This window comes from Pseudomonas sp. GW821-FHT01E05, assembly GCF_059422425.1.
The window spans coordinates 575,195-660,428 of sequence record NZ_JBWKWW010000002.1; the positions used below are offsets into that span (position 1 = coordinate 575,195).

The 85,234-nt window shown below is 58.0% G+C and carries 71 protein-coding genes, 1 tRNA gene and 3 pseudogenes (1 of these 75 only partly in view); 24 read left to right on the plus strand and 51 right to left on the minus strand.

From position 1 onward, the window contains the following. The 6 genes from AC07W5_RS06110 to AC07W5_RS06135 all read right to left on the minus strand — a co-directional run. Nucleotides 1–831, minus strand: the 5' portion of a protein-coding gene (locus AC07W5_RS06110) for an efflux RND transporter periplasmic adaptor subunit (protein ID WP_495022958.1). It extends 279 nt beyond the left edge of the window; the window shows 831 of its 1,110 coding nt (coding positions 1–831); its start codon is at nt 829–831; the stop codon falls past the left edge of the window. A gap of 286 nt (nt 832–1,117) precedes the next feature. Next, a complete protein-coding gene (locus AC07W5_RS06115) occupies nt 1,118–2,302 on the minus strand; it encodes an RHS repeat-associated core domain-containing protein (RefSeq protein ID WP_495022959.1) in 1,185 nt (394 codons plus the stop codon). A 313-nt stretch (nt 2,303–2,615) separates the two neighbouring features. Then, entirely contained in the window at nt 2,616–3,398 is a 783-nt protein-coding gene (locus tag AC07W5_RS06120; RefSeq protein WP_494994454.1) for a MetQ/NlpA family ABC transporter substrate-binding protein, read from the minus strand. 180 nt (nt 3,399–3,578) lie between these two features. Beyond that, the gene (locus tag AC07W5_RS06125; protein ID WP_495010962.1) at nt 3,579–4,514 is read right to left on the minus strand and encodes a sigma 54-interacting transcriptional regulator; all 936 of its coding nucleotides are present in this window, start codon (nt 4,512–4,514) and stop codon (nt 3,579–3,581) included. Between the two features lie 54 nt (nt 4,515–4,568). Beyond that, complete coding sequence (locus tag AC07W5_RS06130; RefSeq protein WP_494994456.1) at nt 4,569–5,150, minus strand: alpha/beta hydrolase; 582 nt, start codon at nt 5,148–5,150, stop codon at nt 4,569–4,571. Between the two features lie 160 nt (nt 5,151–5,310). Then, nucleotides 5,311–6,384: a fatty acid desaturase gene (locus AC07W5_RS06135; RefSeq protein ID WP_495022960.1), complete on the minus strand. Its 1,074-nt coding sequence runs from the start codon at nt 6,382–6,384 to the stop codon at nt 5,311–5,313. A 100-nt stretch (nt 6,385–6,484) separates the two neighbouring features. On the opposite strand from AC07W5_RS06135, the gene AC07W5_RS06140 reads away from it, so the two are divergent. Continuing rightward, nucleotides 6,485–7,489 carry an AraC family transcriptional regulator gene (locus AC07W5_RS06140; protein WP_495022961.1) on the plus strand — a complete coding sequence of 335 codons (1,005 nt, stop codon included), beginning with the start codon at nt 6,485–6,487 and terminating at the stop codon, nt 7,487–7,489. 158 nt (nt 7,490–7,647) lie between these two features. On the opposite strand, the gene AC07W5_RS06145 is transcribed toward AC07W5_RS06140, so the two are convergent. Together AC07W5_RS06145 and AC07W5_RS06150 are read right to left on the minus strand one after the other, a co-directional pair. Continuing rightward, nucleotides 7,648–8,022 (minus strand): response regulator transcription factor, encoded by a 375-nt coding sequence (locus AC07W5_RS06145; RefSeq protein WP_494994459.1) that lies wholly within the window; start codon nt 8,020–8,022, stop codon nt 7,648–7,650. Between the two features lie 88 nt (nt 8,023–8,110). Then, entirely contained in the window at nt 8,111–8,797 is a 687-nt protein-coding gene (locus AC07W5_RS06150; protein ID WP_495022962.1) for a Crp/Fnr family transcriptional regulator, read from the minus strand. Between the two features lie 86 nt (nt 8,798–8,883). Here AC07W5_RS06150 and AC07W5_RS06155 point away from each other — a divergent pair, with 86 nt between their 5' ends. Then, the gene (locus tag AC07W5_RS06155; protein ID WP_495022963.1) at nt 8,884–9,408 is read left to right on the plus strand and encodes an Mpo1 family 2-hydroxy fatty acid dioxygenase; all 525 of its coding nucleotides are present in this window, start codon (nt 8,884–8,886) and stop codon (nt 9,406–9,408) included. Nucleotides 9,409–9,570: 162 nt separating this feature from the next. Here AC07W5_RS06155 and AC07W5_RS06160 read toward each other — a convergent pair whose 3' ends face one another. The 6 genes from AC07W5_RS06160 to dibA all read right to left on the minus strand — a co-directional run bounded on the left by AC07W5_RS06160 (nt 9,571) and on the right by dibA (nt 15,860). Further along, nucleotides 9,571–10,560, minus strand: coding sequence for a sulfate/molybdate ABC transporter ATP-binding protein (locus tag AC07W5_RS06160; RefSeq protein WP_494994462.1), 990 nt, complete (start codon nt 10,558–10,560; stop codon nt 9,571–9,573). Nucleotides 10,561–10,563: 3 nt separating this feature from the next. After that, nucleotides 10,564–11,436 carry a sulfate ABC transporter permease subunit CysW gene (gene cysW, locus AC07W5_RS06165; RefSeq protein ID WP_495022964.1) on the minus strand — a complete coding sequence of 291 codons (873 nt, stop codon included), beginning with the start codon at nt 11,434–11,436 and terminating at the stop codon, nt 10,564–10,566. 13 nt (nt 11,437–11,449) lie between these two features. Further along, nucleotides 11,450–12,268, minus strand: coding sequence for a sulfate ABC transporter permease subunit CysT (cysT, locus tag AC07W5_RS06170; protein ID WP_495022965.1), 819 nt, complete (start codon nt 12,266–12,268; stop codon nt 11,450–11,452). 72 nt (nt 12,269–12,340) lie between these two features. After that, nucleotides 12,341–13,351, minus strand: coding sequence for a sulfate ABC transporter substrate-binding protein (locus AC07W5_RS06175; protein WP_495022966.1), 1,011 nt, complete (start codon nt 13,349–13,351; stop codon nt 12,341–12,343). A gap of 94 nt (nt 13,352–13,445) precedes the next feature. Beyond that, the gene (gene oscA / locus AC07W5_RS06180; protein WP_099229308.1) at nt 13,446–13,628 is read right to left on the minus strand and encodes a sulfur starvation response protein OscA; all 183 of its coding nucleotides are present in this window, start codon (nt 13,626–13,628) and stop codon (nt 13,446–13,448) included. A gap of 312 nt (nt 13,629–13,940) precedes the next feature. Next, nucleotides 13,941–15,860: a phosphodiesterase DibA gene (dibA, locus tag AC07W5_RS06185; protein ID WP_495022967.1), complete on the minus strand. Its 1,920-nt coding sequence runs from the start codon at nt 15,858–15,860 to the stop codon at nt 13,941–13,943. Nucleotides 15,861–16,007: 147 nt separating this feature from the next. Here dibA and desA point away from each other — a divergent pair, with 147 nt between their 5' ends. Next, nucleotides 16,008–17,192 (plus strand): delta-9 fatty acid desaturase DesA, encoded by a 1,185-nt coding sequence (desA, locus tag AC07W5_RS06190; protein WP_495022968.1) that lies wholly within the window; start codon nt 16,008–16,010, stop codon nt 17,190–17,192. A gap of 82 nt (nt 17,193–17,274) precedes the next feature. Then, nucleotides 17,275–17,379, plus strand: a pseudogene (locus tag AC07W5_RS06195) (diguanylate cyclase); the annotation flags it as partial. Between the two features lie 19 nt (nt 17,380–17,398). Here AC07W5_RS06195 and AC07W5_RS06200 read toward each other — a convergent pair. From AC07W5_RS06200 to gabD, 3 genes are all read right to left on the minus strand, one after another. Then, nucleotides 17,399–18,613 (minus strand): HDOD domain-containing protein, encoded by a 1,215-nt coding sequence (locus tag AC07W5_RS06200; protein WP_495022969.1) that lies wholly within the window; start codon nt 18,611–18,613, stop codon nt 17,399–17,401. A 137-nt stretch (nt 18,614–18,750) separates the two neighbouring features. Continuing rightward, nucleotides 18,751–20,028 (minus strand): 4-aminobutyrate--2-oxoglutarate transaminase, encoded by a 1,278-nt coding sequence (gene gabT, locus AC07W5_RS06205; RefSeq protein WP_494994468.1) that lies wholly within the window; start codon nt 20,026–20,028, stop codon nt 18,751–18,753. 177 nt (nt 20,029–20,205) lie between these two features. Continuing rightward, entirely contained in the window at nt 20,206–21,648 is a 1,443-nt protein-coding gene (gene gabD / locus AC07W5_RS06210; protein ID WP_495010954.1) for an NADP-dependent succinate-semialdehyde dehydrogenase, read from the minus strand. 351 nt (nt 21,649–21,999) lie between these two features. Here gabD and AC07W5_RS06215 point away from each other — a divergent pair. The 3 genes from AC07W5_RS06215 to AC07W5_RS06225 all read left to right on the plus strand — a co-directional run bounded on the left by AC07W5_RS06215 (nt 22,000) and on the right by AC07W5_RS06225 (nt 23,265). Beyond that, nucleotides 22,000–22,076: transfer RNA gene (locus tag AC07W5_RS06215), tRNA-Arg, on the plus strand. Between the two features lie 104 nt (nt 22,077–22,180). Beyond that, nucleotides 22,181–22,978 (plus strand): tyrosine-type recombinase/integrase, encoded by a 798-nt coding sequence (locus AC07W5_RS06220; protein WP_495022970.1) that lies wholly within the window; start codon nt 22,181–22,183, stop codon nt 22,976–22,978. Between the two features lie 74 nt (nt 22,979–23,052). Further along, on the plus strand, nt 23,053–23,265 hold the full coding sequence (locus tag AC07W5_RS06225; protein ID WP_495022971.1) for a tyrosine-type recombinase/integrase: 213 nt from the start codon (nt 23,053–23,055) through the stop codon (nt 23,263–23,265). Between the two features lie 3 nt (nt 23,266–23,268). Here AC07W5_RS06225 and AC07W5_RS06230 read toward each other — a convergent pair whose 3' ends face one another. The 7 genes and pseudogenes from AC07W5_RS06230 to AC07W5_RS06260 all read right to left on the minus strand — a co-directional run bounded on the left by AC07W5_RS06230 (nt 23,269) and on the right by AC07W5_RS06260 (nt 31,930). Continuing rightward, nucleotides 23,269–23,889 (minus strand): hypothetical protein, encoded by a 621-nt coding sequence (locus tag AC07W5_RS06230; RefSeq protein ID WP_495022972.1) that lies wholly within the window; start codon nt 23,887–23,889, stop codon nt 23,269–23,271. A gap of 24 nt (nt 23,890–23,913) precedes the next feature. Next, nucleotides 23,914–24,968, minus strand: a pseudogene (locus AC07W5_RS06235) (IS630 family transposase). A gap of 212 nt (nt 24,969–25,180) precedes the next feature. Continuing rightward, on the minus strand, nt 25,181–28,333 hold the full coding sequence (locus AC07W5_RS06240; RefSeq protein WP_495022973.1) for a metallophosphoesterase family protein: 3,153 nt from the start codon (nt 28,331–28,333) through the stop codon (nt 25,181–25,183). A 676-nt stretch (nt 28,334–29,009) separates the two neighbouring features. Continuing rightward, entirely contained in the window at nt 29,010–29,339 is a 330-nt protein-coding gene (locus AC07W5_RS06245) for a ubiquitination-like system serine protease family protein (RefSeq protein WP_495022974.1), read from the minus strand. Then, the gene (locus tag AC07W5_RS06250) at nt 29,340–30,746 is read right to left on the minus strand and encodes a ThiF family adenylyltransferase (RefSeq protein WP_495022975.1); all 1,407 of its coding nucleotides are present in this window, start codon (nt 30,744–30,746) and stop codon (nt 29,340–29,342) included. After that, nucleotides 30,743–31,444 carry a multiubiquitin domain-containing protein gene (locus AC07W5_RS06255; protein WP_495022976.1) on the minus strand — a complete coding sequence of 234 codons (702 nt, stop codon included), beginning with the start codon at nt 31,442–31,444 and terminating at the stop codon, nt 30,743–30,745. Before AC07W5_RS06255 ends, AC07W5_RS06250 begins: the two co-directional genes overlap by 4 nt. Nucleotides 31,445–31,696: 252 nt before the next feature. Continuing rightward, a complete protein-coding gene (locus AC07W5_RS06260) occupies nt 31,697–31,930 on the minus strand; it encodes a DUF2188 domain-containing protein (RefSeq protein WP_495022977.1) in 234 nt (77 codons plus the stop codon). 90 nt (nt 31,931–32,020) lie between these two features. Here AC07W5_RS06260 and AC07W5_RS06265 point away from each other — a divergent pair, with 90 nt between their 5' ends. The 3 genes from AC07W5_RS06265 to AC07W5_RS06275 all read left to right on the plus strand — a co-directional run bounded on the left by AC07W5_RS06265 (nt 32,021) and on the right by AC07W5_RS06275 (nt 34,201). Then, entirely contained in the window at nt 32,021–33,088 is a 1,068-nt protein-coding gene (locus tag AC07W5_RS06265) for a helix-turn-helix domain-containing protein (protein WP_495022978.1), read from the plus strand. 3 nt (nt 33,089–33,091) lie between these two features. Further along, complete coding sequence (locus AC07W5_RS06270) at nt 33,092–33,583, plus strand: PIN domain-containing protein (protein ID WP_495022979.1); 492 nt, start codon at nt 33,092–33,094, stop codon at nt 33,581–33,583. Nucleotides 33,584–34,045: 462 nt separating this feature from the next. Then, a complete protein-coding gene (locus tag AC07W5_RS06275) occupies nt 34,046–34,201 on the plus strand; it encodes a hypothetical protein (RefSeq protein ID WP_495022980.1) in 156 nt (51 codons plus the stop codon). Between the two features lie 140 nt (nt 34,202–34,341). Here the strand turns inward: AC07W5_RS06275 and mqo are convergent, their stop codons facing one another. The 5 genes from mqo to AC07W5_RS06300 form a co-directional block, all read right to left on the minus strand. Further along, the gene (mqo, locus tag AC07W5_RS06280; RefSeq protein ID WP_494994488.1) at nt 34,342–35,991 is read right to left on the minus strand and encodes a malate dehydrogenase (quinone); all 1,650 of its coding nucleotides are present in this window, start codon (nt 35,989–35,991) and stop codon (nt 34,342–34,344) included. Between the two features lie 471 nt (nt 35,992–36,462). Continuing rightward, nucleotides 36,463–36,660, minus strand: a complete 198-nt coding sequence (locus AC07W5_RS06285; RefSeq protein ID WP_495022981.1) for a hypothetical protein — start codon at nt 36,658–36,660, stop codon at nt 36,463–36,465. Nucleotides 36,661–36,692: 32 nt separating this feature from the next. Continuing rightward, nucleotides 36,693–37,250 (minus strand): YbhB/YbcL family Raf kinase inhibitor-like protein, encoded by a 558-nt coding sequence (locus tag AC07W5_RS06290; protein WP_495010950.1) that lies wholly within the window; start codon nt 37,248–37,250, stop codon nt 36,693–36,695. Nucleotides 37,251–37,575: 325 nt separating this feature from the next. Beyond that, on the minus strand, nt 37,576–39,087 hold the full coding sequence (locus AC07W5_RS06295) for a YdgA family protein (protein WP_495022982.1): 1,512 nt from the start codon (nt 39,085–39,087) through the stop codon (nt 37,576–37,578). 559 nt (nt 39,088–39,646) lie between these two features. Beyond that, on the minus strand, nt 39,647–39,937 hold the full coding sequence (locus tag AC07W5_RS06300) for a hypothetical protein (RefSeq protein ID WP_495022983.1): 291 nt from the start codon (nt 39,935–39,937) through the stop codon (nt 39,647–39,649). A gap of 12 nt (nt 39,938–39,949) precedes the next feature. Between AC07W5_RS06300 and AC07W5_RS06305 the strand changes: the two genes are divergently transcribed. Together AC07W5_RS06305 and AC07W5_RS06310 are read left to right on the plus strand one after the other, a co-directional pair. After that, on the plus strand, nt 39,950–41,350 hold the full coding sequence (locus AC07W5_RS06305) for a phospholipase effector Tle1 domain-containing protein (RefSeq protein WP_495022984.1): 1,401 nt from the start codon (nt 39,950–39,952) through the stop codon (nt 41,348–41,350). 2 nt (nt 41,351–41,352) lie between these two features. Next, nucleotides 41,353–42,009 carry a DUF2931 family protein gene (locus AC07W5_RS06310; RefSeq protein ID WP_495022985.1) on the plus strand — a complete coding sequence of 219 codons (657 nt, stop codon included), beginning with the start codon at nt 41,353–41,355 and terminating at the stop codon, nt 42,007–42,009. Nucleotides 42,010–42,140: 131 nt separating this feature from the next. On the opposite strand, the gene AC07W5_RS06315 is transcribed toward AC07W5_RS06310, so the two are convergent. From AC07W5_RS06315 to AC07W5_RS06365, 11 genes are all read right to left on the minus strand, one after another. Next, nucleotides 42,141–42,773 (minus strand): NADH:ubiquinone oxidoreductase subunit N, encoded by a 633-nt coding sequence (locus tag AC07W5_RS06315; protein WP_494994476.1) that lies wholly within the window; start codon nt 42,771–42,773, stop codon nt 42,141–42,143. 92 nt (nt 42,774–42,865) lie between these two features. Next, nucleotides 42,866–44,314 carry an efflux transporter outer membrane subunit gene (locus tag AC07W5_RS06320; protein WP_495022986.1) on the minus strand — a complete coding sequence of 483 codons (1,449 nt, stop codon included), beginning with the start codon at nt 44,312–44,314 and terminating at the stop codon, nt 42,866–42,868. Continuing rightward, entirely contained in the window at nt 44,311–45,201 is an 891-nt protein-coding gene (locus AC07W5_RS06325) for an efflux RND transporter periplasmic adaptor subunit (protein ID WP_494994478.1), read from the minus strand. Before AC07W5_RS06325 ends, AC07W5_RS06320 begins: the two co-directional genes overlap by 4 nt. Further along, the gene (locus AC07W5_RS06330) at nt 45,198–45,407 is read right to left on the minus strand and encodes a DUF1656 domain-containing protein (protein WP_030128598.1); all 210 of its coding nucleotides are present in this window, start codon (nt 45,405–45,407) and stop codon (nt 45,198–45,200) included. The genes AC07W5_RS06325 and AC07W5_RS06330 overlap by 4 nt, the downstream gene beginning before the upstream one ends. Next, complete coding sequence (locus AC07W5_RS06335) at nt 45,404–47,491, minus strand: FUSC family protein (protein WP_495022987.1); 2,088 nt, start codon at nt 47,489–47,491, stop codon at nt 45,404–45,406. The genes AC07W5_RS06330 and AC07W5_RS06335 overlap by 4 nt, the downstream gene beginning before the upstream one ends. Next, a complete protein-coding gene (locus tag AC07W5_RS06340; RefSeq protein ID WP_494994480.1) occupies nt 47,488–47,916 on the minus strand; it encodes a MarR family winged helix-turn-helix transcriptional regulator in 429 nt (142 codons plus the stop codon). Before AC07W5_RS06340 ends, AC07W5_RS06335 begins: the two co-directional genes overlap by 4 nt. 163 nt (nt 47,917–48,079) lie before the next feature. Further along, nucleotides 48,080–48,358: a hypothetical protein gene (locus AC07W5_RS06345; RefSeq protein WP_494994481.1), complete on the minus strand. Its 279-nt coding sequence runs from the start codon at nt 48,356–48,358 to the stop codon at nt 48,080–48,082. 306 nt (nt 48,359–48,664) lie between these two features. After that, nucleotides 48,665–48,946, minus strand: a complete 282-nt coding sequence (locus AC07W5_RS06350) for a type II toxin-antitoxin system RelE family toxin (RefSeq protein WP_495022988.1) — start codon at nt 48,944–48,946, stop codon at nt 48,665–48,667. Continuing rightward, nucleotides 48,936–49,181 carry a type II toxin-antitoxin system Phd/YefM family antitoxin gene (locus AC07W5_RS06355; RefSeq protein ID WP_494995716.1) on the minus strand — a complete coding sequence of 82 codons (246 nt, stop codon included), beginning with the start codon at nt 49,179–49,181 and terminating at the stop codon, nt 48,936–48,938. Before AC07W5_RS06355 ends, AC07W5_RS06350 begins: the two co-directional genes overlap by 11 nt. A 145-nt stretch (nt 49,182–49,326) precedes the next feature. After that, nucleotides 49,327–49,572, minus strand: a complete 246-nt coding sequence (locus AC07W5_RS06360; protein ID WP_494995715.1) for a DUF2789 domain-containing protein — start codon at nt 49,570–49,572, stop codon at nt 49,327–49,329. Between the two features lie 167 nt (nt 49,573–49,739). Beyond that, entirely contained in the window at nt 49,740–50,204 is a 465-nt protein-coding gene (locus tag AC07W5_RS06365; RefSeq protein ID WP_494995714.1) for an aminoacyl-tRNA deacylase, read from the minus strand. A 235-nt stretch (nt 50,205–50,439) separates the two neighbouring features. On the opposite strand from AC07W5_RS06365, the gene AC07W5_RS06370 reads away from it, so the two are divergent. After that, the gene (locus AC07W5_RS06370; RefSeq protein ID WP_495010944.1) at nt 50,440–51,810 is read left to right on the plus strand and encodes an NfeD family protein; all 1,371 of its coding nucleotides are present in this window, start codon (nt 50,440–50,442) and stop codon (nt 51,808–51,810) included. Further along, entirely contained in the window at nt 51,810–52,571 is a 762-nt protein-coding gene (locus tag AC07W5_RS06375; RefSeq protein WP_495023006.1) for a slipin family protein, read from the plus strand. The genes AC07W5_RS06370 and AC07W5_RS06375 overlap by 1 nt, the downstream gene beginning before the upstream one ends. A 35-nt stretch (nt 52,572–52,606) precedes the next feature. Here AC07W5_RS06375 and AC07W5_RS06380 read toward each other — a convergent pair whose 3' ends face one another. The 7 genes from AC07W5_RS06380 to AC07W5_RS06410 all read right to left on the minus strand — a co-directional run bounded on the left by AC07W5_RS06380 (nt 52,607) and on the right by AC07W5_RS06410 (nt 69,452). Then, nucleotides 52,607–54,124, minus strand: a complete 1,518-nt coding sequence (locus AC07W5_RS06380; protein ID WP_494995712.1) for a TolC family protein — start codon at nt 54,122–54,124, stop codon at nt 52,607–52,609. 41 nt (nt 54,125–54,165) lie between these two features. Beyond that, nucleotides 54,166–62,070, minus strand: coding sequence for an Ig-like domain-containing protein (locus AC07W5_RS06385; RefSeq protein WP_495022989.1), 7,905 nt, complete (start codon nt 62,068–62,070; stop codon nt 54,166–54,168). A 52-nt stretch (nt 62,071–62,122) separates the two neighbouring features. Beyond that, nucleotides 62,123–63,007 (minus strand): sulfotransferase family protein, encoded by an 885-nt coding sequence (locus AC07W5_RS06390; RefSeq protein ID WP_494995710.1) that lies wholly within the window; start codon nt 63,005–63,007, stop codon nt 62,123–62,125. 303 nt (nt 63,008–63,310) lie between these two features. Beyond that, a complete protein-coding gene (locus AC07W5_RS06395; protein WP_495010941.1) occupies nt 63,311–64,936 on the minus strand; it encodes a glycosyltransferase family 39 protein in 1,626 nt (541 codons plus the stop codon). Between the two features lie 320 nt (nt 64,937–65,256). Then, on the minus strand, nt 65,257–67,353 hold the full coding sequence (locus tag AC07W5_RS06400) for an efflux RND transporter periplasmic adaptor subunit (RefSeq protein WP_495022990.1): 2,097 nt from the start codon (nt 67,351–67,353) through the stop codon (nt 65,257–65,259). Continuing rightward, a complete protein-coding gene (locus AC07W5_RS06405) occupies nt 67,354–68,673 on the minus strand; it encodes an efflux RND transporter periplasmic adaptor subunit (protein ID WP_494995707.1) in 1,320 nt (439 codons plus the stop codon). It abuts the gene before it with no gap. Next, nucleotides 68,670–69,452, minus strand: coding sequence for an efflux RND transporter periplasmic adaptor subunit (locus AC07W5_RS06410; RefSeq protein WP_495022991.1), 783 nt, complete (start codon nt 69,450–69,452; stop codon nt 68,670–68,672). Before AC07W5_RS06410 ends, AC07W5_RS06405 begins: the two co-directional genes overlap by 4 nt. 179 nt (nt 69,453–69,631) lie before the next feature. Between AC07W5_RS06410 and AC07W5_RS06415 the strand changes: the two genes are divergently transcribed. The 3 genes and pseudogenes from AC07W5_RS06415 to AC07W5_RS06425 all read left to right on the plus strand — a co-directional run. Continuing rightward, a complete protein-coding gene (locus tag AC07W5_RS06415) occupies nt 69,632–71,803 on the plus strand; it encodes a PA5441 family protein (RefSeq protein WP_495022992.1) in 2,172 nt (723 codons plus the stop codon). A 3-nt stretch (nt 71,804–71,806) separates the two neighbouring features. Then, nucleotides 71,807–72,523, plus strand: coding sequence for a DUF3142 domain-containing protein (locus AC07W5_RS06420; RefSeq protein WP_495022993.1), 717 nt, complete (start codon nt 71,807–71,809; stop codon nt 72,521–72,523). A gap of 262 nt (nt 72,524–72,785) precedes the next feature. Continuing rightward, a pseudogene (locus AC07W5_RS06425) lies at nt 72,786–72,848 on the plus strand (NYN domain-containing protein); the annotation flags it as partial. Between the two features lie 108 nt (nt 72,849–72,956). On the opposite strand, the gene AC07W5_RS06430 reads toward AC07W5_RS06425, so the two are convergent. Genes AC07W5_RS06430 through AC07W5_RS06445 form a run of 4 tightly spaced genes read right to left on the minus strand, consistent with a single transcriptional unit; the run spans nt 72,957 to nt 76,667 of the window. Next, on the minus strand, nt 72,957–73,823 hold the full coding sequence (locus AC07W5_RS06430) for an ABC transporter permease (RefSeq protein WP_494995703.1): 867 nt from the start codon (nt 73,821–73,823) through the stop codon (nt 72,957–72,959). 19 nt (nt 73,824–73,842) lie between these two features. Continuing rightward, nucleotides 73,843–74,703: an ABC transporter ATP-binding protein gene (locus AC07W5_RS06435; protein WP_495022994.1), complete on the minus strand. Its 861-nt coding sequence runs from the start codon at nt 74,701–74,703 to the stop codon at nt 73,843–73,845. A gap of 5 nt (nt 74,704–74,708) precedes the next feature. After that, nucleotides 74,709–75,746, minus strand: a complete 1,038-nt coding sequence (locus AC07W5_RS06440) for an ABC transporter substrate-binding protein (protein ID WP_495010936.1) — start codon at nt 75,744–75,746, stop codon at nt 74,709–74,711. A 24-nt stretch (nt 75,747–75,770) separates the two neighbouring features. Beyond that, a complete protein-coding gene (locus tag AC07W5_RS06445) occupies nt 75,771–76,667 on the minus strand; it encodes a TauD/TfdA dioxygenase family protein (RefSeq protein WP_495022995.1) in 897 nt (298 codons plus the stop codon). Between the two features lie 224 nt (nt 76,668–76,891). Here AC07W5_RS06445 and AC07W5_RS06450 point away from each other — a divergent pair, with 224 nt between their 5' ends. From AC07W5_RS06450 to AC07W5_RS06480, 7 genes are all read left to right on the plus strand, one after another. Further along, on the plus strand, nt 76,892–77,056 hold the full coding sequence (locus tag AC07W5_RS06450) for a hypothetical protein (protein WP_495011090.1): 165 nt from the start codon (nt 76,892–76,894) through the stop codon (nt 77,054–77,056). Between the two features lie 206 nt (nt 77,057–77,262). Continuing rightward, nucleotides 77,263–77,973, plus strand: coding sequence for a GntR family transcriptional regulator (locus AC07W5_RS06455; protein ID WP_494995699.1), 711 nt, complete (start codon nt 77,263–77,265; stop codon nt 77,971–77,973). Nucleotides 77,974–77,990: 17 nt separating this feature from the next. After that, a complete protein-coding gene (locus AC07W5_RS06460) occupies nt 77,991–78,614 on the plus strand; it encodes a thioesterase II family protein (protein WP_494995698.1) in 624 nt (207 codons plus the stop codon). A 764-nt stretch (nt 78,615–79,378) separates the two neighbouring features. Further along, entirely contained in the window at nt 79,379–80,155 is a 777-nt protein-coding gene (locus tag AC07W5_RS06465) for a DUF3050 domain-containing protein (protein ID WP_495022996.1), read from the plus strand. Continuing rightward, nucleotides 80,152–81,081 carry a diiron oxygenase gene (locus AC07W5_RS06470; RefSeq protein WP_494995696.1) on the plus strand — a complete coding sequence of 310 codons (930 nt, stop codon included), beginning with the start codon at nt 80,152–80,154 and terminating at the stop codon, nt 81,079–81,081. Before AC07W5_RS06465 ends, AC07W5_RS06470 begins: the two co-directional genes overlap by 4 nt. Before the next feature lie 14 nt (nt 81,082–81,095). Further along, nucleotides 81,096–84,557 (plus strand): non-ribosomal peptide synthetase, encoded by a 3,462-nt coding sequence (locus AC07W5_RS06475; protein WP_495022997.1) that lies wholly within the window; start codon nt 81,096–81,098, stop codon nt 84,555–84,557. A 31-nt stretch (nt 84,558–84,588) separates the two neighbouring features. Beyond that, nucleotides 84,589–85,056, plus strand: coding sequence for an SRPBCC family protein (locus AC07W5_RS06480; RefSeq protein WP_495022998.1), 468 nt, complete (start codon nt 84,589–84,591; stop codon nt 85,054–85,056). Nucleotides 85,057–85,234: the final 178 nt, after the last annotated feature.

Genomic DNA, 85,234 nt, shown 5'->3' on the forward strand with positions numbered 1-85,234 from the left:
GGCCGTGGCGCTGACCACCGAGCCCAACTGCATGCCCGCCGGCAGTTCGTTCAAGGTCACCTTGACCTGCACCGTGCCGGTCTGTGCGGAGACCGCCGGGGTGATTTCACGGACCGTGCCAGTGGCCTTGATCTTCGGGTTGTCGAGCAGGCTGACCACCACCGTTCTGTCCCTCGGCGGCTCGGCCAACAGCGACTCATAGACGTTGAATACTGCATCTCGCTCGCCGTCCCGGGCCAGACTGAAAATCGGCACCGTGGCTTGCACCACCTGCCCGACTTCGGCCTGACGCGCAGTAATCACCCCCGGCGCATCGGCGAACAGCGAGGTGTAGCCAAGTTGCTCGCGGGCGTTGGCCAACTGCGCCTGAGCGGCGCTCAAGGCGCTCTGACTGCTGCGCAACGCGGCCTGGGCGGCGTCGTATTCGCTGCGACTGGTGTAGCCCTTGGGCAAGAGTTTCTGCTGTCGCACAAACGCCGCGCTGGTCTGCTTGACCCGCGCCTGTTCGGCGACAACCTGCGCCTGGGCCGAATCGACGTTGGTTTGCAGGTCTTTGGGATCGAGTCTGGCCAATACTTGTCTGGCGGATACGCGATCACCGACATCAACCATCCGCTGAATGATCTTGCCGCCGACACGAAACGACAGCTCGGTCTGAACCCGTGCCTGGACATCGCCGGTGAGGGTCACGGACGCCGCAAAATCGGCAGGCTGCACGACTTGCACAAACACCCGTGGGTGCTCGCGCTCGACCGGTTTTTTATCGCCGCACGCGGTCAATAGGGCAAAGAGACCCACGCCAACGACCCATTTCAATCCGGGACCAGCCATGCAGACTCCTTTGCGTGATGCGGGCGGACACGTGACGATACGATTGTGAGCTTAGAACAGGGTTGAACCTATGCACTTTACCTCCTTGCCACATTGGATCGCTGTCACCCTTAACGGATAGGCTATCGGGGAAACTGCCAGGCCACGCAGCCGGAAACCCACGATGCTCAAGACCCGGAGTGCAATTCCATCGTGCTGGAGAAGAATTTTGGTCAGACCGAAATCGTTGGGCAAGGAATGCTGGATGAACCGGCGTGGCATTGGCCGGATTGAAATGGATCGAAGACTAAGGTTTTAGCTGCCGTCGGGCATCGCGAATATGAGCTGCGGCGATTTTCAAGTCTTTTGCTGCCGTATTAATCGCACTACGAGCTAGATTTTGTTGGCCTCGGTATAAGTTGAATAGCTCCGTTTTGGAAAGATTTTCCAATGCCATGGGTAAGGGTGGAGGTATTGAGGCCAGCGGTGTTGTCGGTGTGCCTGTAGAAATGGGAGCTGAAGGCGTGTACTGCTCAGGAGTTGCTGAGCCCCTGTTCAGCACCAGGCTTCCAGGCCTTATAGTCGTTGCTCGCGAAGCGGTGAAATCTTTCAAAGCTGGAACTGAATCGGGATCGCGGGCCACCCAGTAGGAACCCAATCTTGCTGACAATGAGGTTACGCCAAGCCCTAAAGAGATCCATATCAGTGCTTCCAGTGCAGACGAGTCAGGATCAGTCTCCCCGATAATAACTCTCGCGGTTCCTGCCATGGTTCCTAATAATCCTGTGGTTCCGGCAACAACGGATGAAACAGCACCGAAAGAATATTTCGCAGGTAAACGACCTGTCGCACCGGTAAGCAATGCCTTTGTCGACACGATGAAGGGTAGCGAAGGGAACAGCGCTACTGATGAGCTTCCCAGGCTGGCGACGCTTGTAAGGAGCCCGAGGATGCCGAGGATGGAAAACCGTCCGTTCGGATCGCTCCGATTAACCGGATCCCCCAAACAATACGCATACGGATTCAACCCACCCCGACCAAACGGGCTCAACCTGTCCGGGCTGTTGAAACGCATCAACACCGGGTTGAACGCCCGATGCCCGTTGCCCAGCAGATAGTGCCCGGTCACCGGATCGGGGCGCTCGCCGTTGAATCCAAGGAGGCTGCTCAGGCCACTTTCAGCGCGTCGATGGCCGTAAGGCGTATAGACCTTTTGCAGGTGCCGAGCCCCATCGACGGCGTGCAAGACCGAGCGTTGCTGATCGGTAGCCAGCAACTGGCTATTGACCTCATCACCTTGTCGCTGCTGTAGAGCAAGCAATTGAGTGCCTTGCTGGAATACCGTCCGAGCCGCCGGGCCCTGAAGCTCAGTGGTCAGATGCTCAATGTTATAAAACCGTTGCACCTCTTCTTGCTCTGACGGCACAAGCCCGGTCAGCCGGTCCAGCGCGTCATAGCCGTAACGGCACAAAAGTATTTCGGGCTTCGCCATGCTCTGATCCTTCGTGTGAAGAAGGCTTAGATTGCACGGGCATCAACCTATCGACTACCTGGCAGAACTGCTAGGTAACCGCTTGATCACGGCGTAACAGCAAGCCCCGGATCGTTCCCACGCTCTGCGTGGGAATGCAGCCCGTGACGCTCCGCGTCACAAGAGCAGACGCAGAGCGTCCGGTGAGGCATTCCCACGCAGAGCGTGGGAACGATCGAAACTAAAAGAATCGAACCCAATAAAAAACGCCGACGCTGTACCAGCCGTCGACGTTGAAACCTTGAAGGTTTTTTGCGCTAGAACGCGCGCTGAATCAGAACGCCGGCAGCACCGCGCCGCTGTATTTCTTCGCGATGAAGGCTTTCACTTCCGGGCTGGTCAGCGCCTTGGCGAGTTTCTGGATGGCAACGCTGTCCTTGTTGTCTGGACGGGCCACCAGGAAGTTCACATACGGCGAGTCGGCACCTTCGATGACCAGTGCGTCCTTGGCCGGGTTCAGACCAGCTTCCAGCGCGTAGTTGGTGTTGATCATGTCCAGGTCAACCTGATCCAGCACACGCGCCAGCATGGCCGATTCAAGCTCTTTGAACTTGAAGTTGTGCGGGTTCCTGGCGATGTCTTTCGGGGTGGCAAGAGCGTTTTTCGGGTCTTTCAATTCGATCAGACCAGCCTTCTGCAGCAAGATCAACGCACGGCCGCTGTTACTGCCTTCGTTCGGGATGGCGATGGTCGCGCCGTCCTTCAGTTCAGCCAGGGTTTTGACTTTCTTCGAGTAACCGCCGAAAGGTTCGACGTGAACGCCAATCACGGTCACCAGGTTAGTGCCTTTGCCGTCGTTGAAGCTTTTCAGGTACGGCAGGGTCTGGAAGTAGTTGGCGTCCAGACGCTTCTGATCGACCTGCACGTTCGGTTGTACGTAGTCGGTGAAGACTTTGACTTCCAGATCCACGCCTTCTTTGGCAAGGGCCGGCTTGACCAGCTCGAGGATCTCGGCGTGTGGAACCGGGGTTGCGGCAACCACCAGTTTCTCGTTGGCCTGAGCCAAACCTGCGGTCAGGGCAGCCGCCAATGCGGTAAACAACAGAACCTTTTTCATGCAGTGTCCTTATCGGAAATCACGGTCGTCATCGACGACAGCTTCAAGTGAAGTGCCAGTGGAATGCTATTGCTGACGTGGAGCGGACAATACCGATTTTTTTTATTCCCGAACAATATCTTTTATTCACTTTCATATTCCATTTTATTCATACAGACGTCGACCGCTCTACACCGCAACCTACAGGGACCGCACCAGCCGTTCGAGCGCGCTTTTCAGGGTGACCAATTGCGTAGCAGATCCGCCGCTGATAATTCGCCCTACCTGTTGCTCGATCAACGGCAACGGCGCCAGGCTTTCCGGCAGATTGAGATGCTCCGGCAAAATTTCGTCGCCACTGCTGACCAGCAGCGCAAAGTGAATGACGTTCTCCAGCTCACGGGTATTGCCCGGCCAGCTGTGTTGTTCCAGCAGCTGCTGCGCCGCTTCGCTGATCAACGGTACCGGCAGGTCCAGGCGCTGGCTGTAGATGCCAAGGAAATACTCGGCCAGCGACAGGATATCGCCGACCCGTTCGCGCAACGCCGGCAGCTCCAGCTGGCCTTCGCTGAGGTAGTGATAAAGCCGCTCGTGGAATTTCCCGGCACTCACCGCCTGAGCCAGGTCGATGCTCGTGGCCGCCACCAGCCGCACATCCACCGGGCTCGGCTGCTGGGAACCAACGCGGGTGACTTCATGATTCTCCAGCGCCGCGAGCAACTTGTTCTGGATCGGCAACGGCAGGTCGCCGATTTCGTCCAGGTACAAGGTGCCGCCATTGGCGGAACCGAACCAGCCGGCCCGACTGCTGGCCGACCCTGTGTAACTGCCGGCGGCATAGCCGAACAACTCGGCATCGGCGTACGTCGGGCTGATCGCCCCGCAGTTGACCGAGACGAACAGACCACCTCGGTCGCTGGCACGGTGGATATGTCGCGCCAGCAGTTCTTTACCGGTGCCGGTTTCACCACGGATCAGCACAGAGATCGAACGTGGTGCCAATTGCTCCAGTTCCTGGCGCAGCTGCCGCGAACGCGGGTCGACAAATACCAACGCCTTGGCGCGAATGCTCAGCGGACTTTTTTCCGCGTCGGGAAAGGTCAGCAACGGCTGACCGAAGGTTTCATGCAGGCTCATGGCAGACTCCCGCCCAAATCCGCCGGCAGACGGGGGCGTAAAAAAATAAAAGATTCAAGCGCGACGCAGGGAATGCTGTTCCATGCGATTTTGCAGACGGTAGAGGTAGGCGAAGCCCTGTTCCCAGCGTTGGTGGCCGGACTTCACATTGATGTGGCCGGCACCCGCCAGAATTCCGGCTTCGGCGCCCCAGTTACGGGCCAGCTCAAGGGCACGGGCGGCACTCACGGCGCTGTCGTTGTCCGAGCTGACGATTTGGCTGGGGAACGGCAACAGGTGCGTCGGGATTGGTGCAAAGTTGCGCAAGGCCGGCACGCAGGCAGGGCGTTCGACATCGGCTGGCGCGACCAGCAAGGCCCCGCGGACCTGACGTAAAAAGCTCACTGGCGCCTGTGCAGCCCAATGAGCAACGGTGATGCAACCCAGGCTGTGGGCGATCAGGATCACCGGCGTACTATCAGCGGCAATCGCCTCGGCCAACGCCGCGACCCAATCTTCGCGACGCGGTGTCAGCCAGTCGGCCTGCTCCACGCGCGCGCTGTTTGGCAAACTGTTCTGCCAATGGCTTTGCCAATGGTCTTCTGGCGATCCTTGCCAGCCCGGCACGATCAGATAGCGAATTGATTCGTTGCGCATCGGGAGCCCTCCGGCTACGTGTCTGTTCGTGGCCGATTATAGGGACCGGAGCTATATCCTCTAAGGAATAAGAAGCTATTTGTTAAGACCTTAAAGGAATATAAACAAATCTAATGTGCAAGCTTGGCTTGCCCGCGAAGAGGCCCTCGAGGACAACTCATCAAGCCTGGGCGGCTCGTACCTTCTCCCCCACCACTTCTTCTTTACGAGCAAACCGGTTCGCCCGCCCAAACGTGCCGAAATCATTAGAGCGCACGCCCATTTCGACCATCACTTTATGCGCCACCGGCGCAGTCATCTGACGCAGGTAGAACGGTTCTTTCACTACAAAATGATGGATGCCGTGGGTACTGCCGAAGTTGAAACAAAACGCCTGCAACGGCCACATCCACCACGGGTTGAGGATCTGCGTCTGCTGGATCACATTGCCCGGTTCCACGTCGCCGTAGTAGTGCATGTTCGAGCTGACAAAGTGCAGGCAGAAGGTACGCAACACGTTCGGACCGATGATCACCACCGCCGCGATATCGATCACCTGCAGCACCGACAACGTGCTCGCCGACCATTCGACAGGTGCGCCGAGCAGACTGGCGATGCTGTTGGTTGCATGGAAGCCGAGAAACACATACCACGCGCCCCAATGCAGCAGCGCCAGCGGTGCGTAGACTTTCAGCGTGCGCTTGAGGATGCTGATCTTGTGCGTCCAGGTCTTGGCCCGCAGGGCCCGGATCAACGAGGACATCACATTGTCACCAACCATCAGCAGCCGCGCGATGCCCCACGGCTCGCCATTGGTGATCGCGCGTTCTTCCATGTCGGCTTCAGTGCCGGAAACCTTGTGGTGGTTGAGGTGCAGATGCCGGCGAATCCACGGATTGATGGTGCTCGGCCGCGCCAGCCAGACCAGCGCCAGCATCAGGTTGTGGGGCACCCGCTGCTTGCGAAAATACATGCTGTGAATCAGGTCGTGTTCCAGCTCGTGGGTCAACGAGGCAAAAAATGCGTTCAACAGCAAGCACACCCACCAGGCCATTAGACCGTTGAGGTAGAGCGTCGCCGAGCCGATCATTCCGGCCAGCGCAAAGGCCAGAATACCCGCGCCAAGGGCGTCCTGATGATTAAGAATCGGGTAGCGTTTACGCAATTCTGTGCCGCGGGCCAGCACCACTTCACGAATATGCGCTGATCGTTGCTGTGCATTCAGGTGCGTGGGACTTGCAGAAGTACCATACATGCTTCCATCCTCTGGTTATTGATGTTCGCATCCTGCCCTGCTCACCTGCGCAGGGCTGTAGCCGTGAACGCCAACCTGTTGACCGGAAGCGCCAATCATCATGATTGAACCCACGTCCCTCGCCAGCTGGACCCGCGCCCTGCGCAAGCAACTCGACGCCCTTGGCCTCGACAGCGACGCACTGTGCCGCGAAGCCGGCCTCGACCCACAATTGATGGACGACCCGAACGCCCGTTATCCGCTATCTGCCACCACGCGTCTGTGGGAAGTGGCGGTCAAGGCCAGCGGCGATCCGGCAATTGGCCTTCGGGTCTCACGCTTCGTCAGCCCGACCACGTTTCACGCCCTGGGTTATGCGCTGGTGGCCAGCGGCAGCCTGCGGGAAGTCTTCGAGCGGATCGTGCGTTACCACCAGGTGGTCAGCGATGCGCTGGAGCTGGAGTTGAACCAGGTTGGTGAGCGCTATTATTTTCATTTGAGGGTCCCTGAGGGCAGCCCGAGACCGGCGTTCGAGGCCATCGACGCCTTCGCAGCGATCTATGTCCGTACCTGCCGCAGCCGCCTGGGCCGGGATTACGCACCGTTAGCAGTGTATCTGCGTCGACCGGAACCGGCGGACCCGAAGCATTGGCATGCGGTGTTCCGTGCGCCGATTTTTTTCGCCGCCGACGAGGACCGGTTGGAGTTTGCCGTCAGCGATTTCGACAGTCATCTGGATGACGCCAACCCGGCGCTGGCCGAGCACAACGAAACGATGCTCAAACACACCCTGGTGCAACTGCAACCGCTGACTTGGGAACGCAAGGTCCGCTCGGCCATTGAAGCGCAATTGCCGGAAGGCGAACCTTCTGCCGAACACATCGCCCAGACCTTGCACCTGAGCCTGCGCAGCCTGCAACGGCATCTGGCCGATGAGGGCTGTCGTTTTGATACCTTGCTCAACGAGTGTAGGGAGAACCTGGCGCTGCTGCACCTGCGCGACCCGCAGTGCTCATTGAGCGAGATCAGTTACCTGCTGGGCTTCGCCGACACCAGTAGCTTCAGCCGCGCCTTCAAACGCTGGACCGGGATGACACCGGGGCAGTTTCGGGATGGGTTGCGATAAAGCACCAACGACAATCCCGTAGTAGCTGGCGCAGCCTGCGTTCGACTCGGTCCGCGCTCGGGCGCAGCAGTCGTAAAACCAGACAACGCGGTGCTTCAAACAGATCTGAGCGTCTGAATTACGAGGCCTGCGGCCTCGAACGCAGCCTTCGGCAGCTGCTACGGGTTTGCACTACGCCCACGTCTGAGCAACTTACGCACCCGCGCCACCAGCTCGGCCACCGAAAACGGCTTGAGCAAGTAATCATCATCGTGCAATTCAAGATCCCGCAGCCGATCCTCAATCCCGTCTCTGGTGGTCAGAAACAGCACCGGCGTTGCACCGCGCCGACGAATCTGTTGCAGCAATTGCCAGGCATTGAGCCCGGGCAACATGACGTCCAGGACGATCAGGTCATACTCAGGCTGCTCGTCGATAAAGCGTCGCCCCTGCATCCCGTCAACCGCCACATCCACCGCAAAACTTGCCTCGCTCAGGCCTTGAGCCAGGAGCTTCGCGACCTCAGGCTCGTCGTCCACTAACAGCAAACGCATGGCACACCTCGATTAATCATCTGTACAGGCTAGGCGCCTTGGCGGTCATTGCCCATCACTAACGGTTATTTCGGATGAGCCGACTCAATCATCCCTGCGCCGCAGCACGTAATCTCTCCAGGTCGACAACTTCGATCTCGCCATAACTCAGATTGAGAATACCCTGACCTTGCAGCTCCTTGAGGATCTGATTGGTGGTCTGCCGGGAGAGCGAGAGCATTAACGCCAACTGCTCCTGGGGCAATTGCAGGACCCGTCGCGAGTGCTCGGTCTCACCGTAACCTTCGGCGATCAGCAGCAAGCGATGAGCCACGCGCACAGCCGCCGGCATCAGGCTCAGCTGTTCGAGGTTGATGAACGTCAGGCGTAGCTTGTGGCTCATCAACAGTGCCAAATGCCGCCAGTATTGCGGGTGTTCTTCCAGCAGCTCGAGCAACGCGGCCTGAGACACATGCAACAGGACGCACAAGCCAACACCATAAGCGTCGTGGGTTCGCGGCTGGCCATCGAACAGGCAGATTTCACCGAACCAGTGCGGCGGTTCGACCAGGCTCAGCAGCGCCTCCTTGCCCTGCTCATTCACTGCGCCAATGCGCACCGCACCTTCAAGCACCGCGTACAAACCACAGGGTGGATCGCCACGCTTGAACAGCCGTTGCCCCGGCGCCAGACGCCGCACCCTGGCGATCGCCAGCAGACTATCCTGGAACAAGGCAGGCAAATGGTTGAACCACTGACCGCTCAACAAACGCGGACGCCAGGCCTGCATATCCATGAGAACTCCAAGATGATTGTCGCCTGGCTGACAGAGCGAAGACTGAGCGCAGGGCATGATCGAACTCCCTACAGGAGGAAACAACAATGAAAAGCCTCGTTGACCATCTCAGTCAATACGCCGCCTACCACCGCGACCCGCGCAATATCACCAGCCACTTTATCGGCATTCCGCTGATTGTGGTCGCCGTTGCGGTGTTGCTGTCACGGCCGCAATGGCCGGTGGCCGGGCTCTGGGTGTCTCCAGCGGTGCTGCTGGCATTGGCCTCGGCGTGGTTTTATGTACGCCTGGAAGTACGCTTTGGGGTAGTAATGACCGCCCTGCTTGGCCTGTCCGTTTGGCTAGGTCATATTCTCGCGCAGGACAGCACATGGGTCTGGCTCGGCAGCGCAATCGGCATGTTTGTGGTCGGCTGGGCGATTCAGTTTGTCGGCCATCACTACGAAGGGCGCAAACCGGCGTTTGTCGATGACGTATCGGGATTGATCGTCGGGCCGCTATTTGTCGTGGCCGAATTGGCGTTCATGCTGGGGTGTCGGCATGACCTCAAAGAACAGATCGAAGCGCGGGCCGGGGTCGTACGAATCAATCCGAAACGCGCTGCGGCGTAAGACGCCATCGCGGGCAAGCCTCGCTCCTACAAGTCCGTGGAATGATCGTTCCCACGCTCCCGCGTGGGAATGCCTCACTGGACGCTCTGCGTCCGCTCTTGTGACGCAGGGCGTCACGGGCTGCATTACCACGCAGAGCGTGGAAACGATCTGATGACCTTTTTAGAGGTTGGCGACCTTCTGCCAGACCTTCGGTTTGAAGAACAATGTCTCGCCGCGCGCCAGACCAATCAGGCTGTCGTGGTCTTTCACCACTTCAGCTTCGATCAGCTCGCTTTGACCTTCAACTTTCAAGGTCACCCGGGTAGTCGCCCCCAGCGGGCGGATGTCGCGCACTTCAGCGGCGTGGTGGTCTTGCAGCTCATGGCGCGACAGCGATACTTCGTGGGGGCGGAACAATACGTGGTTGTCCTCGCCAATGTGCAGGCGGTTGGAGTCGCCGAGGAAGTGATAAACAAAATCGCTGGCCGGGTTTTCGTAGACGTCGCCCGGTGAGCCAATCTGCTCGATCACGCCTTTGTTCATCACCACGATGCGGTCGGCGACTTCCATCGCCTCTTCCTGGTCGTGGGTCACGAACACCGAGGTCAGGTTGATGTCTTCGTGCAACCGCGCCAGCCAGCGGCGCAGTTCTTTACGGACCTTGGCATCCAGCGCACCGAAGGGTTCGTCCAGCAGCAGGACTTTCGGCTCCACCGCCAAGGCGCGAGCCAGGGCGATACGTTGACGCTGACCGCCGGAGAGCTGTTCCGGGTAGCGATCGGAGAGCCAGTCCAGTTGAACCATGTTCAGCAGTTCGTGGACTTTGACCGCGATCTGGCTTTCGGTCGGGCGCTGGTTCTTCGGCTTCATGCGCAAACCGAACGCCACGTTGTCGAACACCGTCATGTGACGGAACAAGGCGTAGTGCTGGAACACGAACCCGACGTTGCGATCACGAACATCGTGGCCGGAGACGTCTTCGCCGTGGAAGACGATGTTGCCTTCATCCGGGGTTTCGAGGCCGGCGATGATCCGCAGCAAGGTGGTCTTGCCGCAGCCTGACGGGCCCAGCAGCGCTACCAGTTCACCGCTCTGGATGTCCAGATTGATGCTGTTCAGGGCCTTGAAGGCGTGGAAGTTCTTGCTGACATTACGGACTTCGATCGACATGATTTATTCCTCCGCCGCACTGGCGCGCAGGCGGTTAATACGGTTCTCGCTCCACTGCTTGAGCAGCAGGATGAAGAGCGCCAGGATCAGCAACAGGCTCGCAACGGCAAACGCGGCGACGTGGTTGTATTCGTTATAGAGAATCTCGACATGCAGCGGCAGGGTGTTGGTTACCCCGCGGATGTGCCCGGAAACCACCGAGACCGCCCCGAATTCACCCATCGCCCGCGCAGTGCAGAGCACCACGCCGTAAATCAGCCCCCATTTGATGTTCGGCACCGTTACGTGCCAGAACATCTGCCAGCCGTTGGCGCCCAGCAACCGCGCGGCTTCTTCTTCCTGAGTACCCTGCTCCTGCATCAGCGGGATCAGCTCCCGAGCCACGAACGGTACGGTGACGAAGATGGTCGCCAGGACGATGCCCGGCAAGGCGAAGACAATCTGGATGTCGTGGTCCTGTAGCCACGGGCCAAAGATTCCCTGGGCGCCGAACATCAGCACATAGACCAGACCTGCGATCACCGGCGAGACCGAGAACGGCAAATCGATCAGGGTCACCAGCATGCTCTTGCCGCGAAACGAGTATTTACTGACGCACCAGGCGGCGCTGACGCCGAACACCAGGTTGAGCGGCACTGAAATCAGCACGGCGATCACCGTCAGTTTCAGGGCCGATAGTGCATCCGGCTCGAAGATCGCGGTGAAGAATGCACCCAGGCCAAGTTTCAAGCCTTGGGACACCACGATAAACAGCGGCAGCAGCAGGAACAGGGCAAAAATCAGCCAGCCGAGGCTGATCAGAATCCGCCGGGAAACGGCACTGCCACGACGGGCAGCGTTGGCCGTGGAAGCGCTGGCAAGCGTTGAACTGGACATATTCCGGGCCTCCTTATGGGGTTTCGATGCGCCGCTGCAACAAGTTGATCAGCAGCAACAGGACGAAGGAAACCACCAGCATCAGCACACCGATGGAGGTGGCGCCGGTGTAGTCGTATTGGTCGAGCTTGACCATGATCAGCAGCGGCAGGATCTCGGTTTTCATCGGCATGTTGCCAGCAATGAAGATCACCGATCCGTATTCGCCGACGCCCCGGGCAAAGGCCAGGGCGAAACCGGTCAGCCATGCAGGCAACAAGGCCGGCACGAGGATGTAGCGAAACACCTGCAACGGCTTGGCACCCAGGCAGGCGGCGGCTTCTTCGACTTCACGGGGAATGTCGGCCAGAACCGGCTGCACCGTACGCACCACAAACGGCAGGGTGACGAAGGTCAGCGCCAGCGTGATGCCGAGCGGTGTGTAGGCAATCTTGAAACCCAGGTCGACAGCGAACTGGCCCACCAGCCCGGTCGGCGTGTACAGCGCAGTCAGCGCTATACCGGCCACGGCCGTCGGCAGCGCGAACGGCAGATCGATCATCGCGTCGATGATCTTGCGGCCGGGAAAGTTGTAACGCACCAGTACCCAGGCCAGCAACGTGCCGATGATGCCGTTGATGATCGCGGCATACAGCGCGGTACCGAAACTGAGCTTCAACGCCGCCAGCACCCGTGGTGCCGAGATGATTGCCCAGAACTGATCCCAGGTGAGTTGAGCGGCATGCACGAACATCGCCGCCAGGGGGATGAGCACAATCAGGCTGAGGTACACCAAGGTGTACCCCAGCGTCAGCCCGAAGCCGGGTATGACGGGGGAGATACGACGCGACATAAAAGTCCTTGGTTGACTGAACGGACACGCAAAGCCCGCAAACGAATGCGGGCTCGCTCTTACAATTTTTCCTTACTGAGCCGTGTAGATCTGGTCGAACACACCGCCGTCATTGAAGAATTTCGGTTGGGCAGTCTTCCAGCCGCCAAAGTCCTTGTCGATAGTCACCAGATCCAGTTTCGGGAACTGTTTGGCATACCTGGCGGCCACGTCCTTGTCACGCGGACGATAGAAGTTTTTCGCCGCAATTTCCTGACCGGCCGGGCTGTAAAGGTGTTTCAGGTAGGCTTCGGCGATCTGCTCGTTGCCCTTTTTCCCGGCGTTCTTGTCGACGACGGCAACAGGCGGCTCAGCGAGGATCGACAGCGAAGGTACGACGATGTCGAACTTGTCAGCGCCACCCTCTTCTTTCAGCGCCAGGAACGCTTCGTTTTCCCAGGCCAGCAACACATCGCCCTGACCGTTGTTGACGAAGGTGATGGTTGAGCCACGAGCGCCAGTGTCCAGCACCGGAACGTGTTTGAAGAGTTCTTTGACGTATTCCTGAGCCTTGGCTTCGCTACCGCCGGCTTTCAGGCCATAGGCCCAGGCGGCAAGGAAGTTCCAGCGTGCGCCGCCGGAGGTTTTCGGGTTGGGCGTGATCACTTCAACGCCATTTTTGGTCAGATCGCCCCAGTCCTTGATCCCTTTAGGGTTGCCCTTGCGCACTAGGAACACGATGGTCGAGGTGTAAGGCGTGCTGGCATCCGGCAGGCGTTTTTGCCAATCGGCCGGCAGGGTCTTGCCGAGCTTGGCGATTTCGTCGATATCACCGGCCAGGGCCAGGGTTACCACGTCAGCACGCAGACCATCGATCACCGCCCGACCTTGTTTGCCCGAGCCACCGTGAGATTGCTGGATTTTGACGTTGTCACCGGCGTGATCTTTCTTCCAGAAGCTGACGAACTCAGCGTTGTAATCCTGATACAGCTCACGGGTCGGGTCATACGACACGTTGAGCAACTCATAATCCTTGGCAACCGCGGAACCAGCAAAAACGGAACTGGCCAGAGCGGCCAGGGCGTAACGGCGAATCGACGACATAGTGAAAGCTCCTGAAATTCTTGGGGTGCTGGCTTTTCTTATGGATTCTGGAATCGGGCCGCGTTCGGATGATCTTTTGACGTTGTTAATCGCTTCAGCCCGGTTTGTTACCAGGGTTCTGCAAACGGAATTTTTCTTTGCGTTCGATCTGTACCACTTGAGCGTTGTGCACGGTGATTTCCACCGCACCGAAGCGCAGATCGCGCAATGCGCTTTGAATCTCGCGCAAAATGGCTGCTTCGTCCTGGCCGTCAACGCTACGTAGAGATGCGCTCATGGTGCTGCTCCTTGAATGAGATGTGCCCGGCAGTGGCGGCACTGCTTACGGCGTGAGAGCAATAGTAGACAGGCGGTTATATTCTTAAAAATACTATTTAAGAATGTTTATATAACCAAAATAAATTAGCCGAAGGGGCGCGGGTTTGCGGGGGGATTGGGGGGCAAGATTAAAAGTTGATCGTTCCCACGCTCCTGCGTGGGAATGCATCCAGTGACGCTCTGCGTCACATCAACGGCGGACGCAGAGCGTCCCGGGCGGCATTCCCACGCGGAGCATGGGAACGATCAACCGCCCCTTCAGCCAGCGTCATTACCGAATCACCGGCGCCTTCGCCCAGTCGAGCTCCTGAGCTGGCACCGGCCGCCCAAACCAGTAGCCCTGGCCAAGATCACAGGCATGATCGAGCAGAAATCCCGCCTGCTCTATCTGTTCGATGCCTTCGGCGTGCACTTGCATGCCCATGCTTTGCGCCAGGGCGATAATCACCCGAACGATGGCCGCATCGTCGTCATCCCAAGGCAATCCGGCGACAAAGCCCTGATCGATCTTGAGTTTGTGCACCGGCAACCGTTTAAGCCGCAACAGCGATGAATAGCCGGTGCCGAAATCATCGATCGCCAGGCGCAACCCCAATTCGCGCAGCCGGTGCATTTGCTCCAGCGCCACTTCCGGATCGTCCATCACCGCGCTTTCGGTGACTTCCAGCTCCAGAAATGCCGGATCCAGGCCCGTGTCGTGCAACACCTGGGCAACCTGCTGATACAGCTCGCGACGGGCAAACAGGCGACTGGAGACATTTACCGCGACGAACGACAACGCCACTCCTGCCTTCAACCATTGGCACATTTGCTGACAGGCTTGCTGCATAACCCAGGCGTCGATCTCGGCAATCAGTCCGGTGCGTTCGGCAATCGGAATGAACTCACCCGGCGCCACCAGCCCACGCTCCGGGTGCTCCCAGCGCACCAGGGCCTCGACGCCAATCAATCGACTGGACTGCAAGTCATGCACCGGCTGGTAGTAAACCCGCAGTTCCTGCTGCTCGAGTGCGCGGCGCAACTGGCCGGCGATCTCCACCCGGTGCTGGGCATGGGCGGTGAGTTCTTCGGTGTACAAGGCATAGCCTTCACGCCCGCAACTTTTGGCCTTGAACAGCGCCGAATCCGCATTACGCAGCAATTGTCCGGCACTCAACGCATCGCTGGGGAACAGGCTGATGCCGATGCTGGCGCTGATGAAGAGTTGGTGCCCGCTGAATCCGAACGGTTCTTTCAGACCGTCAATGATCCGCTGGGCCAACGCTGCTGCCTGCATCAATTGCGGGCAACTTTCGGCCAGCACGGCAAACTCGTCGCCGCCCAGCCGCGCCAGGGTAATCCCGGGGCCGAACATGCCTTGCAGGCGCTCGGCCACGGCCTTGAGCAATTGATCGCCGACGTTGTGGCCGAGACTATCGTTGATGATCTTGAAGTGATCCAGATCGATCAACAACAAGGCGCAACCGCGCTTGTGAATCTGCGCCGAGGCCAGTGCCTGTTCGGCCCGGTCGGTAAACAGCAAACGGTTGGGCAGGTCGGTCAGCGGATCGTGATGTGCCAGGTGGGCCAGCTCATGCTCGGAGTCCTTGGTCGCGCTGATGTCAGAGAACACCGCGACGTAATGGCTGAGCCCACCGTGATCATCGCGAATGGCCCGGATGGTCTGCCATTGCGGGTAAATATCACCGTTTTTTCGCCGGTTCCAGATCTCGCCGCTCCATTCGCCGGTGCTTTTCAGTGACTCGAACATCGCCTCATAGAACGTCGGCGGATGATGGCCGGACTTGAACATGCTCGGCTGGTGGCCAAGCACTTCTTCAGTTTGATAGCCGGTAATTTCCATGAACGCACGGTTCACATGGACGATCAGCCCCTGACGGTCACTGACCAGCACCCCCTCGCGAGTGCAATCGAACACCGCCGCTGCCTGACGCAAACGCTCGCGGTCCTCACTGCGGTGGCGCAACGTTGCGTCAATACCGAGAAAACGCAGCAATCGTGCGCGGGCAATGAAGATCAGTCCGGCACTGAACACTGCCCATACATAGCCGTTGATCAGTTGACCACGGGCCAGATCGGTCGACTCATCGAAGAAGTTGTTCAATAAATAACCACTGAACTGCAGCCAGAGAACAGACAGCAGTAGATAGAGCAGCGCCGCACGCAGAGCGGCGCGATAAGAAGCTGACATAAGGCAGTCAATATCCCTACAAAAGGCTAGGGATTATAGCGGAAGAAACTTCCCCCCACTCTTATCTGAAAGGGTGACTGGTTTTATCTGTACGCTGAGGGATAATGCGCTCGCTGTTTTTTATTTTTATCGAGGGCCATACAGCCTATGTGGTACAACGGTTTTCTCGACTTGTCGCCTTGGCAACTGGTGGCAGTCACCCTGTTGATGACCCACGTGACCATTGTCGGCGTCACGGTCTATCTGCACCGCTATTCAGCCCATCGCTCTCTGGAGCTCAATGCTGGCCTGAAACACTTCTTCCGCTTCTGGCTGTGGCTGACCACGGCGCAGAACACCCGCGAGTGGACTGCGATCCACCGCAAGCACCACGCCAAATGCGAAACCGTCGATGACCCGCACAGCCCGGTGATCAAAGGTCTCTCTACCGTTTTGCGCAAGGGCGCCGAGCTGTATCGCGCTGAAGCCGAAAACCCCGAGACGCTGCGCATCTATGGCAAGAACTGCCCGGACGACTGGATCGAACGCAACCTCTACACCCGCTACCCGCTGCTGGGCGTGGCGATCATGGGCATCATCGACCTGCTGCTGTTCGGCACCATCGGCATCACCGTCTGGGCGATCCAGATGATGTGGATTCCGGTCTGGGCCGCCGGCGTCATCAACGGTCTGGGCCACGCCGTCGGCTACCGTAACTTCGAATGTCGCGACGCGGCGACCAATCTGGTGCCCTGGGGCATCCTGGTCGGTGGCGAAGAACTGCACAACAACCATCACACCTACCCTAACTCCGCCAAACTGTCAGTGAAGAAATGGGAGTTCGACCTCGGCTGGGCCTGGATCCAGGTCTTCAGTTTCCTGCGTCTGGCCAAGGTTCAGCGGGTCGCGCCGATCGCCCACCGGGTCGAAGGTAAAGGCCATCTGGACATGGACACTGCCATGGCGATCCTCAACAATCGCTTCCAGATCATGGCCCAGTACCGCAAATTGGTCATCGCACCGCTGGTCAAACAAGAACTGGAAAAGGTTGATCACTCGGTCCGTCACCAGTTCCACCGGGCCAAACGTCTGCTCTCGCGAGAAACCAGCCTGCTGGATGACAAGCACCACCTGCGCATTCAGACCATGCTCGAACACAGCCAGGCGCTGAAGGTAATTTACGAGAAACGCCTCGCCTTGCAACAGATCTGGGTCAAGACCAGTTCCAATGGTCATGACATGCTGGCTGCGATCAAGGAGTGGGTTCACGAAGCCGAAGCCAGCGGGATTCAATCGCTGCGCGACTTCGCCCACCAGTTGAAAACCTACTCGTTGCGCCCTGCCTCCGCCTGACACCGTTGATCGGTGCGCCCCGTTTGCGGGCGCACCCTGCGGAACCTGGCTGCCCCCCTATATCAAGGAATAATTCGCCATCCAAAGTGGCCGTGCAGTCTTGCGCCCCGGCGATCTGTTCAGGCGCATTGGCGGTGAGGAGTTCGCGGTGAGTATCGCCCGGCTCGTCCTACAGGTTCTGCGTCGCTGCCGCAGACTGCGATCTTTTAGCCTTTGCGTAGCCGCATAAGTTCCGGCAGCCCAATCTTGAGCAAGCGTGCAGTCTTGCTTTTGGCGATATTCTCAAGACCCTCTGAAGGCCTCAGGCGGGCCAGTTGTGCCGAGATATTCATTACCAGCGCTTCGCGCGAATACACCCCGCCACCGAGCTGGTAGACCGCCGCGATCAGCTCGCGCAGCTCCAGCGGTAAACGCCAGCGCGTGCGCAGTGCCGATCCGTAGGCGGCGCCGAACGCTTCGAGCGCGTCGCCGATCTGTTCTTGATCATCCAGCTCGCCGCCAGCCTGCTTCCATTCTTGCAAGCACCGCAGCAACGCCAGATCACCCAGGCGATGCAGCATGCCGGCGCAATAGCAGCGCTCCTGATCCAGGTCCAGCAAGCGCGCGAGCGTACGACCGTATTGCGCCGTGTGCAGCGACAGCTCCCAATAACGCTCGGCGTAATCGACCAGCGCGGGGTCACTGAGGCGGGCACTGCGCTTGAGGGCCAGGCCGAGAATCAGGTTCATGCTTTGTCCGGTGCCCAGCCTGTGCAACGCCTGGGACAGGGTCTGCACAGAGTCGCCATGATGCTGCGCAGCACTATTGGCAGCGGCGATCAGCACCGCAGTAATTTGCGGATCAGTGCGGACTTCCTCTTCCAGCCGTTTCAGGTCCAGCCCGTCCGGGTTGAGACTGCGTTTGATCGCCAACTGCACGTCGGCCAGCAATGGCGCGCCATCAGACACTTCACGTCGGTGCTCAAGAAAAACCGACAAGCTCATGCCAGGCGCCAACGCCGCAGGCTCACACGAGACTGACTGACCTGCGCTCAGCAGCAGATCCTGCAGACGCTGGCTCAGGCTTTCCATGTTCAAGGGCTTGGTCAAATAAGCCGTAGGCGCCAACGGCAAGACCTCACGCACGCTGGCGCTGTCATTGCGGCTGCTCATGAGGATAAACGGCAGCACTGGGTTACGCCGACGCTGACGCACGCTACGCAGCAAGCCAAGGCCATCGACGCCCGACAACTCCCAATCGGCGATCACCAGGTCATAAGGGGTTTCGCTCAAAAGCTCCAGCGCCTCTTGCCCGTCAGCACACACATCCAGCCTGGCGTCGCAACGCACGTTCAACAACACCTGTTTGAGCAGGTCACGAGACCAAGGGTCCGCCTCGGCAATCAACACTCGTGGTACAGCAGGTAAATCAACCGCAGTCATCTGCACGCTCCAAAGGCAATGCTCGCACCTTAGCCAAGGCAGGCACTTCGATACAGCGCAAAAACCGGGGTGCGCCGACAAACCCATAAAAAAACCCGCCGAAGCGGGTTTTTTGTCGATCAGATCACAGACTGCAATCAGAGCTCAGAGAAGCACTCTTCAATGATTGCCAGACCTTTGTCCAGTTGCTCGTCCGGCGAAGTCAGAGGCACCAGTACGCGCAACACGTTGCCGTAAGTACCGCACGACAGCAGGATCAGCCCCTTGTCGCGTGCCTTGGCCACAACCTGAGCCACAGCAGCGGCGTTCGGCTTGTGGCTGTCGCCGTTTTCGAACAGCTCGACCGCGATCATCGCGCCCAGTGCACGCACTTCGCCGATGACCGGGTATTTGGCCTGAATGGCCTTCAGGCCAGTCACCAGACGCTCGCCGACCGCTTTGCAACGATCCAGCAGGTGCTCTTCTTCGAACACTTCCATCACGGCCAGAGCCGCAGCGCAAGCAATCGGGCTACCCGCGTAGGTGCCGCCCAGGCCGCCTGGAGCGATGGCATCCATGTACTCAGCCTTGCCGCAAACACCGGCCAACGGGAAGCCGCCAGCGATGGATTTGGCGAAGGTGGTCAGGTCGGCAGCGACGCCCATCTGTTCCATGGCGAAGAAAGTGCCGGTACGGCCTGCGCCGGTTTGCACTTCGTCAGCGATCAACAGAATGCCGTGCTGGTCGCACAGGGCACGCAGACGGGCCATGAATGCCTTCGGCGCGACGTAGAAACCGCCTTCGCCCTGGACTGGCTCGATGATGATCGCAGCGATGTCACGAGGCTCGGCGTCGTTCTTGAAGATGCGCTCGATGCTGGCGATCGAATCGTCGATGCTCACGCCATGCAGTTCGTTCGGGTACAGCGCGCGGAAGATGCCGCCTGGCATCAGACCCATGCCGGCCGAGTAAGGCACGACTTTACCGGTCAGGCCCAGGGTCATCATGGTGCGACCGTGGTAAGCGCCGGTGAAGGCAATCACGCCAGCACGGCCAGTGGCGGCACGAGCGATTTTCACAGCGTTTTCGACAGCTTCGGAACCGGTGGTGACCAGTAGGGTTTTCTTGGCGAAGTCACCCGGAACCTTGGCGTTAATCTTTTCGCACAGTTCCACGTACGGCTCGTAGGCCAGAACCTGGAAGCAGGTGTGAGTCAGCTTGTTCAGCTGCGCGGTCACGGCTGCGATAACTTTCGGGTGCAGGTGACCGGTATTGAGAACCGCGATGCCGCCCGCGAAGTCGATGAACTCACGACCTTCAACGTCGGTCACGGTGGCGTTCTTCGCCGACTCGGCGAAGATCGGGTGAATCTGGCCAACACCGCGTGGTACAGCGGCTTCACGGCGTTTCATCAGGGAAGCGTTCGTCTTGCTCATAATGTCCTCATTCGCCGCTCATCGGTCGGCGTGGTCCAAGGAATACGTGACGGGGAGGCAACTACGGCAGCATGCGATGATCGACTGCCACAGCGTTCCCGGCCACAGAGAAAAATCGTTTGAAACCAGAAAGGGACAGCGCTCTCGTGCCCCTCTCCGCTCAACGCTTTGCCGGGGTTAGATGCCCAGGCAGAGGTATTTGATTTCCAGGTAATCTTCGATGCCGTACTTGGAGCCTTCACGGCCCAGGCCCGAGGCCTTGATGCCGCCGAACGGCGCGACTTCGTTGGAGATCAACCCGGTGTTGACGCCGACCATGCCGTATTCCAGGGCTTCAGCCACACGGAACACACGACCCAGGTCACGAGCGTAGAAATACGAGGCCAGACCGAACTCGGTGTCGTTGGACATCGCGATCACTTCGGCTTCGTCTTTGAAGCGGAACAGTGGCGCCAATGGACCGAAGGTTTCTTCCTTCGCCACAGCGGCACTTTTCGGCACGTTAGTCAGGATGGTCGGTTCAAAGAAGTTACCTTCCATGACCTTGCCACCGGCCAGCAGGGTCGCGCCTTTGCTGAGGGCGTCAGCAATGTGCTCCTGAACCTTGGCCACGGCTTTTTCGTCGATCAGGGGACCGGTGGTGGTGCCGTCTTCCAGACCGTTACCGATTTTCAGCTTGGCCACAGCCACTTTCAGCTTTTCGGCGAACGCGTCGTAGACCGAATCCTGAATGTACAGACGGTTAGCGCAGACGCAGGTCTGGCCATTGTTGCGGTACTTGGAAATGATCGCGCCTTCGACTGCCTTATCCAGATCGGCATCGTCGAACACGATGAACGGCGCGTTGCCGCCCAGTTCCAGGGAAACTTTCTTGATGTCCTTGGCGCATTCAGCCATCAGCTGACGACCGATTTCGGTCGAGCCGGTGAAGGACAGTTTGCGTACGATCGGGTTGCTGGTCAGCTCGCCGCCGATATCGCCAGCGCTGCCGGTGACCACGCTCAGCACGCCTTTCGGGATACCGGCACGGTGTGCCAGCTCAACCAGCGCCAGAGCGGAGAACGGGGTTTGCGAAGCAGGTTTGATCACCATGGTGCAACCGGCGGCCAGAGCCGGGCCGGCTTTACGGGTGATCATCGCGGCCGGGAAGTTCCACGGGGTGATCGCGGCGGTGACACCAATCGGCTGCTTGATCACGATCAGGCGCTTGTCCGGCTGGTGGCCAGGAATCACGTCACCGTAAATGCGCTTGGCTTCTTCGGCGAACCACTCGATGAACGACGCGGCGTAAACGATTTCGCCTTTGGCTTCGGCCAATGGCTTGCCTTGCTCGAGGGTCATCAGGCGACCGAGGTCGTCCTGGTTTTCAATCAACAGTTCGAACCAGCGACGCAGCTTGTTCGCACGCTCTTTAGCGGTCAGTGCACGCCAGGCCGGCAGCGCTTTGTCAGCAGCTTCGATGGCACGACGGGTTTCGGCAGCACCCATTTTCGGCACCGTACCCAGAATTTCGCCCGTTGCCGGGTTGTTAACCTTGATCGTCTGACCATTGTCCGCATCGACCCAAGCGCCATCGATATAGGCTTGCTGGCGGAACAACTGGGTGTCTTTGAGCTGCATGTGGGCTTTTCCTTAACAGCACCGCGCGGAGCGGAGCGAATTATTGATTGTAGAAAGGCGCCTCAAGGGCTGCCGTCAGGAAATTCATTCACCGGGCCGAAGCACATAAATAGCGCACATAATGAAACTCGCGCGGTTCAGCACCCAGACAAGAGCGTTTGAAATCTCAAACGAATCCTAGGATCAAAGGGGGTAAAGGACAATAGGTTGTTCGAAAAAAAGAACGAAAACGCCGCTTTTGCTGAAATTTTCTGATCAACGTAGCAAACGGCCGTATAGCGGCCCAGAAAAATCAGGCGATTCAGCGGCATGGACGCCCGCGATGCATATGAGTATCATGGCGCCCGCACTGCACCAGTAGCTCAGCTGGATAGAGTACTGCCCTCCGAAGGCAGGGGTCGTGGGTTCGAATCCCGCCTGGTGCACCATCTTCTTTCCCTTGTATTACAAGGGATAGCGCTCCTGACAGAAACCTGTCCTGGTCCTGAAAGTCGTTTTTGCCAGAGTTTTTCCACACGTGAACGTGGCGGGAATGGTCGAAATGGCAACAATCAGGAATCGCGGCGAGTATCAGTGGGAAGCGCAAGTCCGCCGTATGGGCTATCCAGTCCGACGCCAAACCTTCGAAACCAGAACCGACACCCAAGCCTGCGCGCGCATGATCGAAAGCGAAATCGACCGAGGCATTTTTGTCTCTCGCGTCGAGGCTGAACGCACCGCCTTTCATCAACTCATTGATCGCTACATCTCCGAGATCGCTCCGAAGCACAAAGGCGCCTACTCGGAAATCAAACGCCTGGAAGCGCTCAAGCGTAATCCGCTGGCTACTCGAATCGTCGCAACCCTCACCTCTTCCGACTTTTCCCGCTACCGTGACGAGCGTCTGAAGATCCGCAAGGGCAATACGGTTAAGCGTGAGCTGGCTTTGTTTCAATGCGTGATTGAAATCGCTCGCCGTGAATGGGGAATTCATCTCGCCGAAAACCCGGTGCGGATGGTCACCCACCCCAGCTATAACGACGAGCGCTCGCGACGCCTGGACCCGATTGAAGAACAATACATCCTCAGCGCGTTAGAGCTTCGGGAGCGCCGCGCCGATGGAACCTATGCAGACGCCTCGCATAACCCTTGGATACGGTCCATCGTCCAACTCGCAATCGAAACAGCCATGCGCCGTGGCGAGATTTTCGAGTTGCGTTGGAAGCATGTGAATCTGGATCGCAGAACCGCACACCTTCCAGCAACCAAGAACGGGCTACCGAGAACCGTCCCCCTCTCCCCGAAAGCTATTCAGTTGCTAAAGGATTTGCCGCGCTCACTTTGCGGCTGAGTCTTCCCCACCACCGCAGACGCCCTCAAGAAGGCCTTCACACGCGGTTTGGAGCGAGCGCGGACGACAAATACTTGGGAGATTGCGAACGCGCTCTGGTAACGCCCCAGGAAGACTTTCTACTCGACCTGCGCTTTCACGACCTACGCCATGAGGCCACCTGCCGGCTGGCCACCAAACTTCCCAATTTGATTGAGCTCGCCAGCGTGACGGGGCACCGCGAGGTGAACATGCTGAAGCGTTACTACAACATCACCGCAGAAGAACTCGCTGCGAAGCTAGCTTGATAATCAGTCGATAATTTCAAGCCCTAGGGAGAGCGCCAGCTCCCTAAGCTCTGAATCCGTTCGAACACGGTTTAGCACCGTCTCCTCGCGTTCCCGCTGCTTGAGCAGATAGACCTCGTTGAAACACTCGATAACCTGCTCACGGGTTAAGTCCGAGATCGATACCCGGCGCTTGAGGGTGTTCAGAATATTGCGCGCACTGAGCTGAGCCGCCTCCCGCAGATACGTCCTCAACAGCAAGTCGCAAAAAACCCAATCGCTGACCCACGCCTTCGATAATGCCCAAAATAACAGCCGCTGATAGGTATCCCAAGCCATGCGCGTTTGGCCGCTCAGATACCGCCGCAGAGTCCGTCCATCTGCGTCCTTGAAACCGTAAATACCGAGCTCCGTAAGCAATCGCTCCAAGGCGACCTTTGACATACCCAACTTCTGCAAAATCCCGGAGAACAGGTACTCCACCAGATCCACCGGAACACGGACAACAAAATTTTTCCGGCCCGTTTCCTCATGATTTTCAATCTCACGGAAAACGAGCTGAAAGACTTCTTCAGGATTGATATCGGACTCAAGGGACGATGGCCGCATCGTTCCCATTCTTTGGCTAACAGCCGCATCTGTCAAAAAGGTGTCCTAGTGTTCTGTTTTCTAAATAACTTGCCCTTCCATCTGCGTCTCCATCGCCTCGCGTGCTCGCCGTATCTTGCTCAAAATTTCCTCGCCCTTTGCGTTCCAAACGTACCGGGTCGGTCGTGCGTTCCGTAATGCCAGGAAGGCGGTAATCGAGCTTTCCAACTCACGTACGGAGCCGAAGCTGCCGTCGCGCAAGAACACGGTAATGTCCCTGAAAAACCGCTCGACATGTTCATCCACGAGCTGGAGGTCGGTGTGAAATGCACATGGAAGCGCTGATGTTTCGCCAGCCAAGCCTTCACCTTTGCGTGCTTGTGTGTCGCATAGTTATCCACGATCAGATGCAGTTGGAGATGCTTGGGCGTTTCCTTGTCGATTTTCTTGAGGAAAGCCAACCACTCCTGATGGCCGTGCCGGCGCTCGATGCTACTGATCAGTTTGCCCTGGAGATAATCCAGCGCTGCGAACAGCGTGACCGTGCCGTGGCGAGTGTAAGCATGGGATTTTGTTTGAATATGACCGATCCCCAGAGGCAGCCCAGGCTGTGTGCGTTCCAAGGCTTGCACCTGACTTTTCTCGTCGCAGCAGAGCACCAACGCCTTGTCTGGCGGGGCCAGGTACAGGCCGATGACATCCCAGAATTTCTCCTCGAACGGCGGGTCGTTCGACAGTTTGAAGGTACGTGTCAGATGAGGCTTCAAGTCATTGGCCACCCATAGTTTATGCACGGTGGTCGCTGATATGCCGGCGGCACGGGCCATGCTTCGGCAGCTCCAGCGGGGCTCGCCGATACGAGGTTGAGTGACCTGTTCGAGCACGCGGCGGATCGTGTCGGCAGGCAGAGGGGATTTGCGTCCTCGGCCAGGCTTGTCGAGCAGGCCTTCCAATCTGAGCGCCTGAAAACGCTGGCACCAGTCGGTGACCGTAGGGCGAGAGAAGCCTGTCAATCGTACGATTTCTTCTCGCGTTGATCCTTGCGTTGCCAGCAAGATACTGATGGTGGCGGAACGTACGCGACGGCTCAGTTCGGCAAATTCTTCGGGGCTAAGCGTAATGTCCAGAGCGCTCACCAGGAACTCTCCAAGGTAGGAATGGCACCTGAAGTGTAGTGCAAACATGGAGAAATTTATTTCGCGAACAGCACACTAGGTACCGACCTTACGAGTTTTTCTATGGCTTATGAACAAGCCCTCAGCGAAGGGGTGTAGTAATCTAACCATAAATAACCCCTGAGCCGCCCACCCGACCCAGGAGCATTAGAAAAATTAAATTTATGTACCAGCTAGACTTCTCTTTCGGGGATTATATCAATATTAAATCGTGCCTTTTTGATATCTTTTGCAGCGGGACTTTTCTTGCCAGAGCTATGCTTTATCGCTGCCATTTTTATCAAATATTCAATATCTCTCAGGGCCTGAGGAGACGCAAAAGCATAGCTGTATTGGGTTCTGAGGCTGTTATATATGTCCAGCAAGTAAAAAGAATTGTGCTGCACATTGGCAATATACCTACCAACCTCTTTATTCCAGTCTCTTGGCCTCTTGTTTATAATCAAAAGAATCAGCTCATGCTTGCTTAGATCATCAATTGTTCCGCTATGCAACTGATCAAAAAGCAATGGCCCCATTTTCATCGAATACAAGTCATCTGCAAATCGAAACGCTACGGTAGAAGGAATATTCTGTAGCACACCAAAAAAACGCTCTCGGAGATTTCCGCTACACTCCCCAGCAAGAATAATTTGAACCCCATCGTAGAGCACATTACGTTCTCTAACCAAAACAGGAAGCACGATAAATAATATCTTTGACAATTCATGCCAACACAGCATGATTTCAGACAGTAGCTCTCTTTTAAGATCTGGAGTTACGTAGTCACTATTTCTTAGCGCTCGCGCTCCCGCACAGACTCCCTGCATCATGCGTACAAATGAATGCTCACTTAGAATACTGCTGATATTCTGATTGTACGGCCGGGCCGGGTCATATCCCTTATCTGCATATTGATCTTTAATAAAATCAGGCAAAGCTGATTCAGCTACACCATTTGCAATCTCCTGCTGCATTCTAAGCTCAGTCTCATCGGAAGTTTTCCATTTCCCTAGTCGGTATGGATTTAAATCTTCAGGAAGACCACAGTTATCTTTCACCTTCACACGAGATGTTCGCAGGTCGGAGATAAGAACTTTGATAGCGTCCTCACGACGCCTATCAATGCCGGTATAAAATTCAATCAGCTCCGCATGTTGTGCATATCGCATATCTTCGAATATGTATGCAGCAAAATTTTGATCGTGATGCATACGTTGCGCTGCAAAATAAAATATCCAATAAGAGGATTTAAAATAAAATAACCCACCTCGCTCCACGACAATGCTATTGACGTACAACACATCAAACACAACCTGAATATCAAGATCAATTAATCGCTCTTGACAGCAGTCTTGTATCTCTCGAAGGAAGCGAGTTCTTGTAAATCCGTGCTCTCCTGCCCTAATTAAATGCTCGCAGAGGTAGCCTAAAACATATTCACAATCTTTCAAATCCGGCCGAGTCTTGTAAGTCGGAATCTGCTCAAAATTAAATAACAAAAACAGTACCCGCTTAATTATCTCCGACCTATTAACCGGACTCTCATCAAAATCAACCTCTGACACCTTGAGCAGAGTTAGACAATTGAGAGGAGTCCGATGCAAATTTAAGACATCCAAGTCAGAAACTATTCTAGACGTAATGCTGTTTTCGTCACCAATTTGCTTAGCGTCGTTGTAAGCCGTAACCAGCTTCCTGATATTTTGACGAGACATCGACCACAAATGAAGCTCTTCAAATTCCCGATCAATCACTATCGATTCTTTTGAAAAGTAGTTATCCCCCACTTGCAGCATGCAGATAATGGGAACGCCTTTAAAAAAGTCTGAAACCTTATTCAGCAGCTTGACTGAATCTTTGCTTGATCTTGACCAAGAATCTAATATGACGCACTTTACATCCGACAAACTCTTGGACAATAAATCCAGTTCAGCTTTTGCTGCGCTGGCAATCGAATCTAGATTAGCTTTTAGTTCGTGCGCATCCAAATACAACCACAGCGCACCTTCGTTAAACGACCATGCTTCCTTTACAAGATAATGAGCAAGACAAGTCAGCCCATATTGTGGCGGTGCTTCAATGATTGATGACCTGGGATTTTCCACCAGATCTTTTAAGTCTATAATAGCACCCTTATCAATATCTTGTTTCACTTCAGACTGCCTACTAACCACAGGCTGAATCCATTCGCTTTGGTGTGATGAAAATAGCAACAAAGCATCTTTTAATTTTCTTGAAAACAGCCTGCTGATATAATCATCTTTTGAAATCTCAACGACTGACTCAGCAACAAAATCTGACTGCTGCGTGTTTATTGTTGATACCGACCCAAATACAGTATCCAGTCTTTTTGTTAGATCAAAGCTCCACTTCCCTCTAGGTGCATGTGAGGCTACTGGAGCTGGAGTCCAATCACTATCAGCTTTACGTGTAAACAAATGCGCTATTGCATGCGACTGCCTTGAATCAATACTGACAACATTGAAACCAAATTCTTCGGAATGCTCAGCGCCTACAGCGCCAGCGGCCAAAACGGTATGGTATTGACCTGGACTTACCCATGCGTTATGGCTATGACCATGAAGCCAAAAATCATAGTGCTGTGGAATCCGCCTATTAGCAGTATCGCGATCAGCCAAGTTAAGCCAGTCGATTGGGTGATGAATTAAACCGATTTTTATATCAGCATTGCCAATTACGGAGTGTGCTTTATTGAATTGCCATTTACTGGCTAACCACAAATTTCGATCATCCTCTGGACCCGCGCACGTCCATGCAGAGTTAAACCCAGCGATACCAATTTTCAGCCCATTGACTTCAGCGACGACTCCGTAGTGATGCCTTCCCTCAGTATCGACTTGATGCGGAAGATAATCACGTACAAACTCAGCGTAATTATCAAGTCTAGAGATCGCCTGTAGGAACTCTTTAGGTCGCTCTTCAAATCGCTGATTTATTTTATCGATGTGTTCATTTGGGCTAGCTGCCCATCCAGTTAAGGTATCCTGTGCGTCACTATTGATTTTTCCGCGATTTACATCATGATTTCCCGGCACAACAAATAAACGCTCTTTTGGTAGAGCAGACCCTGACTCACCACAAACTGTCAAAAGCTTATCGAAAAAAGCTTTAGCATCTTCATACTGCCCTGACATTGGATTTGCAGAGGCCTCTCCATATGCAATATCACCAGTACAGAATATTAGGTCAGGACGAGGCAAGTCACCTGAGTTGAATTCTTGAGTTAGGCATTCAAGTAGAGAAGTTAAAGATGCACTGTCGCGCCATTGTGTTTTCCGTGAAAAATGGATATCTGATAGGTGCAACCACGTCAACTTATGCATAAATAGTCCCTAAGCCCTTTCCCATGCAAAGGGGCAATGTTTAACCTCAAGACAGATTAAACATATCCCTGCTAAGAAATATTACTCGAAAAATCAAGGTGACGTCCTTCAAAAATCAAAACCGTGGTATGAGTCAAGGGAGATATCATTTCTAAAAGGGCGTAACAATGGTGTTCCATCACGCCGCTTGCGCGCCAGCTTGCAAGGCTTCGCGCATCCATCTAGTTAGTGGCTAATGAACCTAAAGTTGAACGAATCACTTCCCAACAGAGAACTCGCCTTTCCCTGAAGGTAAAAAAAAACCAATCGAAATGCCACAAATTTGCCACACTCGCCCCGCTAACCGAGGCGAAAACCCGCTCACCTCAGCTACCACAACCCTTTGATTTCCCAGCTAACCCACGCTAACGTATTGATTCTAAACGTCGACTTTTAGGACTCCGAAGGCGGTGGTTGCTCGCCAACACATTGGCAGCGATCGATAGCGACATGCTGTCACTGAGCATAGGTGTCTCCCGTCTTGCGAAGCCGAGTAATCTACCTTGTGTTTTTCCCGATCGAGGAAGACCGGAAGCCGCCTTTTTGCTTCGGCGGTTCGATGCGCTGATGGGAGAACCCGAGAGCAGCAAGGGTGACGACATCATCACGGGGCAGACTGCCAATCCTCCTCTAAGTATCAACCATTACACCAGATCACCTTTCCTTGCTTGAGGAAGAAATGGCTTCGGCATCCAGTCGTTCGGTGAACCGATGGGTGGAGTGACGCGGCCGCTTGGCCTTCCCAATCTATAGTCCATCGAGGGTGGCCAGAGCTAGCCAAAGAGAGCTGGATCAAATCACCACACTCACATGGACAGGTCATTGCGGCAAGCCAATAGCACCCTTCAGACCCCACGACGTACAATATGTATTGATCGAGTGAATCGGGTATCTCATCACACTTGCGTAAGCGATATTTTGGTGTGATTCCGAATAGCCGTTGAAGCCAACGAAGGAATCGCAACATTTAAGCACCCGATCCGGCTAGAAGACTCTGCAACCCAAGCGGTGGCTCGGTATCGCCGTAACCCATCCGAGCCGAAAATATAGGGCATGAATCACTTTCCGGACTGTCGCTGCTGGCTGGTGGGTCGCTGAGCACAAGACGTCGATATGCATACTCGCGATTCGACTCAACTCGGTAGGGGTGAAGCCTCGCAAGGAGCTCATTCACAGCAAGCGCAGCCGCTTGCATATTGATTGATATGACCGCAGGCTGGTCAACGCGGGCATTGCGGACGTAGCCTTCTTTAAGCCGGTCCGCATATTGCTGAGGATTTTCCCGCTTCAAGAACGCAGCATCCAAGTCCGCTTGGGTATACACACCTCGGCTCAGCAAACTGGAACCGCCAGGCTGGATATAGTGTACAGCCGCGCAAATCTGATCAACGCCACCAGCACCATCTGCATCAATACGGACACCAACATCAATGAGCGGGATAAGGTAGTAGCTCGCCAGCTTGTTCAGCAGATGTCGCCCATCGATTGAGTCCATGCATCCAACTAGTACGTCGCAAGTAGACAACTGATGAATGACCTCTCGACTCATCAAGTCTGCTTTGAGATCAACGACCCCCACGCCTAAGCCCATCGCGGTGATGCTTCGGCGCATAACTTCGACCTTGCTTCGTCCCTGCTTTGCGTCTTCCCAAGTGCTATTCAGGATGCGATTAAGGTTTTTGTCCTCAATGTGATCAGGGTCGACAAGAACCAACTCCCCCACGCAGTTTCTAGCGAGCTGCTCTATCACAATACTACCGGTACCCGAGCAACCAACAACGCCTATCCGAAGGGATCGGAGTAGGTTGTAGGTGTTTTCACCGAAAGTTTGGGCGATTCGCTGAGCATAGCCAGGAGTGACTTTTGGGGTGGAGTGTTGGCGCCAGACCTGAATATCGTCTCCTGCAATTCGAATCTCATCAAGGGGCTCGCCAAGACGATCTGGCCAGATCGCCCGACCAAACATTTCCCCACTCGGCAACATCACAACACTGGCCTGAGGCTCTTCCGTGTCAAGCCACCCAAATACCGAGGAAAAAAAATCGGTGTCCGATCGATCATCGGTGTGAGAAAACTCGTCGTAACCGCCAGGGTGGCTATGTATCTTGACTACAGATAGTCCCCGATTCATTGCTGCCGTAAGTGCGGGAATAACCGATTCCGGCGACCATGTTACGCGATGAGGTTCTCGGACCCGGCATGCCTCATATGGAACCGGGATGATCGACTGCACCAGAAAGCTGGTGCCTCGATCATTTGTTGCCTTACCGCATAGCGCAATCACGACAGCCTCCTTTCCATCTCCAGGGAAGAGATGGTTCATTGCCTGCATGTGATGCACGCCAGCCATGGCCAAAGAGTAGCGCCTCATCATTTGCTTAGCTCCGCGGCTAACCAGTCGGAGACCAAAGTCATGTGCGTTTCCAGGCAGTCGATCCCCATGCGCCATGCACTGCCACCCGTGCGGTGACGAGACCACCGTTGCCATTCTTTGCCATCAAATTGATCAGAAGATAGAGCACCGATCGGACGAGCGTCCGCACGTATAAGCGGCGGGTAAAAATAGGCCATGTCGATTTGGGTGTCCGGGTAGCCGGGTGGCAGTTGGACGTTAACACCTACAGCACTGCTGTTGTAGCCGGCGGGTACAGGCCAGCTATGAATCACAACCCGACGAACACCACCAACCATAGAGGTCTCCCATAGGAGACCAAGCGAGTTCAAGTATTGCTCGTCATCTTCAAGAAGGCGGAAGTCCCGATGAGGAACAGGGCCTTCGCCCTCGGTAACCTCGTTCGGAATCGTCATGAAGCGCTCAATGCCCGGCTTAAGAAAGCTCACGACCTCATCAAGCTCGATCTTCCGTACACTTGGACCCTCCTTTATCTGAAGGATATGGCGCTCGGGGGGGACCTTACCAGCCAGTTCTAAGATCTGACGCCCACTCATTTCAGATACATCGACGACGTATTGCTGCTTGTCGACTTTGATCTGATACTTCTTTCCGTGTGGGACCTCGAGCTTAGCTTTTGCATAGGCTTCCAGGTTTACAGCTTCATCGTTGGTAGTCATTTTTCAATTTCCTTTAAGTGAATTGGTCCCTCGCTAGTCGAAAAGTCGACAGCGATGAACAGAAAACCTTGGGAAAACTTGACAGTGTGAACCAGCGAAGAGAGACTCTTAGGTGACCAAACCCGAAGTCAGCACTTTGCTGGTTTCACGAGAGGCAAGCTTTCTAGCTTGCCTCTTTTCATTTATGCATCTGCATTTTTCCCCTCCTGTATCGTTGAGCACAGCAACCGTTTACCGAATACCTTTGGACGATCATTTCACATCCTTCGGTGGACACGGATCGTTGCCGTACGAGTCCCGGGCACGGATGCGCCCATTTTCGCCATGGATCAGTAGCTCACCCTGACTTTGCTTTGCCATTAGCCGGCCTGCGTCGATGGCTTGCTGCTGCGTATCAAAAACCTGGGTTGCTCTCTGTCCTCCCTCCCGAAGCGTACCCCACTGATCGGCGCGTCTTACGATGTGGACATTATTGCGATTTGCCATTACACACCTCCTATCAGACTTGACGACCTTGAGTTTACAAACCATAATTTCAACTGTCAATTTGTAAACCAAACTAGTCGGGAGTAGACCATGATTGGAAACCGACTGAAGCGCGCCCGGGAGTCCAAAGGGCTCTCCCTGAGAGAGCTTGACGCTCGCATCCTAGGGCATGTTTCGGCGCAGGCTATCGGAAAGTACGAGCGCGATGAAATGATGCCGGGCTCCACTACGCTGTTGGTACTGGCGGATGCTTTGGGCGTGACTTCGGAATATCTACTAAGCCGCCAGGAAATTGAACTTACCGGCGTGGATTTTCGCAAGGGTCCACAAGCAGGCCCTAAAGAGGAGCGTGCCGTTGAGTCGGCTGTGCTGGATCAAGTAGAGCGTTACCTGGAACTCGAGGCGCTGATGCCAGAAGCAGGTGAGATTTGGCAGTTGTTCGATGACCCAGCTTTCTTAATTGAAAACATCGAAGATGCTGAGCGCGCAGCAGACTCTCTAAGAGAACAGTGGAAATTGGGTATCGACCCAATCCCGTCGATGGCTGAGCTCCTTGAGGAAAAGGGCGTCAAGGTCATCTCACTGGAGTTGCCAGAGAAAGTCTCAGGCTCCAAGGCTCACGTCAGTCGACCGCAGAAAGAGAATGTGCCTGTGATCGTCGTGAACAAACATCACAACGGCGAGCGGCAGCGCTTCACCTTGGCACATGAGTTAGCCCACTTAGTGCTTCAGTTTGCTGGGCTGAGTGATGCTGAACAAGAGAAAGCTGCAGATCGGTTTGCCGGTGCTTTCCTGATGGCCAAAGAAATGATGACTCAGTTGCTCGGCGAGCACCGAACTTCGATTTCACTTGGCGAGCTGGTAGAGCTGAAAAAGCTGTTCAAAGTAAGCATTGCTTCCCTAGTAGTGCGTTGCGCACAGCTAAGTGTAATTACCAAAGCCACTTATGGACGCTTATTCGGACAGATCAAAGCACTTGGCTGGAATGGTCAGGGATCCAATGAGCCACACTTACTTGCTGCTGAAGTACCACAACGAATGGAGCGCATGTGCTTCAGAGCTGTGGCTGAGGGAGCTGTCTCTGAATCCCGAGCCGCCGAGCTGCTAAGAATCAGTGTTCGTGAGCTCGATGCTAGATTGATGGGGATAGGAGTGTAAATTTTGATCATCCTCGTCTCCGACACCTCCGTTTTGATCGACTTGGAACGAGCTGGGCTACTAGACGCCGCGTTTTCGTGCGGAATGACAATGGTAGTCCCCGATTTACTCTATCAGCGCGAGTTGGAGACACATAACGGTCCATATCTACGCTCCCTTGGCTTGGGAGTTGTTGCGCTAACCGCCCAAGAGCTGTCAGAAGCTCAAGATATAAAGTCGCAGCGTTCGGCGCTGTCATTGCCCGACTGCTTCGCGCTAGTCTGTTCAAAGAGGCCTGACCACTGCCTTGTTTCGGGTGATAAAGCATTGCGAGGAGAAGCAGCGGCAAGAACTGTCACCGTACTGGGACTGCTCTGGCTTCTCGACCGCATGGAGGAGAGGGGTGTTCCTGTACAGTCACTGAATGCCGGACTGACGAGCCTTCTTAGTCACCCTAGATTCCGCTTGCCTCGTGATGAAGTTGAGGCGAGATTGGCTCGCTGGCGCGCAGCCTAAACCAAGATGGGAATGCTGTGTGAGCCCCCCAAGTTGATTGCAGGATGATCACGCAGCCATAAAAACGACCATTACCGTCCGGCCTTGAGCAAGGTAATTCCGTAGCCACTGACCAAATGAGAGCGCCCTTCTGATGGAACTCGCTCCTTCCTTAAGGTTAATAAACCAATCGAAATGCCACAAATTTGCCACACTCCCCCCCCCCGCTAACCGGAGCGGAAACCCGCTAATTCCAGCTACCACAACCCTTTGATTTCCCAGCTAATCCCCGCTAACGTATTGATTCTAAACGTCGACTTTTAGGACTCCGAAGGCAGGGGTCGTGGGTTCGAATCCCGCCTGGTGCACCATCTTCTTTCCCTTGTATTACAAGGGATAGCGCTCCTGACAGAAACCTGTCCTGGTCCTGAAAGTCGTTTTGCCAGAATTTTTCCACACGTGAACGTGGCGGGAATGGTCGAAATGGCAACAATCAGGAATTGCGGCGAGTATCAGTGGGAAGCGCAAATCCGCCGTATGGGCTATCCAGTCCGACGCCAAACCTTCGAAACCAGAACCGACACCCAAGCCTGCGCGCGCATGATCGAAAGCGAAATCGACCGCTATGCGTCGTGGTGAGATTTTTGAACGGCACTGGAAAAATGTGAGCCTGGATCGCAGATCCGGAGCGCAAAGCCCTGAGGAATATTTCCCTCCAGTCTTTGGATAGTGCCAGCCGTGTAGAAGCCCCACCAAACTGTGTTTGGTGGGGCTTCATTTTACAGGGCCATATCAGCTGCGGGATTACTCTCGTGCTGAGGTTTCGCCTGAACTGGAGCCGGGTTTTGTGGAGCACCCGCCTGATCGATCACGGGTGGGGGATTAAGTTGGAGGACTTGACTGGTATACGCCCACTCTTGATGAACGCGATCGGCGCTGTCGTTGAGCTTGGTACCGTAACTCGGAATGATCTGATGCAGCTTCTCCTGCCAGGCAGGGGTGGCGACCTTGTCCTTGAACACGCTCTCAAGCACGTTCAGCATGATCGGAACCGCGGTAGACGCGCCTGGCGATGCACCCAGCAAACCTGCAATGCTGCCGTCCTGGGAGCTGACAACCTGGGTTCCCAGTTTCAGTACGCCGCCCTTTTCCTCATCGCGCTTGATGATCTGGACACGCTGGCCTGCTTGCCACAGACGCCAGTCTTCCTTCTTGGCGTTGGGGAAGTATTCCTTCAGGGCATTGAAGCGGTCATCATCCGACAGCATGAGCTGGCCGGCCAGGTATTCAACCAATGGATATTGCTCGATGCCGACCTTGGTCATAGGCCAGATGTTGTGTGCGGTCGTGCTCGTCAGCAGATCGAAGTAGGAGCCTTCTTTCAGGAACTTCGTGGAGAAGGTCGCGAAAGGGCCAAACAGGATCACGCGCTTGCCATCCAGCACGCGGGTATCCAGGTGCGGGACCGACATGGGCGGTGCGCCAACGGAAGCCTTGCCATAAGCCTTGGCCATATGCTGTTCAGCGATCGCCGGGTTATCGGTCACCAGGAAGGAGCCGCCTACCGGGAAGCCTGCATATTCCTTGGCTTCAGGAATGCCCGACTTCTGCAGCAGATGCAGTGCACCGCCGCCCGCGCCAATAAACACGAACTTGGCGTCAGTTTGGGTTTCAGAGCCGTCTTTCAGGTTCTTGTAGGAAACACGCCAGGAACCGTCTTTATTGCGCGTGATGTCTTGCACTTCACTCGAAAGCTTCAGGTTGAAGTTAGGCTTGGTTTGCAGATACCCGACGAACTGGCGTGTGATCTCGCCGAAATTGACATCCGTACCGATTGGGGTCCAGGTAGCCGCGACCTTTTGCTTCGGGTCACGTCCTTCCATCATCAGCGGAACCCATTTCTTGATTTGTTCAGGGTCTTCGGAATACTGCATGCCCCCGAACAGCGGACTGGTCTGGAGAGCGTCGTAGCGCTTCTTCAAGAACTGGATATTGTCATCGCCCCACAAGAAGCTCATGTGCGGCGTGGAGTTGATGAAGGAATGGGGATTCTTCAGGACGTTGTTATTGACTTGCCATGCCCAGAATTGACGCGTGATCTGGAAGAACTCATTGATTTCAATGGCCTTGGAGATATCGACCTTGCCATTCTTGTCTTCTGGCGTGTAGTTCAACTCAGCCAGGGCAGAATGGCCGGTACCGGCATTGTTCCAGCCGTTCGAGCTTTCCTGGGCGACGCCATCGAGGCGTTCAACCATTTCCATTGACCAGCCGGGTTCGAGTTCATTGAGCCCAACCCCCAGGGTCGAACTCATGATGCCGCCGCCAATGAGTAGCACATCCACTTTTTTTGCCTCGGCCGCGTGAGCGGGCACGAGCGTCATCGACATCGCAAGGCCCAGCAGAGCCGTGTTCATTTTTTTCAACATACGGTGATCCCTAAGATAGAACGCCATCCGCCCGCAATCCTTAATCATGAGGTGTCCTGGCTCACGGCATGCAATGCCATATGCCATAGACTCCCGCACTCAGAAGGAATAGAGGGTGGATACAAGGCCGACAGGACACTATCGACCTCACTTTTATGTCCCTCCTGCGCTGACTTCTTGTTGATTATTGGCTCAGCTACTTAGGTGACATTGATTCTGTTGGTACGTCATTGGACGCAGGAAAGATAGATCCGACCCGCTCACTAAAACCGCGCCCGTCGGCCTCTACGGGAAGCCTTCGAGGTTTGGCCACCGCGCATGGACACGTACGATGGGGTCTTTCGTGCCAGTTCGTGTTACCTGATTGCGGCCTGTGGCCGCACCGGCATAGTACCATGAGCTATATAGCATTAGCCGCATGATCGCCAAGCAACCCTGTCCTGAACAAGGTTTACACCTTCTGACTGATCTTCAGCAGAGGCGGGGCTTTTTCGCAGGCAAGTTACTCGCATTTTCGGTCCTGTCGACCTGCTCAGACTCAACAGTCTCCTCATCCTGCGCTTGCACCGGATGCACTACCTTACGGCTTGCAGCAATGGCTCTGCGTATGTCCTCGCCCATTGTCGGGCAGTTTTTCAGTTTGGAGATGCCGTCAAATCGTTGCGTCATGGCTCACCTCCAACGCGCCGAAAAATGATCCCTCAGCGCCGATAACGCCGCACCACGCTGCTGTTGCTCAGCACATGGTCTTTGATCTTCTCCATCAACTGGGCGCGGGTCAGGCCGGCGGGCAAGGCGTCCGGGGCCAGGTCCAGGGCGTAGAGCTGGATGATGTAGTGGTGAGCGCTGTCGCCGACGGGTGGGCAGGGGCCGACGTAAGTGGTGGTGTTTTTGCTGTTGGTTCCGCCAACCCCCTCAAGGGCAGATTTTGCGCCGACACCAGGCGCAATACGGTGAGTGGTGGCCTTGATCCCGTAATGTACCCAGTGATCGACACCCTGGCCTTTCTGGCCGTCCGGGTCGTACATGACGAAGGCATAGCTGAGGGTGCCTTCAGGGCCTGCATTCCAGCTCAGGGCCGGGGAAGCGTTTTGTCCACCGCAGCCTCTGGCATCACTGGCGGCTGAGTGGGTGAACAGGCGGTTGTCCGATACACCGGGAATGCTGAGGGTGAAGCGTTCCTGGGCTTGCGCGGGCAGTTGCAGGCAGAGGGCAGCTGCAACGGCCGCAAACCAAGGGTTGAGAGCAAATCGGGTCATACCAAAGCACCTTACGCTGATGGGGCCGTCGTCGGCCTGACGACTATATCTGGACTGTTCGTAAGGTGGCAGTGGAGATGATGTTCTCTGAGTGCACAAAGCAGCCGCTGCCAGTGAATGAGGGCTGGCGGCCGGCGCCATATGACCCAGCCATGCTTTCCTACGACGCCGTCTTCCATGGTGACTACGGGGAAAAGACAAATCCGCACATTCCTTCAGATTCGCCCTGCAAAGCAAAACGCCCAGTCGATCCGCTGATGCGGTGACCGGGCGTTCGACTTGAACCTGCGTGCTTAAGACAGTTGCTGCTGACTCGACAGACGACTTATTGAGCGACGACAGAGCCGCTGAACTTGCTCATCACGAAACCGACAAACTGCTCGACGGTCATTTTCTGGCCGTTGAAATCCACCTGATTGTTGGCGTAGTGCAACTTGGAGACGATGTTGTTGCCGTCCAGTTTTGCCAGTTCAGTCCCGACCGCCATGCTGCTGACCATTTCACTGGTCGTGGCCCCTTGGTCGGCAATGGTCTTGGCATCGGTCTGACCGTCTATCTGCGCTTGCACACTGGCCACGTCGGCGATCATCGGCTTGGACAGCAGCAGATTGAAATCCAATAGCGAAACAAGCTGCTTGCCCACTTCCATTGGCGGCAGCTCCATCGATTGCGGTTTGGTCAGGTCGACGACCAGGCTCACGCGGCCTTCACCGTTGGCGGTATTGAGCGAGAGGTTTTCCAGGGCAATCCGCGGTTTGGCGGCCAGCAGTTTATCCAGATCAGCCTGGACCTGAGCCTGCTCGGCAACGGTCAGCTTCAGCTCTGGCGCCTGCTCACCCGCGGCAGCCGCTGCGGCGGCGGCAGCCTCGTAGGGTCGCAGCTTGTTCTGGTAAACCTGCATCAGCGACATCGCAGCAGGAATATCAAGGTTCTTCATGCTCCAGGCCATATTGGCTGCGCCAACAGCCTTGCCGTTGTAGGCGATTTCGCCAACTTTATAGTCGGCGCGCCCCGCCAGACTCGTGCCGGACTCGTCAGAGGAGCTTTTTGCTTCGGAGTTTTTAAGGGTCAGCACCGATTGCTTCTCGCCAAAGGTCGTCTTGGCGCTGGTCAACTCAAGGGTGTTCTGGCCCAGATAAAAGCCGTAGCTGCTCTTGGTAAGATTACTGGCCAGCGTCAGGCCGTTGAGCTCGACCTGAACCGGAGTCTGATCCTCAGCGACCGTCGACAGGTTGAGGCTGTCCATGTAGCCATTGGCTTTGACCTTCTGCGCCTGGGCACTGGCAGAAATATCGACATTCATACCGGAGAATTTCAGGTTGGATTTGTCGTCCAGCGCCAGCTCCAGCGGCAACAGTTCGAACGTGCCGTTGGTAGAACGGTCGTAACCCATGTTGAGCACGCCCTTGAGCGGGGAAGCATCCTTGGTGGCGGCGAACCATTTTTCGGTGAACGGGGTCTTCTCCAGCTCGTAGCGACTGGTCGCCAGGACCGGGTACAGCTTCAGCGACATCAGACGCGAGAACGGCAGCGGGCCGTGTTCGATATGGTCGACGAACAGCAATTCAACGCCTTCAGGGGCCGCACCGAACATTTCGCCCTGACCTTTGAGGCGATAGTGCGCGGTACTGCTGAACAACTGGCGATCCAGCGATACCAATTCCAGGGTCGCGGTACCGTTGGAGCCGACCATTGCGGTTTGCAGCTCTTTGTTGGCATCGGAAATCGAGGCTTGCAGCGCCCCTTCCAGTTTGGTGCCGGTGTACCAGCCGCCGCCGGCGCTGATTGCACCTATCGCGACAACGATTCCTAACAGTACGCCTGCTGATTTGTTCATGTTTGGCCCGATCAATGTCCGTTGTTGAAAGTGTGGTGGTCTTCCCTGAACCCTTGACGGGTTGCGGCTCGACTCCGCTAAAAGTGATAGGAGATTAGCATTTGCCGTACGGGCCAACCGAACCTTTGAAGGTAATACCAACCATTCGACGATCGGTCCCACGCTGCGACGTGAGCCTTCGAGCTCAAAGGCCGAAGCCTCCCACGCACAGCCGCCACAAAGCAGCCAGCACAGAAAAACGCCCTGCGGCCTTCTGGGTTTATGAAGTATCCGGGCTGCCACACCCGATCACTGAATTGGCAGCGACCCGCGAAGGTTAGCCGCGCGCAAAATCAACGCAACCTCAAAACACTGTCGGAAAAATCCCTCCCCGTCACTTCCCCTGTAGTCACTGCCGAAGGCTCGGGCCTGGTTCAGACGATAAGAACTGACGCTCCTGGTCCCTCTCGCCCGGATTTATGCCAAACCTCGTTTTAGAGTGCGTTTTTTCTGTCAGCTCCAGGTGCAGCGAATTCAGCGCACTTCCCACAGACTATCAATCCGCAACTGGCATCCGGCCTTACCGTTTGGGGCGCATTTTTAGCTTGAAGCCTGCCATTGGGCTTCCGGCCCAAGGATGGGTCGACTGAAAAAAGGATGCCGAATGAAAAATGAAGTCGATGGATACCATTGCGCCGTGTGCCGTGATCAGGCGCAGGCAACACAACGGGCGGAACGAACCAACGACAGAGCCTTCTACGCCGAGACGGCGCAACAGCAGAACGCAGCCATGCTGGCCCGGCAACAGGCCCATGAAGATGAATGCAATCGTCGATGGGAAGAGAAACAGGCCGAAGAACAACGCCGACAAGTCACCGTCACCTTGCGCATCGGCGTGTTTTTCGATGGCACGGGCAACAACCCGTTCAACGTGGAGCTGGGCCAGCGTTGTGGCGCTCATCATCCGATCGCCCCGCAGGATCTGGGTGGGAGTTGCAAGCCGTACATGCAGGATCCGAGCGGGAGTTATGGGAATGAGGTGACGAATGTGAAGGGTCTTTATGACCTTTACCTAGATTCCCGAAGTACCCGCGATATCAAAACGCAAAAACTGGCGTTCAAGAAAGTTTACGTTGAGGGAATCGGTACCACGGCCGGTGAGCAAGACAGCTTGCTGGGCTCGGCGATGGGTCGCGGCGAGACGGGAATTGAGGCCCGGGTATTTCAAGCATTTGGTGAGGCAAAACGAAGGCTTCTTGACTTCCATAATGAAAATCCAGATCTCCAGATTCATTCCCTCATCTTCGACGTATTCGGTTTCAGTCGCGGCGCGGCAGCAGCGCGGCACTTCGCCTGCCTGACGATGGCGAGAATCGGCAGTCCCTTGCACGAAACCCTGGCTTTGCCCAAAAAATTCTTCGCCAATGGTTTCAGCAAAATCTATGGCGAAAGCGTGCACACCGGGTTTATCGGGTTGTTCGACACCGTGGCCTCGGTGGGCGGCTGGAGCAACCTGGGTTATGTACGCAGCCCGGCCGCGCCGGGGGTCAAGCTGCATTTGCACCCGAAGTTCTTTCCCCATGTGCTGCATCTGGTGGCGCGAGACGAGCACCGCGCCAACTTCGCCCTGAATCGGGTGGGTCCGGACCATACGGAAATCAGCCTGCCCGGCGCCCATTCGGACCTCGGCGGCGGCTACCGGGACGAGGCCGAAGAACGGGTAATGCTCATCCCGCTGCAGGCACTGGACGTGCCTGCACACACCGATGTGAAAACCACCTCGATCTACCACGACGCCCAACAAGCGCGAGCCACATGGCACGCCAAAGGCTGGCCCCTGGACATGTTGAGGCTTGTCACCCCCGAACCCGAACTACTACCGGCCGACTCACAGGACCGTATGGCCCCGAAACACAAAAGGGTTTTTGTCGGCTTATTGCTGCAGCGTAAGGTTAGCGCCGGATTGGCGAAGGTGTATTTGCGGGTGATGTACGAGGCGGCGAAAAAGCACGGTGTGCAGTTTGAAGAGATCAATGAAAGACCGGGGTTACGTCCGCCTTCTGAACTGCAAACGCTATGCGATCGTTTTATCTCGGGCGACTACAGCACGACGCCCGCCGAAGAGAAGCTGCTCAGGCACCGTTACATCCATAGGTCTGCCCACTGGACGCCGGGGCTGCTCGCCGGACCGCGCACCAGCAAACTCGAGCTGATCTATGTCAACGCCCCGACCACGGACGCCGTGCGGGTGCAACACCCTCATGTACCGGAATGGATGCTGTAGCCATGAAAAGATTTTTTCCCCTTCTAGCGCTATTAGCTCTGAGCGGATGCCAGACACCGGACCCGCTCTCTGCCAAAAATGATTATAGGAGCCGCTGGTGGTACATCGGTTTTACCGAGCCGGCCTATATGACCGTGTGGGTGGAAACTTCAGCAGTGCAAGACATCCAAGGCCGGCTGTTCCGCGATGTTGCTGCCGGCGTTGCAGCACAGACGCTGGGAGAACAATTTGACTCTGAAGTAGCCCGCGGCTGGGATGGAGTCGGCGGTTCAGGGATGCCGGTTGTTGGCGCCGACCTGCCCAAACGCATCTATGTGCGCTGGCAGTCGATTGTCGAGCGAAAAACCTACAGCGGCTGGATCGATATCTCGGAAGAAACCCGGAATGCCATGCGCAACGCCACTGCGCAGCGCTGCCACAAGATGCCAGAAATCACCGCGAACTCCGCCGCCTCGTTAAATCTGGGCCTGGCCCCCGGTGGAGTCATTCAAGTCTGGGTGCGGGACGACTGCTTCCACGCCAACAAAGCCGACCGCGCCGTGGTCGGCATCGAGCCATTGGGGCCGGATCAAGGGATGTACGAAGGGTATTACGTCAGCATCAAAGCCGCCTCCAAACGCTACATCGAACGCTTCGGCATCCCCTACGGGAGCTGGTGAGGCTCTGTTGAAAACGCAAAAAGATCGCAACCTACGCCAGCTCCGGGTTTTGCGTACGCCCGCGCCTACAGGGGTGTACTCGTTTGCCATAGGAGCTATCGAAGGTTGCGATCTTCGGGGCCCTCATTCCCTCAGGAATACTGAACTTCAATTTCATCCAGTTGATGATCAAAGCTCTTGAGCCGCGCCGTCCAGGTGTACACCAGCACTTCAAAGTCCCGATTGATCACCGCCCCGCTGGGCGACTCCGAACGCGGGTCGCAGAAATCCAGTTGATAGCGTTCCCGGGCCATGGCGGTGGCGACGTCGGAGAGTTCGCGGGCATTGTTCAGCCAGTGCCGACCGTCAGCGATTTGCTTGTCCAGGACCAGGCATTGGTGTTTCAGGGCCTCGAGGCTTTTTTCCAGCGGTGTGCCGGTGAGTTCACCCATGACCTCCTGGAAGGTGCGCCCCGGTTGCCAGTAACTGCCCCAGAAGTAACGGTCAAACACCGTTTCGACCCGGCGCAACGCAACCTTGGTATCCCAGATAAGCACCAGGGTTTTGCCTTGTTCGAGCTGTTTTTTCTTGACCCGCTGGCCCTGAAACATGGCCCAGGCGACCATCACGATGGACAGTACGGCGATCAACGCGATGACACTGTCGAGAAAAAGCAGCGCCTTGTCGATCTGATGGGCCAGCATGATGCCGTAGAAATAGGTAGCAGAAAGCAGCACCACCGCAGCGATGGCGCACCAGAAGCCGGGAGCATAAGGGCTTTTCATCATTCAAATCCCCATGACCATCGCAAGCCTTGATCGGTGAATTCGCGCAATCGAGGTGTGCGAACCCAACTGTTCAAAGCATAGCAACGGCCTCAGGGTTTCGCGTGCTCAGAACCTTGCGTTCGTCCGCTTTCCCAACCACCGCCCAGCGCCAGGAACAAATCGATCTGGCTGATGGCAACCTGAGTGTTGGCCGAGGCCAGCTGGGCGCGGACATCGGTGTAAGTCCGGGTCGCTTGCAGGTCAGCCAGAAACGACGCACGGCCGGCCTGGAAGAAGCGGTGAGTCTGATCCGCCGCCAGTTGTGCCGATTGCTCGGCATCGGCCAGAGCATCGCGGCGCTGCAGGACGGCGGAATACTGCGCCAGACCGGTCTGGGTTTCGCGGATGGCGTTGAGCACCACGCCGTCAAAATGCGCCAGGGCGCCCTGGGTCGACGCTTCGGCCTCACGGATCCGTGCACGAGAGCCATTGGACGGCACGGTCCAGCTCAGCAACGGGCCGAAGCCCCAGCGGTTGGTCGCCGGTTTGCCCAGATTTTCCAGAATACCAACCGTGCCGATGGACGCACCGATGCTGATATTCGGGTACAGCTCGCCGGTGGCGACGCCGATCCCGGCCGTCGCAGCCGCCAGGCGACGTTCAGCCTGGCGCACGTCCGGCCGACGCTTGAGCAGTGTCGCGCCGTCACCGACTGGTAACAATTGTGCAATGTGCGGCAGCTCCGCGCAGCTGTTGGTACCGGCAGGCAATTGCTCCACCGGTTTGGCCAGCAGCATCGACAACCGGAACAGCCCGGCCTGACGTGCCGCCTCGTACCGAGGGAGTTCGGCGCGCAGGGATTTGAATTGGGTTTGCGAACGGGTGACCTGGGTTTCGTCACCACGCCCGGCGTCACGCAAACGCTGAGTGAGCGTGGTGCTTTGAGCTTGCAGGTCCAGCGAATGTTCGGCGATTTCCCGTTCTTCGTTGGCGGCGCATATCTGGGTGTAAGCCCGTACAACGTCCGCGACCAACGTGATCCGCGCGGTGTCCGCTGCCGCTTGGGTGGCATCGGCGTTGGCCTTGGCCGCTTCGATCCCGCGCTGCAAGGTGCCGAACAAGTCGAATTGATACGAGGTGCTGATCCCGATATCGCCGACGTTGGTCACCGGCACTTTATCGGCCAGCAAAAACGCCTCGCCGGACTCCTGCAAGCGCTGCGCGCCCATCTTCACCCCACCGCTCCAGCCACCGGCCGACTGAGCTTCGTCGACCTGAGCGCGAGCCCGGGACAGGTTGGCCGCCGCCACCCGCAAGTCAGTATTCGACGCCATGGCCTGACGCACCAGTTCATCCAGACGCGGATCCTGATACAGCCGCCACCAATCGCTCGGTACCGGTGCAGAGACCACATTACTGTCCGCCCCCGCCAGATCGCCTTGCAGGTCTTCGCGGCGCACTGCCGCATTGTCCGGCAGATGATAATCGGGCCCGACGACCTGACAGGCCGAAAGCAGTAAGCCGAGCCCGGCCACTGCCAAGCGCACCGCCGATTTCATGGCCTGGCTCCCGACTCGGGCGTGTCACCGATAATCGAAACCGTAGCGGTACGCCCGGCGATCATGCGGAAATCCTCCGGCACTTCATCGAAGGCAATACGCACCGGGATCCGCTGCGCCAACCGCACCCAGCTGAAGGCCGGGTTAACGTTGGGCAGCAGGTTAGAGCCGCTGCTGCGGTCGCGGTCCTCGATACCGGCGACGATGCTTTCGACATGCCCGCGCAGCCGCGCCCGGTCGCCGATCACCCGAATATCGACGCTCTGGCCTACATGAATGCCGTCGAGTTTAGTCTCTTCGAAATAACCGTCGATGTGGAAGGAATTGCTGTCCACCACCGACAACACCGGCCGCCCGGCCGTGACGAATTCCTGGGCTCGTGGCGCGCGGTCATTGATGTAGCCGTCCACCGGACTGCGGATCACCGATCGGTCGAGGTTCAGCTGCGCGCTGTCCACCGTCACTTGTGCCTCGGCCAGCGCCGATTGCGCACGGGCGACCCGAGACTGGCTTTCTTCCAATTGCTCACGAGGCACCAGGTTGCCGAGGCCACCGTTGCGTTTGGCCTCGCGCTGGGCCTGAGCCAGGGTTTCCTGGCGGTCGGCGACGGCAGCCTTGGCCTGGCGCAGGGCCAGTTTGAAACGGTCCTGGTCGATGCTGAATAACACCTGACCACGCGTCACCAGTTGGTTATCGCGCACTTGCACTTGCTGGATCAGGCCCGAGACGTCAGGCGCAATCTGCACGATGTCGGCCCGGATATGCCCGTCCCGCGTCCACGGTGCAAACATGTAATACATCACCATGCGCCAGACCACGACACAGGCAAAGGTCACCACTAACAGAGTCAGAACCACGCGACCGAGGGTCAATAAAGGTTTTTTCATGTCATCAGGTATCGACTGAGTGAGTCCACGGCGCCGAGCAACAAAGCGTAGAGACCAACGTTGAACAATGCCCGGTGCCAGACCAGACGATAAAAGTGCAAGCGCGTCAGCAACCCGTGCACCAGCAGGTACAACACATACGTAATGCCCATCAGCACCAGCAACGTGGGCAGGAACACCCCGCTGATATCCAGATCACCGATCATAAAGGCGCTCCATCGATGCCATGGGGAAGCGGTTCTTCGAGGTCGCCAGCGCCAACGAATTCCACGCCCGGCAACAGCGCCAGCCGCAAACCGCTCAGTGCGTGCAACAAATGCAGACGGGTTTCGCCATCGCCTGGCAAGCCTTGGCTGCTCAGAGAACGGCGTGTTCGATCAAGCGTCATCAACAGCGGACTCGGCGCCGGCAAACGTTCACCGGCCTTCAGGCACGCCTTGAAGTACTCGCCGACCTCGGCCACCACCTGGCGCAGCAAGGCTTGCGGCGCACCCGATACCCGTGGCATGTAGGCCAGCAAGTCCAGCAGATTCAACGCCACCCGCACTTCGCGCAGGGCGACGCCGGTGTCCTGACCGGTCATCGCCAGACGCGGCAAGTGCTGCATCAGCCGGTCGAGCACCAGCACGCCCATGTGTCGATGCTCGGCCAGGGTCGCCGGTTCAGTCAGGCTGACAATTTCGCGCCAGTTGAAGCGGGTCAGGCGTTTGGCCGCCAGCTCCGAGCCAAATGGCCGGGCGATCAGGGTCCAGACGAACGCGAACAGCAACCCGATGGGGCCTGCCAGATTGGAATTGGCGAAGCTCAGGAAATCCGCGTCGTAAGCGCCCTGGATGCTGATAAACGATGAGGTGTTGACGATGGTCAGCAGCATGCCGAGGTAAAAACGCGGCTGCACCGTGAGCGTGCCAACACAGATAAACGGCACGGCGAACGCCAGCACCAGCATCGGGAAGTCATGCAGATTGGGCAGGATCAAAAACAGGTAAAGGCTGGCGAACAGCACTGACATCGCGGTCCAGAAAAAGAACCGGTAAATCTGTGGCGCCGGGTCGTCCATCGAGGCGAAAAAGCTACAGGCCACCGCCGCCAGAATCACCGCGCTGCCACCGTCGGTCCAGCCCAGCAACATCCACAACACCGAAGCGACGATGATTGCGGTAATGGTCGACGCCACCGAATACAGCATCAGCCCGTGATCGAGAAACGGCGTCAACCGTCCCAGGCGCCAATGGCGATAGACCGCGCGCCAGATATCCTGGCTTTCGCTGTGAATCGCCTGTTGCAAGCTGCGGCAGTCTTGCCACAAATCGATCCACTCGCCGAGGCGATACAACGCGTTGGAAAACAACAACTGGCGGCGGTCGTCCAGCGCATCCAGGCTCGGTTGCAAGGCTTGGAGCTGACTGCGCAACGTTTGCCAGCGCTCGACAGACGCGTCATTGGCGGTGTTTTCAAGCCATTCATTCGTTGCAAGCAAAAGCGCCGCGAACTTATCCACAAGCTCTGGCGTACGCCGCTCAAGGGCATACAAGGCATCGTCCAGCGCATCCACCACCGGCAACAGGTGAATCATCCGCCCGCGCAACTCTTTGGTATTGCGCACCGTTTGCGGCCGCGCGCCCTCGTGGGGCAATTGGCCGATCATCGGTTCGAGGCTGTTGAAGGTTGCGACCATCGAGGAACGCAGGGCGCTGACTTCCTCGGGTTGCACCGCACGGCTCAGAAAGCGCTGGCTGTAGGTCGCCGCATCGGCAAACCACTTGCCCGTCGAATCGACGAATACCGGCGCCAGGCGCCGTGGCCAAAACATGCTGCCGATCACCGCAGCGCAGACGATGCCGAGGAAAATTTCCTCGGTTCGCGCTTCTGCGACGTCCCACACCGCCAGGGGGTTATCCACAACCGGCAGGGCGATCAATGGCAAGGTGTAACCGGCGAGCATCAGCGCGTAGCTGTTGGCCGTGCGCAGGTGCAAGGAAAGGAACAGCAGAATGCCGGTCCAGAGCGCAATCACCACCGCCAGTAACAGCGGCGCCTGCACAAACATCGGCACAAAAAACAACGCCGCCGCCGCACCAAGAAAAGTACCGACGGCGCGGTACAGCGCCTTGGAACTGGTGGGGCCGACGAAAGGGCTGGAAACGATATAAACCGTGGCCATCGCCCAATACGGGCGCGGCATCTGCATCAACAAGGCGATGTACAGCGCGATCATCGACGCGGCGAAGGTGCGCACGCCATAAAACCAGTCCCGCGCAGGTGGCATGCCGGCAAAAAATCCGTTCAAGACGTCGTCACTGGTAAATGAGTGGCCGATTCAAACGCGCGGATCACCCGCAACGCAGCCTCTAGATCCGCGGGATCGATACCTTCGAGCACCTCACGGCGCAAGCGCGCCAGCTGCGCCTCGACCGCCTGCACCAGTTCGCGACCGCTCTGGGTCAGGCTCAAGCATTTGGCGCGACGATCATGGGCATCTTCAGTGCGGCAAACGTAGCCGGCCTTGCACAGCTGATCGAGCAAACGCACCAGAGACGGACTCTCCATCCCCACCGCCTGGGCCACCGTTACCTGACGCACGCCCTCACCCAGGCGCCCGATCATCAACAACGGGACGGCACAGGCTTCGGAGACGCCATAGTTGACCAGCGTGGTCTGACAGATCCGCCGCCAATGCCGCGAAGCGACCACCATGCCAATGCTGATGTTCATCTGGAGAGCGTCGAGATTTTTTGACAAAAGGAAACTCGAATACTGTTAGTTTGCTAACTATCAATATGGCCCGAAGAATAAATTCAGTCAAGTTTTGAAACAAATTGGTAAAGCAGACCGACCGATCGTTCCCACGCTCTGCGTGGGAACGATCAGAGGTAACTCAGGTCGCCTTCAACGCTTGGGCGGTCAGGCGATGCTGCACTTCTTCCATTATGTCCAGGCCATCACGCAACGACACAAACGCCGCGTTGACCAAGCGATAAAGATCCTGATCGTCGATATCGCGGATGGTGACTGAGGTGAGGGTTTCCAGCAGATCGGTGCCAATGCGCACACGACTACAGGCTGTTTCATGCAGAAGATGAGTCGCCGCGAGGGTGTTGAAGGCTAGAACGGAGGCGGCGGTGGGGTTGGATGTCAGGGGACGATATGGAGTCATTGGGTATATCTCGTAGATAGTTTTTTGGGAGCCTCCATTCATCGTCGCCAAACGAAAAAGGGTGGCAGCTGTGCGCAGGTTGGCGAACCGGTCATCTACGAAACCCGGCAGACTCGAAGGTCTCCCGCGCACAGCCGCCATAGATCAGCATGCCTCTACCCAAAAGGTACAAGCATGGAATCGGTGCGCTGAAACGCGTCATAGAAAGAGGATCGCCAAATCCTGTCGCCGATGTGCGGCGACGGGGCGAACTATAGGGGGGATGGTTCGAGGTGTGCAACCAAACGGGCGCGACGCTGACTTTTCTTAGCGTTTTTTAGCTCGTTCGTACACAGCGCTACGTTCGCGCTTATCAACGGCTACCACCGAGACGACCACGCGCTCGTCAATCACTTGATAAACCAGCCTGTAGCCAGAGGCCTTTAACTTGACCTTGTAGCAGTCAGGCATCCCGTGCAATGAATCCGACTGGACCCGAGGTAACTCAAGCCGTTCAGCCAGCTTCTTTTTGAACTGCTCGCGTAGGGTATGCCCCAACTTGTCCCACTCCTTGCGTGCGGATGGCAGGAATTCAAGCTTACAAGTCATCCAGGCTTACCGGCATCGGCGTTTCATGGCTACGAGCGCGGACTAGCTCGGCCAGCTCCAGGTCATCCAACCGTTCCATCATGGCCTCGAATACATCGGCCGGAACCATATACCCTATGACACGATTGTGATTCAGCACCGCAACCGGCCCACCATGAGCCCCGCTCAATACTGCTGAGGGATTTTTCTTCAGCTCGGACACACTGACGGCCGTGTCGGCCAGAACATTTTGCATATTTAAGACCTCTATTTAGGTCTTAAATCTGGTCCGCTGATAGTTTTTAAGCAACCCGGAAAAATCTCACAAACACGGTTTAACCCCAGATTTTTTTACCGCTCACCAGATTTTTTTACATTTCGCCTGTTTTCCTCAGATTTTTTTACACCCCCCGCCCCTTCCTCAGCAGCACATCCAGTTGATCCACCACCTCTGCCCAATCGGCGTCGTCCAGCACTTCATCGCGCAAAAAATCCGCCTGGCACTTGGTCCAGAAGAAGGCGTCAGCCAAGTGCAGCTCGGGTTTTAGCGGCGAGTGGGTGGCGACGAAGGCATCAATGCTGGCGGGGTCGTCGGGCAGGCCGAGTTGTTTGAACAGGGATGGCAGGCTGTGGGTGGGTGATTCCATGGGAGGCTCCAGGGATGAGATTGGGTGGGAGACAGTGATTTAGCGGACAACCTTACTGCGACTGCTGCGCAATCGATCGCGGGCAAGCCTCGCTCCTGCAGGAAATATACGGTCCGATGCAGGAACGAGGCTTGCCCGCGAAATTGCATAACAAATACTGCCAATCATCATGAATGACTCACCTCGCACACTTCGGCATGGGGCACCATTTTCAGGTACTGGTCCATGCTCAGGTGGACCAGGTTGTTGTGGTTGCCGGCTTCGAGGTAGATGTCTTTCTGGCGGGTCAACATTGGGTCGATGATCATGTCCATGCCATAGGATTCGCCCAGAGCAGGCACGGCCCCGCGTTCGCAGTCGTTGAACAGATGGGCCAGCGTGCTTTCGCGGGTGATTTGCCATTCGCTGCTGCCACGGACTTTGCTCAGGTCCAGATGGCGGCTGGCGGGCAGGACGGCCATCAGGTAGTGGCCGTGGTGGTCGTCGAGTATCACTGATTTCGCCACGCGCTCAGCGGGGATACCCGCCACCCGGGCGGTTTCCAGGCTGCTCGCCGAGTGCGGATGAGTCACGACGTCATATTCGCAATGGGCCTGTTCCAGGCTCAAATGCACGGTTCTTGCCATACGCATGATGCACCTCGGTGTCCAGAGCAACTGCTTGCGGACGGTGGGTTAACAACTTGATTCCCCTTAAAGGAGTCTAGGCCGTGCACCGGGTACCGACCACTCTTGGCCCAACAAACTTCTGAGCGGTTTGCCGACGTAACTGATCAAAATTCGCTCAGCCCATTGCTCAACTAAACTCCAGTTCAGGGCCAACGAATAGATGACGGCCCTATGGCACATGACTCTCCGGGAGGGTCATATGAACAAGCGTGGATGGCGGGCGGTGTTGCTGTGGTTGCTGATCGGGTTACCGACCGGGCAGGCGTGGGCTGTGGACCCGGTGATTGTGCTTACGGTGAACGATGTGATCAGCCCGGCCAGCGCCGATTATGTGGTTCGGGGCTTGAGCAAGGCAGTCGATGAGCACGCGCAATTAGTGGTGCTGGGCATCGACACACCGGGCGGGCTGGACACCTCTATGCGAGCGATTATCAAGGCGATCCTCGCCAGCCCCGTGCCAGTGGCCAGTTTCGTCGCCCCCAGCGGTGCCCGTGCTGCCAGTGCCGGGACCTATATTCTCTATGCCAGCCATGTCGCTGCCATGGCGCCAGGCACCAACCTGGGTGCTGCGACGCCGGTGCAAATCGGTGGCCTGCCCGGGCAACCAAACCCACCGGCGGCACCACGTACCGACAAGAATCCAGAGCCTGAAAACACCACAGACACTCTGACCCACAAACAGATCAATGACGCTGCCGCTTACATCCGTGGCCTGGCGCAATTGCGCGGGCGCAACGTCGACTGGGCCGAGCAAGCGGTGCGTGAAGCCGTCAGCCTGTCGGCTCAGGAGGCGCTGAAGCTCAAGGTGGTCGACTACGTGGCGAATGACCTGAACGGTCTGCTCAAACAGCTTGATGGCAAGACCTTTAGCGTCGCCGGGCAGGAGGTGCAACTGCACACCTTCGACGCGCCGTTGATCAACCATGACCCGGACTGGCGCACGCAACTGCTGTCGGTGATCGCCCATCCCAGTGTGGCATTGATCCTGATGATGATCGGCATCTATGGACTGTTTTTCGAACTCATGAGCCCAGGCACAGGCGTCAGCGGCGTGCTGGGTGGGATCTGCCTGTTGCTCGGGTTGTATGCCTTGCAGTTATTGCCGGTGAATTACGCTGGTGTAGCGCTGATTTTGCTGGGCATCGCGTTCATGGTGGCGGAAGCCTTCTTACCGACGTTCGGGGTGATCGGCTTCGGCGGAATTGCCTCTTTTGTGGTGGGCGCAGTGATTCTGATGGACACCGATGTGCCGGGTTATGGCATTCCGCTGCCCTTGATCATCGGCCTGGCCGTGGTCAGTTCCGCGCTGTTTGTGACACTGGCGAGCATGGCGATGAGGGCGCGGCAGCGAAAAGTCGTCAGCGGCGATGCCGGGCTGGTGGGCAGCGTCACGCCGGTGACCGCCGTGCAACCTGATAACCCTTACAACGGCTGGGTGCAGCTGCAAGGGGAAAACTGGCAGGTCCTGAGCCCAATGCCACTGCGACCCGGACAACGGGTTCAGGTGTTGGCACGCAAAGGGCTGCTACTGGAAGTGACCGCGGCGCAGGCGACACCACGAGGAGAATGATCATGGGTCTGGAATTGGGTTTTGGCGCGCTAATTGCGCTGTTGATTCTGTTGGCCGCGTTAACGTTTCGGATCCTGCGCGAATACGAACGCGGGGTGGTGTTCCAGCTCGGACGTTTCTGGCAGGTCAAGGGTCCCGGACTGATTCTGTTGATTCCGATGGTTCAGCAAATGGTCAGGGTGGACCTGCGCACCGTGGTGCTCGACATACCGCCGCAAGACGTGATCACCCGCGACAACGTCTCGGTGAAGGTCAATGCGGTGCTGTACTTCCGGGTACTCGACCCGCAGAAGGCGATCATCCAGGTCGAAGACTTTCTCATGGCCACCAGCCAATTGGCGCAAACCACATTGCGGGCGGTGCTGGGCAAACATGAACTGGACGAACTGCTGGCCGAACGCGAACGCCTGAACACCGATGTCCAGCAAGTACTCGATGCCCAGACCGATGCCTGGGGAATCAAAGTGGCCAACGTCGAGATCAAGCACGTCGACCTCAACGAATCGATGATCCGTGCTATCGCCAAACAGGCCGAAGCCGAACGGGAACGGCGGGCCAAGGTGATCCACGCCGAAGGCGAACTGCAGGCCTCGGAAAAGCTCATGCAAGCCGCCGAAATGCTCGGCCGTCAGCCTGGCGCGATGCAGTTGCGCTACATGCAGACCCTGGGTGCGATTGCCGGTGACAAGAGCTCGACCATCGTCTTTCCGCTACCGATCGAATTGTTGAAGGGCATGGCGAACTTATCGTCGAAGGGGTGATGCACGTGAGCTTGACGATCCCCCTGTAAATTCACTTACTGTCGTTCGACATGAGCCGCCACAGGTACCGCTATATCCCCCGCCGCCCAGGCGGCTTCACGGCTGGCCAAGGCGTTGGCAATCGACTCGACCTGAGTCGACTGCACCTGATCCGGTAGCGGATCAAGCCCGGCGCTGGCGAAGATCTGTCCATACGCGTTGCGTAGATCGGCATAAGACAGGTCACGCCGCAAATCTGCCTGCAGGGTGTTCAGTTCGCCCTGGATCAGGTCCAGCTCACCCAACCCGGCCGCTTGATGGCGATTGCGCAATTGGCCGACGATTTGCCCGTCGATGCTGGCCAGTTGTTGGTTGGTTTTGAACTGACGCAGCGCTTCACGGTAGTTGGCGTTGGCCACATAGAGCTGCGCCAGCACGGCAATCGACATCGCCTGACGGCGCGCCGTGGCGACTTGTTCGCCGGCCTTGGCGACATCGATGGCCGCCGGAGCGGAAATCACGTTGAACAGGTTCCAGGTAACTTTCACCCCGTAGTCGGCCCACTTGTCATTGACCAAAAACGAGTTGCTGTCGTAGTGCCCGCCAGCCGAGAACTCAAGCCCCGGCAGTAACCGCAGCATGGCCTTGCGGGTTTCTGCGGCGCTGATGCGCGTCTGGTAGTCCTGCTCACGCAGTTCGGGGCGGCTGGTCAGGGCTTCCTGTTCCAGGCTCGCCAGGTCGACTTTCAACTCGGGAATGTCGTAATCGTCCGGGGTCGCCAGGGTCAAGGAGGTGCCCATCGGCAGGTTGATCAGGGTCGCCAGTTCGGTTTTGGCCAGGGACAGTGCCTGGCGCTGTTCCTCCAGTTGACGGGTGGCTTCGATCAGCGAGCGTTGGTAACCCAAGGCTTGTATCGGATCACCGATGCGCTGTTCGCTCATGCTCTGACTGTTGACCTTAGCCGTATCGACCCGCGCCATCAGGCTGTCGATCTGCTTGAGCAGGCGTTCGGCGGCTACCGCACGCCAGTAGGCTGAGCGCACGTCCTGGACGATGGTGTTGATCACCTTGCGCCGACGCTCCTGAACGATCAACCGTTGGTCGCCCTGCTGTTTGGCGTTGATGTAGCTGACGCCAAAGTCGAGCACGTTCCAGACCATGGTCAGGTCGGCCACCCTGCGGTCGCGGTCCTGAGAGGTCGAGGGTTCCAGAGACTGGGTGCCGGTCTGCACACTCTGGCTGCTGGAGCCGCTGACGTTGTTACGCCCCACGTACCCGGCATCCAGCGCCATGCGCGGCAGCATGTCAAAACTGGCGAGGTCCAGTTGGCGCTTGGCCAGGGCCTCTTCCATGATTTTCAACCGGCCTTCGAGGTTGTACTTCACCGCGCGAGCCATGGCCTGATGCAATGTCAAAGGACCGCTTAATGGCTCCTGATCCTTGTACATGCTGAGCAAATCGCTTTTGGCACGCTGCTCGCTGACACTGCGTTCAATCGGTTCACTTTTGATTGCGCATCCGCTGACCATCACCGCCAGCAGGCTGACACCAAACAACTTATGACTTCTTCTCATCCTTGGCTTACCCCCGGGTCCAGCCCTGTATTAAGTCTGTTTCAGGCCTGCATTTCGCTGATGCCGACCTGTTGCAAGGCCGCGGCCAGATCCAGGATCTGCCGTTGCTCGGTGTCTTTCATTTGCTGCAATTGCTGGCCCAACGTCGGCGCGCCGAACACCCCGCGCAAGCCTTGTGAGACATCGCCGCCTTGTATTGAATGGCTGTCGAAGGCATTGAACGAGCCGCTTTGCGAGCCTGAATCCTGATTGAACAGGCTCGACAGCGTGCTACTGCCGAACACCCCGCCATCACCTCCACCAAAGCCGAGGAAGCCTTGAGCCGCACCGTTCCCGCCGCTTTCGCTGCTAAACACCTGAGCGATGAAACTTGGTGCCAGGGCGCCGTTATTGATGAAGATGCTGCCCACCGGAGGTAAACCATCGCCCGAAGTACGCTGCTCGAACAATGGCGTAAAGGCCAGCGGCGAACCGAGATTGCCCGTAGGCGGGGTGAAAACGATGGGTTGCAGCGGCACATTCGGTGGGTCCGCAAGCACCACTGGAGAATCAACCCTGAATTGCGGGTCGCCACTGGTGGCGATGGTGTTGACCGAATAACTATTGGAATCCGTAGTGCCTACGCCCGAGTTGCCGGCCAGGTCGGTCACACCACTGCCGTTCAGGCTGACCAGATTGCTGGCGTTGTTGACGTTGGCCGTTGGCGTCAGGGTCGCCGTCCAGGTTTTGCCACCATCGCTGCTGGAAAGGTTGGACAAGGTGCCATTGGTCGCGCTCAGGTCAGTCAGATCGAAGCCGCTGACCGCTTCGCTGAAAGTAATGGTCACCCGTGAGGTCTGATTCACCGTCAACGCCGGGTTAGCCACCACGATGCTGGTGACGGTTGGACGTGTGGTGTCGATGGCGTAGTTGTTGGACTGGGTGGTGCCACTCCCGGCGTTGCCGACCGAGTCAATCACACCGCCGTTGTTCAACGTGATGAGATTATTGGTATTGGAGATATTGCCGGTCGGAGTCAGCGTCGCCGTCCAGGTCTTACCGCCATCGCTGCTGCTCAGGGCACTCAGCGTACCGTTGGCGACGCTCAGGTCTGAGTTGGTAAAGCCACTGATCGCCTCGGAGAAGGTGATGGTCACGGTGGTCGTCTGACCGATGCGCAGAGCGCTGTCGCCCACGACAATGGTCGCCGTCGGACGCTGAGTATCAATGATGAAATTGTTGGAGTCGGTGCTCCCCGTCCCGGCATTGCCGGCAAGATCACTGACTCCGGTATTGTTGAGGGTGATCAGATTGGTCGCGTCGCTAACATTGCCGTTCGGGGTGAACGTCGCTGTCCAGGTCACGCCACCATCGCTGCTGCTCAACGCGCTCAGCGTGCCGTTGGTCACCGTCAGGTCGCTGTTGTCCAACCCGCTTACCGCTTCGCTGAAGGTGATGATCACTGTCGAGGAATCGCCCACCGCCAGAATCGGGTTAGCGATCACGATGGTCGCCGTCGGGCGCACGGTATCGACGGTGTAATTGTTCGAGTCGGTGGTGCCACTCCCGGCGTTGCCGAGCAAGTCACTCACACCGCCGTTGTTCAGGGTGATCAGGTTGCTGGCATCGGTGACATTGCCGGTTGGCGTAAGCGTCGCCGTCCAGGTGACACCGCCATTGCTGCTGCTCAACGCGCTCAGCGTGCCATTGGCGACGCTCAGGTCTGAGTTGGTAAAACCACTGATCGCCTCGGAGAAGGTGATGGTCACGGTGGTGGTCTGACCGATCTTGAGTGCGCTGTCGGCGACCACAATGGTCGCGGTCGGACGCTGGGTATCAACAACGTAGTTGTTGGAGTCGGTCGTCCCCGCTCCGGCGTTACCGGCAGCGTCGCTCACACCACTGTTGTTGAGGGTGATGAGGTTGGTCGCGTCGCTGATGTTGGCGTTCGGGGTGAAGGTCGCCGTCCAGGTCACGCCACCATCGCTGCTGCTGACCGCGCTGAGTGTGCCATTGGCGATCGTCAGGTCGGCGTTGCTGAACCCGCTCACCGCTTCGCTGAAGGTGATGATCACCTGAGAGGTCTCACCCACTGGCAACACCGGATTGACGACCACAATAGTCGCGGTTGGACGCTCGGTATCGATGGCATAGTTGTTCGAATCGGTAGTGCCAACACCGGTATTGCCAGATGCGCTCTGAACGCCGCTATTGTCCAGCGTGATCAGGTTGCTGCTGTCGGTAATGGCATTGGTTGGCGTGAACGTTGCGGTCCAGGTGATGCCGCCATCGCCGGAGCTGACCGCGCTGAGTGTGCCATTGGCGATTGTCAGGTCGGCGTTGCTGAAACCGCTCACCGCTTGCGAGAAAGTGATGGTGACCTGCGATGTTTCACCGACTTTCAGCGCGGTGTCCGCCACCACGATGGTCGCCGTCGGGCGCACGGTGTCGATGGTGAAGTTGCCGGAATCCGTGGTGCCGGTACCGGCGTTGCCCGCCAGATCGGCCACCCCGCTGTTGCTCAGGGTAATCAGGTTCGTGGCGTCGGCAACACCGGCCGTCGGAGTAAAGGTCGCCGTCCAGGTAATACCGCCATCGCTGGAGCTGACCGGGCTCAACGTGCCGTTGGGCACACTCAGGTCGGCGTTGGTGAAGCCGGTCACCGCCTCGGAGAAGGTAATGGTGACCAGCGACGTTTCGCCCACAATCAGCGTTGTGTCAGCAAGCACAATGGTGGCTGTGGGCCGCTGCGTGTCAATCGCGTAATTATTTGAGTCGGTCGTCCCGGTGCCGGCATTACCCGCCAGATCGCTGACGCCACTGTTGGTCAGGGTGATCAGGTTGCTGGTATCGGTGACGCCCGCCACCGGGGTCAGGGTCGCGGTCCAGGTGACGCCGCCATCGCCGCTGCTGACCGCGCTCAAGGTGCCGTTGGCGATAGTCAGGTCGGCGTTGGTGAAACCGCTCACCGCCTCGGAGAAGGTGATGGTCACCAGTGAGGTTTCGCCGGCCGCGAGGGCGCTGTCGGCGACGACGATGGTCGCCGTCGGGCGCACCGTGTCGATGGCGTAGTTGTTGGAGTCAGTGGTGCCATTGCCGGTGTTGCCCGATGCGTTGGTGACACCGCTGTTATCCAGGGTAATCACGTTGCTGGTGTCGGTGATGTTGCTGGTCGGGGTGAAAGTCGCCGTCCAGGTCACGCCACCATCACTGCTGCTGACCGCGCTCAAGGTGCCGTTGGCAATCGTCAGATCGGCGTTGCTGAAGCCGCTCACGGCCTCGGAGAAAGTGACGGTCACCACCGTGGTTTCACCGACCCTCAACGCCGTATCGGCGATCACGATGGAGGCGGTCGGCACTTGGGTTTCGACAGTGTAATTACTCGAACTGGTGATGCCCGTCCCCGCATTGCCCGCCAGGTCGGCGACTCCACTATTGTTCAGGCTGATGACGTTGCTCAGATCGGTGATGCCCGCGGTCGGAGTGAAGGTGGCGGTCCAGGTGATGCCGCCGTCGCTGCTGCTGACTGCGCTCAGGCTGCCGTTGGCGATCGTCAGGTCAGCATTGGTGAAGCCGCTCACCGCCTCGGAAAAGGTAATGGTCACCAGCGAAGTCTCGCCGGCCTTGAGGGCCGGGTCGGCCAGGACGATAGTGGCGGTCGGGCGCTGGCTGTCGACCGCGTAGTTGTTGGAGTCGGTGGTGCCGCTGCCGGCGTTGCCGGACAGGTCCTGGATCCCCGTGTTGTCCAGCTGGATGAAGTTGCTGGTATTGGTAATGCCTGCCACCGGGGTCAGGGTGGCCGTCCAGGTGATGCCGCCATCGCTGCTGCTGACCGCGCTCAAGGTACCATTATCGATGGTCAGGTCGGCGTTGGTGAAACCGCTCACTGCCTCGGAGAAGGTGATGGTCACCAGTGAGGTCTGACCGACTCCCAGGGCGCTGTCCGCGACCACGATGGTCGCCGTCGGGCGCACTGTGTCGATGGCGAAGTTGTTCGAATCGGTGGTGCCGCTGCCGGCATTGCCCGACCCATTGGTGACGCCACTGTTGTCCAGGGTAATGACGTTGGTGGCATCGGTAATGCTGGCAGTCGGTGTAAACGTGGCCGTCCAGGTAATGCCGCCGTCGCCACTGCTCACCGCGCTCAGGGTGCCGTTGGCAATCGTCAGATCGGCATTGCTGAAGCCGCTCACCGCCTCGGAGAAGGTGATGGTCACCAGTGAGGTTTCGCCGATCTTCAAGGCGTTGTCCGCCACCACGATGGTAGCGGTCGGCCGAACGGTGTCGATGGTGTAATTGTTCGAGCTGGTGGTGCCGGTGCCGGTGTTGCCGGACAGGTCGCTGACCCCGGTGTTGTTCAGGGTGATCAGGTTGGTGGCATCGGCGATACCGACAGTTGGGGTAAAGGTGGCGGTCCAGGTGATACCGCCGTCGCTGCTGCTCACCGCGCTCAGGCTGCCATTGGCAATCGTCAGGTCGGCGTTGGTGAAACCGCTCACCGCCTCGGAGAAGGTGATGGTCACCAGTGAGGTTTCGCCGACCGTGAGGGTGCTGTCGGCGACCACGATGGTGGCCGTCGGGCGTGCGGTGTCGATCGCGAAATTGTTGGAATCGGTGGTGCCGCTGCCGGTGTTTCCGGCAAAGTCGCTGACCCCGGTGTTATCCAGGGTGATCAGGTTGCTGGTGTCGGTGATGCTGGCGGCCGGGGTGAAGGTCGCGGTCCAGGTGATGCCGCCGTCGCTGCTGCTCACCGCGCTGAGGGTGCCGTTGGCAATCGTCAGGTCGGCGTTGGTGAAGCCGGTCACCGCCTCGGAGAAGGTGATGGTCACCAGCGAGGTTTGGCCGATGGCTAAAGCCGTGTTCGCGACCACGATCGTCGCCGTCGGGCGCTGGGTGTCGATGGCAAAGTTGTTGGAGTCGGTGGTGCCGCTGCCGGCGTTGCCCACCAGGTCCAGCACGCCGGTGTTGTCCAGGGTGATGTGGTTGCTGGCGTTGGTGATATTGGTCGTCGGAGTGAAGGTCGCAGTCCAGGTAATACCGCCGTCGCTGCTGCTCACCGCGCTCAGGGTACCGTTGGAAACGGTCAGGTCGGCGTTGGTGAAACCGGTCACCGCTTCGCTGAAGGTAATGGTCACTGGTGAGGTCTGGCCGATGCCCAGGGTGGTCGTGGCAACGATGATGGTCGCGGTCGGACGCGCGGTGTCGACGCTATAGGCATTCGAGCTGGTCGTGCCGCTACCGGCATTGCCTGCCGTGTCGCTGACTCCGGCATTATTCAGGGTAATCACGTCGCCGGCGTTGGAAACCGACGAGGTCGGGGTCAGGGTCGCGGTCCAGGTGATGCCGCCGTCGCTGCTGCTGACCGCACTCAGCGTGCCGTCGGCGACCGTCAGGTCGGCATTGGTGAAACCGGTCACCGCCTCGCTGAAGGTGATCGTCACCAGGGACGTTGCCCCGATGTTCAGCGCATTGTTGGCCACCACGATACTCGCGGTCGGCCGCACGGTGTCGACCGTATAGGTGTTGGACGTGGTCGTGCCGGTACCGGCGTTGGTCGCGGTATCGGTATAGAGGGTGTTGTTCAGGGTAATGACGTTGCCGCTGCTGGTGTTGCCGGCGGTCGGTGTCAGGGTCGCGGTCCAGGTGATACTGTCGCTGGTGGTCAGGTTGCTCAGGGTGCCGTTGGATGCCGTCATGTCGGCCAGGCTGAAGCCCGTCACCGCCTCGCTGAAGGTGAAGGTCACCGTGGAGGTGCCGCCGATGTTCAGCGCAGGACTGCCGACCACGACGGTTGCCGTCGGCCGTACAGTGTCGACGGCGTAATTGTTGGACGTGCTGGTGCCGACCCCGGCAGCGCCCAGCGACACGCTTGTCACGCCGGTGTTGTCCAGGACGATGTGGTTGGTGCTGCCCGTGACGCTTGAATTTGGGGTAAAGGTCGCTGTCCAGGTGACCCCGCCATCGCTGCTGCTCACCGCGCTCAGGGTACCGTTGGTGACCGTCAGGTCGGCGTTGGTGAAACCGGTCACCGCCTCAGTGAAGGTAAAGGTCACCAGCGAGGTCTGGCCGATGTGCAGGGCGCTGTTCGCCACCGCGATGGTAGCGCTCGGTGCCGGTGCATAGGCGGTGTTCACGGTGCCGCCGTCGTTGAAGATATTGTTCACGGCCGCCACGCTGGCACCGGTACTACCGCCGCCCAGTGCCGGACCGCCGGAGCCACTGCCACCGACGTTACCGGACAACGCCGCAAAGTTGGCGGCGGTCATCAATACCGTACCTTTGTTCCAGATCGCGCCGACACCTTTACCGGCCGCGCCACCGGGGTCGGCGGAGCCGCCCAGGCCGCCACCGCCACCACCGCCACCACCGGCGGCGATGTTGTTGGAAATCACCGAGGTGCCCACGACGGTCAAGGTGCCGGTTGAAGCGTTATAGATACCACCCGCGGCCGAAGCACCGGCCCTGCCGGGCTTGTCCCAACCGGAGCCGCCACCGCCACCGCCGATGGAAATCGTGCCGTTGTTCGCCGTGCCGCCCGCGCCACCGCTGCTGTAGTTGGCAACCCCCGGGCCGCCCGCGCCACCGCTGCTGCCGCCGCCGCGACCGCCCATGTAGTTGGGGTTGTACCCGCCACCGTTACCGCCCTTGTTGGCACTACCGCTCGTACCGCCGTACACACCCGTGCCGAAACCGGAGGTGCCACCATGACCGCCGGCTTGCCCGCCCAATGCACCGCCACCGCCGCCGCCGCCGCCGACCGCGCCACCGACGTAAGGTGAGGTGACCCCGCCACCGCCACCGCCGCCCGAAGCGGCGTTGCTGGTCACGGTGACGTTCATGAGGGTCAGGTTGCCGGCATTGAAAATACCGCCACCCATCGCCGCAGTGCCATCCGTACCGGCAGCAGCACCATTGCCGGCCACCAGGCCTTGCTTGATGATCAGCCCGTCGAGGGTCGCAGTGACCCCGGAAGCGACCTGAAGCACCCGGGTCTTGTACTGACCATTGAGAGTCACATCGGCAATGCCGTCGTGGTTCAGGTCACCTTCCAGCGTGACGTTCTTGGTAATGGTCAGTTGCGCGTTCAGATTGACCGTCATGGTGGTGCTGAACGTCACCGTGTCACCCACCACGGCATCGCTCAGCGCCTGACGCAATGAGCCGATCCCACTGTCACCGTTGTTGGTGACCGTCAGGGTCGCCAGGCTGTACTGATACGCAGCCATGGACTGGGCCGACAGCACGTTATGGCTCTCGATGGTGCCGGACGCAATTTCCAGATCCCAGTCACCGCCCACGCCGGTACGGTTGCTCGACGCAGCGATATCGCGCCCGGTGAGTTGCGCCAGCGAGTCGACAAAGCTGATGCCCTTGTCACCTGCGGCGGTGTTGCAGGCGTAGATCAGAATGTCACCGCCGACGTTCATGTCATTACCGATGCGCGCCAGCACCGCGCTGCGAGCCGCCACGTTATCGGCCGCCAGGTAAGTGTCGCCCAGCCACAAGTCGCCGCTATTGCCGTGGGCGATGATTTCCACGGTACTCACGCCGTGGTGGGTATCCAGATAATCGGCGATCTGTTGCAAGCCGTCCCTGGTCGCGTCGAGCTGGACCACCTGGGTGCCGGGTGCCACGCCTTTGAGCAGGCTATCGGCGTCCTTGATGCGCGAGTCGACGAACACCACGCTCTGACCGGGCACGGCGGTGGGCGTCGCAGCGGGCGCGGGCGTGGCCGCTGACGTGTTGTCCGCCTGGCCGTGGGTGTCCTTGCTGGCCACCGGGTGGTCGGCAACCGGCGCCTTGGCAGCGTCCGCCGTGGCGTGGCTGTCAGCTTGGGCGGCGGTATCGGCAACCGTGGCCGCCACTGCGCCGTCGAACAGCATTCGCGGTTCCAGCGACATGATCATTGGCGATGCCAGGACGCGTGCGCCTGGGGATGTTTGCGACTTGCCTTTGCTCCACCACATATTGCTCACCCGGATTCGAACTTTTATTTGCGCGCAAATAAAAAAGCCGTAATCAACTGATCGCGGTTTCGGCTTTCATACGAATAACGTTGGCGGCGCTGGCGGAGCCATCGTGCCAAAAAGACAATTCTGCGTATTTATCGAACAGGTCCGGCGGCAGGATCGTGCGTCGGGGTTCCAGTGCGACCGTGCGTTTGACCTTGTGCAGCCCCGATACGCCGAGCGCCTGATCGAACTCCGGCGCGTCATAGGCGAGGTTGTTGAAATCGTGCTCGAACCAGGGTTCGCCGATGAAGTCGTAGATCAACCGCATGACCCGGTCAGGGGCCTGGCTCAGCAAATCGTAATCAACGATCAACAGCGAGTCGGCGTTTTCGCCGTAATACGCCTCTTTCAACGCGGTCCAGGCAAAACCCACCAGACGATTGCGCTGAGCCAGGGTTTCGCAACGGCTGTAAACGGTATTGCGCTCGATTTCGTCATTGAACAGCTTGGTGTTCTCGAACGGATTGGCGCGGTACAGACGCTCAAGGCTGTCCATCACCCAGGCAACATTGCGCACACAGGCAATGGTTTTGGCCTTCGGGAACAGTTCCCGTAGTGCAGGCAGGCGCGCGCACCATTGGCGATTGGTGTCGAAGATGACGGGTGTGTCTGCCTGATCGGCGTAGAAGGAATCGAACAGACCGTGCAACAGACGACGGCGCAGTGGGGTGTCGATGACGGCACCAAATTCGCTGCCGGCACTGCATTGTTCGAGAATGCCGGAAAACAACGCGCCGACCGGGCTGGTCATGCCAGCATGAAAACGCGGGTTCTGCAGCAGAATGGCTGAGAGCAGGGTGGACCCTGAGCGCGGTAAGCCAGAGATAAAGTGGAAGTCGTGCAATCCCTTCACCGTAATCAACATCCTTTTGTAGGACAAAGCGTAGTCCATGAAGGGGACTTCCGACTAGTGGTCTTTTGATATCAAATCGAAGCAAAACCGCGGAAGAAGTGTGATGTTGATTGGGCGAATCGCCGGCCATGGCATTGATGCGGCGAGCGCCTCGCAGGCGTTGGCGAATGCACACCGGTCAGTTGGAAGGAATGAACAACCGAACAAAGGGCATCAAACGGATGGTGTACGGTGACCGGGACAACACGTTCTTTTTCATGAAGATCAGAACGTTTTTCCCGGTAATCCGTGAAAAACCGAAAGTTAATCTGGCGCCAAAATCAAAGAAACCTCAAAACACCGTCAGAAATTTCTCGGTCCCCGCGTGCTCTGTAGCCGCTGTGCAGGGCTGCCCATCACAAACAGCCGCGCTTTGGCGTTACCCGCCTCGAATTCGCGAGTCTTGTGCCACGTGGGGGGCAGCGGCGCGAATTCATCGGGTTGATCACCGGTGCTGATCAACCACACTCGCCCGGTCCCAGCGGGCAGCTCTGCCAGGCTGTCGAGGTAGATTTTGTCGGCATCCTGATTCACCAGCGTGCCGAAACCGTAGGCGTTTGGCCGGCTGGAAACTCCATTGCGCAACGGCGGCGTGTAGAGCAGCGGTTGGGCATCGGTTCGGTTGTAGTAGACGTAACTCATGTACCAGAGCATGTCGCTGATGACGATGCGATCGCCCGCGACATAACGCTGGTTCACATAATCGACCATGACGCTGACCTGATCATTCACGTCGACAGTAGCGTTGATTTTCAGTCCCACCAGCTCTGTGCCGACAAACACCGCGAGCAAGGCGAATGCCAACATCCGAAAGCGCTTTTGCAACTGGTCGATAGCGATCGCCAACACCATCGGCAGGCCCAAGGCATAAGCCGTCATGTAACGCTCGATGAAGACAGGCGAGACGAACGACACCGAGAAGACCACCAGCAGCGGAAGCGTGGTGTAAATCACCGGCAAAGTGTGAAGCTTATAGGGTGTTGGATCACGCCAGGCCGTCATACCCACAATGACCAGAACCAGCAGTGGCATTGAGGCAAATACCACCCACGGCAGGTTGTCCGCCTCGTCTTGGACCAAAAACAGCCAAATCATCGACGGTAACGAAGAGAACGTGACAGGCAGTTCCCAGCCCACGTCACCATTGGCTTTGAGTTGGTCTATGTGCTGCAGCAGATCGATCAATCCCGGAATCCAGGGCACAAAGAGCACAACGATCGCAACGTTAGCGAGCCACCAGCCGGGGCGGGTAATGTGCCGAGACTCTGCGGTGGGTTGCAGACGCATCACCAGCAGATACAGCCAATGGGAAAGCACGCAGAGGGCAGTGAAGTAATGGGTATAAAAGGCCGCGCTCATCAACAGCGCATAGATCACCAGGTAACGCGAACGCTGAGGCTGTTTGACCCAATACACTAACGCGATGGTCGCGCCGATCAACAAGACGCCCAACAGCGAATACATGCGCACTTCCTGGCTATAGCGCACCGCTGTTGGCAGCAGGGCCAACAGCACCCCGGCCAGCACCGCCGCGCGCCGCGTGGCGATCAGCCCCACCAGCCAGATGCCCAGCGCCACCGTGGCAATCCCGGGTAGTGCGCTAAAACTGCGAATCGAGAAAATCCCGTCGCCAAACAGCTCGATCCAGCCATGCAGGAGCATAAAATACAGCGGCGGATGCACATCATGAGCGGCGTGAAACCAGATCCCGGCCAGCGAGTACTGGCTTAACAACAGGCTGGAGCCTTCGTCGCCCCAGATAGCCGCTGCGGTCAGATCATAAAAGCGCGTGAATGCCGCCAGCGCCAGAATAGGTACCAACCAGTGTTCACGACCCCATTGCACCAAGCGCTGCACACCTTCGATCAAGCTGACCACAGAGTGCCCGTTACGCTTGTCGCCGAGCTCTGTTTCTCTGCGCACCGCCATCCATTCCCCCGCCAATACACATAAATTATAAGCCGCCCAAGTCCCCCTATGGGCTCTGAAGCACCTGCAACTTTACGACAGGTCGCCACAGTATGCGCTCTGCAAATCGCTGATCCCGACCGATTGCACGCAGACGACATTCGACAGTGAACGGCGGCAACGTCCACGCTCAGCCCTGGCGTGATCGGGCCACGAAATGAATGCACTCGGCTGATTGCACAAACGGCCCGTCAGATACTCGCGACTAGCGCGCCGACAAACCGTCAGAGATGGTTGATTCGTTGCTCAACGTCGGCCGTTCCACTTGAATATTCCCGGCATTAAAAACCGCTTTCCCTGACGCCCAATGCTGCCAGGCGCCGCCAGGCAGTACCCAGCAACGACTCGCTGCGCCCTTGCAACACGACCAGACCGCGCAACGGCTGAGCGGGCGTTTGCGTGTCATCAAGCGTTTTCAGGCGCGCCCCGTATTGTGCCTGCACCGGTTCCGGGCGATTGTTCTCATTGCGACGTACAGCTATCGGACCGTGATGGTCTGAGGTCAGCGCCTCCTGATCGACATACGCAGCACCGTTGGTGTCCACTTCCGTCAGCTCGACTTCAACGGCCGGATGCATCGGATCATCGGCAATAAAACGCCCCGTGTCTGCGGGGGTAACCCGCCACAACTCAGCCTCCGCCAGATAACCGCGCAATCGTGCGCCCTCCTCAACCACCCTGGCCAGCGGGTCCTTGGGTGACAACCAGCGGCCGACGCTCAATTGCGGCAACAGATCGCGCACCTTGCCGGCCTGGGGTGCGCGCAGTAGCAAACGCTCACGCTGCGCCACCAGGCCACGGTACTCGGCCACGGCCTCGGCCAGTCGTTGCTCGACGATGCCGGCATCGGCCGCCGTTTCGCTGCGCCCGGCCTGACGGCGCATTTGCAATTGAAGGATTTCGATTTCACGGCGAACAATGGCCTGTCGCGAATCCAGATCCGGCGACTCCAGCTCGATCAACACCTCCCCCTGGGACACCGGCTGGCCATCCGTGACGTTGACCTGTTTGACCCGCGCCGCCACCGGCGCGTGCAAGGCGCTGACCCTACCGGCTTCGAGCATGGCTGGTAACTCGACCGCACTGCGCCAAGGCATTACCAGCAACAACACCAGCGCCAGCAAACTCACAGCGCTAAGCAACGCCCGCGGTGCATGGGCCTGTTCGCGGCGGGTCCACCATTCACGCCACTCGCGCGCGATCGGCAGAAAAATGAACCACACCAACTCAACCAGCATCAGAAAGATCCCGAGTAGCTTGAAGAACAGGTGATAGACCGCCAACGCGATGCCGAAAAACAACGCCGCGCGCCAAAACCAGGAGCAATACCCCCACCACAGTAACCGTCGCTGCATCTTCGGCGACCAGGGTTCCGGCGCTTGCACGCCATAGCCGAACAGCGCTTCACGCAGGCGCCAGCGGCACAACGCAAATGCCCGGCCCTGGAGGTTGTCCACTTCCCACAGATCGCTGAGCAGAAAATAGCCATCGAAGCGCATAAAAGGGTTCAGATTGACCGCAAGGGTCGTCAACCAGGTCGCGCTGGCCAGCATGAACGCTGCGGTTCGCGCCGGCCCGTCCGGCAATAGCGACCATGCCAGCAATGCGATACAGGCCAAGAGCAATTCGGCCAACACGCCCCCGGCCCCAATCAACAAGCGGGCACGGCGATCATTGACCCGCCAGGCATCGCTGACATCGGTATAAAACAGTGGCAGCAGGACCATGAACGCCACGCCCATGCTCTGCACCCGACACCCCGCACGCTTGGCCATAAACGCATGGCCGAACTCATGACACAGCTTGGCGAAGAACAGCGCGACGCCAAACGCCAGCGCGCCACCGAGACTGAACAGGTGCGGGAAGGTCGCCAGAAAGCGCTGCCAGTCCCGTGAGACCAGAAACACCCCAAGCCCCAGTGTTGCGGGCAAGCCATAGCGCAACAGTCGTGGTCCGAAACGCTCCAGCCATGGCCAGGCGCGATTGAGAAAGGCATCCGGGCGCCACAACGGAATCCGGAAAAACAGGTATTGATGCAGCAGCATTTGCCATAGAGCCTGACGCTGGGCGGCGGCTTTCTGGCCATAACTGGCGCGTTGTTGCGGGTCGAGGGCGGCAATCAAATCATGGGCGCGGAGAAATCCCAGCAACTCATCCAGCTCCTGACCGCCAAGAGGCAGTCCCGGCTCGCGATTGGCCGCGTGCAGCACTTGTTCGGCATCGCCCAACGACCAATGCCGCAGCAAACGCATCGCCGCCGCGCCGACTTTGAAGTAACGTCCGCGCACCGGGTCGGCCAAGGTCCAGCGTGGCGAACCATCCAGCGCCGGGGCCGCCGCCGACAACTGCAAATCCGCCCGCAGGCTGGGAAGTGTCATCTATAGGCCCACGCTCTGACGTAACCCGGCCAACGGACGGCGCAGCAAGTACAACGCCAGCGGCGCACGTTCGCCGAAAATCTTCGCCGTACCACGCAGACCGATGCGCGGCGCAGCCTCGTTGAAGCGAGCGTCCAGCCGATAAGCCAGCTGCCCGCCGGCGGTGGGCTGCGCCTCATAGGCCGCACGTTCGAGGGTGGCCAGATAGCGGTGCAACGGATCACTGTCCAGAAACAACGCAATCTGCGCGTTGGGCTCCAGGGCAATCGCATCGCCGACCGCCAGTTCAATGCGCAATTCGGCCTGGGTCGGGTCAGCAATTTCCATCAATCGCTCTCCGGTCTGCACCGGTTTACCGGTCCAGCGTTCGGCGTCGGCAAATACCGCGATACCGTCGCGCTCGGCGCGGACCTCACTGCGTTTGAGCAGCTCGCGGGCGTAATCGCGTTCCGCGCGTTTTTGCTCGACCCGAGCCGCCAACAGATCGATCTTCGAACTCGACTCGGCATCGGCAAAGGCACGCTGGGCATTGGCCTTCAACTCGGCCTCGGCAACGCCCAAGGCCCGGGCGGCCACGTCAGCCTGGGCATTGAGGGTGGTGCTTTCGAAACGTAGCAGCAGGTCACCGGTCTTCACGGTCTGGTTCGGCTTGACCAGAAACTCGGCGATCACCCCGTCCAGCGGTGCTGCGATCACCCGACCACCGAGCGGAACGACCTCCGCGGGCGCCAGCACCGATTGGCGCACCGGAATCAACAGGCCAAGCAACAGCACCGCCAGCAAAGCCGCCTGACGTTTACGGGTCCAGTGCAAGCGCCATGGCTGGCGCGGTTGCAAGGCCAGCCAGGCATGGCTATAGGTGTCACCGAGTTGCGACAGCAAGACGTGTTCGGAAGGGGTCCACGGGATATCGCGCGCCAGCCACAGGCCGCCGAAAACCTGCCCCTTGTGATCGATCAGCGGCAACCAGAACACCTGCGCAGCAGAAAGACTTTGCCAGTCAGCCTGCACCTGCTCAGTCAACGGCGCCGCCGGTATCACGCGCGCCTGTTTCAGCAGATCGAGCTTGAACAACTGTCCCACCGCTTGCTCGACGAACGCCACAAACGGCGCATTCGGCTCCACGCTGCTGACGCCGGTCACCGCGCGCACTTTACCGGCAATCAGCAATGCCGCATGGCGAAAGCCAAACAGCGCCTGACCGTCATTGACCAGGCTGTAGGCCAGTTGCTCGGTGGTACGAGCGGAACGGGTCTGGCGTTCCAGGTCCAGAAACCGGGCAAAGACCCGTTCGGCGGTGCCCGCCACCGGCGCGTTCATTTGGGCTCCGCGAAACGCGCCGTGCCACTCATCCCCGACAGTAAACCGCTGGCGGTGGGCAGTGTCGCCACCAACAGCAGCGTCTGGCTGCCTTCATCGATTCGCGCGCCGAGGCGTTTGACCGTAGCGTTGAGTGGCTGGCCGGTCTCATCGGGTACGAAGCTGAAGGTTTGTCCGGGCTTGAGTTTTCCCATCCAGCGCGAAGGCACCAGCAGGTGGATTTCCAGCGTGCGGTTGTCGACGATTTCCAGCAAGGGTGAGCCAGCGGCCACACTTTCGTAGCGTTGGACCTTGCGCTCGACGACCTGCCCGTCATACGGCGCAACCACGCTACAGCGCTTGACTTGAACTTGATAGACTTGGGATTGCGCCTGGGTTTCGGCGAGTTTTGCTTCGGCTCGCGCCACTTCAAAGCGTCCGACCGAATTCAGCGAAGCCAGCTGTTTATTGTGCGCCAACTCTTCATTGGCACCACGACTGGCGGCCTGAGCGGCATTGAGCTGGGCCTGATAGGCCGAGCAATCGAAGCGGGCAAGGGTATCGCCCTTATTGAAAGATTCACCTTCGCTGAACGGCAACTCGACGATGCGCCCGGAAAGCTCACTCGCCAGCATCGCCTGATCCCGTGCACGCAACACGCCGCGCGCCTCGTTGGTGATCGACGTCGGCGCAGTGGCCGAACTCTTATCCAGCAGCGGATCGTCTAGTGCGGGCGTTTGCGCCTGTACCAGGCCGCCCAGACAGATCAATCCGAAACCCAATCCACGAAAACGCCGCATAGCCGTAACTCCCTGACGGATGGGCGGAGTCTACGACAGCAATGATAAGCGTCAAGCAAATAGCCATCACTGCCCGGAAAACCGGGTTGCCGCGGATCCGCCTTCATCGCAGCGCTGTATGATCGCAGCACTAGCGTTAATACCCCCGAGTTCATGCGTTTCAGGATTAAGGACAATTCATGCGTATTGGTCTTCTGTCGTCTCTCACACTGGCGTTGAGCGCCATTGTTTCCAGCCAGGCTCAGGCCAGTTCCGATGATTCCTGTTACCCGAACTGGTTGCTGTTCAAAAACACGCTGGATACCTGCAGCAGCCTGCCATTCCTGAGCCCTGGCAATGACAGCCGGGTGAACCTGCGCCTGTTGCTGGCGGACAAAGGCGCATTGCCCCTGACACCGAATGCGCTGGGCAATGACGACCTGGCCGAAGGTTACGGGCCGGTACCCTTCCCGGTGTATCGCCTCAATCCGGCAGCCTCGGGCGAAGTCACCGATAAGGTCGACGCCTCCAGCACCGCGACGCTGGGCGAGCTGCTGGAAAAACTCGGGATCCCCCGCCAAACCACTGAAGCCGCCGGCGATGCGTTCCTGTCCGGCGAAGGCAGCCGTTGCCGAAGCAACTCGCACGGCAGCGCCACAGCGTTTATCCGGCAAGTGGTCGAGGCCGACATCCCGGCAGCCGAACGCCAGTCATTGGCCCGTAGCCGGATGCAAATGCTCGCCGCTTGCAGTTGGGAAAACGCCCAGCAAACGAGCCTGTTGCCCGGTGATATTCAGTCTCCGACAGGCAAGGCCTTCACGACTTATCTACAGGCCACCGCCGACTTTTACAGTGGGCGCTTCGCCGATGCCGCGACGGGTTACGCCGCACTCAAAAACAGCCCGCAGCCCTGGCTGAAAGAAACCGCGCTCTACATGGCCGCCCGTACCGCACTCAATACCGCCCAGCAGCAGGCATTCGACGAATATGGCATGCCGACGCTCGAGCATGTGGATAAGTCCAGCCTGCAACAGGCCGAAACCGGATTCGACAGCTACCTGACAACTTATCCACAAGGTGACTACGCCGTGTCCGCCAAAGGACTTCTGCGCCGGGTGCACTGGTTGGGTGCCGCCCCGGACAAGCTCGCCGACGACTACACCTGGCAGTTGACGCAAACCCATGGCACACAGCGCAACGTTTCGCTCGATGCGCTGGTGGAAGAAGTCGACACCAAACTGCTGATGACCAACGCCGAGCCAGTGCAGACGCCGCTGTTGCTGGCGGTCAATGACCTGATGTGGATGCGTGAACAGCCCAAGCCGAGGCTGACCCTGGACGCATTGCAAAAACAAAAAGCCGTGTTCGCCCAGCAACCGGCGCTGTATGACTATCTGCAGGCGGCATTTGCGCTGTACGTCGACAAGAATCCGGACAACGCGCTAAAACTGCTGCCCGGTGACTTGCCTCAGCACCTGGACTACCTCGCCTTCAGTCAGCAGACCCTGCGTGGGCTGGCGCTGGAAGCCAAAAAGGACTGGAAAGGCGCCAAAACCTTGTGGCTGCAAATGCTGCCGCTGACCAGGCAACCACTGCAACGCGAACAGCTGGAACTGGCCCTGGCGATGAACTACGAGCGCAGCCAGCAACTGGCCAGGGTGTTTGCCAACGACTCGCCGATCAAGAGCACGCAAGTGCGTTACATCCTGTTGCGCCACGTGGCCGATGCCGACCTGCTGCGCCAGCAAATCACTCAGGCAACCGACCCCGTGGAGCGCAATACGGCTCAGTTTGTGCTGCTCTACAAGGACTTGTTACGCGGTCAGTACGCCGCCTTCGCTGAGGATCTCAAACAGCTCCCCGCTGCACTGCCTGAAGACAAACTCGGCAATAGCCTTGGCTATGTCTACACCGGCGGCCCATCGCTGAAACTCTTTGAATGGACACCGCAAAAGGCTGAGTCCGGCTATGGCTGCCCGAGCATCGCTGAAACCGCTTTGAAGCTGCAGATGGACAGTAAAAGCCCGATGGGATTGAACTGCTTCGGTGAGTTCATTCTGCGCAATGGCCTCGATGGCATGCCGCTGGACCGCAAGCCTGATGCCGATACCCTGGGCGGCACCGCGCCAGGGTTCACCGGCCAGGTCTACTCACGACTGGACGGTTATCAACACGTGATCGGGAACACCAAGGCAACCCACAACGACCGCGCCTATGCACTGTTTCGCGCCATCAATTGCTTTGCACCGTCGGGCTACAACAGCTGCGGTGGCAAGGACGTTGACCCGGCGACGCGCAAAGCCTGGTTCCGCCAGTTGAAAAGCGGTTTTGCCGACACCCAATGGGGCAAGTCGCTGCAGTACTACTGGTAAACCATGAAGCATTTTTGGTGCTGCCTGTTGCCGATCTGGCTGTTGTGGGCCGGCCCGACACCGGCCGCCGTCGACGCCAGTGAACATGACGCCTTCTGGCTATGGAGCGGCGTCAAATCGCAACCGGTGCTGGCCCAGGCCAAGACCTTGTACATCCTGCAAGGCCAGATCAGCGAATCGCAGCGCTATCCCCAGCGCGGCGCGCACTTCATCGCCCAGGGCATCGCGATTCCACGCCTGACCCAAGGCGAAGTCTGGGTAGTCTACCGCGTCCACACCTTGCGCTGGCCTGAAGCGGTCTACAGCCAACTGCTCGGACAGGTGCAACGCTGGCAACAAGCGGGCAATCCGGTCGTCGGCATCCAGATCGACTTCGACGCCCGCACCCGATACCTGAATGAATACGTCAGCTTCCTGCGAGACCTGCGCCAGCGCTTGCCTGCTCAGTACCGCCTGAGCATCACCGGACTGATGGACTGGAGCAGCCACGCCGACCCTGAAGTAATCGGCCAACTCAAAGGTGTGATCGACGAAGTGGTGGTACAAACCTATCAAGGTCGCCACAGCATCCCCAACTACAGCGCCTATCTGCCGCGGCTGAACCGCCTGGGATTACCCTTCAAGGTGGGTTTGATCCAGGGCGGGGAATGGGAGGCGCCGGGGTATTTGAAGGACAGTGAGTGGTTCAGGGGGTATGTGGTGTTTTTGCAGAATCGGTAGGGCTTACCCGTAATACAAGCTAACAGAGTAGAGCCAGCCTTACCTTGACGAACACTTGCCGCAAATGCAAAAAACGTCCATCGCGAAGTCGACGTTTTGACTGGACCTCAATAGTTTCTTTATCAGATAACGATTGAACTCATCCCTACTCGACTTAGCATCGGCCCCACTACTCAACCCCGTACGCAGAGATTAAGTTCGCTGGCAGTTGGGGTGAAAAAACCGGCATCGGCCGGTTTTTTCGTTTCCAGGGATTGGAATTGTGCGTACTGCTTTCTTCGTCGATGGTTATAACCTCTTCTATGGCCTACTGGCTGGCACCCCTGCGGAACTCCAGGCGCATCAATTCCCGATTCGAGTGCCAACACGTAAAGCACCAGCAATCAAACCGGAGTATTGGTGAGTGCATTATCTGCAAACACTCACCATAGACTTAACGCTGCATCCCCCACCGCTTCACCGTCACCCGCTCCAGCGAATCGAACACCAGGTTCTCCACCAGCAACCCAATCAGAATCACCACCGCCAACCCGGCAAACACCTTGTCGGTATACAGCTCATTACGGTTCTGAAAGATGTACCAGCCCAGCCCGCCCTTGCCGCTGGTGGCGCCAAATACCAGTTCGGCGGCGATCAATGTGCGCCAGGCGAAGGCCCAGCCTATTTTCAGCCCGGCGAGGATTGACGGCAGCGCTGCCGGGATCAGGATGAACAGCACGAAGCGGATGCCCTTGAGACCGTAATTTCGGCCGGCCATGCGCAGGGTTTCCGAGACGCCGAGAAATCCGCCATAGGTGTTTAGCGCCAGCGCCCACAGCACCGAATGCACCAGCACGAATATCAGGCTGTTCTGCCCCAACCCGAACCACAGCAGGGCCAGCGGCAACAGGGCAATGGCCGGCAACGGATTGAACATCGAGGTCAGGGTGCTCAGCAGGTCGCGACCGAACTGGGTCGACACCGCCAAAGTGGTCAAGGCGAAGGCCAGGACGATGCCGATCACGTAACCCTTGAGCAGCACCACCAGTGAAATGCCGACCTTGCCCAGCAACTCACCGCTGAGCAGGCCGTCGTATAGCGCACTGCCAGTTTGCAGGAAGCTGGGCAGCAGCAGGTCGTTGTTCTGGTAACGCGCGACCAACTCCCAGAGTACGGCCAGCAGAATCAGGATCAGGCTTTTGCGTAACCAGCCTTGTTGCCAGAGACGCTGACCGAGGGGCAGTTCACGCTCCGGCGGGACTGTCAGCAGCGGCTCCAGAACAACTTCGTATTCCTGGCGTACAGATGATGAATGGCTCATCGGGCTATCCTCTTGAAGCTCAATAAGCGATACGGATATCGGCGAAATTCAATTCGCGTTCGGTTTCAGGCGTCTGACTTTCGTCGAACAACAGCCGATGAATGCGCCGCGCCGATTGCTGGAATTCCACGCCACCGAGGCTGTGCAAGTCGTACTGATGACTGTGGATCTCCGCCCGCACACGCCCCGGATGTGGCGACAGCAGCAGGATCCGGTTGCCGACCACCAGCGCCTCTTCGATGGAGTGAGTGACGAACAGCAAGGTGAAGCGCACCTCTTCCCAGAGCAGCAGCAATTCTTCCTGCATCTTGCGTCGGGTCAGGGCGTCGAGGGCTGCGAAGGGTTCGTCCATCAGCAGGATTTTCGGCTGCATGGCCAATGCCCGGGCAATCGCCACGCGGGCTTTCATGCCGCCGGATAAGGTGTGCGGGTAAGCATCGGCAAATGCCGCCAGACCGACCTTGTCCAGGTAGTGCTGCGCCCGATCTTCAGCTTCTCGGCGCTTGAGGGTTTTGGAGGCGAGCAAGGGGAACATGACGTTCTGTTTGACGGTTTTCCAGGGAGGCAATTGATCGAACTCCTGGAACACTACGATCCGGTCCGGCCCCGGTTGGCTGACCGTTTGCCCTTGCAGGCGGATCTGGCCTTCACACGGCTGGATGAACCCGGCGACCGCTTTGAGCAAGGTCGATTTTCCGCAACCCGAAGGGCCGAGCAAAACAAAACGGTCTGCCGGATCTATCTCAAAACTTACCTGGTGAGTCGCCCGAACGACTCGCTGCGCAGTGCGGTATTCCAGGCTGACGTTATCGACCGAAAGCAGCGCAGGAGCTGCTGCAATCGGGTTGCTGGCCGTGTGGCCTTGCAGGGGTGCATTCATTTCTGTCAGCTCCCTTGCAGCGGTTTTGCATCCTGGAAGAAGTAGTCCTTCCATGACTCGGGTTTGTTTTTGAGCGCGCCGACGCGGTAGAGGAAATCAGCCAGCGGGTAGGTGTTTTTCGGCGTCACGCTGAACTCGAACTGCGGGTTGTCGATAATTTTCAGCAAGTCGGCGCGGTCGATTTTTGCCTTGGTCACGCGGATATAGGTGTCGGCGGCCGCGCCTTTGTCGTTCTGGGCGAACTCGGCGGCTTCGGTCAGCGCTTCGATGAAGGCTTTGTAGGTCTTTGGGTTCTCGCTGCGGAATTTCTCGGTGGCGAACAGCACCGTCGGCGAATTCGGACCGAGCAGGTCGTAGGTATTGAGCACCACATGTACATTGGGGTTTTGCAGCGCCTGATCCTGGAATGGCGGGTTGGAAAAATGCCCGGTCAGTTCGGTGCCGCCGGCGATCAACGCCGCGGTGGCGTCGGGGTGCGGAACGGCGATGGTGTACTTGTCCAGACGGTTGAATTCCTTATCGCCCCACTGCTTGGCGGCGGCGTATTGCAGAAAGCGCGACTGTACCGAAACGCCGACTGCAGGCACGGCAATGCGATCCTGCTCGGTGAAGTCGGCGATGGTTTTGACCTTCGGATTGTTGCTCACCAGGTAGTACGGGAAGTTGCCCAGCGAGGCCACGGCTTTGACGTTCTGCTTGCCGTGGGTGCGGTCCCAGATGGTCAGCAGCGGACCGACCCCGGCACCGGCGATATCGATGGAACCGGAAAGCAACGCATCGTTGACCGCCGCGCCGCCGGACAGCTGGGTCCAGTCGACCTTGATGTCGACGCCCTCTTCCTTGCCATGTTTCTCGATCAGGTTTTGATCGCGCACGACGTTGAGCAGCAAGTACACAATGCCGAATTGCTCTGCGATGCGGATCTCGCCTTCGGCATGAGCTGCCGTCGGTGCGACAAGGCTACCGGCGAGCAGGCTCAACCCTAGGCCGACGGCGGTTGCCAGCCGACCGATTCGCGGCACGATTTGAATATGTTTGGACATGGTCACTCTCCGGAATGCGGTCAATCAGAACGGGGCATCGCCCTGGATGGTGGTGCGATAAAGCTTGCGTCGCAGATGGCTTGGGCAACCGGCGGCGAGGTGGATCAACGAGCGGTTGTCCCAGAACACCAGGTCGTGGGGCTGCCATTGGTGACGGTAAATGTTGTCGGGCAGCACGCTGTGGGCGTAGAGCTCATTGAGCAGTTGCCGACTTTCGTCTTCCGGCAGACCCACGATGCGAGTGGTGAAACCTTCGCTGACAAACAACGCCTTGCGGCCATTTTCCGGGTGGGTGCGAACGATTGGATGCACCACTTCGTAGACCTGAGCGAGCTGCTCCGGGGTCAGGGTCGGGCGCCAACTTCCTTCGGATCTGGTTTCGCTGTAACGCGCCGTGTATGAGTGTGCGGCCGAGCGCCCTTCGACCGCATTGCGCAACGCTTGCGGCAGGTTATCCCACGCTTTGTGCATATCGGCGAACAGCGTGTCGCCGCCTTCAGAGGGCAGTTCCTGGGCGTGCAGCATCGAGCCCAGACTCGGCAGTTCTTTGTAGGAGAGATCGGAGTGCCAGAATTTGCCGGCGTCGCCCAGGCCGATGGATTGACCGTTCTGGATGATGTTGGAGACGACGAGAATTTCCGGGTGGCCAGCCAGCAGGAACTGCTTGAGCACGTGGATCTGCAACACGCCGAAGCGACGACTGAAGGCGATCTGTTGTTCGGGGCTGATGCGCTGGTCGCGGAACACCACGACATGATGATCCAGATGCGCGCGGTGAATGCGGGCGAAGTCTTGGTCGTTGAGTGGGCGGGCCAGATCAAGACCGATGATTTCGGCACCCACCGCGCCGCTGAACGGGCGAATTTCGAAGGATTGTGGCGCGATGCTCGCGGCAATCGCAGAGACAGAAAGTACAGACATACATCACTCCCACGCAAAGCACGCCCAGTGGCGCGCGTCGATCAGAAACTCACGGAGGTGTCCCGTGTTCGTTCATTTCGTGCGGCGCGCCGATTGGTCGGCCTGTACGCAGGAGGTTGACTTTATAGATATAAGAACAAGTATTTAAATACCGTTAGCGCATAACGATATGACCTGTTGAATGGCGCTCGATTGTTCCCATGCTCTGCGTGGGGATACATCCCGTGACGCTCTGCGTCACAGTGGACGCGGAGCGTCCATGGCGGCATTCCCACGTTCAGTACGAGGCGGTGGTAGACGTTCATCACGAACAGCGGCGCGGCCATGGCGATGATGTCGATCAGGAACTGGCAGCGATCGCGTCGGCGTACAGCCAGCGCGAACGCTAAGCTTGAGTGAGGAATCAATGACGTTCAGCGAGTGCGGTGGCAGTACCTGCGAAGGCTACTGTTAAGATGTACCGAACTGCCGCACCGGGCGTTCAAAATATCTGCTGGCGGGGGAACCTCAAGCGGTTTGACAAGTACCCGGGCAGTCACTAGTGTGCATTGGATCCAATAATTCCCACCCATTTCAGAAACAGGGTAGCGTCGTCGTGGCACAGAAGCCGAACCCTTTGAGCAGTATTACGGTTAACGGGCCAATACCCGCCCACCTCGCGCGCTCAGTTATTGAGGAAACCCTGCGTTCGGCTATCCTCGATGGTCGCTTGCCGTGTGGAACCGCACTTCGCCAGCAAGACCTGGCCGATCTGTTCGGGGTGAGTCGCATGCCGGTGCGTGAGGCCCTGCGACAACTCGAAGCTCAATCGTTGCTGCACGTTATCGCACACAAAGGTGCCATTGTCGCGCCATTGGTCGAGGGCGATGCCGTAGAAACTTATGCCCTGCGCATCCTCCTGGAATCCGAAGCCCTACGGTTGTCGATTCCCTTGCTCGACGCCGATGATTTCGCCCTGGCCGCGCGCTATATCGACACCCTCGAGACCGAAACCGATTACGCCGAAATCGGTACGCTCAACCGCCTGTTCCACATGACCCTGTATGGCAAGGCCAGCAACCGCCGGCTCTTGAATCTGGTCGAAAGCGGTCTGATCGAAGAGGAGCGTTTTCTGCGCTTCAACCTTGAGGCCATGGGCCTGGGAAAAATCTCCCAGGACGATCATCGCCACTTGCTTCGAAAAGCCGAAGAACGGGACATCGAGCAGTGTGTAAAAGCACTCGAGAATCACCTCAACCGAGGTGTCGAAGTCATTACCCGCTACCTGAACAGTCTTGATCCTCTGGGCAAAAAAGCGCCGCAGTGAAGCGCGCGGGGAAGGCTTTGCACACTCAAGACAGCAAGTGGCTGACCGTGTTCAACACCGATCAGCCCACCGACATCCGGTTGATTTGCTTCTCTCAGGCAGGGGCCGGCTCCGACCTGTTCTGCACTTGGGCGGGAGGTCTGAACGATCACATCGAACTGCTCACATTCACACTTCCCACCCATGGCGAACGCCAGGATGAAACACCCGACTCTGAATGGTCGCCATTGCTCGCGGACTCATTCACGGCACTCAAACCCTATCTATCCGAGCCGCATGCCTTGTTTGGTCATGGACTCGGCGCCATTTTGGCCTTTGAACTGGCCAGGCTGAGCGAAGCCCAGTGTCCTGGGCAGACCCGTCATCTGTTCATTTCCGGTCGCCGCAGCCCTGATAGCCCACCTATATCGCCGCTCTTGCACTCACAGCCTTCGGCAGACCTTAGCCTGAACGTGCCGTTGACCGCCATTTGTGGCAGTGAAGACCCGCAGGCCCCGGTTGAAAGCATGGTGAATTGGCGTGAGTTCACTCGCCGCGAGTTCGAACTTATCGAGGTGACCGGCAACCATCTTTTCATCACGCCCCAGCGGCAGCGTCTCTTGCAGATCGTCAACACTCATCTCGGGCTGCTCAGCGAATAATCTGCAAAAGTCCTTCTTTTGCAGCCGCCTGGTGACACGTACCTCTGCAGTCGCCAGAAGCTGAGCACCAGCTCCCACTTCCAGCATTTAAAACCTCCTCTACCCATACGTCAGTGATAGCAGCGCCATCCATTTGGGCCCACTCTGGGTTTGTCGACTAAAAATGGACGAGCGGCGTGCGAATCTGCCCACACAGCCCTCGCGCAATGGACGAACAAAAGGAGGCGTGCCACAGGAAGGGAAGGATCGGGCTGCGGCCGGCCCCCCTCCTACACCATCAAATAACTCCAACTCACCAACCAGAAAGTTGCTTCGAGTGAGGCATTCACTCATTTATTTTAATTCTGACTTATATAAGCCGGAAGGAGCAACTTCATCTCGATAAAACTAATGCCAATAGTTTTATGTGGAACTTCTCGCCCCTGAAAAATTGCACCATTCAAATAATATAAAAAATACTTGCTCACTACTTATCCGTGTATTAATTTTTCTCCGCCGACATGAACTTGCCCAACACCTTCATGTCGGCAGATGATCTGCATCACCGGCATCGGAAGCTGAATCGCAATCTACAGCCAGGCCCACGCCATGGCGAGCAAGGCTATCAACCCGGGCCTTGCCTTGCATAATCAGCCTCGACCTTAAAACCCCATCAACTTTTGCTTGAGGCACTTGTTCGCCCTTTAAAAAGTTAAAACCCGACTCAACACTATTTATAAAAATGTCATTAGCCCAACTCACACTAACAAGTTAGAGGCACCCCTATGAAAGCGAACAAAGAACTCCTTCAACTAAAAAAAGCAGAGCTGAGCGCGCACCCCATTTTTGCTGAAATAAACTCGCTGCCGATACTTCAACGTTTCATGGAAACCCATGTGTTCGCCGTATGGGACTTCATGTCGTTGACCAAACGTCTGCAACAGGAACTCACCTGCGTCCAGCTGCCATGGCTTCCTCCACAAGACCCTCAAGCGGCTCGGCTGATCAATGAAATCGTCTTGGGTGAAGAGACGGATGATCGAGTCGATCACGGTCATTACAGCCATTTCGAGTTGTACCTGGATGCAATGCGCGAAGTAGGCGCCAGCACCGTTGCGGTCGAACGCTTCGTGGCGCTGCAACGCGAAGGCGTGACCTACGACACCGCCCTGCAAAGTGTGGAGGTTGACCCGGCGGGGGCAAGCTTCGTCAGGCATACCCTGCACACGGCGCTGCACGCGCCGGCCCATAGCGTCGCCGCGGCATTTCTGCATGGTCGAGAAAGTGTCATCCCGCAAATGTTCCAGCGCATCCTCGACGATTGGGGCATTGGAATTGAACAGGCTCCGACCTTTCGCTACTACCTGGAACGGCATATCGAGGTCGATTCTGAAGACCATGGCCCAGCCGCGGAAAAACTCCTCGCGCGTCTGGTCGATGGCGACCCGCAACGCGAAGAGGACGTTTACACCGCCGCAATCGCCGCCGTGCAAAGCCGTATCGCACTGTGGGACGGCTTACGCTTGAGCATGCGTGAACCAGTCGTCGAGGTGAGCGCATGAACGCCGCCGACTACCAATCCTTCGCCGAGGCCTGGGAAGGCCGGGCAACCATCCGCACCCGCCCACGGCGCATGCTCGAGAACGATGACAAGCTGATCTATCCACTGAGCCGCCAACCCTTGGTCCTGGGCGAAACCTTTTTGCGCGAGTGCCCCGAGCAGAGGGATTTTGCTCTGGTACAAACGCTCTACAAATTCATCAACGATGTCGTGATCTTCGAAACGGAGATCGTCGACAAAACCGCGCGCAGCATTGCCAAAAATCGCTTCGCGGTGCCCTTTCCGTTCGCCTGTCGGTATGACGCCATGACCGTGGTGGTGGATGAGGACTACCACGCGTTGGTGGCGATGGACTTCATGCAACAGACCATCGCCATGACCGGCATCGCGCCAATAGAACTGCCGCGTGAAATCGAGCTGAGCCGAGCGATTCCCGCGGCATTGGCGCTGGCTCCAGAACATCTGCGCGCCGCCGTGGAGCTGATCTGCGTGGCGATTGCCGAGAACACCGTGACCAACGATGTCGCAGCATTCGCCAAGGACGACACAGTCAAGCAATCGATCAAGGGACTGATGGCTGACCACCTGCTCGACGAGGGCCGCCACTCCGGTTTTTGGGCGCGGTTGGTGCGGATCTACTGGCACGGCGCAACCGAAGCCGACCGCCAAAGCATCGCGCACATCCTGCCGGTATTCATCACCCATTACCTGACAAACGACATCCAGAAAGCCTTCGACTTTCAGTTGATCGAGCACTTGCAGATCAGTGACGCCGCAAGGCTGGCACTCAAGAGCGAAGTCTGCGGGCTGGCCTTTCCGATCAATCGCCACCACCCGCTGGTCGCCAATATCGTGCGGTTTTTCCGCAGCAGTTCGTTGCTGGATTCGCCGTGCGTGCAGGACGCCCTGAGCGCTTATTTGGTCTAACCGAGGAGAACATCATGAGACGTCTCGACATTCTGCTCATAGGCCAGAGCCAGGCCTTCAACGACTTGGCGCTGGAACTGGAACAACATGGCCACACACTTTCTCGTCTGACAGACAGTCGCGCCCTGAACGAGCAACCCGTCGGCGCCACCGACCTGCTGATCGACGACGGCAGCCTGACGATCCCGGCGCAACGTCTGCGGGACTTTGGCGACTGCGCGCAGCTGAGCTTGCGACTGGGTGTGGGGTCGCCGAGCGAATCAGGCTTACCGCAACTCGAAGTGCTCTGCGGGTATGGCTCGGACGCTAACCAGCGTCTGATTACCCGGTTACCGGTGGCAGATGAAGCATCAGGCAACGGCCAGGCGCTGCGTATCAGAGCCGTTGCCGAGCTGGTGGACAGTGTTGCCGTGCTGGTCAGTCGCTTCTCCCGCGATGCCGGGTATTTCCTGGATACCACATCGCTCGAACCTGACCGCCATGGGCATCAGGAAAACCTGCTGTCGCTGGAGCGGTTGGCCTACGAGCATCGGTTCAATCTCACCAGCCAACCGGACCTGTTGCTACGCGCGCAAACCCCGATCATCGAAAGGCTCGAACAGAGCCTCAAGAAGTTCACCAGCCGGCCAGCGCTGAACATTGCAGGCACGCCCCTCAGCTATGGCGACCTGTACGCTCAAAGCCGAGCGATCCAGCAGCGATTACAGCCGCTGCTGGAGCAATACGGCTCCGTCGACAAGTCGCTGGTTGTGGGTATCTGCCTGCCGAAATCCAGTGCCCTTTACGCAGGTATCCTGGCAATTCTCGGCAGTGGCGCAGTATATCTGCCCCTTGAGCCGGGTCATCCGCTGCAACGCCAGCAGTACATCCTGGAGAATGCAGGTGCGGTGCTGCTGCTTCACGATGGTCAGCATGCGCTCAGCACCGAGATGCCCGGGCTGGACATCAGCCGCATCGACGCCTGCAACGCGGATCTCTCGCTACCGTTGATGCCTCGGCGCCCTGACAGCGACGCGCCCTGCATGGCGCTGTATACCTCGGGCACCACCGGCCATCCCAAAGGGGTGTTACTCAGCCAACGCAATCTGGCCCACTTCACCGCCTGGTACGCCACCTATGTACAGCTGACCGAACACAGTCGGGTCTTGCAGTTTTCGTCCCTGAGCTTCGACTCATCGCTGATCGATATCTTCCCCACGCTGATCCAGGGCGCCGAGTTGATCGTACCCAGCGATGATGAGCGTCGCGACCCGCTGCAATTGGTCGAGCTGATCCGCCGCCAGCAGCTCAGCCATGGGTTCCTGCCTCCGGCGCTACTGAGCATTCTGCCGCTCGACCAGCCGTTGGGTCTCGATCATGTGATGACCGGCGGCGACGTCTGCGAGCCCTACGTGATCGAACGCCTGACGCAACAATGTCGACTGTACAACCTCTATGGCCCGACAGAAGCCACGGTGCTGATCACCGCGCGGCAACTCCTGGCCGGCGACAACAACCGTACTCTAGGCGCGCCCATTGCCAACAGTCAGGTGCTGATTCTCGATGAAGACTTCCAGCCCGTTTCCGAGCTCACCGTTGGCGAGCTGTACATCGTCGGGCCGGGGGTCTGCCTGGGGTATTTGAATAACCCGCTGCAGACCGCCAAACGCTACCTGGACTTGCACCTGCCCGACGGCCAAAGCCTGCGCGCCTACCGCACCGGCGATATGGCGAAGTGGACTGCCCATGGGATTGAGCTCTGCGGCCGGCGAGACAATCAGGTCAAGATTCGCGGCTTCCGGGTCGAGCCGGAAGAGATTGAACGGTGCCTGCGCGACAGCCATTTGTACCGTCAGATTGCGGTGGTCATCGATAGTAACCGGCGGATTCTGGCCTTCCTGGCCCAACCTGAGGAAGACCAGCCGGGCAGGGCCCGCGAAGCGTTGAAAGCACACGCGGTGCAGTTTCTGCCGGACTATATGCAGCCAGCCGCCTGGACCGAACTGGCGAGCATGCCTTACGCCAGCAACGGCAAAGTGGACCGCAAAGCGCTATTGGAACTACCCGTCAGCTTCCTCGAAAACACCCGGCGCCGACTGCCCGAGACAGCCGACGAAGCACAGTTGCTAGAACTCTGGGCCGAGCTGCTGGAGTTGCCGGCCAGCGATATTTCCACCGACGAAAGCTTCTTCAACCTCGGCGGCCATTCGATTCTCTTGTCACGAATGCTCCTGCGTTTACGTGAACAATTCGGGCGCAGCATCTCGATCAACCGCTTCATAGAAGTGCCGACCATTGCCAAGCTGGCGACACTGGTCAGAGGCAGCGGCACCGAAGAGGTGCTCAGCGAAAAGGCCATGGCCGATGCTTTCCGCGAACTGGATGTGCAGGTCTTGCCGGTCAGCCGGATGGGCGACGTGCACAAAGTGATTGTCACCGGAGCCAACAGCTTCGTCGGCGTACACATCGTCGAAGCGCTGCTGGCCTGGGGCGCGACCGAAGTGGCGTGCCTGGTGCGTGATGGTGCCAGGCAAACGGCCGCCGAACGTTTTGCCCATTCCTTGCACGAGAACCGTCTGGAGCATCTGGATATGAGCCGGGTACGAGTCTACGCGGCGGATATCACCCGGCCTGAGCTGGGGCTTGCGCCCGAGGTTTACGAACGGCTCGACCGGGAGTTCGGCGCCTTGGTGCACAACGCCGCCAACGTCAATCACGTCATGGATTACGAGTCGCTGGCCCGGGACAACGTCGAGCCGATTTTCGAATGCCTGCGATTGTGCGAAGGGCGCAGCAAGAAGGTCTTCAATTTCGTCTCCACGCTCTCGGCCTCCAGCACCATCGACGCCAATGGCCGGGTCCTCGAACAGCCTGCTGCGCAGACGCCGCCGATTTACATCAAGAACGGCTACAACCTGTCCAAGTGGGTCGGCGAACGGATTCTCGAACGCGCTCGCGAGCGAGGGGTTCGGGTCAATCTCTATCGGCCGGGCAACATCAGTTTCAACAGCCTCACCGGTGTCTGCCAACCCCACAAAAACCGCCTGATGCTGATGCTCAAAGGCTCGATTCAACTGGGGCAGGTGCCAGAGTTCGCCCTGAACTTCGACTTGATGCCGGTGGATTTTCTCGCCCGTTTCATCGCCTTTCATGCCAGCCGCTATCAGCCCGAGCAGGCTGTGTTCAACCTGCACAACCCCGAGCCGCTGAGCTGGGACGCATACGTGGCGTCCTTTCGCGAGGCCGGCCGTGAGTTCCGCATGGTCAGCGTCGCCGACTGGCAACAGCAACTGGGCCGGGTCGACAGCGAAAACGCGCTGTTCGGTGTGCTGGGTTTTTATCTAAACGGATTCGAGGAAGACATCGGCGACATTTCGATGATCGGCCACGATAACGCCCAGGCCGGCGTCCGGTTGATGGGCGAGCACTACCCGCAAAAATCCCCTGCGCTGCTGCGCAAGGGCTGCGATTACCTGAAAGAAATCGACTTCATCTGATTCATCACCCCCAACCAAACTGGAGCACACCATGACTACTCTGCAACCTGACACCCTGATCAAAAATCCCCATGGCTGCCACGTTGTGTCCTCGGTAGAGGTTCCTGCCGACGCACCGCGTGTGTGGGACGTGGTCGGCAACTTCGCCGGCTTCGATAAATTCATCCCCGCGTTGTCGCACATCGAGATGACCGGTGAAGGCGTGACCTCGCTGCGCAAGAAGTTCTTCAAGGACGGTAATCTGGTGGTCGAGCAACTCAACTCGTGGGACGATCAGGCACTGAGCATGACCTGGACGACGATCTACAACACCTTGGGCGTCGCCAACCTGTGGGCCGCCATGACCGTCGAGCCGCTGGGCAAGAGCAAATCCCGAGCGACCTGGACCATCATTGCCGAACCGACTCAAGGCGGCGTCGATGCCTTGCCTGGCTTCAAGGACTTCGTTCAGGGCTTTGCCGATGACTCGATGAACAACGTGCTCAAACTGTTTGCCTGAACATGAAAAAGCCCGCTGCGGGTCATCCCCGCAGCGGGCTTTTTTTGCTTCAACCCAAAAACAAAACCCCTGTCTGCTCACGCAGACAGGGGTTTTGGAATTTAATCTTGACGATGACCTACTCTCACATGGGGAAACCCCACACTACCATCGGCGATGCATCGTTTCACTGCTGAGT

Bases quoted from the DNA above. Each gene is read 5' to 3' on its own strand.
- AC07W5_RS06115 (WP_495022959.1), bottom strand. From the start codon at position 2,302: ATGGCGAAGCCCGAAATACTTTTGTGCCGTTACGGCTATGACGCGCTG.
- AC07W5_RS06120 (WP_494994454.1), bottom strand. From the start codon at position 3,398: ATGAAAAAGGTTCTGTTGTTTACCGCATTGGCGGCTGCCCTGACCGCA.
- AC07W5_RS06125 (WP_495010962.1), bottom strand. From the start codon at position 4,514: ATGAGCCTGCATGAAACCTTCGGTCAGCCGTTGCTGACCTTTCCCGAC.
- AC07W5_RS06130 (WP_494994456.1), bottom strand. From the start codon at position 5,150: ATGCGCAACGAATCAATTCGCTATCTGATCGTGCCGGGCTGGCAAGGA.
- AC07W5_RS06135 (WP_495022960.1), bottom strand. From the start codon at position 6,384: ATGTATGGTACTTCTGCAAGTCCCACGCACCTGAATGCACAGCAACGA.
- AC07W5_RS06140 (WP_495022961.1), top strand. From the start codon at position 6,485: ATGATTGAACCCACGTCCCTCGCCAGCTGGACCCGCGCCCTGCGCAAG.
- AC07W5_RS06145 (WP_494994459.1), bottom strand. From the start codon at position 8,022: ATGCGTTTGCTGTTAGTGGACGACGAGCCTGAGGTCGCGAAGCTCCTG.
- AC07W5_RS06150 (WP_495022962.1), bottom strand. From the start codon at position 8,797: ATGGATATGCAGGCCTGGCGTCCGCGTTTGTTGAGCGGTCAGTGGTTC.
- AC07W5_RS06155 (WP_495022963.1), top strand. From the start codon at position 8,884: ATGAAAAGCCTCGTTGACCATCTCAGTCAATACGCCGCCTACCACCGC.
- AC07W5_RS06160 (WP_494994462.1), bottom strand. From the start codon at position 10,560: ATGTCGATCGAAGTCCGTAATGTCAGCAAGAACTTCCACGCCTTCAAG.
- cysW (WP_495022964.1), bottom strand. From the start codon at position 11,436: ATGTCCAGTTCAACGCTTGCCAGCGCTTCCACGGCCAACGCTGCCCGT.
- cysT (WP_495022965.1), bottom strand. From the start codon at position 12,268: ATGTCGCGTCGTATCTCCCCCGTCATACCCGGCTTCGGGCTGACGCTG.
- AC07W5_RS06175 (WP_495022966.1), bottom strand. From the start codon at position 13,351: ATGTCGTCGATTCGCCGTTACGCCCTGGCCGCTCTGGCCAGTTCCGTT.
- oscA (WP_099229308.1), bottom strand. From the start codon at position 13,628: ATGAGCGCATCTCTACGTAGCGTTGACGGCCAGGACGAAGCAGCCATT.
- dibA (WP_495022967.1), bottom strand. From the start codon at position 15,860: ATGTCAGCTTCTTATCGCGCCGCTCTGCGTGCGGCGCTGCTCTATCTA.
- desA (WP_495022968.1), top strand. From the start codon at position 16,008: ATGTGGTACAACGGTTTTCTCGACTTGTCGCCTTGGCAACTGGTGGCA.
- AC07W5_RS06200 (WP_495022969.1), bottom strand. From the start codon at position 18,613: ATGACTGCGGTTGATTTACCTGCTGTACCACGAGTGTTGATTGCCGAG.
- gabT (WP_494994468.1), bottom strand. From the start codon at position 20,028: ATGAGCAAGACGAACGCTTCCCTGATGAAACGCCGTGAAGCCGCTGTA.
- gabD (WP_495010954.1), bottom strand. From the start codon at position 21,648: ATGCAGCTCAAAGACACCCAGTTGTTCCGCCAGCAAGCCTATATCGAT.
- AC07W5_RS06220 (WP_495022970.1), top strand. From the start codon at position 22,181: ATGGTCGAAATGGCAACAATCAGGAATCGCGGCGAGTATCAGTGGGAA.
- AC07W5_RS06240 (WP_495022973.1), bottom strand. From the start codon at position 28,333: ATGCATAAGTTGACGTGGTTGCACCTATCAGATATCCATTTTTCACGG.
- AC07W5_RS06245 (WP_495022974.1), bottom strand. From the start codon at position 29,339: ATGTTGCGATTCCTTCGTTGGCTTCAACGGCTATTCGGAATCACACCA.
- AC07W5_RS06250 (WP_495022975.1), bottom strand. From the start codon at position 30,746: ATGATGAGGCGCTACTCTTTGGCCATGGCTGGCGTGCATCACATGCAG.
- AC07W5_RS06255 (WP_495022976.1), bottom strand. From the start codon at position 31,444: ATGACTACCAACGATGAAGCTGTAAACCTGGAAGCCTATGCAAAAGCT.
- AC07W5_RS06260 (WP_495022977.1), bottom strand. From the start codon at position 31,930: ATGGCAAATCGCAATAATGTCCACATCGTAAGACGCGCCGATCAGTGG.
- AC07W5_RS06265 (WP_495022978.1), top strand. From the start codon at position 32,021: ATGATTGGAAACCGACTGAAGCGCGCCCGGGAGTCCAAAGGGCTCTCC.
- AC07W5_RS06275 (WP_495022980.1), top strand. From the start codon at position 34,046: ATGGCAACAATCAGGAATTGCGGCGAGTATCAGTGGGAAGCGCAAATC.
- mqo (WP_494994488.1), bottom strand. From the start codon at position 35,991: ATGTTGAAAAAAATGAACACGGCTCTGCTGGGCCTTGCGATGTCGATG.
- AC07W5_RS06285 (WP_495022981.1), bottom strand. From the start codon at position 36,660: ATGACGCAACGATTTGACGGCATCTCCAAACTGAAAAACTGCCCGACA.
- AC07W5_RS06290 (WP_495010950.1), bottom strand. From the start codon at position 37,250: ATGACCCGATTTGCTCTCAACCCTTGGTTTGCGGCCGTTGCAGCTGCC.
- AC07W5_RS06295 (WP_495022982.1), bottom strand. From the start codon at position 39,087: ATGAACAAATCAGCAGGCGTACTGTTAGGAATCGTTGTCGCGATAGGT.
- AC07W5_RS06310 (WP_495022985.1), top strand. From the start codon at position 41,353: ATGAAAAGATTTTTTCCCCTTCTAGCGCTATTAGCTCTGAGCGGATGC.
- AC07W5_RS06315 (WP_494994476.1), bottom strand. From the start codon at position 42,773: ATGAAAAGCCCTTATGCTCCCGGCTTCTGGTGCGCCATCGCTGCGGTG.
- AC07W5_RS06320 (WP_495022986.1), bottom strand. From the start codon at position 44,314: ATGAAATCGGCGGTGCGCTTGGCAGTGGCCGGGCTCGGCTTACTGCTT.
- AC07W5_RS06325 (WP_494994478.1), bottom strand. From the start codon at position 45,201: ATGAAAAAACCTTTATTGACCCTCGGTCGCGTGGTTCTGACTCTGTTA.
- AC07W5_RS06330 (WP_030128598.1), bottom strand. From the start codon at position 45,407: ATGATCGGTGATCTGGATATCAGCGGGGTGTTCCTGCCCACGTTGCTG.
- AC07W5_RS06340 (WP_494994480.1), bottom strand. From the start codon at position 47,916: ATGAACATCAGCATTGGCATGGTGGTCGCTTCGCGGCATTGGCGGCGG.
- AC07W5_RS06345 (WP_494994481.1), bottom strand. From the start codon at position 48,358: ATGACTCCATATCGTCCCCTGACATCCAACCCCACCGCCGCCTCCGTT.
- AC07W5_RS06350 (WP_495022988.1), bottom strand. From the start codon at position 48,946: ATGACTTGTAAGCTTGAATTCCTGCCATCCGCACGCAAGGAGTGGGAC.
- AC07W5_RS06355 (WP_494995716.1), bottom strand. From the start codon at position 49,181: ATGCAAAATGTTCTGGCCGACACGGCCGTCAGTGTGTCCGAGCTGAAG.
- AC07W5_RS06360 (WP_494995715.1), bottom strand. From the start codon at position 49,572: ATGGAATCACCCACCCACAGCCTGCCATCCCTGTTCAAACAACTCGGC.
- AC07W5_RS06365 (WP_494995714.1), bottom strand. From the start codon at position 50,204: ATGCGTATGGCAAGAACCGTGCATTTGAGCCTGGAACAGGCCCATTGC.
- AC07W5_RS06370 (WP_495010944.1), top strand. From the start codon at position 50,440: ATGAACAAGCGTGGATGGCGGGCGGTGTTGCTGTGGTTGCTGATCGGG.
- AC07W5_RS06380 (WP_494995712.1), bottom strand. From the start codon at position 54,124: ATGAGAAGAAGTCATAAGTTGTTTGGTGTCAGCCTGCTGGCGGTGATG.
- AC07W5_RS06385 (WP_495022989.1), bottom strand. From the start codon at position 62,070: ATGTGGTGGAGCAAAGGCAAGTCGCAAACATCCCCAGGCGCACGCGTC.
- AC07W5_RS06390 (WP_494995710.1), bottom strand. From the start codon at position 63,007: ATGGACTACGCTTTGTCCTACAAAAGGATGTTGATTACGGTGAAGGGA.
- AC07W5_RS06395 (WP_495010941.1), bottom strand. From the start codon at position 64,936: ATGGCGGTGCGCAGAGAAACAGAGCTCGGCGACAAGCGTAACGGGCAC.
- AC07W5_RS06400 (WP_495022990.1), bottom strand. From the start codon at position 67,353: ATGACACTTCCCAGCCTGCGGGCGGATTTGCAGTTGTCGGCGGCGGCC.
- AC07W5_RS06405 (WP_494995707.1), bottom strand. From the start codon at position 68,673: ATGAACGCGCCGGTGGCGGGCACCGCCGAACGGGTCTTTGCCCGGTTT.
- AC07W5_RS06410 (WP_495022991.1), bottom strand. From the start codon at position 69,452: ATGCGGCGTTTTCGTGGATTGGGTTTCGGATTGATCTGTCTGGGCGGC.
- AC07W5_RS06415 (WP_495022992.1), top strand. From the start codon at position 69,632: ATGCGTATTGGTCTTCTGTCGTCTCTCACACTGGCGTTGAGCGCCATT.
- AC07W5_RS06420 (WP_495022993.1), top strand. From the start codon at position 71,807: ATGAAGCATTTTTGGTGCTGCCTGTTGCCGATCTGGCTGTTGTGGGCC.
- AC07W5_RS06430 (WP_494995703.1), bottom strand. From the start codon at position 73,823: ATGAGCCATTCATCATCTGTACGCCAGGAATACGAAGTTGTTCTGGAG.
- AC07W5_RS06435 (WP_495022994.1), bottom strand. From the start codon at position 74,703: ATGAATGCACCCCTGCAAGGCCACACGGCCAGCAACCCGATTGCAGCA.
- AC07W5_RS06440 (WP_495010936.1), bottom strand. From the start codon at position 75,746: ATGTCCAAACATATTCAAATCGTGCCGCGAATCGGTCGGCTGGCAACC.
- AC07W5_RS06445 (WP_495022995.1), bottom strand. From the start codon at position 76,667: ATGTCTGTACTTTCTGTCTCTGCGATTGCCGCGAGCATCGCGCCACAA.
- AC07W5_RS06465 (WP_495022996.1), top strand. From the start codon at position 79,379: ATGAAAGCGAACAAAGAACTCCTTCAACTAAAAAAAGCAGAGCTGAGC.
- AC07W5_RS06470 (WP_494995696.1), top strand. From the start codon at position 80,152: ATGAACGCCGCCGACTACCAATCCTTCGCCGAGGCCTGGGAAGGCCGG.
- AC07W5_RS06475 (WP_495022997.1), top strand. From the start codon at position 81,096: ATGAGACGTCTCGACATTCTGCTCATAGGCCAGAGCCAGGCCTTCAAC.
- AC07W5_RS06480 (WP_495022998.1), top strand. From the start codon at position 84,589: ATGACTACTCTGCAACCTGACACCCTGATCAAAAATCCCCATGGCTGC.